At 62.2% G+C, this 112,991-nt stretch carries 99 protein-coding genes, 2 tRNA genes, 2 rRNA genes, 4 pseudogenes and 1 riboswitch (2 of these 108 only partly in view); of the genes and pseudogenes, 42 read left to right on the top strand and 65 right to left on the bottom strand.

Features of this window, described 5'->3' with window-relative positions; all coding sequences use genetic code 11:
* Positions 1–210: the 5' end (the start) of an NAD(P)H-quinone oxidoreductase gene (locus tag ABVN19_RS02960; RefSeq protein ID WP_028943627.1), read on the bottom strand. The gene continues 753 nt to the left of window position 1, outside the view; the window shows 210 of its 963 coding nt (coding positions 1–210); it begins with the start codon at positions 208–210; its stop codon lies beyond the left edge, outside the window.
* Between the two features lie 140 nt (positions 211–350).
* Between ABVN19_RS02960 and ABVN19_RS02955 the strand changes: the two genes are divergently transcribed.
* Positions 351–2,438, top strand: coding sequence for a carboxy terminal-processing peptidase (locus ABVN19_RS02955; RefSeq protein WP_167332107.1), 2,088 nt, complete (start codon positions 351–353; stop codon positions 2,436–2,438).
* A gap of 124 nt (positions 2,439–2,562) precedes the next feature.
* Positions 2,563–4,335 (top strand): bifunctional diguanylate cyclase/phosphodiesterase, encoded by a 1,773-nt coding sequence (locus ABVN19_RS02950; RefSeq protein ID WP_105641708.1) that lies wholly within the window; start codon positions 2,563–2,565, stop codon positions 4,333–4,335.
* Here the strand turns inward: ABVN19_RS02950 and ABVN19_RS02945 are convergent.
* The 10 genes from ABVN19_RS02945 to ABVN19_RS02900 all read right to left on the bottom strand — a co-directional run bounded on the left by ABVN19_RS02945 (position 4,317) and on the right by ABVN19_RS02900 (position 15,263).
* Positions 4,317–4,700, bottom strand: a complete 384-nt coding sequence (locus ABVN19_RS02945) for a hypothetical protein (protein ID WP_036989745.1) — start codon at positions 4,698–4,700, stop codon at positions 4,317–4,319. The two genes, ABVN19_RS02950 and ABVN19_RS02945, sit on opposite strands and share 19 nt — an antisense overlap.
* A complete protein-coding gene (locus tag ABVN19_RS02940) occupies positions 4,682–5,020 on the bottom strand; it encodes a helix-turn-helix transcriptional regulator (protein WP_028943623.1) in 339 nt (112 codons plus the stop codon). Before ABVN19_RS02940 ends, ABVN19_RS02945 begins: the two co-directional genes overlap by 19 nt.
* A gap of 99 nt (positions 5,021–5,119) precedes the next feature.
* The gene (locus tag ABVN19_RS02935) at positions 5,120–5,560 is read right to left on the bottom strand and encodes a DUF1232 domain-containing protein (RefSeq protein ID WP_105641707.1); all 441 of its coding nucleotides are present in this window, start codon (positions 5,558–5,560) and stop codon (positions 5,120–5,122) included.
* Between the two features lie 282 nt (positions 5,561–5,842).
* Complete coding sequence (locus ABVN19_RS02930; RefSeq protein WP_028943621.1) at positions 5,843–6,565, bottom strand: FKBP-type peptidyl-prolyl cis-trans isomerase; 723 nt, start codon at positions 6,563–6,565, stop codon at positions 5,843–5,845.
* Positions 6,566–6,791: 226 nt separating this feature from the next.
* Positions 6,792–7,724: a pca operon transcription factor PcaQ gene (gene pcaQ, locus ABVN19_RS02925; RefSeq protein ID WP_028943620.1), complete on the bottom strand. Its 933-nt coding sequence runs from the start codon at positions 7,722–7,724 to the stop codon at positions 6,792–6,794.
* A gap of 44 nt (positions 7,725–7,768) precedes the next feature.
* Complete coding sequence (nirD, locus tag ABVN19_RS02920) at positions 7,769–8,137, bottom strand: nitrite reductase small subunit NirD (protein ID WP_028943619.1); 369 nt, start codon at positions 8,135–8,137, stop codon at positions 7,769–7,771.
* A complete protein-coding gene (gene nirB / locus ABVN19_RS02915; RefSeq protein ID WP_105641706.1) occupies positions 8,137–10,695 on the bottom strand; it encodes a nitrite reductase large subunit NirB in 2,559 nt (852 codons plus the stop codon). The genes nirD and nirB overlap by 1 nt, the downstream gene beginning before the upstream one ends.
* A 277-nt stretch (positions 10,696–10,972) precedes the next feature.
* Positions 10,973–14,761 (bottom strand): bifunctional nitrate reductase/sulfite reductase flavoprotein subunit alpha, encoded by a 3,789-nt coding sequence (locus tag ABVN19_RS02910; RefSeq protein WP_105641705.1) that lies wholly within the window; start codon positions 14,759–14,761, stop codon positions 10,973–10,975.
* A gap of 333 nt (positions 14,762–15,094) precedes the next feature.
* A tRNA-Asp gene (locus tag ABVN19_RS02905) sits at positions 15,095–15,171 on the bottom strand.
* A gap of 16 nt (positions 15,172–15,187) precedes the next feature.
* A tRNA-Val gene (locus tag ABVN19_RS02900) sits at positions 15,188–15,263 on the bottom strand.
* Positions 15,264–15,422: 159 nt separating this feature from the next.
* Between ABVN19_RS02900 and rdgC the strand changes: the two genes are divergently transcribed.
* Both rdgC and sugE read left to right on the top strand, forming a co-directional pair.
* Positions 15,423–16,343: a recombination-associated protein RdgC gene (gene rdgC, locus ABVN19_RS02895; RefSeq protein WP_028943616.1), complete on the top strand. Its 921-nt coding sequence runs from the start codon at positions 15,423–15,425 to the stop codon at positions 16,341–16,343.
* A gap of 218 nt (positions 16,344–16,561) precedes the next feature.
* Positions 16,562–16,879: a quaternary ammonium compound efflux SMR transporter SugE gene (sugE, locus tag ABVN19_RS02890; protein WP_028943615.1), complete on the top strand. Its 318-nt coding sequence runs from the start codon at positions 16,562–16,564 to the stop codon at positions 16,877–16,879.
* A 15-nt stretch (positions 16,880–16,894) separates the two neighbouring features.
* On the opposite strand, the gene ABVN19_RS02885 is transcribed toward sugE, so the two are convergent.
* Together ABVN19_RS02885 and ABVN19_RS02880 are read right to left on the bottom strand one after the other, a co-directional pair.
* Complete coding sequence (locus ABVN19_RS02885; protein ID WP_105641704.1) at positions 16,895–18,769, bottom strand: MFS transporter; 1,875 nt, start codon at positions 18,767–18,769, stop codon at positions 16,895–16,897.
* Between the two features lie 79 nt (positions 18,770–18,848).
* A complete protein-coding gene (locus tag ABVN19_RS02880; protein ID WP_028943613.1) occupies positions 18,849–19,997 on the bottom strand; it encodes a TDT family transporter in 1,149 nt (382 codons plus the stop codon).
* 182 nt (positions 19,998–20,179) lie between these two features.
* Between ABVN19_RS02880 and ABVN19_RS02875 the strand changes: the two genes are divergently transcribed.
* Positions 20,180–21,391, top strand: coding sequence for an MFS transporter (locus ABVN19_RS02875; protein WP_105641703.1), 1,212 nt, complete (start codon positions 20,180–20,182; stop codon positions 21,389–21,391).
* On the opposite strand, the gene ABVN19_RS02870 is transcribed toward ABVN19_RS02875, so the two are convergent.
* Positions 21,361–22,557 carry an MFS transporter gene (locus tag ABVN19_RS02870; RefSeq protein ID WP_105641702.1) on the bottom strand — a complete coding sequence of 399 codons (1,197 nt, stop codon included), beginning with the start codon at positions 22,555–22,557 and terminating at the stop codon, positions 21,361–21,363. The genes ABVN19_RS02875 and ABVN19_RS02870 overlap by 31 nt on opposite strands.
* A 92-nt stretch (positions 22,558–22,649) precedes the next feature.
* Here ABVN19_RS02870 and ABVN19_RS02865 point away from each other — a divergent pair, with 92 nt between their 5' ends.
* Together ABVN19_RS02865 and ABVN19_RS02860 are read left to right on the top strand one after the other, a co-directional pair.
* Positions 22,650–23,192: a TetR/AcrR family transcriptional regulator gene (locus tag ABVN19_RS02865; protein WP_028943610.1), complete on the top strand. Its 543-nt coding sequence runs from the start codon at positions 22,650–22,652 to the stop codon at positions 23,190–23,192.
* A 140-nt stretch (positions 23,193–23,332) separates the two neighbouring features.
* A pseudogene (locus ABVN19_RS02860) lies at positions 23,333–26,808 on the top strand (NahK/ErcS family hybrid sensor histidine kinase/response regulator).
* Here the strand turns inward: ABVN19_RS02860 and rmuC are convergent.
* Together rmuC and ABVN19_RS02850 are read right to left on the bottom strand one after the other, a co-directional pair.
* Positions 26,780–28,168 carry a DNA recombination protein RmuC gene (gene rmuC / locus ABVN19_RS02855; RefSeq protein WP_167332111.1) on the bottom strand — a complete coding sequence of 463 codons (1,389 nt, stop codon included), beginning with the start codon at positions 28,166–28,168 and terminating at the stop codon, positions 26,780–26,782. The pseudogene ABVN19_RS02860 and the gene rmuC sit on opposite strands and share 29 nt — an antisense overlap.
* A gap of 179 nt (positions 28,169–28,347) precedes the next feature.
* Complete coding sequence (locus ABVN19_RS02850) at positions 28,348–28,776, bottom strand: SEL1-like repeat protein (RefSeq protein ID WP_028943607.1); 429 nt, start codon at positions 28,774–28,776, stop codon at positions 28,348–28,350.
* Between the two features lie 958 nt (positions 28,777–29,734).
* Here ABVN19_RS02850 and ABVN19_RS02845 point away from each other — a divergent pair.
* The 3 genes from ABVN19_RS02845 to ABVN19_RS02835 all read left to right on the top strand — a co-directional run bounded on the left by ABVN19_RS02845 (position 29,735) and on the right by ABVN19_RS02835 (position 32,105).
* The gene (locus ABVN19_RS02845) at positions 29,735–29,959 is read left to right on the top strand and encodes a hypothetical protein (RefSeq protein ID WP_028943606.1); all 225 of its coding nucleotides are present in this window, start codon (positions 29,735–29,737) and stop codon (positions 29,957–29,959) included.
* 257 nt (positions 29,960–30,216) lie between these two features.
* Positions 30,217–30,699, top strand: coding sequence for a hypothetical protein (locus tag ABVN19_RS02840; protein WP_028943605.1), 483 nt, complete (start codon positions 30,217–30,219; stop codon positions 30,697–30,699).
* 146 nt (positions 30,700–30,845) lie between these two features.
* Positions 30,846–32,105, top strand: a complete 1,260-nt coding sequence (locus tag ABVN19_RS02835; RefSeq protein WP_028943604.1) for an outer membrane protein transport protein — start codon at positions 30,846–30,848, stop codon at positions 32,103–32,105.
* A 45-nt stretch (positions 32,106–32,150) separates the two neighbouring features.
* Here ABVN19_RS02835 and ABVN19_RS02830 read toward each other — a convergent pair whose 3' ends face one another.
* A complete protein-coding gene (locus tag ABVN19_RS02830) occupies positions 32,151–33,083 on the bottom strand; it encodes a LysR family transcriptional regulator (protein ID WP_105641701.1) in 933 nt (310 codons plus the stop codon).
* Positions 33,084–33,200: 117 nt separating this feature from the next.
* On the opposite strand from ABVN19_RS02830, the gene ABVN19_RS02825 reads away from it, so the two are divergent.
* Complete coding sequence (locus tag ABVN19_RS02825) at positions 33,201–33,458, top strand: DUF2798 domain-containing protein (RefSeq protein WP_028943602.1); 258 nt, start codon at positions 33,201–33,203, stop codon at positions 33,456–33,458.
* 9 nt (positions 33,459–33,467) lie between these two features.
* Here the strand turns inward: ABVN19_RS02825 and ABVN19_RS02820 are convergent, their stop codons facing one another.
* The 14 genes from ABVN19_RS02820 to cobO form a co-directional block, all read right to left on the bottom strand.
* Positions 33,468–34,019, bottom strand: coding sequence for a glutathione peroxidase (locus ABVN19_RS02820; protein WP_028943601.1), 552 nt, complete (start codon positions 34,017–34,019; stop codon positions 33,468–33,470).
* A gap of 43 nt (positions 34,020–34,062) precedes the next feature.
* Positions 34,063–34,185, bottom strand: a complete 123-nt coding sequence (locus tag ABVN19_RS02815; protein ID WP_256585814.1) for a hypothetical protein — start codon at positions 34,183–34,185, stop codon at positions 34,063–34,065.
* Complete coding sequence (locus ABVN19_RS02810; RefSeq protein WP_028943600.1) at positions 34,182–35,384, bottom strand: MFS transporter; 1,203 nt, start codon at positions 35,382–35,384, stop codon at positions 34,182–34,184. The genes ABVN19_RS02815 and ABVN19_RS02810 overlap by 4 nt, the downstream gene beginning before the upstream one ends.
* 65 nt (positions 35,385–35,449) lie before the next feature.
* Positions 35,450–35,854, bottom strand: coding sequence for a MarR family transcriptional regulator (locus ABVN19_RS02805; protein WP_028943599.1), 405 nt, complete (start codon positions 35,852–35,854; stop codon positions 35,450–35,452).
* A gap of 50 nt (positions 35,855–35,904) precedes the next feature.
* A complete protein-coding gene (locus tag ABVN19_RS02800; protein WP_105641700.1) occupies positions 35,905–36,633 on the bottom strand; it encodes an adenosylcobinamide-GDP ribazoletransferase in 729 nt (242 codons plus the stop codon).
* A 1-nt stretch (position 36,634) separates the two neighbouring features.
* Positions 36,635–37,204: an alpha-ribazole phosphatase family protein gene (gene cobC / locus ABVN19_RS02795; RefSeq protein WP_028943597.1), complete on the bottom strand. Its 570-nt coding sequence runs from the start codon at positions 37,202–37,204 to the stop codon at positions 36,635–36,637.
* Positions 37,201–38,256: a nicotinate-nucleotide--dimethylbenzimidazole phosphoribosyltransferase gene (gene cobT, locus ABVN19_RS02790; RefSeq protein WP_105641699.1), complete on the bottom strand. Its 1,056-nt coding sequence runs from the start codon at positions 38,254–38,256 to the stop codon at positions 37,201–37,203. The genes cobC and cobT overlap by 4 nt, the downstream gene beginning before the upstream one ends.
* Positions 38,253–38,774 (bottom strand): bifunctional adenosylcobinamide kinase/adenosylcobinamide-phosphate guanylyltransferase, encoded by a 522-nt coding sequence (gene cobU, locus ABVN19_RS02785; RefSeq protein WP_028943595.1) that lies wholly within the window; start codon positions 38,772–38,774, stop codon positions 38,253–38,255. The genes cobT and cobU overlap by 4 nt, the downstream gene beginning before the upstream one ends.
* A gap of 1 nt (position 38,775) precedes the next feature.
* Positions 38,776–40,230 carry a cobyric acid synthase gene (locus tag ABVN19_RS02780; protein WP_028943594.1) on the bottom strand — a complete coding sequence of 485 codons (1,455 nt, stop codon included), beginning with the start codon at positions 40,228–40,230 and terminating at the stop codon, positions 38,776–38,778.
* Positions 40,227–41,219 carry a threonine-phosphate decarboxylase CobD gene (cobD, locus tag ABVN19_RS02775; protein ID WP_105641698.1) on the bottom strand — a complete coding sequence of 331 codons (993 nt, stop codon included), beginning with the start codon at positions 41,217–41,219 and terminating at the stop codon, positions 40,227–40,229. Before cobD ends, ABVN19_RS02780 begins: the two co-directional genes overlap by 4 nt.
* Entirely contained in the window at positions 41,212–42,120 is a 909-nt protein-coding gene (gene cbiB / locus ABVN19_RS02770; RefSeq protein ID WP_105641697.1) for an adenosylcobinamide-phosphate synthase CbiB, read from the bottom strand. The genes cobD and cbiB overlap by 8 nt, the downstream gene beginning before the upstream one ends.
* The gene (bluB, locus tag ABVN19_RS02765) at positions 42,120–42,767 is read right to left on the bottom strand and encodes a 5,6-dimethylbenzimidazole synthase (RefSeq protein ID WP_028943591.1); all 648 of its coding nucleotides are present in this window, start codon (positions 42,765–42,767) and stop codon (positions 42,120–42,122) included. Before bluB ends, cbiB begins: the two co-directional genes overlap by 1 nt.
* Positions 42,764–44,059: a cobyrinate a,c-diamide synthase gene (locus tag ABVN19_RS02760; protein ID WP_028943590.1), complete on the bottom strand. Its 1,296-nt coding sequence runs from the start codon at positions 44,057–44,059 to the stop codon at positions 42,764–42,766. Before ABVN19_RS02760 ends, bluB begins: the two co-directional genes overlap by 4 nt.
* Positions 44,056–44,667 carry a cob(I)yrinic acid a,c-diamide adenosyltransferase gene (gene cobO / locus ABVN19_RS02755; protein ID WP_028943589.1) on the bottom strand — a complete coding sequence of 204 codons (612 nt, stop codon included), beginning with the start codon at positions 44,665–44,667 and terminating at the stop codon, positions 44,056–44,058. The genes ABVN19_RS02760 and cobO overlap by 4 nt, the downstream gene beginning before the upstream one ends.
* A 162-nt stretch (positions 44,668–44,829) precedes the next feature.
* A riboswitch (cobalamin riboswitch) is annotated at positions 44,830–45,055 on the bottom strand.
* Positions 45,056–45,203: 148 nt separating this feature from the next.
* Here cobO and ABVN19_RS02750 point away from each other — a divergent pair.
* Both ABVN19_RS02750 and ABVN19_RS02745 read left to right on the top strand, forming a co-directional pair.
* Entirely contained in the window at positions 45,204–45,782 is a 579-nt protein-coding gene (locus ABVN19_RS02750; protein WP_028943588.1) for a hypothetical protein, read from the top strand.
* 68 nt (positions 45,783–45,850) lie between these two features.
* The gene (locus tag ABVN19_RS02745; RefSeq protein ID WP_028943587.1) at positions 45,851–47,167 is read left to right on the top strand and encodes a sorbosone dehydrogenase family protein; all 1,317 of its coding nucleotides are present in this window, start codon (positions 45,851–45,853) and stop codon (positions 47,165–47,167) included.
* An 88-nt stretch (positions 47,168–47,255) separates the two neighbouring features.
* Here the strand turns inward: ABVN19_RS02745 and ABVN19_RS02740 are convergent, their stop codons facing one another.
* The 5 genes from ABVN19_RS02740 to ABVN19_RS02720 all read right to left on the bottom strand — a co-directional run bounded on the left by ABVN19_RS02740 (position 47,256) and on the right by ABVN19_RS02720 (position 51,697).
* Positions 47,256–47,786, bottom strand: a complete 531-nt coding sequence (locus tag ABVN19_RS02740; protein WP_028943586.1) for a C40 family peptidase — start codon at positions 47,784–47,786, stop codon at positions 47,256–47,258.
* Positions 47,787–47,920: 134 nt separating this feature from the next.
* Positions 47,921–48,553: a C40 family peptidase gene (locus ABVN19_RS02735; protein ID WP_028943585.1), complete on the bottom strand. Its 633-nt coding sequence runs from the start codon at positions 48,551–48,553 to the stop codon at positions 47,921–47,923.
* A gap of 127 nt (positions 48,554–48,680) precedes the next feature.
* Positions 48,681–49,385 (bottom strand): DnaA regulatory inactivator Hda, encoded by a 705-nt coding sequence (hda, locus tag ABVN19_RS02730; RefSeq protein WP_028943584.1) that lies wholly within the window; start codon positions 49,383–49,385, stop codon positions 48,681–48,683.
* A 157-nt stretch (positions 49,386–49,542) separates the two neighbouring features.
* A complete protein-coding gene (locus ABVN19_RS02725; protein WP_105641696.1) occupies positions 49,543–50,616 on the bottom strand; it encodes an AI-2E family transporter in 1,074 nt (357 codons plus the stop codon).
* Between the two features lie 25 nt (positions 50,617–50,641).
* Positions 50,642–51,697: a DUF2066 domain-containing protein gene (locus ABVN19_RS02720; RefSeq protein ID WP_105641695.1), complete on the bottom strand. Its 1,056-nt coding sequence runs from the start codon at positions 51,695–51,697 to the stop codon at positions 50,642–50,644.
* A gap of 343 nt (positions 51,698–52,040) precedes the next feature.
* Between ABVN19_RS02720 and purM the strand changes: the two genes are divergently transcribed.
* The 4 genes from purM to ABVN19_RS02700 all read left to right on the top strand — a co-directional run bounded on the left by purM (position 52,041) and on the right by ABVN19_RS02700 (position 54,886).
* Positions 52,041–53,099: a phosphoribosylformylglycinamidine cyclo-ligase gene (gene purM, locus ABVN19_RS02715; RefSeq protein ID WP_028943581.1), complete on the top strand. Its 1,059-nt coding sequence runs from the start codon at positions 52,041–52,043 to the stop codon at positions 53,097–53,099.
* Positions 53,099–53,752: a phosphoribosylglycinamide formyltransferase gene (purN, locus tag ABVN19_RS02710; protein ID WP_028943580.1), complete on the top strand. Its 654-nt coding sequence runs from the start codon at positions 53,099–53,101 to the stop codon at positions 53,750–53,752. The genes purM and purN overlap by 1 nt, the downstream gene beginning before the upstream one ends.
* Before the next feature lie 8 nt (positions 53,753–53,760).
* The gene (locus ABVN19_RS02705; RefSeq protein ID WP_028943579.1) at positions 53,761–54,471 is read left to right on the top strand and encodes a DUF3108 domain-containing protein; all 711 of its coding nucleotides are present in this window, start codon (positions 53,761–53,763) and stop codon (positions 54,469–54,471) included.
* Between the two features lie 232 nt (positions 54,472–54,703).
* Positions 54,704–54,886, top strand: coding sequence for a hypothetical protein (locus ABVN19_RS02700; RefSeq protein ID WP_028943578.1), 183 nt, complete (start codon positions 54,704–54,706; stop codon positions 54,884–54,886).
* 46 nt (positions 54,887–54,932) lie between these two features.
* Here ABVN19_RS02700 and ABVN19_RS02695 read toward each other — a convergent pair whose 3' ends face one another.
* The 7 genes and pseudogenes from ABVN19_RS02695 to ABVN19_RS02665 form a co-directional block, all read right to left on the bottom strand.
* The gene (locus ABVN19_RS02695; protein WP_028943577.1) at positions 54,933–55,472 is read right to left on the bottom strand and encodes a DUF2058 domain-containing protein; all 540 of its coding nucleotides are present in this window, start codon (positions 55,470–55,472) and stop codon (positions 54,933–54,935) included.
* A 25-nt stretch (positions 55,473–55,497) separates the two neighbouring features.
* The gene (gene mazG / locus ABVN19_RS02690) at positions 55,498–56,328 is read right to left on the bottom strand and encodes a nucleoside triphosphate pyrophosphohydrolase (RefSeq protein WP_028943576.1); all 831 of its coding nucleotides are present in this window, start codon (positions 56,326–56,328) and stop codon (positions 55,498–55,500) included.
* A gap of 78 nt (positions 56,329–56,406) precedes the next feature.
* Complete coding sequence (gene relA / locus ABVN19_RS02685) at positions 56,407–58,647, bottom strand: GTP diphosphokinase (protein WP_028943575.1); 2,241 nt, start codon at positions 58,645–58,647, stop codon at positions 56,407–56,409.
* A gap of 99 nt (positions 58,648–58,746) precedes the next feature.
* Positions 58,747–60,104, bottom strand: a pseudogene (gene rlmD / locus ABVN19_RS02680) (23S rRNA (uracil(1939)-C(5))-methyltransferase RlmD).
* Complete coding sequence (cysM, locus tag ABVN19_RS02675) at positions 60,104–61,006, bottom strand: cysteine synthase CysM (protein ID WP_028943573.1); 903 nt, start codon at positions 61,004–61,006, stop codon at positions 60,104–60,106. The pseudogene rlmD and the gene cysM overlap by 1 nt, the downstream one beginning before the upstream one ends.
* Positions 61,007–61,041: 35 nt before the next feature.
* Positions 61,042–62,475: a sensor histidine kinase gene (locus ABVN19_RS02670; protein ID WP_084167955.1), complete on the bottom strand. Its 1,434-nt coding sequence runs from the start codon at positions 62,473–62,475 to the stop codon at positions 61,042–61,044.
* Positions 62,462–63,175 (bottom strand): response regulator transcription factor, encoded by a 714-nt coding sequence (locus tag ABVN19_RS02665; RefSeq protein WP_028943572.1) that lies wholly within the window; start codon positions 63,173–63,175, stop codon positions 62,462–62,464. Before ABVN19_RS02665 ends, ABVN19_RS02670 begins: the two co-directional genes overlap by 14 nt.
* Positions 63,176–63,392: 217 nt before the next feature.
* Here ABVN19_RS02665 and ABVN19_RS02660 point away from each other — a divergent pair, with 217 nt between their 5' ends.
* From ABVN19_RS02660 to ABVN19_RS02645, 4 genes are all read left to right on the top strand, one after another.
* Complete coding sequence (locus ABVN19_RS02660) at positions 63,393–66,143, top strand: response regulator (protein ID WP_105641693.1); 2,751 nt, start codon at positions 63,393–63,395, stop codon at positions 66,141–66,143.
* Between the two features lie 76 nt (positions 66,144–66,219).
* Positions 66,220–67,209, top strand: a complete 990-nt coding sequence (locus ABVN19_RS02655; protein WP_028943571.1) for a 2-hydroxyacid dehydrogenase — start codon at positions 66,220–66,222, stop codon at positions 67,207–67,209.
* A gap of 31 nt (positions 67,210–67,240) precedes the next feature.
* The gene (locus ABVN19_RS02650; RefSeq protein ID WP_028943570.1) at positions 67,241–67,678 is read left to right on the top strand and encodes a hypothetical protein; all 438 of its coding nucleotides are present in this window, start codon (positions 67,241–67,243) and stop codon (positions 67,676–67,678) included.
* A 20-nt stretch (positions 67,679–67,698) separates the two neighbouring features.
* Positions 67,699–68,079, top strand: a complete 381-nt coding sequence (locus ABVN19_RS02645) for an META domain-containing protein (RefSeq protein ID WP_105641755.1) — start codon at positions 67,699–67,701, stop codon at positions 68,077–68,079.
* 75 nt (positions 68,080–68,154) lie between these two features.
* Here ABVN19_RS02645 and ABVN19_RS02640 read toward each other — a convergent pair whose 3' ends face one another.
* On the bottom strand, positions 68,155–68,619 hold the full coding sequence (locus ABVN19_RS02640) for a TlpA disulfide reductase family protein (protein ID WP_028943568.1): 465 nt from the start codon (positions 68,617–68,619) through the stop codon (positions 68,155–68,157).
* 86 nt (positions 68,620–68,705) lie between these two features.
* On the opposite strand from ABVN19_RS02640, the gene arsC reads away from it, so the two are divergent.
* From arsC to ABVN19_RS02625, 3 genes are read left to right on the top strand one after another with little or no spacing between them, the layout of a single operon-like run.
* Positions 68,706–69,059 (top strand): arsenate reductase (glutaredoxin), encoded by a 354-nt coding sequence (gene arsC / locus ABVN19_RS02635; RefSeq protein ID WP_028943567.1) that lies wholly within the window; start codon positions 68,706–68,708, stop codon positions 69,057–69,059.
* Positions 69,056–69,661, top strand: coding sequence for an NAD(P)H:quinone oxidoreductase (gene wrbA / locus ABVN19_RS02630; RefSeq protein ID WP_105641692.1), 606 nt, complete (start codon positions 69,056–69,058; stop codon positions 69,659–69,661). Before arsC ends, wrbA begins: the two co-directional genes overlap by 4 nt.
* Positions 69,654–70,064, top strand: a complete 411-nt coding sequence (locus ABVN19_RS02625) for a DUF2069 domain-containing protein (RefSeq protein WP_028943565.1) — start codon at positions 69,654–69,656, stop codon at positions 70,062–70,064. The genes wrbA and ABVN19_RS02625 overlap by 8 nt, the downstream gene beginning before the upstream one ends.
* A 63-nt stretch (positions 70,065–70,127) precedes the next feature.
* Here ABVN19_RS02625 and ABVN19_RS02620 read toward each other — a convergent pair whose 3' ends face one another.
* Both ABVN19_RS02620 and ttcA read right to left on the bottom strand, forming a co-directional pair.
* Positions 70,128–70,799, bottom strand: coding sequence for a DNA-3-methyladenine glycosylase I (locus tag ABVN19_RS02620; RefSeq protein ID WP_028943564.1), 672 nt, complete (start codon positions 70,797–70,799; stop codon positions 70,128–70,130).
* A 5-nt stretch (positions 70,800–70,804) separates the two neighbouring features.
* Positions 70,805–71,629, bottom strand: a complete 825-nt coding sequence (gene ttcA, locus ABVN19_RS02615) for a tRNA 2-thiocytidine(32) synthetase TtcA (protein WP_028943563.1) — start codon at positions 71,627–71,629, stop codon at positions 70,805–70,807.
* A 271-nt stretch (positions 71,630–71,900) separates the two neighbouring features.
* Between ttcA and ABVN19_RS02610 the strand changes: the two genes are divergently transcribed.
* Together ABVN19_RS02610 and ABVN19_RS02605 are read left to right on the top strand one after the other, a co-directional pair.
* Positions 71,901–72,500, top strand: coding sequence for a Yip1 family protein (locus ABVN19_RS02610; RefSeq protein ID WP_028943562.1), 600 nt, complete (start codon positions 71,901–71,903; stop codon positions 72,498–72,500).
* 146 nt (positions 72,501–72,646) lie between these two features.
* Positions 72,647–73,141, top strand: coding sequence for a SprT family zinc-dependent metalloprotease (locus ABVN19_RS02605; RefSeq protein ID WP_028943561.1), 495 nt, complete (start codon positions 72,647–72,649; stop codon positions 73,139–73,141).
* 102 nt (positions 73,142–73,243) lie between these two features.
* Here the strand turns inward: ABVN19_RS02605 and ABVN19_RS02600 are convergent, their stop codons facing one another.
* The 4 genes from ABVN19_RS02600 to ABVN19_RS02585 all read right to left on the bottom strand — a co-directional run bounded on the left by ABVN19_RS02600 (position 73,244) and on the right by ABVN19_RS02585 (position 77,571).
* Positions 73,244–74,566 carry a dicarboxylate/amino acid:cation symporter gene (locus ABVN19_RS02600; protein ID WP_028943560.1) on the bottom strand — a complete coding sequence of 441 codons (1,323 nt, stop codon included), beginning with the start codon at positions 74,564–74,566 and terminating at the stop codon, positions 73,244–73,246.
* Positions 74,567–74,854: 288 nt separating this feature from the next.
* Positions 74,855–76,201 carry an ATP-binding protein gene (locus ABVN19_RS02595; RefSeq protein ID WP_028943559.1) on the bottom strand — a complete coding sequence of 449 codons (1,347 nt, stop codon included), beginning with the start codon at positions 76,199–76,201 and terminating at the stop codon, positions 74,855–74,857.
* On the bottom strand, positions 76,198–76,875 hold the full coding sequence (locus ABVN19_RS02590; RefSeq protein ID WP_028943558.1) for a response regulator: 678 nt from the start codon (positions 76,873–76,875) through the stop codon (positions 76,198–76,200). The genes ABVN19_RS02595 and ABVN19_RS02590 overlap by 4 nt, the downstream gene beginning before the upstream one ends.
* Positions 76,876–76,968: 93 nt before the next feature.
* Positions 76,969–77,571, bottom strand: a complete 603-nt coding sequence (locus ABVN19_RS02585) for an outer membrane beta-barrel protein (RefSeq protein WP_028943557.1) — start codon at positions 77,569–77,571, stop codon at positions 76,969–76,971.
* A 140-nt stretch (positions 77,572–77,711) separates the two neighbouring features.
* Between ABVN19_RS02585 and ABVN19_RS02580 the strand changes: the two genes are divergently transcribed.
* A complete protein-coding gene (locus tag ABVN19_RS02580) occupies positions 77,712–78,413 on the top strand; it encodes a 4'-phosphopantetheinyl transferase superfamily protein (protein ID WP_028943556.1) in 702 nt (233 codons plus the stop codon).
* A gap of 3 nt (positions 78,414–78,416) precedes the next feature.
* Here ABVN19_RS02580 and fhuF read toward each other — a convergent pair whose 3' ends face one another.
* From fhuF to ABVN19_RS02565, 3 genes are read right to left on the bottom strand one after another with little or no spacing between them, the layout of a single operon-like run.
* Positions 78,417–78,962 carry a siderophore-iron reductase FhuF gene (gene fhuF, locus ABVN19_RS02575; RefSeq protein ID WP_105641691.1) on the bottom strand — a complete coding sequence of 182 codons (546 nt, stop codon included), beginning with the start codon at positions 78,960–78,962 and terminating at the stop codon, positions 78,417–78,419.
* On the bottom strand, positions 78,959–80,575 hold the full coding sequence (locus ABVN19_RS02570; RefSeq protein ID WP_028943554.1) for an ATP-binding protein: 1,617 nt from the start codon (positions 80,573–80,575) through the stop codon (positions 78,959–78,961). Before ABVN19_RS02570 ends, fhuF begins: the two co-directional genes overlap by 4 nt.
* On the bottom strand, positions 80,572–81,297 hold the full coding sequence (locus ABVN19_RS02565; protein WP_028943553.1) for a response regulator transcription factor: 726 nt from the start codon (positions 81,295–81,297) through the stop codon (positions 80,572–80,574). The genes ABVN19_RS02570 and ABVN19_RS02565 overlap by 4 nt, the downstream gene beginning before the upstream one ends.
* 781 nt (positions 81,298–82,078) lie before the next feature.
* Between ABVN19_RS02565 and ABVN19_RS02560 the strand changes: the two genes are divergently transcribed.
* From ABVN19_RS02560 to ABVN19_RS02510, 11 genes are all read left to right on the top strand, one after another.
* Positions 82,079–84,961, top strand: coding sequence for a ribonucleoside-diphosphate reductase subunit alpha (locus tag ABVN19_RS02560; protein WP_105641690.1), 2,883 nt, complete (start codon positions 82,079–82,081; stop codon positions 84,959–84,961).
* 192 nt (positions 84,962–85,153) lie between these two features.
* Positions 85,154–86,401 (top strand): ribonucleotide-diphosphate reductase subunit beta, encoded by a 1,248-nt coding sequence (locus tag ABVN19_RS02555; RefSeq protein ID WP_028943551.1) that lies wholly within the window; start codon positions 85,154–85,156, stop codon positions 86,399–86,401.
* 358 nt (positions 86,402–86,759) lie between these two features.
* Entirely contained in the window at positions 86,760–87,722 is a 963-nt protein-coding gene (locus tag ABVN19_RS02550; RefSeq protein ID WP_028944895.1) for a LysR substrate-binding domain-containing protein, read from the top strand.
* Between the two features lie 116 nt (positions 87,723–87,838).
* Positions 87,839–89,293, top strand: coding sequence for a 2-hydroxymuconic semialdehyde dehydrogenase (locus ABVN19_RS02545; RefSeq protein WP_209420954.1), 1,455 nt, complete (start codon positions 87,839–87,841; stop codon positions 89,291–89,293).
* Positions 89,294–89,307: 14 nt separating this feature from the next.
* Complete coding sequence (locus tag ABVN19_RS02540; RefSeq protein WP_028944893.1) at positions 89,308–90,120, top strand: fumarylacetoacetate hydrolase family protein; 813 nt, start codon at positions 89,308–89,310, stop codon at positions 90,118–90,120.
* A gap of 11 nt (positions 90,121–90,131) precedes the next feature.
* A complete protein-coding gene (locus ABVN19_RS02535) occupies positions 90,132–91,070 on the top strand; it encodes an acetaldehyde dehydrogenase (acetylating) (RefSeq protein ID WP_028944892.1) in 939 nt (312 codons plus the stop codon).
* A gap of 12 nt (positions 91,071–91,082) precedes the next feature.
* The gene (dmpG, locus tag ABVN19_RS02530; protein ID WP_105641689.1) at positions 91,083–92,111 is read left to right on the top strand and encodes a 4-hydroxy-2-oxovalerate aldolase; all 1,029 of its coding nucleotides are present in this window, start codon (positions 91,083–91,085) and stop codon (positions 92,109–92,111) included.
* A complete protein-coding gene (locus ABVN19_RS02525) occupies positions 92,108–92,878 on the top strand; it encodes a fumarylacetoacetate hydrolase family protein (RefSeq protein ID WP_028944890.1) in 771 nt (256 codons plus the stop codon). Before dmpG ends, ABVN19_RS02525 begins: the two co-directional genes overlap by 4 nt.
* Positions 92,879–92,902: 24 nt before the next feature.
* Entirely contained in the window at positions 92,903–93,328 is a 426-nt protein-coding gene (locus ABVN19_RS02520) for a RidA family protein (protein WP_028944889.1), read from the top strand.
* Positions 93,329–93,338: 10 nt separating this feature from the next.
* Positions 93,339–93,911: a 3-hydroxyanthranilate 3,4-dioxygenase gene (locus tag ABVN19_RS02515; RefSeq protein ID WP_028944888.1), complete on the top strand. Its 573-nt coding sequence runs from the start codon at positions 93,339–93,341 to the stop codon at positions 93,909–93,911.
* Positions 93,908–94,894, top strand: a complete 987-nt coding sequence (locus ABVN19_RS02510) for an amidohydrolase family protein (protein ID WP_028944887.1) — start codon at positions 93,908–93,910, stop codon at positions 94,892–94,894. The genes ABVN19_RS02515 and ABVN19_RS02510 overlap by 4 nt, the downstream gene beginning before the upstream one ends.
* A gap of 99 nt (positions 94,895–94,993) precedes the next feature.
* Here the strand turns inward: ABVN19_RS02510 and ABVN19_RS02505 are convergent, their stop codons facing one another.
* From ABVN19_RS02505 to kynU, 6 genes are all read right to left on the bottom strand, one after another.
* Complete coding sequence (locus ABVN19_RS02505; RefSeq protein ID WP_105641688.1) at positions 94,994–96,880, bottom strand: methyl-accepting chemotaxis protein; 1,887 nt, start codon at positions 96,878–96,880, stop codon at positions 94,994–94,996.
* 93 nt (positions 96,881–96,973) lie between these two features.
* Complete coding sequence (locus tag ABVN19_RS02500; RefSeq protein WP_028944885.1) at positions 96,974–98,035, bottom strand: porin; 1,062 nt, start codon at positions 98,033–98,035, stop codon at positions 96,974–96,976.
* A gap of 96 nt (positions 98,036–98,131) precedes the next feature.
* On the bottom strand, positions 98,132–99,892 hold the full coding sequence (locus tag ABVN19_RS02495; protein ID WP_051270617.1) for a hypothetical protein: 1,761 nt from the start codon (positions 99,890–99,892) through the stop codon (positions 98,132–98,134).
* Between the two features lie 119 nt (positions 99,893–100,011).
* Complete coding sequence (locus tag ABVN19_RS02490) at positions 100,012–101,340, bottom strand: OprD family porin (RefSeq protein WP_028944883.1); 1,329 nt, start codon at positions 101,338–101,340, stop codon at positions 100,012–100,014.
* Positions 101,341–101,467: 127 nt separating this feature from the next.
* Positions 101,468–102,883: an amino acid permease gene (locus ABVN19_RS02485; protein ID WP_028944882.1), complete on the bottom strand. Its 1,416-nt coding sequence runs from the start codon at positions 102,881–102,883 to the stop codon at positions 101,468–101,470.
* 31 nt (positions 102,884–102,914) lie between these two features.
* Positions 102,915–104,159: a kynureninase gene (gene kynU / locus ABVN19_RS02480; RefSeq protein WP_105641687.1), complete on the bottom strand. Its 1,245-nt coding sequence runs from the start codon at positions 104,157–104,159 to the stop codon at positions 102,915–102,917.
* Positions 104,160–104,501: 342 nt separating this feature from the next.
* On the opposite strand from kynU, the pseudogene ABVN19_RS02475 reads away from it, so the two are divergent.
* The 4 genes and pseudogenes from ABVN19_RS02475 to ABVN19_RS02460 form a co-directional block, all read left to right on the top strand.
* Positions 104,502–104,717 (top strand): annotated as a pseudogene (locus ABVN19_RS02475) (iron chelate uptake ABC transporter family permease subunit); the annotation flags it as partial.
* Positions 104,717–105,483 (top strand): annotated as a pseudogene (locus ABVN19_RS02470) (heme ABC transporter ATP-binding protein). The pseudogenes ABVN19_RS02475 and ABVN19_RS02470, both read left to right, overlap by 1 nt.
* A 54-nt stretch (positions 105,484–105,537) precedes the next feature.
* A complete protein-coding gene (locus tag ABVN19_RS02465; protein ID WP_028944879.1) occupies positions 105,538–106,422 on the top strand; it encodes a ChaN family lipoprotein in 885 nt (294 codons plus the stop codon).
* A 126-nt stretch (positions 106,423–106,548) separates the two neighbouring features.
* Positions 106,549–106,863: a hypothetical protein gene (locus ABVN19_RS02460; RefSeq protein ID WP_051270621.1), complete on the top strand. Its 315-nt coding sequence runs from the start codon at positions 106,549–106,551 to the stop codon at positions 106,861–106,863.
* Between the two features lie 37 nt (positions 106,864–106,900).
* On the opposite strand, the gene ABVN19_RS02455 is transcribed toward ABVN19_RS02460, so the two are convergent.
* From ABVN19_RS02455 to ABVN19_RS02430, 6 genes are all read right to left on the bottom strand, one after another.
* Positions 106,901–107,917 (bottom strand): asparaginase, encoded by a 1,017-nt coding sequence (locus ABVN19_RS02455; protein WP_028944877.1) that lies wholly within the window; start codon positions 107,915–107,917, stop codon positions 106,901–106,903.
* Positions 107,914–109,014 carry a hypothetical protein gene (locus ABVN19_RS02450; RefSeq protein WP_256585826.1) on the bottom strand — a complete coding sequence of 367 codons (1,101 nt, stop codon included), beginning with the start codon at positions 109,012–109,014 and terminating at the stop codon, positions 107,914–107,916. Before ABVN19_RS02450 ends, ABVN19_RS02455 begins: the two co-directional genes overlap by 4 nt.
* A 106-nt stretch (positions 109,015–109,120) precedes the next feature.
* On the bottom strand, positions 109,121–110,017 hold the full coding sequence (locus ABVN19_RS02445; RefSeq protein WP_105641685.1) for a nitrilase family protein: 897 nt from the start codon (positions 110,015–110,017) through the stop codon (positions 109,121–109,123).
* Between the two features lie 148 nt (positions 110,018–110,165).
* Positions 110,166–112,097 (bottom strand): FAD-dependent oxidoreductase, encoded by a 1,932-nt coding sequence (locus ABVN19_RS02440; RefSeq protein WP_105641684.1) that lies wholly within the window; start codon positions 112,095–112,097, stop codon positions 110,166–110,168.
* A 169-nt stretch (positions 112,098–112,266) separates the two neighbouring features.
* Positions 112,267–112,382, bottom strand: a 5S ribosomal RNA gene (gene rrf / locus ABVN19_RS02435).
* Positions 112,383–112,518: 136 nt separating this feature from the next.
* Positions 112,519–112,991, bottom strand: a 23S ribosomal RNA gene (locus ABVN19_RS02430) (it continues 2,418 nt past the right edge of the window).

Raw genomic sequence — 112,991 nt, 5'->3', positions numbered from 1 at the left:
GGCACCCACTTCGGTAATCACCCCGGAACACTCCAGCCCCAGAAACTCACTGGCGCCCGGCGGCGGCGGGTAAAGCCCGGCGCGCTGCAGCAAGTCGGCACGATTGAGGCCGGCTGCGGCCACTCGAATTCGTACTTGACCGATATCGCAAGCTGGACTTGTCGTCGCAACCCACTCCACATGTCCGTCAACGCCTTGCAATGCTTTCACAGTGCCTCCATAGTTGAGTCATGACTGAGCCCGGGAGCTGTAGCCCCGGGCTTTTTGCATTATGCGTCCGGTTTTCATGGAACCGGCGAATCCAAAGACGGCCTAATATGCGTGATCAATTGTCCCTACGTCGAATCAGCATGAAGCATTTTCTGCCAAGCACCACCCTCGCCCTGTTGATCGGTCTGGGCAGTCTGCCGTTGGTGGGCAGTGCTTGGGCCAGCAACAGCTGGGACAAACTCCAGCCCGGGCGTGACGAAGTGGTCGCCAGCCTCAACGTGGTCGAGCTGCTCAAGCGCCACCACTACAGCAAACCACCGCTCAACGACGCGCGCTCGGTCATCATCTACGACAGCTACATCAAGCTGCTCGACCCGGCCCGCAGCTATTTCCTGGCCAGCGACATCGCCGAGTTCGACAAGTGGAAGACCCAGTTCGACGACTTCCTCAAGAGCGGCAACCTCGATCCTGGCTTCACCATCTACAAACGTTACCTGGATCGGGTCAAATCGCGCCTGGACTTCGCCCTCGCCGAGCTGAACAAGGGTGTCGAGAACTTCGACTTCAGCACCAAGGAAACCCTGCTGATCGACCGCAAGGACGCCCCGTGGCTGAAGAACCAGGCCGAACTCGACGACCTGTGGCGCAAACGGGTCAAGGACGAAGTGCTGCGCCTGAAGATCGCCGGCAAAGAGCCCAAGGCCATCCAGGAGCTGTTGACCAAGCGCTACAAGAACCAGCTCACCCGCCTCGACCAGACCCGCGCCGAAGATATCTTCCAGGCCTACATCAACACCTTCGCCCAGTCCTACGACCCGCACACCAACTACCTGTCGCCTGACAACGCGGAAAACTTCGATATCAACATGAGCCTGTCGCTCGAAGGTATCGGCGCCGTGCTGCAAAGTGACAACGACCTGGTCAAGATCGTGCGCCTGGTACCGGCCGGCCCTGCCGCCAAGACCAAGCAAGTGGCCCCTGCCGACAAGATCATCGGCGTAGCCCAGGGCGACAAGGAAATGGTCGATGTCATCGGCTGGCGCCTGGACGAAGTGGTCAAGCTGATCCGCGGCCCGAAAGGCTCGGTGGTTCGCCTTGAAGTCATTCCGGCGACCAACGCCCCGAATGACCAGACCAGCAAGATCGTGCCGATCACCCGCGAGGCGGTGAAGCTTGAAGAGCAGGCGGCGAAAAAATCCGTGCTCAAGCTCAAGCAGGATGGCCGCGACTACAAGCTCGGCATCATCGAGATCCCGGCCTTCTACCTGGACTTCAAGGCATTCCGTGCCGGTGATCCAGAGTACAAGAGCACCACCCGCGACGTGAAAAAACTGCTCACCGAACTGCAGAAGGAAAAAGTCGACGGCGTGGTCATCGACCTGCGCAACAACGGCGGCGGTTCCCTGCAGGAAGCCACGGAGCTGACCAGCCTGTTCATCGACAAGGGCCCGACCGTACTGGTGCGCAACAGCGACGGCCGCGTCGACGTGCTTGAAGATGAAAACAACGGCGCCTTCTACAAAGGCCCGCTGGCCCTAGTGGTCAACCGCCTTTCAGCCTCGGCCTCGGAAATTTTCGCCGGCGCCATGCAGGACTATCACCGCGCGCTGATCCTCGGTGGCCAGACCTTCGGCAAGGGCACCGTGCAGACCATCCAGCCGCTCAACCATGGCGAACTGAAGCTGACCCTGGCCAAGTTCTACCGGGTTTCCGGGCAGAGTACCCAGCATCAGGGCGTGCTGCCTGACATCGACTACCCGTCGATCATCGACACCAAGGAAATCGGTGAGAGCGCCCTGCCAGAGGCCATGCCATGGGACACCATCCGCCCGGCCATCAAGCCTGCGGTCGACCCGTTCAAGCCGTTCCTGGCCCAGCTCAAGGCCCGTCACGATAGCCGTACGGCCAAGGACCCGGAGTTTGTCTACATCCGCGACCGCCTGGCGCTGACCCAGAAGCTGATGAACGAAAAAACCGTGAGCCTCAACGAAGCCGAGCGACGCGCCCAGCACGCCGATATCGAAAGCAAGCAGTTGGCACTGGAGAACACCCGTCGCAAAGCCAAGGGCGAAGAGCCGCTCAAGGAGCTGAAGAAAGAAGACGAAGACGCCCTGCCCGCCGAGCCGGACGACACCAAACCCGAGGACGACGCCTACCTGAGCGAGTCCGGGCGTATCCTGCTCGACTACCTCGGGTTGAACTCGGCGGTGGCCAAGAACAACCGCTGAAACAGTAATGGCAAAATAATGTGACCGTGCCGCCATTGGGTCATTAAACAGTCACGAATCTGTCGTGAAATAAAGGGACTGAAGCCGTTGGCTCCAGTCCCTTTATTTCAAGGTAGTGCTGCCCATGACCGTGACCGAACAGCTCAGCGCGTTGAGCACCATTCTGGCTCAAAGCGGCTTGCACAGTCTGTTCCAGCCCATTGTCTGCCTGTCGCAGCGACGCATCCTCGGCTACGAGGCCTTGAGCCGCGGCCCCTCCAACAGCCCCCTGCACTCACCGATCAACCTGTTTGCCGTCGCCCGCCAGGCCGGACGCCTGACCGAGCTGGAGGTGGCCTGTCGGGAAAGCGCCTGCCGCCGCTTCAGCCAGCAGCAACTGGAGGGCAAGCTGTTTCTCAACGTCTCTCCCGAATCGCTGCTGGAACCCCAATACCAGTCCGGGCGCACCCTGAAAATGCTCCACGACCTGGGGCTCTCGCCCAGCCGGGTAGTGATCGAGTTGACCGAGCAGACCCCCACCGACGACTTCCAGTTGCTGTTCAATGCCCTGCACCACTACCGCGACATGGGTTTTTCGATTGCCCTTGATGACCTGGGCGCTGGATATTCGAGCCTGCGGCTGTGGTCGGAACTGCGCCCGGACTACGTCAAGATCGACCGCCATTTCATCGATGGCATCCACCAGGACGCAGTCAAGCGCGAGTTTGTCGGCTCCATCCTGCAGATTGCTCGCGCATCGCGGGCCCAGGTGATCGCCGAAGGCATCGAACTTGCCGAGGAGCTCCAGGTGCTGACCGACATGGGCGTCGATCTGGTCCAGGGCTATCTGCTCGGCCGCCCCCAGGAGCAGGCGTCACGGGACATCCAGCAGATGCTCGGCAGCACGAGCCGCGAGGTACAGGTACTGAACGACGACTGCGGCAACCTGGCCGCGCTGCTCAACGAGCAACCTGCGGTGGCGCAAGGCACCCCCACCGCACAAGTGCTGGAGTTGTTCCGCCGCCAGGCCAACCTCAACTCGGTGGCGGTGCTGAACGAGCGACGCCAGCCCTGCGGAATCGTCCACCGTCACTCGTTGTCTGATGCGCTGCTCAAGCCGTTTGCGACCGACCTGTTCGCACGCAAGCCGATCAGTCGCCTGATGAGCGATGATTTCCTGGCCGTAGAGCTGGTGCAGTCGCTGCAAAAGGTCAGTCGCCTGCTGACCAGCCGCGCCCGCCAGCGTATCGAAGAAGACTTCATCATTACCCACAACGGCCGCTACCTGGGCCTGGGCCGGGTGATTGATGTGCTCAAGCTGATTACCGAACAGAAGATCCAACAGGCACGCTATGCCAACCCGTTGACCCTGCTGCCAGGTAACGTACCGATCCAGCAATGCCTCACTCGCCTGCTGCAACAGCAGCGCGAGGCGGCGATCTGCTATGTGGATATCGACAGCTTCAAGCCATTCAACGACATCTATGGCTACGCCCGCGGCGATGAAGTGCTGCTGTGCCTGGCGCAGTGCCTGAACGAACGGGTCGACCCCAACCACGACTTCGTCGGCCACATTGGCGGCGATGATTTCATGCTGGTGCTGGGCTCCGCAGATTGGGAGCGGAGGTTGCAGTTACTGCTGGAAGACTTTCAGAAACAGTGTCGACGCTTCTACCGCGCCGAGCACCTGCAGGCAGGTTGCTTCATTGCCCCCAACCGCCAGGGCCAGCGGCAGGAGTTTGCGCTATTGTCGCTGTCGATCGGCGTGGTGCATCTGCACCCGCAAGCCTGCGCCGGCCTGGATGCAGGGCAACTGGCTGAACTGGCCTCGCAGGCCAAGCACCAGGCCAAGGACCTGTCCGGGCACAGTGTCTATCGAATCGACACTGTCCCTGACGCTCAAGCTTCCTCGGGGTAGCTGTACTCGAACACGCGGACCACTTCGGAGGCATGCCAGGACGCGGCGGCCATACCGTCGGAAGGCCCGGAAAAACGCCCCAGCCGCTCGACACACTCAAAAAAGCCCGTGCGCGGCAAGCGGCTGGCACCCTGGCTGATCACCAGCGAGCTGCGCAATGGCTGCTCGGCTCGGGCGTCCAGTGCTGCCAGATGCTCAAGCGCAGCGGTCAGTGTCTGCATGGCAGGGCTCGGCAGTTGCAGGCGTTCGAGCAAAGCACGGTAGGTCAACAAGTGGCGCTGGCGACGGGCCAGATCCAGCTCGCCAAGCAGGCCATCCCAGTGCTGGCGACTGATGCGTACGCTGCTCACGACGGTTCGCTCCATCCGGCCACCCCCAACTCCCAGGCCAGGCTGCGGCGAATGGCGGCATCCGGCTGGCGTTCGCCGCTCTCGATCAGCGCCAGGTACACCGGGCTGATGCCGACGCTGCGCGCCAATTGCTCCGGCGCCAGGCCCTTGCCTTCACGCAAACGCGCCAGCTCGCTGAAACTTGGCAAGCTGGCGCTTTGGGATGGGGTGGATTCTGTGTGCTCGACGGCGACCTGCTCGGCTTGGCCGGCGGCCTTGAGCAGTGCCTGGTACTGCTCCCAGGGTACAACCGCGTACTCGGGTTGACCGTCTCGGCTGATGACCTGAATACTCATTACAACCCCCTTGTAGGACTACGACATGTAATCCGTAGGCATAACCCTTATGCCAATTATATTACCAGCCACAAGGGTGTGCAGGGGAGCGCGGTGTAATCAGCTTTTTTCCTGCTCCAGCCGCAGGGATTCGGCGGTAGCGGGGAGTCGCTCGACAACCCGCAGCTTCTCGGGCGCCTGCCGCGTCCGCCAGGCATTGAACGCCGCCAGTTCATCGGAAACGGCTTTCAGCACCCAGGCCAGCACGGCGATGTCATCGAGAAAGCCCACACCCAGCAGCCAGTCGGGAATGGCGTCCAGGGGGCTGACGAAATACAGCAACCCCGCTACCACGGTCACCAGCGCTTTGGGGCTGATGGCGCGGTACTCCCCCCGCCACCAGGCCAGGCACAGGGCCTGCAGCAAACCCACATCTTCACGCAGTTTGCCAAGCCTTGGCCCTTTGCGCGCCACGGCAAAAATCAGTGCCGGCAGACGGCCACGGCTGAGCAGGCGCTCGGCCAGGGGCAGAAAGCGGGCAAAATTCCACGGTGCTTTCATATGGCCTCCAGGGACCAGCCAGGGAAAGGTTATCCACAATTATTGTGGATAACCTTGTGAACAGAGCGAGATTTGCCCCTCGAGGCGCCCGCCAGGCAAGGGCCGGGGTCAAATCGGGCGTTTTTTACACACCTGTTTCAATGGCGCAAACGTTTTGCCCATCGTGCGCCTTTTCGGCGTTCGTTGCAGCTTTTCAGACCTTGCCTTGCCTTCGGGGTTCGATGCAATCGCCAGAAACGACAACGCCCCGTCGAGACGGGGCGTTGTCGTTAACGCGGCAGCTTACTCGGCTGCGGCGTCGGCTTCAGGCTTGGCCTGATCCTTGATGCCCAGCAGTTCCAGCTCGAAAACCAGGACCGAGTTGGCCGGGATCATCGGGCTCGGGCTCTGGGCGCCGTAGGCCAGGTCAGCCGGGATGAACAGTTTGTACTTCTCGCCCACGTGCATCAGTTGCAGGCCTTCGACCCAACCCGGGATCACGCCGCTAACCGGCAGGTCGATCGGGCTGCCACGCTCGACGGAGCTGTCGAAGACCTTGCCGTCGATCAGCTTGCCTTCGTAGTGGACAGTGACCACGTCAGTCGGCTTTGGCTGGGCGCCGTCGGCCTTCTTGATCACTTCGTACTGCAGGCCGGAAGCGGTGGTCACGACACCGGTCTTCTTGCCGTTTTCTTCAAGGAATTTCTTGCCAGCGGCAGCCGACTCTTCGCTCATCTTGACCAGACGCTCTTCAGCGCGCTTCTGCAAGGCAGCAAAGGCTTCGACCAGTTCATCGTCCTTGATCTTCTGCTCTTTGTTGCCAACAGCATCTTCGATGCCTTGAGCAACTGCTTTCGAATCAAGGTCGTCCATGCCTTCCTGAGCCAGGCTTTTGCCCATGTTCAGGCCAATACCGTAGGAGGCTTTCTGTGCCGGAGTCTTGAGCTCGACGCTGGTCTGCGAATCGCAACCCGCCAGGACCAGACTAACCAGGGCAACCGCAGCCGCCAACCGATGCTGTTTCATGCTATTTCCTTGTTCATGCGCCGATAGGGCAATCGAGTAAAGCCGCGAGCTTATCAGGCGGCCACGACCAATGGCTACCGGCATGAGAGCAACAAAAGCCGGATAAGTTCAGCCAGTTAAAACCTTCTTCATACAAAGCTGCAGCCAGTGGCCAGTATTGACGGGGCATGGCGCTTGAGCAAATTTGCGCGCAGTTTTTGTAGCAGTTTGTAATAAGGACAGGATTTCAGGGGTAGCTGCCGTCGCGGTACTGCGCGGCCACTTCGCGCAGCACTTCGCACAACCAGCGGGCCGGCAAACTCAGTGGCAACGCGGCGTTGCTGCAGATGCCCACCGAACCGCCCGGCTCTTGCACACCCAGGTCCAGTTCGCACAACTCGCCCCGGCCCAGATCGACCCGCACGGCGTCACGCGGCGCTACCCATACGGCATCGCTGCCTTGCACATAACGGCGACTCAGGGCTGGCGACAGGGTTTCCAGGCGCTGCAGCGGTTGCTCGATGGCGCACTGCACGAACAGACTGTCGGCGTGCTTGCGGATGGTCGTACCGGCCAGCGGCAGTACCAATGGATAGCGGCCGACCTGGCTACGCTCGACAGGCTGACCGGCCAGCAGCGGATGTCCCGGACGCACCACCAGCGACATCGACTCGCTGTACAGGTGCTCGAACAACAAGCCCTGGATCTGCGGGCTGTCGGTCATGCGCCCGATCACCAGGTCCAGCTCGCCGACATGCAATTGCGCCAGCAAATGAGCGCTGGGGCCGGTGGCCACGCTGACCACCAGGGCCTCATGGCGCTGGTGCAGGCGACAGAGCACCTCGGGCATCAGCAGGCTTTCAACCGTAGACAGCACACCGACACGCACCTGTGGCGGTGCATGCTCCTCACCCCGCAAGGTACTCACACCCTCACGCAGGGCCTGGACGCTGGGCCCGGCATAACGCATGAAACGCACCCCGGCCGGGGTTAGTTCGACGCCTTGCTTGCTGCGCTCGAACAGGCGTGTCTGCAGCAGGTCTTCAAGCTCCTTGAGGGTCTTGGAGATGGCAGGCTGGCTGATCGCCATGGCATCGGCAGCCTTGGCGAAACTGCCCTGGCGGGCAATTTCGAGAAAGCACAGCAGGTGGCGGAATTTGATACGGGTGTCGAGGTTCATCGCCGGAGTTTATCGGCGCGGGCTTTCGCGGAGCAAGCCCGCTCCTACGGGGCTTGTCCGATCTCTACCTGATCACCACACAAGCGCACCGGCCACACCTGCAACGCCTGCCCCGCATCCTCCAGGCAACGACCGTCACTCAAGCAGAAGTGCTGCTTGTACAAGGGCGCCGCCACCACCAGTTCGCCGTTCAGATGCCCCACCAGTCCACGGCCAATCACATTGGCGCCGGACCTGGGGTCGACGTTATCAACGGCATACACCGGTGTACTCTGCCCTGGCAGGTAGAACAGCGCCACCTGCCGTCCCTCGAACCACACCACCACTCCCGATTGCGCCACCAGGTCATCGCGGTTGCACACGGCCTGCCAGTGTCGGGCTTGCAGGTTTACAGCAACAGTGGACACGCTCATCACAGCACCTCTTCAGTGGTCGGGATCAAGTGAAGTTCAGCGGCGCCGATCGGTCGGCGCTGGCCACGCTCGCGGACAAAATGCACGCCTGGGTCCGGGCGCTGGTCGTTGACGAAGGTACGGAAACGCTTGAGTTTTTCCGGGTCCTTCAGGGCATTCGCCCATTCGCATTCGTATCGGTCGACCACCAGTTGCATCTGCGCTTCAAGCTCCGCGCCCAGGCCCAGGCTGTCGTCGAGAATCACGTGCTTGAGGTAGTCCAAGCCGCCCTCGAGGCTTTCACGCCACACCGAGGTGCGCTGCAATTTGTCGGCAGTACGGATGTAGAACATCAGCACCCGGTCGATGGTGCGGATCAGCGCGGCATCGTCCAGGTCGGTAGCGAACAGTTCGGCATGCCGTGGACGCATGCCGCCGTTGCCGCAGACGTACAGGTTCCAGCCCTTCTCGGTGGCGATCACACCGATATCCTTGCTCTGCGCCTCGGCACACTCACGGGTGCAGCCCGATACCGCGAACTTGAGTTTGTGCGGTGAGCGCAGGCCCTTGTAGCGGTCTTCCAGGGTCAGGGCCATGTGTACGCTGTCCTGTACGCCATAGCGGCACCAGGTGCTGCCGACACAGGATTTGACCGTGCGTGTGGACTTGCCATAGGCATGACCGGTCTCGAATCCGGCCTCGATCAGTTCGCCCCAGATGGCCGGCAACTCGTGAAGCTGGGCCCCGAACAGGTCGATGCGCTGGCCGCCGGTGATCTTGGTGTAGAGGTCGTACTTCTTCGCCACCTGGCCAATGACGATGAGCTTGTCCGGGGTGATTTCGCCGCCCGGGATGCGCGGTACCACCGAGTAGGTGCCGTTCTTCTGCATGTTGGCCATGAAAGTGTCGTTGGTGTCCTGCAGCGGTACCAGCGACGGGTCCATGATCGGCTGGTTCCAGCACGAGGCCAGGATCGAGCCAACGGTGGGTTTGCAGATGTCGCAGCCCACATGGCCGCGGCCATGTTTGGCGAGCATCTCATCGAAACTCAGGATGCCCTCCACCCGCACCAGGGCGTAGAGCTCCTGGCGGGTGTAGGCGAAGTGTTCGCACAGGCTCTTGTCGACGCTGGCACCGCGGGCGATCAACTCATGCTCGAACACCTGCTTGAGTAGCGCCGCGCAGCCACCGCATCCGGTACAGGCCTTGGTCTGCTGCTTGAGCGCACCCAGTTCGCCGCAGCCGTTGTCGATGGCGCTGCAGATCGCGCCCTTGCTGACGTTGTGACAAGAACAGATGGTTGCGCTGTCGGGCAAGGCATCGGCGCCCAGGGTTGGCGCACCGGTCGATTGCGGCAAGATCAGCGCAGATGGATCGGCAGGCAATGCGATGCCGTTTTGTGCGTACTGCAGCAGCGTATCGTAGTAACTGTTGTCGCCCACCAGCACCGCACCCAACACGCGCTTGCCGCTGGCATCGACCACCAGACGACGGTACGCCGAGTTGGCTTCGTCGATAAAGCGATAGCTGCGCGCCCCCGGCGTCGCACCCTGGGCATCACCTATGGAGCCGACATCGACACCCAGCAACTTGAGCTTGGTCGACATGTCGGCACCGGTGAAGCTGGCGGCCTCTTCACCGGCCAGTGTCGCGGCCACATTGCGCGCCATGGTGTAGCCCGGCGCGACCAAACCGAACACGCTGCCATTCCACGAAGCACATTCGCCGATGGCGAAGATCTGCGCATCGCTGGTGCGGCAGTTACTGTCGATCACCACGCCTCCACGGGCGGCGATTTCCAGGCCGCTGCTGCGACCCAGCGCATCCTGCGGGCGGATGCCGGCGGAGAATACGATCAGGTCGGTTTCAAGACTCTCACCGCCATCGAAGTTCATCCGGTAGCGGTAGTCATCGCCGGCAACCACCGATTGGGTTGCCCGTGACAGATGCACCCCAACGCCCAGTGCCTCGATCTGCGCACGCAGAGCCGCGCCGCCTTCAGCGTCGAGCTGTACCGGCATCAGGCGCGGGGCAAACTCCACCACATGAGCTTCCAGGCCCAGGGACTTGAGGGCGTTGGCCGCCTCAAGCCCCAACAGCCCGCCACCGACCACCACCCCGCGCCGGGCACCCGTTGCAGCGGCGCGGATGGCGTCCAGATCATCCAGGGTGCGGTACACCAGGCGCGAAGCGCCCTCACACCCCTCGATGGGCGGCACGAAGGGATAAGAGCCGGTGGCCAGGATCAGTTGGTCATAGGCATAGCGTCCAAGCGGGGTAACCACCTCGCGGCGCTCGCGATCGATCGCCACCACCGCCTCCTGCAGGTGCAGGCTGATGCCGTGTTCGGCATACAACCCCACTGCACCCAGGGCCAAGGTTTCGGCATCGCTGCCGTTGAAGTACTCCGACAGGTGAACCCGGTCGTAGGCGCGTTGACGCTCCTCACCGAACACCTGCACCTCGAAACGGCCCAAGGCTCCTCGCTCGATCAGTTGCTCGACGCAGTGATGCCCCACCATGCCGTTGCCAACGATGATCAGTTTTTCTCGCTGGGCGATGGTCGTTGCTGCATTCATACCCGATCCTCACTCAAGGCCATTCACGGTGGCTGTACTGCCGGGGCTAACCCCGAAAAACAAAAAAAGGCGCCTGGAGCCGAAGCTCCAGGCGCCTTTGCCTGGTCGTTTTGTGTAGTTCCGGTGCAGATCGCCATTGACCCGCGAGAACGTTGTATTTCGATAAAAGCAGGGAGCGTGCCAACTGCCGAACACCCCGTGAACCGGGGGTTTGGCCGTTCAGCCGGCCGTCATCACCGACCCAGGCTGGTGCAGCACTCCCCCTTATGGGGCACCCTCAATACACGTCGCGCAGGTAGCGCTTGCTGCGGCTCAGTTCGCTGACATAGGCATCGGCTTGATCGGCACTGAGCGCACCGTGCTCGCGGCTGATCTGCTTGAGCGCCGCCTCGACATCCTTGGCCATGCGTTCGGCATCGCCGCACACATAAAAATGACCGCCCTCCTCCAGCCAGCGCCAGAGCTCGGCGCCCTGCTCGATCATGCGTTGCTGCACATAGATCTTCGCCGACTGGTCACGGGAGAAAGCGGTGTCCAGGCGAGTGAGATGCCCCTCGCGCTGCCACGCCAGAAGCTCATCGCGGTAATAGAAATCGGTGGCCGCTTTCTGTTCACCAAAGAACAGCCAATTGCGTCCGCTGGCGCCCTGCACCTGGCGCTCTTGAAGAAAGGCGCGAAACGGCGCAACACCGGTACCAGGGCCGACCATGATGACAGGCGCGTCGTTGTCTTTGGGCAAGAGAAAATGTTGCGTCGGCTGGGTGAAGATTCTCGCACTGCCCTGCCCAAGGCGATCGGCCAGGTAGGTCGAGCACACGCCTTTGCGCTGGCCATAGCGGACCGTGGACATCGTCAAATGCACCTGGCCTGGGTGGAAGCCGGGGCTTGAACTGATCGAATAGAGCCTTGGCTGCAAGGGCTTCAACAGGCTGAGCCAGGTGTCCAGCTGCAGTTGCACCGGGTAGGCCTGAAGCAGGTCGACCAGTTGCCGGCCCCACAGCCAGTCCTTGAGCGCGAGCGTGTTTTGCGGCATCAGCAGTTGGCGCAACGGCGCATCATCAATGTGGCTGGCCACAGCTTCCAGCAAGGCCGGCGTGATGCGGGCAATTTCCAGGTGATCGGTCAACGCCTCGAACAGCGGCATGTCGGCCAGGCCCTTGAGGCTGACGCAGCGGTTGCCATCCAGCCCGCTGGCCGCCAGAAACGCCTCTACCAGCGCCGGGCAGTTACGCGGCCAGACACCCAGTGCATCGCCAGCCTGATACCTGAAATCACTGTCGGCCAAGTCGAACACCACTTGCCGGGTTTCCTTCCCGGCACCCGGACTGTTGAGCAGGCGATTGTCCAGCAGGCGCGCCGACAGCGGTGCCTGCTTGCTGAACCCCTCACGGGCAGCAGGGGCCATGCCGCCCAGCGCCGATGCGCCTTGATGGCCGAACTTGGCCAGCAGCGCCTGCAGCCATTGCCCCGCGGGCTCCAACGGATCGCCTTCGCAATCGACTCGCTCCAGCAGGCGCCGACCACCCAGGTCTTGCAGGCGCTGGTCGAGCTTGCGACCGAAACCACAGAACTGCTGGTAACTGGAATCCCCCAGGGCCAGTACCGCATAAGGCAGGCCCGCACACCGCCGGGAATGCTCACCATGCAGCCCCTGCCAGAAGGCCGCGCCGCTGTCCGGTGCGTCGCCATCGCCAAAGGTGCTGGCGATCAGCAGTAAGCTGGCGGGGTTGTCCAGTTGCTCAAGCGCCACATCTTCCATGCAACTGAGCTGCACCGGCAGCCCGACCTGGCGCAGGTGTTCGGCGCAGCGTTCGGCCAGCGCCTGGCCGTTGCCGGTTTGCGAGGCCCAGAGCAGCAGATGCTGATCGCGAACAGACACCAGCGGTGCCACTTCAACTGCTTCGATACGTTCACCGGCAACCCGGCTCAAGGCCACCGCGCAGTACTTGAAGGCCGGCTGCAACGACACCGGGTCTACCGCATCGCTGGTGACCGCGTTGATCGCGAGGTTGTCGCCAAACGTATCGTTCCAGTGAAACGGCGCAAAGCAGTTGCCCGGCAGTACCCGCGTGGTGATCCGTGCCGGCAGCACCGCCTGGCCACGGCGCGAGCGCACCTGTACCTGATCCTTTTCGGCGATGCCCAGGCGCGCGGCGTCCTCGGGATGAATCTCCACAAAAGGCCCGGGGTCGAGTTTGTTCAAGGCCGCCACCTTGCCGGTCTTGGTCAGGGTGTGCCACTGGTGCTGGACGCGCCCGGTGTTAAGCACCAGGGGGAAATCGTCATTCGGCATCTCTGCGGGCGGCAGGCAAGGCCGTGCGAAGAAACGCGCCTTGCCGTTGCTGGTAGCGAAGGCGATGGCGGGCACCTGCCCCTGCCCATCACGCAGCAGCGCCTGGCTGACACCGTCGTTGCGATAGCGCAGCGGGCTGCGTGGATTGACGCGCTGCGGCTCGCACGGCCATTGCCGCGGCGCCTCGCGCAAGGCGCTATAGCTGGCGCCGCGCAGGTCATAACCAGTGGCCGGGTTCCAGGCCTGGCGAATTTCCTCGAAGACCGCCTCCGCACTGTCGTAGCTGAAAGCTTCGGCATAGCCCATGGCACAGGCGATCCGGGCGATAAGCTGCCAGTCGGGCAGGCTCTGGCCCGGCGGTTCGACTGCCTTGTTCATCAAGGTCAGGTTGCGCTCGGAGTTGACCATTACCCCCTCGCCTTCGGCCCAAAGTGCGGCAGGCAGGAGGATGTCGGCATAGCGGTTGGTTTCGGTATCGAGGAAGGCATCCTGGGTGATCACCAGTTCCGCCGCCTGCAAACCATCGATGACCTGCTGGCGATTGGCGACGCTGGCCACCGGGTTGCTGCAAATAATCCAACAAGCCTTGATCGAGCCTGCGGTCAGGCTGTCGAACAGAGCTACGGTGCCGTCACCGGTCTCACTGCGCAGGCTGTCTGCGGGGAGGTTCCACAACCGTTCGACAAAGGCGCGATCCGCATCCACCAGGGCAGAACGCTGGCCCGGCAGGCCCGGCCCCATGTAGCCCATCTCGCGCCCGCCCATGGCATTGGGCTGTCCGGTCAACGAAAAGGGACCACTGCCCGGCCGGCAAATAGCGCCGGTGGCCAGGTGCAGGTTGCACAGCGCGTTGGTCTGCCAGGTGCCGTGGATGCTCTGGTTCAGGCCCATCGTCCAGCAACTCATCCATTCCGGAGCCTGACCGATCCAATGAGCGACCGTGCGGATGTCGGCTTCGGCAAGGCCAGTGATGGCAGCGACCCGCGCGGGGGTGTAGTCCTCGAGAAAGGCCGGCATCGCCTCCCAGCCGTCGGTATGGCGGGCAATGAAGTCGGCATCGCTATGGCCATTGCTGTGCAGCAGGTGCAGCAGGCCATTGAGCAAGGCCAGGTCCGTACCGGGCTTGATCTGCAGGAACAGGTCGGCCTTGTCGGCGGTGGCACTGCGCCGGGGGTCGACGACAATCAAGCGGGCGCCGGCCTTGAGCCGGTCAAGCAGGCGCAGGAACAGAATGGGGTGACAGTCGGCCATGTTCGCGCCAATCACCAAGAACACATCGGCGCGGTCAAAATCCTGATAGCTTCCCGGCGGGCCGTCGGCACCCAGTGACTGTTTATAGCCGCTGCTGGCGCTGGCCATGCACAGCCGTGAGTTGGATTCGATATGGCGGCTACGAACAAAGCCCTTGGCCAGTTTGTTGACCAGGTACTGGGCCTCCAGCGACATCTGCCCAGACACATAGAACGCCAGGGCATCCGGGCCATGCTCGTCGATAATTGCGCGCAGGCGCCGGGCGGCCTGCTCGATAGCAGTATCGATGCCGGTCTGCACCGGATCGCGCTGGCGCAGTTCTCGGACATAGGCGTGCCCCATACGCCCAGACTCGCGCAGCGGCTGATGCGATGTCAGGCCCTTGGTGCATAATCGGCCAAAATTGCTGGGATGCTGTTTGTCACCGCTGACGTTGGTCACCCGGTTGCCTTCAACCGTCATGACAATGCCACAGCCCACACCACAATACGGGCAAACACTGCGCACGCTGGTGCTGCTCATCTGCCTACCTCCTGCTTGCGCAAACAAAAAGGCGCCCTGCTGTTCTGGCTTGTGAAAACAAGTCAGGGCAGCACGGCGCCTTTGTCGTGAACGGAGCAATCTGCGTTGATTGCCGGATAGACAGGCAGTAGCAAAGGTCGCGCCAGCTTGCGCAGCCCTTTAATCGCGGGGTTTCGAGCGTAACACAGCGCCACGGACGCACCGCCTTGGGGACGTGCGCACCATGCAGAGGCATGCGGGGTGGAAAAGCCGAACGGCAGAAACAAAAAAAGCGACCCTAAGGTCGCTTTCTTTGTGGCTTCCGGGTGTTCAGTGGGCCCTGGAAGCTAAATATGGCGCAGCGGACGGGACTCGAACCCGCGACCCCCGGCGTGACAGGCCGGTATTCTAACCGACTGAACTACCGCTGCGCGATACACTGAGAAGTGGTGGGTGATGACGGGATCGAACCGCCGACCCTCTGCTTGTAAGGCAGATGCTCTCCCGGCTGAGCTAATCACCCTTCGTCTCGGTGTGGCGCGCATTCTACGGAGCACCGAACACTCTGGCAAGCACTTTTTTAAAAAAATTTTTCAGGCGTTCCAAAGACTTAGCGGACTTGGCCTGAAGTGCCCGCTCGGAGAATAATGCCCTCCTTATGTGTTGAGGAGAGATTCACCCCATGTGGTTCAAAAACCTGCTGACCTATCGCCTGACCCAGGATGTCCCGTTCGATCCCGAAGCACTGGAAACCGCTCTGGCCAGCAAGCCGGCGCGTCCTTGCGCCAGCCAGGAGTTGACCACTTACGGTTTCGTCGCGCCGTTCGGCAAAGGCGAGGATGCTCCACTGGTACATGTCAGCGGTGACTTCCTGCTGATCGCGGCACGTAAAGAAGAACGCATCCTGCCCGGCAGCGTGGTGCGTGATGCGGTCAAAGAGAAGATCGACGAGATCGAAGCCGAACAGATGCGCAAGGTCTATAAGAAGGAGCGCGACCAGATCAAGGACGAGATCATCCAGGCCTTCCTGCCGCGTGCCTTTATTCGCCGTTCGATGATCTTCGCTGCCATCGCCCCCAAGCAAGGCCTGATCCTGGTCAACTCGGCCAGCGCCAAGCGTGCCGAAGATCTGCTCTCGACCCTGCGTGAAGTGATGGGCTCGCTGCCGGTACGCCCGGTCACCGTGAAGATCGCCCCGAGCGCGACCATGACCGACTGGGTCAAGACCCAGCAAGCGGCCCCGGATTTCTATGTACTGGACGAGTGCGAACTGCGCGACACCCACGAAGACGGCGGCATCGTGCGCTGCAAGCGCCAGGACCTGACCAGCGACGAGATCCAGCTGCACCTGGGCACCGGCAAAGTGGTGACCCAGCTGTCCTTGGCCTGGCAGGACAAACTGTCGTTCGTGCTCGACGACAAGATGGTCATCAAACGCCTGCGCTTTGAAGAGCTGCTACAGGACCAGGCCGAAGAGGACGGTGGCGACGAAGCCCTGGGGCAACTCGATGCCAGCTTTACCCTGATGATGTTGACCTTCGGCGAATTCCTCCCAGCGCTGTTTGAAGCACTGGGCGGTGAAGAGATTCCGCAAGGGGTCTAATCAAAGCAGGAGCGGGCTTGCCCCTCGATGGTGATGTGCAGGTCGCATCGCTTCGCGGGGCAACCCGGCTCCCACCGCAACTGTGCAAGACAGTTGCTTCCAGCTGGCTTGCTCATCATTTACAAGTTGGGCACTATATTGCCCACTGTGAGGACGGCCTCACGACGCACCGCGTGACCGCTTCGGGGACGGCCCCATCAACCTGATGGAGACTCCGCATGTCCTGGATCATCCTGTTTTTTGCCGGCCTGTTCGAAGTCGGCTGGGCTGTCGGCCTTAAATACACCGACGGTTTCACTCGCCCCCTTCCCACTGTTCTGACTGTCGCTGCCATGGCCATCAGCCTCGGCCTGCTGGGCCTTGCCATGAAAGAGCTGCCCCTGGGCACGGCCTACGCCATCTGGACCGGTGTCGGTGCGGTCGGCACGGTGATCGCCGGCATCATCCTGTTCGGTGAATCCATGGCGCTGGTGCGCCTGCTCAGCGTTGCCCTGATTGTCACCGGCCTGATCGGCCTCAAGGTCAGCGCCAGCTGACCTTGCCCTTCGCTGTCAGCGCAGTTCGCCTCGCAACTGGCTGACGCGCTCTCGCAACAGTGCCGGCTGCGCTACGTCTACCGGGACTGCTGCACCGGCCACCAGGGTCACCCTGGACCACAAGCGCCGAAAGAAACCCTTGCCCGGATCGCGGCTGAAAAAGCTGCCCCACAAGCCCTGCAAAGCCAGCGGAATCACCGGTACCGGTGTCTGTTCGATGATCCGGCTTACCCCGCCCTTGAACTCATCGATCTCACCATCACTGGTCAGCTTGCCCTCCGGAAAGATACACACCAGTTCACCCTCGGCCAGGCAATCGGCAATGCGCTTGAACGCCCGCTCGTAGATCTCGCCATCTTCATGGCGCCCGGCAATGGGAATGGCACCTGCGGTACGGAAGATGAAGTTGAGCACCGGCAGTTGGTAGATCTTGTAGTACATGACAAACCGGATGGGCCGGCGCACTGCCCCGCCAATCAGCAAGGCATCGACAAACGACACGTGGTTGCACACCAGCAGCGCCGCACCCTCCTCCGGAATCTGCTGCAGGTCGCGGTGCTCGACCCGGTACATGGAATGGCTGAGCAGCCAGATCATGAAGCGCATGGTGAACTCGGGGACGATCCTGAAGATGTAGGCGTTGACGCCAATGTTCAGCAACGACACCACCAGGAACAACTGGGGAATGGTCAGTTCGGCCAGGCTCAACAACACGATGGTGACAATTGCCGAGACCACCATGAACAACGCATTGAGAATGTTGTTGGCGGCGATCACCCGCGAGCGCTCGTTAACCGCGGTACGCGACTGGATCAAGGCATACAGCGGCACGATGTAGAAGCCGCCAAAGACGCCAAGACCGACAATCGCCAGCAAGATCCACCATGCCTCGGTCATGCCCAGCAGAGTCAGCCAGTCATGGGGCGTTGCCGCTGCCGGCACATCGCCCGAATGCCACCACCACAGCAGGCCGAACAGGGTCAGTCCAAAGGAGCCGAACGGCACCAGGCCAATCTCTACCTTGTGCCCACTCAAACGCTCACACAACAGCGACCCCAGGGCGATGCCCACCGAGAACAAGGTCAACACCAGGGTGACCACGGTCTCGTCACCGTGTAGCCAGTCCTTGGCGTAGGCCGGAATCTGCGTCAGGTAGATCGCACCGACAAACCAGAACCAGGAGTTGCCGACAATCGAACGTGACACCGCAGGGGTCTGGCCAAGCCCCAGGCGCAAGGTGGCCCAGGATTGCGTAAAGATGTTCCAATCCAGCTTCATCTGTGGCGACGCTGCGCTCGCGCGCGGAATCCACCGGCTCGACAGGTAGCCCAGCGCGGCCACCAGCACCACGGCGCAGGCCACCACCGGCGCATAGTGGGTGCTGGACATCATGACCCCGGCGCCAATGGTCCCGGCCAGGATCGCCAGGAATGTGCCCATCTCCACCAGGCCGTTACCCCCAACCAGCTCTTGCTCGCGCAAGGCCTGCGGCAGGATCGAATATTTGACCGGACCGAACAGTGCCGAGTGCGTCCCCATGGCGAACAACGCCAGCAGCATCAACGCCAGGTGGTTGGTCAGAAAACCGATGGCACCCACGGCCATGATGCCGATCTCGGCCAACTTGATCAGGCGGATCAGCGCGTCCTTGGCGAACTTTTCGCCAAATTGCCCGGCCAGGGCGGAAAACAGGAAGAACGGCAGGATGAACAGCAGCGCACACACGTTGATCCAGATCGAACGGTCACCGTCGATCGCCAGTTTGTAGAGAATGGCGAGGATCAACGACTGCTTGAACAGGTTGTCGTTGAAGGCACCCAGCGACTGGGTAATAAAGAAGGGCAAAAATCGCCGCTTGCCAAGGAGGCTGAATTGCGAGGTTTGACTCATCGTCCGTGTACCTGAGTGGGGCTTTGTCATTGGAGGCGCGCAAGCCGAACAAAGCCACAATCACTCAGGTAAATGCAATCTACTTGTTGAGCCCGGCAATGCAGGGTGACACGAACAACTCACCCCGCCAGGCGCCGCGCAAGGTCAGACTGCCGACCAGCAGCCACAGGCCGGCCAGGGCCACTACCAGCACCAGCCCCATGCTGTGGAAGAAGGCCAGCCCCAACCAGGCGCCCAGCTTGAGCGTTGCCAGGGTGTACACCCCCAACGGGAAGGTGAAACCCCACCAGCCCAGATTAAAGGGCATGCCGTGACGGATGTAGCGCAGGGTAATCAGCACCGCGGTGAGCAACCACCACAGTCCGGCCCCCCACAACACAATGCCGGCGACCAGTCCCAGGCCACGGGCAATCTCACCCAGGCCACCCAGGCCATTGGCAGCGAACACGGCTGGGGCATCGGCGCCCAGCACCAGCATGCCCAGTGCCCCGGTACCGATCGGGCCCAGCGCCAGCCAGCTCGACGCAGCCATATTGGCGTGGGGCAACTTGTGCAAGGCCATGCGCAGCATGAGGATGGTCAAAATGCTGAAAGCCACTGGCAACGACACCGCCCACATGACATAGCTGGTGATCAGCACCAGGAACTGGCTCTGCGCATCGATCAGGTGCGGCGCCAACAGGCCGCCGCTGGCTGCCGCTACTTCGGCGGCGACCACAGGCAGCAGCCAGACGGCAGTCATCTGATCGATGCTGTGCTCCTGGCGGGTGAACATCAGGTAGGGAATGGCCACGCCGCACAACAGGGCCAGGCCCACATCGAACCACCACAGCGCTTCGATCCACGGCACGATGCCCTCGCCCCAGCGATTGATGCCGAACAGCAAGGCGCCGTTGAGAATGGTGGCCAGCCCCATGGGAATGGTGCCGAAAAACATCGATACGGTGGAGTGGGCGAAAATCCGCCGTGCCTCATCGAAAAACAACACCCAGCGCGCGGTGTATAGCACGCTGAACAGGACGAACAGGCCCACGGTCAACCACCACAGCGCTTCGGCCAGGCTGTGCAGACGTTCCATTCCCACCTGCATCAGCGCCAGCGCGAGCACCCCGGTGCCCATGGTCGCGGCGAACCAGTTGGGGGTGAATTGACGGATCACTTCACGCGGGTGAGCCAGGCGGTTCAGTGGGCGCAAAGATGAAGTGGCGTGTTGTTGCAGGCAAGTCATGGTCGGTTCTCCTGTCCTCCGGTGAGGTCAACCAATCTTATGCGCTCAAAGAATATCCATATAACGGGTATTTTCTCTATCTGTTATCTATTTCATAGATATAGAACATCCTGTTACACCCCTTCTACAGGAAGGTATGCTGGGCGTTGGCGGCTCCACGCAATAACAACAAGGACGTGACAATGCTCGACGCCATGAAGCGCTATGCACCCCAGGTTCGCCTGCTGCTCGCAACTACGTTTACCCTCACCCTGGCCCGGGCGATCACCCTGCCCTACCTGGTGGTTTACCTCTCGGAAAATTTCGCCCTGGATGTCAGCGGTATCGGCCTAATAATCGGCGGTGCGCTGATTGTCGCCTCGCTGCTGAGCCTCTACGGCGGCTACCTGATCGACACCCTGCGCAGTTTCACCGTGATCATCGTCTCGACCCTGACCTTCACCGTAGCGTTCATCGGTGCGGTGATCAGCCGCGAGCTCGGCTTGTTTTTCATCTGCCTGGTGCTGATCAACCTGGCCCTTGCTGTGGTCACCATTGCCGCCAAGGCCGGCTTCTGTGCGCTGTTGCCGCTGGAGCAACGCGGCGAAGTGTTCGCGATCAAATACACCCTGAACAACGTGGCCTATGCAGTGGGGCCGTTCATCGGCGTGGCGTTGGTAATGTTCGACTATCACTGGCCCTTTTTGCTCTCGGCCCTCCTGGGCCTGGCAATGTGCCTGTGCTACCGGCGCTGGGGCGAACGCTCGGCACGGACGCAGCTCGATGACAGCCCCCAGGCCGGCTTCCTCAGTGTGGGCGTGCAAATGATCAGGGATCGACGGCTGATCTACTTCACCCTGGGCGGTGCGCTCAGCGCCGTGGTGTTCGGCCAGTTCACCGCCTACCTGTCGCAATACCTGGTAGTGACCAGCAACGCCAGTGAGGCCGCCCGCTATATCAGCTACCTGGTAGCCACCAACGCCGTAACCGTTATTGCCCTGCAGTACGTCATCGGTCGACGCATCAGTACCCGTCGCCTGATTCCCTGGCTGATGGCCGGCATGACGCTGTTCCTGGTCGGGCTGCTGGGGTTTTCCATGGCCCAGTCACTGCTGGCCTGGTGCCTTGCCATGGTGGTCTTCACCCTGGGCGAGATCATCGTGATCCCGGCCGAGTACATGTTCATCGACAGCATTGCCCCGGAACACCTGCGCGGGGTGTATTACGGCGCACAGAACCTGTCCAACCTCGGCGCGGCACTTGGTCCGGTGATCTGCGGGTTCGCCCTGGCCCACCTGGTACCGATGGCTACCTTCTATCTGTTGATCGGCGCGGTGTTGCTGGCAGCGCTGTTCTACTATCTAGGCGCTCGCACCAGCCCTCGTCAGGTTGAGCAGGCTGTCACCGAACGTTGACCGAACAGGCCGGTACAGGCCAGCAGGCACAATGCCAACAGGCCAATCAGATACCCTTCGCTAGTGAACATCAGGCCGAACTGACGTACCAACAGGCCTGCCAGCAGCGCCGGCAGGCTGAAGGCCAGGTAGCTCAACACGTAATAGGCTGCCATCAAGCCGGCCCGCTCATGGGCCTGGGCCAGTGGCAGGGTACTGCGCAAAGCGCCGAGAAATCCGGCGCCAAAACCACAGCCAGCCACGAGTGTGGCGACGAACAGCCCCCCGAGCAGGCCACTTTGCAACGCCAGCAACATCAACACGGCGCCACTGCCTAACAGCAGCGTCCCCAACCGTAGCACCCGCAACGGCGCCCACCGGCGCACGCTGAAAATCACCAGTGCCCCGCTCAAGGTCAAGGTAGCAACCACCGCGCCACCGGTAAGGCTGGAGGTGGAGCCGGTGGCCGCACGCACCAGCGACGGCAACAGCGACAGAGAGAACCCACCCAGGGCCCAGACCGCCACGTTCACTGGCAGCATCCGCCACACGGCGCGCCGGGCCTGGGGCGGTACGCTCATGGTGGGACGCAATGCCGCGAGCGCACCTGGCTGACGGGTGACGCTTTCCGGCAAGCGAGCCAGCAACAATGCCAGCAACACGAACAGTCCCAATAACAGCCAGTAGGCCAGCCGCAGTGGCCAGGCGGCGTACGCCACCAGCAGGCTGGTACCCAGCGCACCACAAGCCATTCCCAGCAGCGGCGCCAGGCTGTTGACCAGCGGCCCCTGATCGCGGTCGGTGTCGAGCAGTGCCGCGCCCAGCACGCTGGTTGCCATGCCAGTGGCAAAGCCCTGCAACACCCGCGCCGCGAGTAGCCAGGCGACGCTGTCGGCGACGATGAACAGCGCCATGGCCAGGCTTTCGAGCAATAAGGCCGCCAGGATCAGGGGACGACGGCCCAGGTAATCCGACAGCGATCCCACCGTCAGCAACGCCGCCAACAGGCTCAGGGCGTACACGGCGAAAATCAGGGTCAGGGTTGCTGCCGAGAACTGCCAGGCCTCCTGATACAGGTGATACAGCGGTGTCGGCGCACTGGACGCGGCCAGAAAACCGAGCAGGCCAACAGCCAGGTACAACGCGGAAAAACGACGGGACAGTGGCGAGGGGGACGCGAGGGTCATGGGCGAGCTCCAGCAAAAGCTAACTGTTAGCTTTTGCAAAGTCTGCGCGCCTCCACGCCTTAACGCAAACCCTTTGTGTTAAGGTCTGACGCATGCCAATAAAAGAAGGGATTCGCACGGGTGGCCGCAGTGCCCGTGTGCAGGAATCAGTCCATGCGGCCGTTCGCGCCTTGCTTCAGGAGCAAGATCGCTCGACCCTGACCGTTCCACAGGTTGCCGCCCGCGCCGGTGTAACACCCTCGACCATCTACCGACGCTGGGGAGAGCTGGTCGCCCTGCTGGCCGATGTTGCCCTCGAACGCCTGCGCCCGGATACCGCGCCCGCCGACACCGGCAGTTTGCGCGGCGACCTGCTGGCCTGGGCCGAACAGTACCTGGACGAAATGAGCTCGGACGTTGGCCGCAACATGATGCGCGACGTGATCAGCAGCGCCTGCCCTGGCTACTGCACGCGCATCCTGCGCAGCCAGTTGCAGGTGATTCTGGCGCGGGCCGAACGCCGCGGCGAAGCCCTGCCAGACCTTGACCGGCTGCTCGACCTGCTGGTGGCGCCCACGGTATTTCGTATCCTGTTTGCCGAAGCCCCACCGAGCCTGGAACAACTGCACGGGCTGGTCGACCTGGCCCTGGCCTGAGCCACCCTGCGACGCTCTGCCACTGCGACCATGGTCGGCGCTGACGAAGCGCCAACGGCGTGCCAGACTGATTGATCGAGGTTCGCCGTTACGCCTGCGTTGCCCCAACGGCTGTTCCACCTTTTCGCTTCGGAGTAGTCATGTCGCTGTCCAGTGGGCTGATCGCCGTGGTCGCCCTGGCCTATATGGCCATCATGTTCGCTATCGCATTCTATGGCGACCGTCGCAGTACGCCGCTGCCCCCGCGCCTGCGCGCCTGGGTGTACAGCCTGTCGCTGGCCGTGTATTGCACCAGCTGGACCTTCTTTGGCGCCGTCGGCCAGGCCGCCGAACAACTCTGGGCATTCCTGCCGATCTACCTGGGCCCGGTGCTGTTGCTGCTGTTCGCCCCCTGGGTGCTGCAGAAGATGGTGCTGATCAGCAAACAGGAAAACATCACCTCGATTGCCGACTTCATCGCCGCCCGCTACGGCAAGTCCCAGACGCTGGCCGTGGTGGTGGCGCTGATCTGCCTGGTCGGGGTGCTGCCCTATATCGCCTTGCAGCTCAAGGGCATCGTACTGGGCGTCAACCTGCTGATCGGTGCCAGTGCCGATGCCACCGGCAGCCGGGTGCAGGACACCGCGCTGGTGATATCGCTGGTGCTGGCGCTGTTCACCATTGTCTTCGGTACTCGCAGCCTGGACGTGACCGAACACCACCGTGGCATGGTCCTGGCCATTGCCTTCGAGTCGCTGGTCAAGCTGTTGGCCTTCCTGGCCGTCGGCGCCTTCGTGACTTTCAACCTGTATGACGGTTTCGACGACCTGTTCACCCAGGCCAGGCTTGCCCCGCGCCTGGAAACCTACTGGCAGGAAACCATCAACTGGCCGTCCATGGTGGTGCAGACCGGGGTGGCGATGATGGCGATCATCTGCCTGCCGCGGCAGTTCCACGTCACCGTGGTCGAGAACATCGAGCCGCAAGACCTGCGCCTGGCCCGCTGGGTGTTCCCCGCCTACCTGATTCTCGCCGCACTGTTCGTGGTGCCGATCGCCCTGGCCGGGCAGATGCTGCTGCCGGCATCGGTGATCCCCGATTCCTTCGTCATCAGCCTGCCCCTGGCCGAAGCCCACCCGGCGCTGGCGCTGCTGGCTTTCATCGGTGGCGCCTCGGCGGCAACCGGCATGGTGATCGTGGCCAGCGTGGCGCTGTCGACCATGGTTTCCAACGACATGCTGCTGCCCTGGCTGTTGCGCCGCAACAACGCCGAGCGGCCATTCGAAGTGTTCCGCCACTGGATGCTCTCGGTACGCCGGGTGACCATTGTCGCCATCCTCCTGCTGGCGTATGTGAGCTACCGCCTGCTGGGCTCCACAGCAAGCCTGGCAACCATCGGCCAGATCGCCTTCGCCGCGGTGACCCAACTGACGCCGGCCATGCTCGGCGCCCTGTACTGGAAACAGGCCAACCGTCGCGGCGTGTTTCCGGCCTGGCCGCCGGAATCTTCCTCTGGTTCTACACCCTGGTACTGCCGATTGCCGCCCATAGCGTGGGCTGGTCGCTGGACCTGTTCCCGGGTCTTGCCTGGTTGCATGGCAATCCGCTGGACCTGCCGATCACACCGTTGACCCAAGGGGTGGTGCTGTCGCTGGCAGGCAACTTCACCCTGTTCGCCTGGGTCTCGATTCTTTCTCGCACGCGGGTCTCCGAGCACTGGCAGGCCGGTCGCTTCATCGGCCAGCAAACCAGCGCCCGGCCCAGCAGCCGCTCGTTGCTGGCGGTGCAGATCGACGACCTGCTTCATCTGGCCGCGCGCTTTGTCGGTGAAGAGCGGGCACGCCAGAGCTTTATTCGCTTTGCCTATCGCCAGGGCAAGGGTTTCAACCCCAACCAGAATGCCGACGGCGACTGGATCGAACACACCGAACGCCTGCTTGCCGGTGTGCTGGGCGCCTCTTCGACCCGCGCCGTGGTCAAGGCAGCCATCGAAGGCCGCGACATGCAGCTTGAAGATGTGGTGCGCATCGCCGACGAAGCCTCGGAGGTGCTGCAGTTCAACCGAGCCCTGTTGCAGGGCGCGATCGAGAACATCAGCCAGGGCATCAGCGTGGTCGACCAGAACCTGCGCCTGGTGGCCTGGAACCGTCGCTACCTGGAGCTGTTCAACTACCCAGACGGCCTGATCAGCGTCGGCCGGCCCATCGCCGACATCATCCGCTACAACGCCGAACGCGGCCTGTGCGGCCCGGGCGAAGCCCAGGTCCATGTTGCCCGGCGCCTGCACTGGATGCGCCAGGGCCGCGCGCACACCTCCGAGCGCCTGTTCCCCAATGGCCGGGTGATCGAGCTGATCGGCAACCCCATGCCCGGCGGCGGGTTCGTCATGAGCTTCACCGACATCACCCCCTTCCGCGAGGCCGAACAAGCGCTCAAGGAAGCCAACGAGGGCCTGGAGCAGCGGGTGACCGAGCGTACCCACGAACTCTCGCAACTGAACCAGGCACTGACCGAAGCGAAAAGCCATGCCGAGGCCGCCAACCAATCCAAGACTCGCTTCCTGGCCGCCGTCAGCCATGACCTGATGCAACCGCTGAACGCCGCGCGGCTGTTCTCCGCTGCCCTCTCCCACCAGGGCGAAGGGTTGTCGGCTGACGCCCAGCAACTGGTCCAGCACATGGACAGTTCACTGCGTTCGGCCGAAGAGTTGATCAGCGACCTGCTGGATATCTCGCGCCTGGAAAACGGCAAGATCACCCCCGACCCCAAGCCTTTTGCCCTCAATGAGCTGTTCGACACCCTGGGCGCCGAGTTCAAGGTATTGGCCCAGCAACAAGGCCTGGACTTCCGCCTGCGCAGCAGCCGCCTGCGGGTACAGAGCGACATGAAACTGCTACGGCGGATTCTGCAGAACTTCCTGACCAATGCCTTCCGCTATGGAAAGAGCCCGATTCTGCTGGGCGTGCGCCGCCAGGGCGACACGCTCTGGCTGGAAGTCTGGGACCGCGGCCCTGGCATTGCCGATGACAAGCTGCAGGTGATCTTCGAGGAATTCAAACGCCTGGACAGCCATCAGACCCGCGCCGAAAAAGGCCTGGGCCTTGGCCTGGCAATTGCCGATGGCTTGTGCCGGGTACTCGGCCATCCACTGGAAGTGCGCTCCTGGCCCGGCAAGGGCAGCGTATTCCGGGTCAGTGTGCCCCTGGCTACTGCCCCTGCCGCGGCGGTGGCTACTCCGACCGAACAGGCCGGACAACCGCTGGCAGGCCTGCAGGTGCTGTGTGTCGACAACGAGGACAGCATCCTCATCGGCATGAGCAGCCTGCTCAGCCGCTGGGGTTGCAAGGTACACACCGCCCGCAACCGCCAGGAGTGCGAGGCCCTGCTCGCAGAAGGGCTGCGCCCGCATCTGGCGCTGGTTGACTACCACCTGGATGACGGCGACACCGGCACCGAACTGATGGCCTGGCTACGCACCCGCCTGGGTGAGCCGGTGCCGGGGGTGGTGATCAGTGCCGATGGGCGCCGCGAGATGATTGCCCAGGTTCACGCCGCCGGCCTCGACTACCTGGCCAAGCCGGTCAAGCCGGCCGCCTTGCGCGCCCTGCTCAATCGGCATCTGAGCCTGGTCCAGTAAGGGCGCTGGCAGACAGCGGGTCGCCCTCGCCCATGGCCCGCTCCAGCAGATCGGCCGGCAGGCTCTTGCTGGCCCGCGCGCCCAGGAGCTTGAGCTGCTCGCTGCGGCTGATCAGGTTGCCACGCCCTTCGCAGAGCTTGTTGCGTGCCGCGCTGTAGGCCTTGTCGACCTGCTGAAGGCGGTTGCCCAGTTCGTCCAGGTCTTGGATGAACAGCACGAACTTGTCATAGAGCCAGCCGGCACGCTCGGCGATTTCCCGAGCATTCTGACTCTGGCGCTCCTGCTTCCAGAGGCTGTCGATAACTCGCAGGGTGGCCAGCAAAGTAGTGGGGCTGACAATCACGATCTGCCGGTCGAAGGCTTCCTGGAACAGGTTCGGCTCGGCTTGCAGCGCAGCAGAAAACGCTGCTTCGATAGGCACGAAGAGCAGCACGAAGTCGAGGCTGTGCAGCCCTTCCAGGCGGTTGTAATCCTTGCCCGACAATCCTTTGACATGGTTGCGCAACGACAGCACATGTTGCTTGAGCGCCGCTTGGGCAATCTCGCTGTCGTCAGCCGCAACATACTGCTGGTAGGCGGTCAGGCTGACCTTGGAATCGACCACCACCTGCTTGTCGCCCGGCAGCATGATCAAGACGTCGGGCTGGAAGCGCTCACCGTCGGCACTCTTGAGGCTGACCTGGGTCTGGTATTCACGCCCCTTCTCCAGGCCTGCGTGCTCCAGCACTCGCTCGAGAATAAGCTCGCCCCAGTTGCCCTGGGTCTTCTGGCCCTTGAGGGCCTGCGTCAGGTTGTTGGCTTCATCGCTCAGGCGCAGGTTGAGTTGCTGCAGGCGCTCCAGCTCCTTGGCCAGGGAGAAGCGTTCCCGGGCCTCTTGCTGGTAGCTGTCTTCAACGCGTTTTTCAAAGGCCTGGATGCGCTCCTTGAGCGGATCGAGCAGTTGGCCGAGATGCTGCTGGCTGGTCTGGGCGAAGCGTTGCTCGCGCTCATCGAAGATCTTGGTGGCCATTTCAGCGAATTGGGCGCGCAGCTCATCACGCGAGCCCTGCAGGTCGGCCAGGCGCTGCTGATGGCTGTCCTGCTGTTCGCGCAATTCGGCACTCAGGGCTGCGCTGTGGGCATCGAGGCGCCGCAGTTCGGCTTCACGGGCGGTGCGTTCGATCTGCCAGGCGTGGGCGGCATCGCGGGCATTGTCACGATCGATCTGCAACAGCTCCAGCTCACGGGCCTGGGCGGCAAGGGTCGCTTGCTTGGCGGCATTGGCCTGGCTCAGGTCGCTGATTTCGTCACGACTGGCATCGAGCTGAGCGAGCAAGCCTTCCTGGGCCATCTGGGCACTGCTCAATCGCTCCTCCAGCAATGCCGCCTGCGCTTCACGGGCGGCAAACCGGCGCTGCTGCTGAAACACCCACCCCAGGCACGGCACAGCGGCCGCCACGATACCCAGCACGATACTGGTCAGATCCAACGCCATTGCCACCTGCACACCCCCACCTGAAATCAACGCTTGAGCTTATCAGCCTTGCCGCTGAACTGCAGTCAGGCGTCTGGCAGTTGCTTGAGCAGGCGCCGGGCTTCCTGGGAGCCCTGCGACGCCGCCAGTTCCAGCCAGTAGCGGGCCTGCTCGGGTTCGTTGAACTGAGGTTGGGCGCACAGCCGGCCATATTCAAGCTGGGCGCGCCGGTCGCCGGCGCGGGCGGCCTGGCGGAGCAAGTCATGGCCGATACGGCGGTCACGGGCATTGCCGCAGTCACGGCAGAGCATTTGCCCCAATCGGCTTTGCGCCACCACCACGCCTTGGCGCGCAGGCTGCTTGAGCAGTCGACCGGCAAAATGCTTGACGTTGGGGTTGTCGCCCAGGCGCGGGTTGTCGAGCAGCCACAAGGCAACCTTCAAAGAGAAGCGCTTGGGCTCTGGCAAGGGCGGCTGAACAGAAGAAATTGCAGGGATTTTGGCGCGAAACTTCATAACAGACAGCGAAGGCAACTCGAAAGGCGCGCCACTCTACTCCATTTTTCAGACAATGACCCGAGCGCACCCAAAACTTTTTTCAAAATATTTCCGTGTTTATTTATTGACACCGATTGGGGAAATTTCCCCCTACCAGAAACCTACGTGAAGATTGTCGGACACGTCGGAAAAAGCTGGCACGCCCGTCCTAGAGCAAGCGCTCGGGACAATCCACAGAAGCTGTGGATAACTCGGTGGACAACCCCCTTATGGACCCCGCAAACCCCTATGGAATGGGGCTTTGGCTCAAACTGACGATTTTTTCACCAGCTAAAATAAGTGTTTTTTTTCATTGACTTAAGTTCCCAGCCAAGTCATTGGCAGCCTCGGACGAGGCTGTTGCAGAGCTGTAACATCGATTGCTCCACGTGTGTACAAGCGCCCCAAAGAAAGGCAGTTCCCTGCACGAATTTGGCACGTTCCCTGCCACAACCCATGGGAACGGCCTCTTCACAGACAACGCGAAACGCGACATACTGGCCGGCTTCCCGAAACAAAAGCACCCAAAGCTTGCCAAGATCCGTCTTGTACGGTAGTCTTGCCGCCGTTAGTACCAAGCTGAAAGTCAATTCTGGCCAAAGCAGTCCTTGCAGCGCCCTACCCACCCCTGGATAGCGCCTGTTGAAACCAGGACCGGCCCACTTGATGGTTCCCAGGTAAATCACTTCTTACTCTGACCGAACCAACCTGCAGATTGATCAGGATCTTCACCCGCGGATTCAGAACCTCGACCCGGTGTGTTGCCTGCCCTCTGACGTACCTACCAGTCAGCCCCAGCGCCACATGATAAATGCGCCCAAAACTGGCTGCCCTGTTCCAGACAGGTTCATCGCCCAGGCCTAAATGCCCGCGTTACTGGAACGTTTTAAGTGTGCACGGATCGAACCCGTGTCTATTGCAGGAACATCTAATAACTATGACTCATACAATCCATACTCAGGCTGCGATTCGCACCCTCTCCCAGGCATTTGCCCCACTGAGCTGCTTGATCCTGGCGTCGCGCAAAGGCGGCTTCAGCTTCACCTTGGTCAATGAGCACGGCATTGCCCGTCACAGCGAGCGTCTATACCCCGAGCAGTACAGCGAAGCCGAGCCGCTGCAAGCGGTCATCGAGCGCACCCGCCAGGCCCTGGTTGCCTGATCCGCGCTTCGCTGCAACAGCTCAAGCCCCGCCCTCTCGCGGGGCTTTTTTATGCCTGGCTGCAGGAGGTTGCTTAATTGCTGCAGGGCATATGATTTATAACTAAAAGCCACAAATGTTTTAAAAACAGGCCTTTACAGCGCGAATATGACACTACACTTCAACTCAAGCGGCATAGGCCGCTTCCGGCGGGCCTGACCGACTCACCAGCTGCCAAGCTCCAGCGTCCGCCGGCCAAATTCCAGTTCGAGGGCATTATGGGTATCGCCGCGAGCGAGTTGAGCCAGTTTGTGATCCGCCCGACCCTGATTTACCTGGGCCGTCACTGCGCGAGTGCCGAAGCATTGTTACTCGGTGTTGCCGCCAGCCAGTCCGCACTCGGCTCGGCCCTGCATGATCGACGTGGGCACGGCCTATACCGCATTGGCGAACTGCGCCACCAGTCACTCTGGGACCAGTTCCTGGCCCGCGACCCGGACCTCGCCAGCCTGGTCCGCGGCCTCGCCAGCCAGCATGCCTTCCTCGCCGGCCCGCACCTTGAACTCACGGTAAACCTGCGCTACGCCACCGCCATTGCCTGGATGTTGATCGAAGAACAGGCACCAGAACTCCCTCCTGCAGATGACTTGCTCGGGCTTGCGCGCATCTGGCGCCAGACCTTTCACCCCCAGGGCCGCCTGCGCGATTTCACCAGCGCATGGCAAACCTGCATCGCCCCTGTGACTCTTCAGGCCTGCTGATAGTCACTGCACACCTTAATCGGAAAATACCCGCCATTTTGGTCGGATTGTCCTACAAAACCGCTCTATCTCCTGCGATACAGCCTATAGCGCTGCGGGCGAAATGTTGGTAATTTCCGCCCCGGAGATCCCAAGGAGTTCTAATAATGAAAAAAGTAATGCTCAAAACCTCTCTCAGCCTCGCCGTCACACTCGCCTCGACTCAACTGTTCGCCAGCGGCTTTGCCCTCAACGAACAAAGCGTCAGCGGCATGGGCACAGGTTTCGCGGGTCGTTCTTCCTCTGCCGATGATGCCAGCACCGTATTCGGCAACCCTGCCGGTATGTCACGCCTGAAACGCGAACAAGTGACTGTCGGCGCCGCCGCCGTCATCGCCAAGTCCGATATCTCGGGCAGCGGCACCTTTGGTGGCAGCAACGATGGCGACATGGTGCCCTTCGTTGGCGTGCCCATGGGCTACTACGTCAAGCCCATCGATGACAAATGGACCGTCGGTTTCGGCGTCTATGCACCCTTCGGCCTGGTGACCGAATACGAAGACGAAGCGCAGAGCCGCTACTGGGCCAAGAAAAGCTACGTCGAAGTCATCACCTTCCAGCCTACTGTCAGCTACGCCTTCAACGACAAGGTCTCGATCGGTTTCGGCCCGACCTTCAACCGCATCAAGGGCGAACTGAGCTCGAACATCCTCAACCCACGTACGCCTGGCTTCAACGATGGCGAAGTGAAGATCAAGGGTGACGACACTGCCGTCGGCTACAACATCGGTGTCCTGGTACAAGCTACCGACAGCACTCGCCTGGGTCTGACCTACCACTCGATGGTCGACTACAAGCTCGAGGGCAACACCAAGGTCAACTCGGCCCTGATCGGCCCGTTCAGCGGCAGCAAGTTCGACGCCGAACTGAAGATCAAAACCCCGGAATCGGTAGACCTCTCGGTTACCCACGAGCTGGATGACCAGTGGACCCTCTACGCGGGCAGCACCTGGACCCGCTGGAGCCGCCTGGAAGCGATCACCGTCAACAACGAAGTGCCTGCCCCGCTGGCTGGCCAATTCGGCACCATCAGCGAAGAGCAGAACTGGCACGACACCTGGGCTCACGCCGTCGGTGCCTCGTACAAGCTGAACAAAGAGTGGGTCCTGCGTACCGGCTTCACCGTCGACCAGTCGCCGACCAACAACCACGACCGCTCGCCACGCATCCCGACGGGCGACCGCCGTGTGTTCAGCCTGGGCGCCGGCTACAGCCCGACCGACGACATGACCATCGACCTGGCCTACTCCTACCTGTGGGAAGAAGACACCAAGGTCAACCTGGCCAGCCCTACCAAGGGTGCCTACAAGGCCAAATACGAGAACAGCGCTCACGGTATCGGTGCATCGCTCACCTACCGCTTCTGATTCAACGCTGGCAACACAAAAAAACCGCCTTTCTCGGCGGTTTTTTCATGCCTGCTCACACGGCCAGGCTTGCGTGAGATTGCTTTGCAGGTAGTCCATGAACACCCGCACCTTGGGGGTCATGGCAAAGCGATCGGCCACGCACAGGTAGATGTCCATTGGCTCGGTATGCGCATAGGGCCGCGTCGGCTGTGTGTATTCAAACAGCGGCACCAACTGCCCGCGCTCGATAAAGGGACGCGCGACGAACTCGGCCAGGCGTGCAATACCGCCATGGTTGACCGCCATCTGGGTCAATACATCAATATCGTCGCTGATCAGCACATTGCCGAATTCGGCATCAAATCGCAGCTCGTCGCGAACAAAGCCCCAGCGCAAGAATCGTCCATCAACCGGGTAGCGGAACACCAGGCAGCGATGCTCCGCCAATTGCTCGGGCGCTGCCGGCCATCCCGCTTGCGCGAGGTACTCGCTTGAAGCGCAACAAATGAACGGCACCCGGGCGATCCGTCGTGCCAGCAGCCCGTCTTCAAGCTGGGGCTTGATACGAATACTGACGTCCACACCCTCCTGGGCATGGTTGACCCGCCGATCATTCGTAATCAGTTCAATCGAAAGCTGCGGATAGCGGGCGCTGAAAGCAGGAATCAGCGGGGCCAGCACATGACGCCCGAAGGCCGACGATGATGCGATGCACAAGCGCCCCCTGGGCTCGCACTCCGGCGTGGTCACCGCCAACTGCGCCAACTCGAGGTCGCGCTCGATATGCTTGACCTTCTCATAGTAGAGCGTGCCACTGGGAGTAAGCGCCATGCTGCGCGTGGTACGCGACAGCAGCCGAACATCCAGGTGCGATTCGAGACGGGCGATATTCTGGCTCACGGCGGCAGCGCTCAAACCCAGGCTGCGGGCACCACCGGCAATGCTGCCGGCTTCCACCACTTTGATGAAACTCTTGATCGAGCCCAGCAGATTCATACGGTCCTGTCCGGCATTCGTAAGAATCCCTTTATAAAGACCTAAGCCGGTCTCGTCTACCTGGGTGCGCGGTGAGCTTGTTAGGCTGCGCAACCCACCTCATCACAAGGAGCCCGCATGACCACACAGACTCGCAGCCGTCGCAAGCTCGGCCCTCGCGCCACCCCGTATGTGTTTGCCTTCTACATGTCGGCGATCATGGCCCTACTGATGTGCTTCGTGATCACCGCCGCCACTGCCGGTATCGACGATCACTACCTGGGCCACGTGCTCAAGGCCTATCAACTGGCCATGCCGGTCGCCTTTGCCTGTGTGCTGGTAGTGCGCCCGGTCGTGCTCAAGCTGGTTGCCTGGACCGTCCACCCACACCACTGACGCTGCAGTTCACGGCTGCGAAGCGATGGCTTTCTCGATAGCGGCCGTGAACGCCGGATCATCCGGCTTGGTCAGGCTGGAGAAATTGGCGATCACCTTGCCCTGGCGGTCGACCACGTATTTGTAGAAATTCCATTTCGGCGCAACGCTCTGCTCGGCCAGTTCCTTGAACAGTGGCGTAGCGTCTTTGCCGCGGACCGGCTGGGCCTTGGTCATGGTGAAGGTAACGCCGTAGTTGGCATAGCAGACCTTGGCGGTCTTTTCAGCGTCGGCGTCTTCCTGCTTGAAGTCGTTGGACGGTACGCCCAGCATTTCCAGGCCCTGCTCGTGGTAGGTCTTGTACACCCCTTCCAGGCCCTCGAACTGAGGGGCAAAGCCGCAGTAGCTGGCCGTGTTGACCACCACCAGTGGCTTGCCGGCAAAGCGTTGGCACAGGTCGATCTGCTCCTTGCCGCGTAGTTCCGGCAGGCTGCCTTTGAGCAGCGCCGGGCAGTCGGCGGCCTGCGCAGAGGCTGCTGCCATCAGAGTGAACAGTGGAACCAACATCCAGCGTGCGCGCATCGTCATCTCTCCTTTGAACCGGCGTGGAAACGCCAGATTACTCCTAGCACACGCCCATGCCCAACTGCATCAACGCCAGGCCGCCCTTATGCCAACCCCACCAGACCAGCGCCAACAGCAGCAGCGCTGCAACGGCGAGCAGGCCGCGCAGGGCAAGCCGGCTCATGCCGCTTGCGCCTGCAGGCGTGCTACGGGGCGCTCGCGCACCGGCCAGTTGAGCGCTGCCGCCAGCAGGCTGAGCAAGATCGAGATCTGCCAGACCAAGTCGTAATTGCCGGTCTGGTCATACACCACTCCGCCCAGCCAGCCGCCAAGGAAGGCGCCCAGTTGATGGAACAGGAAGACGATACCGCCGAGCATCGACAAGTTGCGCACACCAAAGAGCGTTGCCACCGTGCCGTTGGTCAACGGCACCGTCGACAGCCACAGCAGCCCCATGGCAATACCGAACAGGTAAGCACTGAACTGGGTCACCGGCGCCCACAGGAACAGCACGATCACCACCGCGCGCAGCAGGTACAGCGCTGTCAGCAGGCGCGGCTTGGACATGCGCCCGCCAAGCCAGCCGGCGGTGTAGGTGCCAACGATATTGAACAGCCCGACCAGCGCCAACACCGTGGTACCGATGGTGGCTGGCAGGTGCTGGTCGACCAGGTAGGCCGGCAGGTGTACACCAATGAACACCACCTGGAAGCCGCAGACAAAAAAGCCCAGGGCTAGCAGCCAGAAGCCAGAATGCGAACACGCCTCGCGCAGGGCCTGGCCGAGGGTCTGCTCGGCGCCATGGCTGGGCAGTGGACGGTCCTTCAACAGGCCCACCAACGGCACGATGAACGCCACCAGCAAGCCCAACACCAGCAAAGCCGCCGACCAACCCAGCCAGCCGATCAGGCCGAGGGTACCCGGCAGCATGGCGAACTGGCCGAAGGAGCCGGCGGCACTGGCGATGCCCATGGCCATGCTGCGTTTTTCAGCAGGCACGGCGCGCCCGACCACGCCGAGAATCACCGAGAACGAGGTTCCGGACAGGCCGATACCGATCAGCAGGCCCGCACTCAGTGACAGAGTCAGCGCCGAATCGGACATCCCCATCAACACCAGCCCGGCGGCATAGAGGATACCGCCGACGATCACCACCTTTGCCGCCCCCAGGCGATCGGCCAGGGCGCCGGCAAACGGCTGGGCCAGGCCCCAGATCAGGTTCTGCAGGGCAATGGCAAAGGCGAACACTTCACGGCCCCAACCGAAGTCGGCGCTCATGGGCGCCAGGAACAGGCCGAAGCCATGCCGCACCCCTAGCGACAACGCCAGGATCAACGCAGCCCCCAGGAGAATCCAACCACTGGTTCGCCATACCGATGTCATTATTGATTTCTCCAGAAAGCCGCAAGGGTCTTACGGGTATATACCCGCTTACAGTCGTAAAAAGCTCAGGACAACAGCTCCAGCAGGCGCACCAGTTCATCGCGCTGGCCTTCACCCAAGGTCGCGACCAGGCATTTCTGCGCTTGCTCCCAGGCAGGTTCTGCAGCCTGCAACCTCGCCGCGCCCTGCTCGGTCAGCAGCACCAGGCGATTGCGCAGATCCCGTCCTTCGGCCAGCGCCACCAGGCCTTCGGCCTCCAGCACCTTGAGGTTGCGGCCCAAGGTGCTGCGGTCCAGCCCCATGGCCTCGGCAAGGGTCGAGATACTGGGCTGGTCGAGCCGGCGCAGGTGCCGCAGCAGGGAAAACTGCGCGACATTGATCCCGAAGCCTTCAAGGGCTTCGTCATAATGTCGGCTGACCCCACGGGCAGCACGACGCAGATGGGTGCAGATGCATTCACTGGTCAACATAATGCGTGTATATACCCGCAATGCCTGAACGGCAAGCTTTTCCTGCCGAGTTACAGCGCCAGGGTGATCAACACCACCAGCTCAAGCAGCTCCACCAACGCCCCCGCCGTGTCGCCGGTGGTGCCGCCCAGGCGGCGGATCATCAGTTGGCGCACGGCAAAAAATGCCAGCGCTGCCGCAATCAAAACCCAGGCGCCCTTCAGCCCTGCCAAAAGCACACATGCGCCTGCGCTGGCGAGCAACACCCACCCAGCACTGCGGCGCGGCAGGTGATCGGCCAGTGCCTGCCCCAGGCCACCGGCGCGGACATAGGGCGTAGTCAGAAACAGCCCCAACAACGCTGCCCTGCCGGTCAGCGGCACCAGCACCAACAGAATGCCCTCCCCGCTCTCGATCAATGCCAGCAACGCGCAGAACTTGAGCAACAGCACCAGTATCAGGGTGACCACGGCGATCGGCCCGCTGCGCGGGTCTTTCATGATCAGCAAAGTGCGCTCGCGGTCACCGAAACCGCCCAGCCAGGCATCGGCGCTGTCGGCCAGGCCGTCCAGGTGCAACGCGCCACTGAGCAGTACCCAGGCGCTGAGCAGCAAGGCGGAATGCAACAGCAGCGGGCTGCCATCGAGCACGGTATCGAGCCCCCACAGCAACCCACCGAACAACAGGCCTACCAGCGGGTAACAGAGCACCGAGCGCCCCATCTGTTCGGGCGCGGGCAGCCCCGACAAGCGTACTGGCAGGCTGCTCAGGAACTGCAGGGCAATCCAGAAGGGCAGCATGTCAGTGCGCCTCGCGCAGGGTGCCGTCGGCATGCACTTGCAACCGGCACAAGGCGCCATGGCCGACTTCGACCTGCAACAGCTGCTCCCGCGGCAGGCCCCGGGCTTGGGCCAGCAACAGCCGCATCACGCCGCCATGGGTGACCAGCAATACATGCTGACCCGCATAGGCACGCTGCAGTTGGGCGACGGCTGCCTGTACACGCAGGGCAAACGCGCTGACCGGCTCGCCCCCAGGGGGCGTGTAGCTGTACGGATCAGCCCAGAACTGACCCAGTTGTTGCTCATGGGTAAGCATCAGGTCAGCAGCACTGCGCCCCTCCCACTCGCCGAAATGCAACTCCTGCAGCCCCGGCGCCCACTGCACAGGGAGTTGCCATTGCCCACCCAGGGTCACGGCAAACCGCGCACAGCGCTGCAACGGCGAGCTGACCAGCGCATCCCAGGGCCCTTTGCCGGCAATGGCCGCATGCATCTGCTCCCAACCCTTGGCGGTCAGGGCGTCGTCCAGGCTGCCGCGCAGTCCGCCAGCCAACTCGGTTTCGCCATGACGCAACAGGTCGATGATCATGTCGGACGGTCCGCCACGGCAGCTTCGGCGAAGGTCGCCATCTGCCCGTGCAGGTCGCAGGCCAGGCGCAACACCGGCACGGCCAGCGCTGCGCCGCTGCCTTCACCCAGGCGCAAGCCCAGCTCCAGCACGGGCTCTGCACCCAGTTCGGCGAGCACTCGCCGATGGCCAGGCTCAGCGCCCCGATGACCAAACAACAGCCAGTCGCGGCAAGCAGGATTCAGCCTCACCGCCACCAATGCCGCAACGGTACAGATAAAACCATCGACCAGTACCACGACCCCCTCCTGGGCACAGCCCAGGTAGGCCCCGACCAAGGCTGCGATTTCAAAACCGCCCACGCACAGCAATGCCTTGAACGGATCATCCACCAGCGTGCCGTGCAGCAACAGGGCCTGCTCGATGACCTGAGCCTTGTGCCGCACACCTGCGGCATCCAGGCCGGTGCCCGGCCCGCTCAGCTCGATGGCCGGGCAGCCGAGCAAGGCGCAGGCCAGGGCGCTGGCTGCGGTGGTGTTGCCGATGCCCATCTCGCCACCAATGAATAATTGCGAACCCGCGGCCGCTGCACGCAAGGCACTCTCGCGCCCGCCCTGCAACGCTTGAAGCGCTTGCTCGGGGGTCATCGCCGCGGTCCTGGCGAAGTTCGCCGTACCCGCGCCGACCCGCAAGTGCAGCACGCCCGGCAGCGACAACGCCGGGTCGATAGTGCCCAGGTCCACAACCTCCAGCCGAGCATCGAGCTGGCGCGCCAGCACACTGATGGCTGCCCCTCCGCCGACGAAGTTCTGCAGCATCTGCCCGGTCACGGTCTGGGGATAGGCCGAGATGCCTTCGGCGACCACGCCATGGTCTCCAGCGAAGATTGCGATGTGTACCTTCGCAAGACTCGGCTTGAGCTGCCCCTGAAGGCCTGCCAGTTGTACCGCGATCTGCTCCAGCCGTCCCAACGAGCCTGCAGGCTTGGTCAGTTGCTGCTGGCGTTCCAGCGCCTGCTCCCGGAGGGTGTGATCGACAGGACGGCAGGCTTCAAGCCACCAGGTCTGACTCATGGTGCATTTCCTTTGAGGGTAAGGGGCAAGCCGGCAACCGTGAGCACCACGCGCTGACAGCGCTCGGCAATGGCCTGGTGCAACCAGCCGGCCTCATCGACGTAGCGACGGGTCAGTTCGCCCAGCGGCACGACGCCCAGGCCGCTCTCGTTACTGACCAGAATGATCTCCCCTGGCAGTTCAGCCACACAATCGAGCAGCGCAGCACGTTCACGGGCCAGGCGCTCGGGGTTATCCAGCATCAATAGATTGGTCAGCCACAGGGTCAGGCAGTCCACCAGCAGGCAGCGGTCGTCGTGGGCGTTGGTTCGCAGCACGTCAGCCAGGGCCAGGGGTTCCTCAATCAGGCCCCACGTGGCTGGCCGGCGTTCCCGGTGCAGTTGCACCCGGGCATTCATTTCGCCATCCAGCGGCTCGCTGGTGGCGATGTAGGTCACCGGCAAACCACTACGCTCGGCCAGTTGTTCGGCCAGGCGGCTCTTGCCCGAGCGAGCGCCACCGAGGATCAGGTTGAGCATGTCAGTTCAGTCCGCAGAGTTGACGTAGGTGCGTGGTATCCAGGTGCTGCTCCACCAGGTCGGCCAGGCGCTCGATATCGCGTTCGCGCAGGGCCTGGTAGTCAACGTGCTCGACCTCATGCAGCCCGGCCCAGCGCAGCAGCGACGCACACGACTGCGGGTGTTCAAACAGACCGTGCAGGTACGTCGCCAGAACCTGCCCGTCGGCACTGATGGCGCCATCGCTGCGCCCATCGGCCAACTGCACGGCAGGACGCGCCAGGGCCGGCCCCTGGGTGACGCCAGCATGAATTTCATAGCCGCCAATGGGCACCTGCTCCAGCTGCAGGGTGCCGGAAACATTGCGCAGTTGCTTTTCGGCTTCCAGTACCGTGACGAAGTCGAGCAGGCCCAGGCCCTCGCTGCTGCCTGCCGGCCCTTCGAGGCCCAGCGGATCCTCCACGCGCCGCCCCAGCATCTGCAGCCCTCCACAAATGCCCAGGACCTTGCCGCCGTAGCGCAGGTGACGGTTGATCGCCTGGTCCCACCCACGGGCACGCAACTGCGCCAGGTCACCACGCACGCTCTTGGAACCGGGGAGGATGATCAGGTCGGCTGGCGGGACCGAGTCGCCCGGGCCGATGAACTGGAGGTCAACCTGCGGGTGCAGGCGCAGAGGGTCGAAATCGGTGTGGTTACTGATGCGCGGCAGCACCGGCACGATCACCTTGAGCGCACGAGCGGCCTTGTCACCCTGGCGCTGGTCGATACCGTCCTCGGCCTCCAAGTGCAGGTCCATCACATACGGCAGCACGCCCAGCACCGGTTTGCCAGTGCGCGCCTCAAGCCAGTCCAGCCCAGGTTGCAGCAAGGCGATATCACCGCGAAAGCGATTGATGACAAAACCCTTGACCCGCGCCTGCTCGCTGGGCGACAGCAGTTCCAGGGTGCCGACCAGATGCGCGAACACACCGCCACGATTGATGTCGGCAATCAGGATCACCGGGCAGTCCACAGCCTCGGCAAAGCCCATGTTGGCGATGTCGCCGGCGCGCAGGTTGATCTCTGCCGGCGAGCCAGCCCCTTCGACCATCACCACCGGGTACTGGGCGCTCAAGCGTTGATGGGAGTCGAGTACCGCCTGCATGGCGATGACCTTGTAGTCGTGGTAGGCCACCGCATTCATGCTGGTGACCGCGCGACCGTGGACAATCACCTGGGCGCCGGTGTCGCTGTTGGGCTTGAGCAACACCGGGTTCATGTCGGTGTGTGGCGCCAGTCTGGCTGCCTGCGCCTGCACGGCCTGGGCCCGACCGATCTCGCCGCCATCGGCAGTCACTGCACTGTTGAGCGCCATGTTCTGCGGTTTGAACGGCACTACCGCCACGCCCTGGCGCAACAGCCAGCGGCACAGCGCGGTCACCAGTGTGCTTTTTCCGGCATCGGAGGTGGTGCCCTGCACCATCAGGGTACTCATGGGTGTTCCTTGCGATAGTCGTTGAAGGCCCGGGTCAGGCGCTGGAAGTCCTCGTCCGTGGCCGGCAGGCCAAAGCGCAGGCTGGCCGGGGTGGCGAACAGACGCAGCAGAATGCCGCGCCGGGCCATGAAGTCATGCAATTGGGCGGCATGTTCGGTGACCCGGTACTGAAACAGGTCACATCCGCCCGTGGGAGCAAAGCCTGCGGCGCTCATCACACTGGCCAGGCGCTGGCTGGCGTCGGCACAGCGCGCGATCTGCCTGCGGTGCGCGGCACTGTCGAGCAGGCAGGCCTGGCCAAGAATGCGGGTCGGCCCGCTGACAGTCCAAGGCCCGAGCAGTTCGGCAAGCCGCTGCAACATCCACTGCTCGGCCAGCACGAAGCCCAGGCGCACACCGGCCAGCCCAAAAAACTTGCCGAACGAACGCAGCACGATCAGCCCGGGGCGCCCGGAGTGGGCGGCGATGCTGTGCTGCGGGGTGTTGTCCATGAAGGCTTCGTCCACCAGCAACCAGCCGCCGCGTTGCGCCAGGCGCGCATGCCAGGCCAGCAACTGCTCGCCGGGTACCTGCCGGCCGGTGGGGTTGTTCGGGTTGACCACTACCAGCACATCGAGGCTGTCGAGTACCTGCTCGACCTGCTCTTCCTGCAGTTCCATCAGGCGATGTCCGGCACGCCGCCAGGCTTCGGCGTGCTCGGCATAACAAGGCGACAACACCCCGACCGTGCCCAGCGTACGTAACTGCGGCAATGCCTGGATCGCGGCCTGGGAGCCGGCGACCGGCAACACCGGCGCCGCACCGTAGTAGGTCGCTGCAGCCTGTTCCAGGCCATCGTCGGTTTCAGGCAGGCGCGCCCAGGCGCGCAGAGGAATTTCGGGGATGGCGAACGCCCAGGGCGCGATACCGCTGGAGAGGTCCAGCCAATCTTCCCGGGCGATGCCGTACTGCTGGATGGCGCGCTGCAGGCGCCCGCCGTGTTCAAGCATAGAATGCTGCCCCCAGACACAACAGCAGCAACCAGAGCCACACACCCTGGCACACCAGGCGCCAGCCGCGCTCGATGGCATCGGCATCGGCCATCGGGCCTTCACCCAGTTGCGGGCGCTCGTGCAACTCACCGTGATACACCGCCGGGCCACCCAGTTCAACACCCAATGCCCCTGCCCCGGCCGCCATCACCGGGCCGGCATTGGGGCTGTCCCACAAGGGCGCCTGGCACCGCCAGCATTTGAAGGCCAGGCGGGTCTTGCCCAACAGCGCATAGGTCAACGCCACCAGCCGGGCCGGCACAAAGTTCAACACATCATCGATACGCGCCGCGGCCCAGCCAAAACGCTCGAACCGTTCGTTGCGATAACCCCACATGGCATCCAGAGTATTGCTCAGGCGATAGAGCACCACACCCGGCGCACCGGCCACCACAAACCAGAACAAGGCGGCGAACACTGCATCGCTGCCGTTCTCCAGTACCGATTCGGTGGCCGCGCGGGCCACGGCAGGCTCGTCCAGCTCGCGGGTTTCGCGACTGACCAGAAAGCCCACGCGCCGCCGGGCCTCATCCAGGTCGCCACGGCGCAGGACATCGGCCACTGGGGTCACATGCTCACCCAGGCTGCGCAGGCCCAAGGCGCAATACAGCGCCAGTACCTCGACCAGCCAGCCAATGTAGGGCAGCCAGGACAACAAGGTGGCCAGCAGCGTCAACGGAATCACCGCCAGGAACCAGGCCGTTACACCATGGCTGCGCCAGCCACGACCGCCAGCATTGAAGCGCTGCTCCAGGCGCCCGGCAAAGCGGCCGAAGGCCACCAGCGGATGTCGACGCCGGGGCTCTCCCCACAGCGCATCCAGCGCCACGCCGGCAACGGTCAGCAACGCCACACTCATCAAGACTCTCCCCACTGGTTTTCAAACAACAGGTCGCTCAACGGACGCACCGTGGTCCAGCCCTCGAGCACCAGCATCGGCGCCGGATAGAACACTTCGACCGGCCCCAAACACAGAATCGCCAGCGGCTTGGCGCCGCTCGGCATGCCCAGCAGGTCGGCCAGTGCCTGCGGCTCGAACAGCGACACCCAGCCCATGCCCAGGCCTTCGGCGCGGGCGGCCAGCCAGAGGTTCTGGATCGCGCACGACAGCGAAGCCAGGTCCATTTCCGGCAAAGTCCGACGACCGAAGATGTGTTTCTCGCGGTCATCCATCAACGCCGCCACCAGCACTTCGGCGCAGTCGTTGATGCCTTCGACCTTGAGCTTCATGAAATCGTCGGAGCGCTCACCGAGTGCCTCGGCGGTAAGCACCCGCTCCGCTTCCACTTGTGCCTGGATACGCTGGCGCAGGCTGCGGTCGGTGATTCGAATGAAGCGCCACGGCTGCATCAGGCCAACACTGGGGGCCTGATGAGCGGCTTCAAGCAAGCGCGCCAGCAACTCGGGCGCGACCTCGCCCTTGGTGAAATGGCGCATGTCGCGACGCTCGCCAATGGCGCGGTACACCGCGGCACGTTCAGCGTCGGTAAAGGCATGCTCGTTCATGGTGCCAACAGCGCCGCCGACGCCCGGGGATTGGAGGCAAAGTAGAAATGCACGTAAGAGGCTGTCAGCCGCCCGCAGCGGTAGACCGCCTCGGCACCGCGGCCGCCATTGGGGCTCTGGCCACGGGCAATGGGTTCAAGCTCGGTGCTGGTCAGGGAGTGGTGATAGGTGTGCCCCCGCAGAGCACCTTCCGGTAGCTCGACCGCTTGCAGGGCCAGCGCCGCCAGGCGTTTTTGCATCACCGCTTCGCCCGCCAGCAAGCCCAGCAATTCGGCACGTTCGCCCGCGACGTCGGTCAGGGCATCGAGCAGGTAAAGCATGCCGCCGCACTCGGCGAGCAAGGGCTTTCCGGCTTGATGATGGGCGCGAAGGGTTGCCAGCATCGAGGTGTTGGCGGCCAGGGCCTGGTGGTGCAGCTCCGGATAACCGCCCGGCAGGTACAGGCTGTCGGCAGGCGGAAGCTCGCGGTCATGCAGCGGCGAAAAGAACACCAGCTCCGCGCCCATGGCCCGCAGCAGGTCGAGGTTGGCACCATAGGTGAAGGCAAATGCCTCGTCGCGGGCTACCGCAATCGTCACACCGTCGAGCAAGGGCTCGATCACCTGCTCAGTGGGCCCGGCAAATGCCACGGCTGGCGGCAGCGCCGACTCGCAACTGGCGGCCAAGGCAGCCGCCGCGGCGTCGAGGCGAACATCCAGGTCATTGAGCTCGCTGGCCTGGACCAGGCCAAGGTGACGGCTTGGCAATTCGATGCCGGTCTCCCGCGACAGGCCGCCGTACCAGCGCAGCCCCTCGGTCAGGCTGCCTTCAAGCAACTGGGCGTGACGCAGGGTGCCAACCCGGTTGGCCAGCACGCCGGCAAAGGGCAGATCCGGTTGATAACGCGCCAACCCCAGGGCCAGGGCACCGAAGGTCTGGGCCATGGCCGTGCCATCGATTACCGCCAGCACCGGCACGCCGAAATGGCGGGCCAGGTCGGCGCTGGACGGCGTACCGTCGAACAGGCCCATGACCCCTTCAATCAGGATCAGGTCGGCCTCGCCCGCAGCTTCCCACAACAGGCGCCGGCTTTCCTGTTCGCCGACCATCCACAGGTCGAGCTGGTACACCGGGGCGCCGCTGGCCCGCTCCAGAATCATCGGATCGAGAAAATCCGGACCGCACTTGAACACCCGGACCTTGCGCCCCTGGTTGCGATGCAGACGCGCCAGGGCGGCGGTCACGGTGGTCTTGCCCTGCCCCGAGGCAGGCGCTGCGATCAGGACCGCCGGGCAGTGCCGGGTGTCGGTCATAGTTCGACGCCCTTCTGGGCACGGATGCCGGACTGGAACGCGTGCTTGATCATGCCCATCTCAGTCACGGTGTCGGCCAGTTCGATCATTTCATCCTTGGCACCACGCCCCGTGACGATCACGTGCTGCATGGGCGGGCGAGCCTGCAGGTCGCTGAGCACCTGGTCCAGATCCAGGTAGCCATGCTTGAGGGCGATGTTCAGTTCATCGAGCACCACGAAGGCAATGCCCGGGTCCTGCAGCAACTGTCGGGACACCGCCCAGGCCGCTTCGGCGGCGGCGATATCACGCTGGCGGTCCTGGGTCTCCCAGGTAAATCCCTCGCCCATGACGTGGTAGCGCACCTGCTCGGGAAAGCGCCGGAAGAACAGCTCCTCGCCGGTACTGTTGCGGCCCTTGATGAATTGCACCACGCCACACTGCATGCCGTGGCCCATGGCCCGGGCGAGCATGCCGAAAGCCGAACTGCTCTTGCCCTTGCCGTTACCGGTGAGCACCAGCAGCAACCCGCATTCGTTGGGGGCGTTGGCGATACGCTCGTCGATTACCGCCTTCTTGCGCAGCATGCGCGCCAAGTGGCGTTCGTCACGCTCGGTGGATTCAGTCATCGAAGTCTCCGCAAACCACTGTCGGCCAGCTCGCAACGAGCGTAGCAGCACGTGGCTGCAGGGTTCGCGGCAAACAGAGGACGACAGATGTATGGAAATGGCAGACGAAGAAAGGCGCAGGGCTGCGGCGCAAGCCGAAGAAACCGCGCATCACCCTCCGTGATGCCGTTGACTGTTTCAGGCCGGTCTCCGGGCTTGTGAGCGGGGTCATGAACACCCGGGACCGCGCGCCTTCCCGGGTGTTTTCACCCAGTGGCCATGCGCGGCCTTGACTCACTTACCGTTGCGGGGGCAGCGCCGGATTCGCACGCCTTTGCGTGCCCACCGGCTTCCCAGTTTCACCCTGCCAGGCCACGGCCTGCAGAGCACCTGAAACAAGTCGCGAAGGTTAGAGGGTTGCACTCGGAGCGTCAATCAACGGCGCGCCACTGGCCTGGATCAATGCCGTCTTTGTCATCTTGTGTCACGTTGCGTTAGGTGATATCAAATAGCCACAAATGGCTGTACTCGATCACAACGACAAAGGAGAGCGCAGCATGAAAGGCCTGATTATCAACAACCCGCGCCTGGAATTTTTGCGTCCGACTCTGGAGAGGTGGATCGATTGCATCGATCGCTTCAACCAGACCCTGGGCGATGGCGAAGCCCATTACTGGCATGGCGCCCAGGCCAACCTGGGGCTGCTGTCGGCTGCGGCCTGGCAAGCAGAGATGGTGACCCTGCAGCATCACCAGAGCAAAAAACAGCGCGACGAAGGCGAGCGCGAAGGCCACTGCGACCTGTATATCGCCAGCCGCGAAGAGGCGGCTTACCTGCAAGCCAGCCAGCGCTGGCCGCGCATTGCCAGGCTGGACCTGTCCGGCGCCCTGCAGGAAACCGCCAACGCTGCACGCCAAGTGGCGGCACCCAGCCAACTCAAGGTTGCCGCCCTGTTCGCCAGCCCCTGGAAAGCGGGCCAGCACGCCAGCCCCGAAGAGCTGCAGGACCTGGTCGACGACCTGCAAAAGCACACCGCCTGCGCCATTGCCTGGTACTTCCCCTACGCCTATCGCAAGCTGCACAACGAAGCAGGCCAGTATCACCCGGGCGTGGCACTGCTGCTCAAGCAGGCCTGAACAAGGGAACCTCCCCAGCCCTGCGTGCCTCTACCCTCAACGAAGGCCATCTTTGCGAGGGACACGACATGGGCACAACCCGGATTGTATTGCTGCTGGCGGTGGGTGCCGCTTTGGGCGGCTGCGGTGAGACAGCGCGGCTGGATGTCGGCGAAGGGTTCGGCCCCTCGCCGCAACTGCCCGAACCGAACAAGACCTTGATCCCCACCGTCAACGTCGCACCTGCCATCGGCTGGCCCGAGGGTGCGACGCCTGTCAGTGCCCCAGGCACACAAGTGGCGGCCTTTGCCGAAGGCCTGGACCATCCGCGCTGGCTCTATGTGTTACCCAATGGCGACGTACTGGTGGCAGAGACCAACGCTCCGCCCAAGCCAGATGACGGCAAGGGTATCCGTGGCTGGGTGATGAAGAAGGCAATGAGCCGCGCCGGTGCCGGCGTGCCCAGCGCCAACCGCATCAGCCTGTTGCGCGACAGCGACCATGACGGGATCGCCGAGACCCGCACTACATTCATCGAGAATCTCAACTCACCGTTTGGCATGACCCTGGTCGGCAACCACTTGTATGTGGCAGCCACTGACCGCTTGCTGCGCTTCGACTACCAACCCGGCGCCACCTCGATCAACGGCCCCGGAACGCCGGTGACCGACTTGCCTGGCGGCCCGCTGAACCATCACTGGACCAAGAACGTGATTGCCAGCCGCGACGGCAAAAAGCTGTACGTGACGGTGGGCTCCAATAGCAACGTCGGCGAGAACGGCATGGACCAGGAAGAAGGCCGCGCCGCTATCTGGGAAGTCGACCCGGCCAGCGGCAACAAACGCATCTTCGCCTCCGGCCTGCGCAACCCCAACGGCATGGCCTGGGAGCCACACAGCGGGCAATTGTGGACTGCAGTCAACGAGCGCGATGAGATCGGCAGCGACCTGGTGCCCGACTACATCACCTCGGTCAAGGATGGCGGCTTTTATGGCTGGCCCTACAGCTACTTCGGCCAGCATGTCGATCAACGGGTCAGCCCGCAGGATCCGCAGCAGGTTGCCAAGGCCCTTGTCCCCGACTACGCCGTGGGGCCGCACACCGCGTCACTGGGCCTGACCTTCGCCGAACCCGGCGTGCTGCCACCTCCGTTCGACCAGGGTGCATTCATTGGCCAGCACGGCTCCTGGAACCGCAAACCGCACAGTGGCTACAAGGTAGTCTTTGTGCCCTTCAGCACAGCGGGCAAACCGGCGGGCAAGCCGATTGATCTGCTGACCGGGTTCCTGAACGACGAAGGCAAGGCCATGGGACGGCCGGTGGGAGTGATCAATGATCAGCGTGGCGCATTGTTGGTGGCCGATGATGTGGGGAACAAGATCTGGCGGGTGAGCAAGGCCAGGTAGAACATCGCGGGGGCAAGTCGAGCCGCTCCCGCCGCCACCCCCACGAAGCTTGTGCAAGACAGTGGCTCACACCTGCCCTGCGATGGCTTCAGGGATTACGCGCCAATGCCTGCGGCAACACCCGCTTGGCATTGAGGTAGGCCTTCTGCCAATAACTGTTGGACAGGTAGTCCAGCCGCACCGTGCCCCCTGCAGACGGGGCATGAACGAAACGTCCCTCGCCCACATAGATGCCAGCATGGCTCACCTGCGAACCACCGCTGGTGGCAAAGAACACCAGGTCCCCCGACTGCAGAGCGTTGCGCTCGACCGTGGGCGCACGGATGCCGATCATTTCGCGGGTGGAGCGAGGCAACGAAATGCCGGCAGCATCGCGATAGACGTAGCCGATCAGGCCACTGCAATCGAACCCCGAATCCGGTGTATTGCCACCCCAGCGATAGGGCGTCCCCACCAGGCCCAGCGCGCGAAACAGCACATCTTCAGCGACCGGGGAGAAATAGACCTGAGGCGCCATGACCACGGGCTCGACCACCTTGGGCGGAGACGGGGCATGGCTCGAGCAGGCACCGAGCAGTGCCAGCAGGGAAATTAAAGCGAAGCGCGCCTTCATCGCCATGGTCAGAACATCCTGTCGGAAGCCGTCCGGCGGGAAGGCCGGAAATAGTTGAGAATTTAGATTAGACGACTTCTGTAAACACGCACGGCGACGCGCTTTTCAGCTACGTCGCCGTGAGTACTACACACGCTTGATCAGTTGCGCGAAATGGTGGTGGCGGTCGGTGCCATCGCCAGTGCGCGCTTTGCTTCGATAAAGGTCTTGCTCCAGTAGCGATCACCGAGCTTGTCGATGCGCACGCCACCGCTGCGGCGGCTGCTGGAGTGGATGAACTGGTCATCGCCCAGGTAGATACCGGCGTGGCTGACACGGCCACGGCCGTTGGTGCTGAAGAACAGCAGATCACCAGGCTTGAGATTGTTGCGCGAAACCAGCGGCGCTTTCACGTTGATCATTTCGCGGGTGGAGCGCGGCAGGTTCAGGCCGGCCTCTTCGCGAAACAGATAACCGATGAAACCGCTGCAATCAAAACCGGTGTTCTCGGAGGTGCCGCCGAAACGGTAGCGGGTACCGATCAGAGACATGCCACGTTCGAGAATGTTGTCAGCCAGGGCTGGCAGTTGGTAGGGCTTGCTGCTGGCGAAATCCTGGAGTTCTTCTTCAGTAGCCAGCTCTTCCTCGAACACCGATGCGGTGGAGGACTTGGACAGAACCTGAGCGGTTACCGGCTGGTGGACCTGCTGCTGCGATACTGGACCTTGGGTCGCGCAGCCAAAGAGCAGGGTCACGAGTGCGAGGGGCACGAGGGGTGCGAAGCGATTCAGCATGGGCACGACCGTGTCTTGGATTTGATAGAGGGGGAAACTATGCCTTCTATCGGGTCGATTTGCAAATTCAATCGAAAAAAATGTGACTTTTATGTGCCGAGGCTCTGGAGTGCCCTTCCCGTGCCTTTTACCAGCCCAAAGTTTCCTTCAAAAACGGGATAGTCAGCTTGCGTTGCGCCTGCAAGGACGCTTGGTCGAGGCGCTCGAGCAGATCGAACAACGCGCTCATGCTGCGGGTACCGCGGGTGAGAATGAAATGCCCGACTTCGTCGGTGAGGTGCAGGCCGCGTCGTGAGGCACGCAGCTGCAAGGCACGCAGCTTGTCTTCGTCCGACAAGGCACGCATCTGGAAAATCAGCGCCATGGTCAGGCGCGACTTGAGGTCAGCCAGCTTGATCGGCAGTTCACGGGGGGAGCTGGAGGCCGCCAGCAGCAGGCGGCGACCGCTGTCACGCAGGCGATTGAACAGGTGGAACATGGCTTCTTCCCACTCCGGCTTGCCGGCGATCACATGCAGGTCATCCAGGCAGACCAGTTCGTACTGTTCCAGGTTATCCAGGAGTTCGACACCACGGTCGAGCAGTTGCGCCAGCGGCAGGTACACGGCAGGTTCGCCCAACTGCTCGAAGCGCAGGCAAGCTGCCTGCAGCAAGTGCGTACGCCCGACACCTTGCTTGCCCCAGAGGTAGATCAGGCTTTCGGTCCAGCCGGCGTCGGCTTCGCAGAGTCGCTCGACGTAGCCCAATGCGGCGGCGTTGGCACCCGGGTAGTAGTTGATGAAGGTGGCGTCATCTCGCAGGCGCACACCTAGGGGCAACTGGATCGGTTTCATGCTGGCTGGGCAGTTCCGAAGAACCACAAGGGGCCTTTTGTGAAAAGTCTGCAAAGTTTATACCCGTGGCGCCAGTCGCACAATCGGCGTGGACCACATGTAAAATCAAAGGCTTGCATCGACGACAGACATCCGATGCTAGCCCTTGGCTATCAACCTAGAGATCCGGGTCGATTTCACCGCCGTAAATATCCGACTCTTTATAGAGGTCGTGCATGTGCCGCAACAGCACCATGATCACGGCGGCCACCGGCAACGCCAGCAGCACCCCGGTGAAACCGAACAACTCGCCGCCGGCAAGAATGGCGAAAATCACTGCCACCGGGTGCAGGCCGATTCGATCCCCTACCAGCAGCGGGGTCAGGACCATGCCCTCCAGGGCCTGGCCGACCATGAACACCGCCGCGATACCGAGCAATGGATACGGGTCGCCACCGAACTGGAACAACCCGGCGATCATCGCCGCGCCAATTCCGACGATGAAGCCCATGTACGGCACGATGGCCGCGAGCCCCGCCAGCACCCCGATCAACAGGCCAAGCTCCAGCCCCACCAGCATCAGGCCGGAGGCATAGATAACACCCAGCGCCACCATCACCAGTAACTGGCCGCGGACAAACGCGCCCAGCACTTCATGGCATTCACCCGCCAGCGCCACCGCCTGCGCCTCGCGCTGGCGCGGCAACAGGCCTCGGATCTTGGCCATCATCAGGTCCCAGTCGCGCAACAGATAGAAGCTCACCACCGGAATCAGCACCAGGTTGGCCAGCCAGGCCAGCAGGGCCAACCCCGAGGCCGTGGCATGGGAGAGAATCATGCCGACAATGTCGGAGGTCTGCCCCATATGCCCGCTGATGGCGGCCTTGATCTTGTCGAACTTCCAGAAGCCATCGGCCAGCCCCAGGCGGGCCTGCACGAAGGGCAAGGCCTCGTGCTGCAACCAGTCGAGCATCTGCGGCGCCAGCTCATAGAGGCGTACCAACTGTTTGGCCAGCATCGGCACCAGCACCAGCAGCAAGAGCGTGAGCAACAGGGTAAACAGTGCAAACACCACTACCACGCCCCACGTACGAGACAGCCCTGCCCGCTCCAGGCGATCGACCAGCGGGTCAGCCAGGTAGGCCAGCAGAATGCCGACCAGGAACGGCGAAAGGATCGGGTGCAGCCAGTACAACAGCGCAGCACACAGCAACGCTACGCCGAGCCACACCCAGCGACGCATATCAGTCATTAAAGGCTCCAGGCCAGATCAGCAATTACCAACGAAAACGCAACCCGTTGAACGGTTTTGGCGCAACAGCCTGGGTCGCCCCGGGATTAGCCGGGTCGGTGCCAGGTGCAGGTGCAGGCGACTCGGCGGGCAGTTCCTGGAGCTTGGCCAGGCCCAACTGGGCGCGCAACTGATCGCTGTTGCCCGTGACCTTGTAGGTCATGGTGTCGCCCTCGACCAACTTGATCCGCGCACCATAGGGTTCCAGTACCCGCCCCAGCTCGGCGTAGCGCGCAAGGTTCATGCCCTGGACCTGGACCTGGACCTGCATATCGCTGCTGGCACCCGGGCGGGTGACAAAGCGTGGCGCCAGGCGGCTGCTCACCGCCAGCATCACCGCATCCGCCAGAGCGGCCTGATCGGCGGCTTCAACCTTGCCCTGCTCCAGTTGCTCGCCCAGCCACAGGCGCCAAGTACCCTGCCACTTGCCGTCGGCTTCGGTGGCATGCACCGCCAGTAGCGCATCGGCGCCATAGCGCTCGGAAGCACCGCGCAGCGGCGCAGGGTCCGCGCCCTCGAGGTTCTTGGCGGTCCCGACCAATTGTTCATTCAGATCAGCCAGCGGCAGGCGCAGCGGCAGGCCCCGGTGCTGCGCGGCGCGGCGCAGGGGTGCTGCGCTGCTCTGGCCATCGCCCACCAGGCTCGAGCCTTCGATGCTGTCGTTCAACCACCACGTCAGGATCGACGGCCGGTTGTTGCCCCACAGCGCCAGCCCGGCCTGGCGCAAGGTGCGCTCGGTACTGCCGGGGTCGAAGTCCACCAGCACGGTTTCAGGTGGGCCGGCCTCGAAGCCGAACTGGCTGATGATCTGTTGCGGGTCCTTGCGCAACCCCGCCAGGGCTGGGCTCTGCGCGGCCTTGGGGTCGCCGGTCAGGCGCAACACGAGGGTTTCAAGGGCTTTTCCGGTGGCCTCGGTGCGGGCTTCGGCACCTTGGCCATTGACCGGTTCACGGACCTGATACAGGCTGGAGACAGTCTCGGCCTGGGCGCACAATCCAAACAAGGCAAGACAGCCAACGGCCAGGTATTTACGCAAATGCATGGAGGATTCCTGTCCTGGTAATAAAGAAGCGGTGCTCATGGGCCTGTGCGGGTATGACAGCAGCACCCTGAAAAACATTCGGCCCGGGCCATAATTTCGCCTCATCGCCTTTGCTATACCTTATACAGCCTATGCCCCGGCAACCAGTCGCGGGCCGCCAAAGCGTCTTTTTTAGCTGATCTGGGCCCCTGCCGTCGGCCTGAGGATGGCCGCTACCGGGCAACCCTGATAAAATCGCGCGCCTTCGCAGACCGGCGACGGTCAGGCAGCCGGATTACCCTCCGCCTTGCCTGGCAGGTCACGGTCGATTCCCCCGAATCCCTCCCCCCTAAAGGCCTGGATCATGAGCAAGCAACCCTCCCTGAGCTACAAGGACGCCGGTGTAGACATCGACGCCGGTGAAGCATTGGTCGAACGCATCAAAGGCGTTGCCAAGCGCACGGCGCGCCCGGAAGTCATGGGCGGCCTGGGCGGTTTTGGCGCCCTCTGCGAAATCCCGGCCGGCTACAAACAGCCGGTTCTGGTCTCCGGTACCGACGGCGTCGGCACCAAGCTGCGCCTGGCGCTGAACCTGAACAAGCACGACAGCATCGGCCAGGACCTGGTCGCCATGTGCGTCAACGACCTGGTGGTCTGCGGCGCCGAGCCACTGTTCTTCCTCGACTACTACGCCACCGGCAAGCTGAACGTTGACGTCGCGGCCACCGTGGTCACCGGCATCGGCGCTGGCTGCGAACTGGCAGGCTGCTCGCTGGTAGGCGGTGAGACCGCTGAAATGCCTGGCATGTACGAAGGCGAAGACTACGACCTGGCCGGCTTCTGCGTCGGCGTCGTGGAAAAGGCCGAAATCATCGACGGCTCCAAGGTTGCCACCGGTGACGCCCTGATCGCCCTGCCGTCGTCCGGCCCGCACTCCAACGGCTACTCGCTGATCCGCAAGATCATCGAAGTTTCCGGCGCCGACATCGAGAGCATCCAGCTCGACGGCACGCCACTGACCGAACTGTTGATGGCCCCTACCCGCATCTACGTCAAGCCGCTGCTGCAGCTGATCAAGGAAACCGGCGCGGTCAAGGCCATGGCCCACATCACCGGTGGCGGCCTGCTCGACAACATTCCGCGCGTTCTGCCAAAAGGCTCCCAGGCTGTTGTTGACGTTGCCAGCTGGGTACGTCCGGCGGTATTCGACTGGCTGCAACAACAAGGCAACGTCGACGAGCACGAAATGCACCGCGTACTGAACTGCGGCGTCGGCATGGTCATCTGCGTGGCCCAGGACCAGGTCGAAAATGCCCTGAACGTTCTGCGCACCGCTGGCGAGCAGCCATGGGTCATCGGCCAGATCGGCGTTGCCGCCGAAGGCGCAGCCCAGGTCGAACTGAAGAACGTCAAGGCGCACTGATGCCGAGCAAGCCTTGTGATGTCGTGGTGCTGCTGTCTGGCACCGGCAGTAACCTGCAAGCCTTGATCGACAGCATCCGCACCGGCGACAGCCCGGTGCGGATCCGCGCGGTCATCTCCAACCGTGCCGACGCCTACGGCCTGCAGCGTGCGCAGCAGGCCGGCATCGACACCGCCGTACTCGACCACAAGGCCTTCGAGGGCCGCGAGGCCTTCGACGCGGCACTGGTAGAACTGATCGACGGCTACCAGCCACAGCTGGTGGTGCTGGCCGGTTTCATGCGTATTCTCAGTGCCGGCTTTGTCCGTCACTACCAGGGTCGCCTGCTGAACATCCACCCGTCCCTGCTGCCCAAGTACAAGGGCCTGCATACCCATCAACGCGCCCTCGAGGCAGGTGACAAGGAGCACGGCTGCAGCGTGCACTTCGTGACCGAGGAACTCGACGGCGGGCCGCTGGTCGTACAGGCAGTAATACCGGTAGAGTTGGATGACACGCCAGAAACCCTGGCGCAAAGGGTTCACAGCCAGGAACATCAGATTTACCCGCTGGCCGTGCACTGGTTCGCCGAAGGCCGTTTGCGCCTGGGTGAACACGGTGCTCTACTGGATGACCAGCCCTTGGCGGCCAGCGGCCACTTGATTCGACCCTAGGAGATAATATGCGTCGTGCCCTGCTCTTAGCTCTAGCCGTGCTCGCACTGCCGCTGCAGGCAGCTGATCTGAAGCCCTTCTCGGCCAGCTACACCGCCGACTGGAAACAGCTGCCCATGAGCGGCACCGCCGAGCGCAGCCTGGAAAAGAACGCCAACGGTACCTGGAGCCTCAACTTCAAGGCATCGATGATGATCGCCAGCCTGACCGAGCAAAGTACCCTGCGCCTGGACAAGGACACCTTGCTGCCACAGTCCTACCACTTCGAGCGTGGCGGCCTGGGCAAGGCCAAGAAAGTCGACCTGGACTTTGACTGGACCAGCAAGAAGATCACCGGCTCCGACCGTGGTGACGCGATCAACCTGCCACTCAACCGTGGCGTGCTGGACAAGTCAACCTATCAGCTGGCCCTGCAGCATGACATCGCAGCCGGCAAGAAAAGCGTGAGCTACCAGGTGGTCGACGGCGACGAAATCGACACCTATGACTTCCGCGTCCTGGGCACCGAAAAAGTCACCACCAAGACCGGCCAGGTCGATGCCATCAAGGTCGAGCGCGTACGCGATCCGAGCCAGAGCAAGCGCATCACCGAGCTGTGGTTCGCCAAGGACTGGGACTACCTGCTGGTGCAACTGCGCCAGGTCGAAACCGACGGCAAGGAGTACGTGATCGTGCTGCAGGACGGCACGGTGGACGGCAGGTCGGTCAAAGGCAACTGAGTGACCCGTTGTATCCCGAACCCCGCCCCGTGCGGGGTTTTTTGTGCCTGTGTGGGCGCGGGCTTGTCCCGCGACAGCATGCCCTCAGGCCCATCGCATTACGGCCCAAGCCCGCCCCACACAAGTACATGAAAGATGTTTCATGGGCCAAGCATTTACTTAGCCAGCTATCAAACTCTATAAAAGAGACCTGCGACACGGTGCCGCAGTTAACTGAAAGTGGAGTTTGCAGATGACTGTCAAAGTAACTGAGCGCGATGAAACCAAAATGACCTACGAAAGCCTTGCAGCAGGCCTGCGCATCTGGGATGTGCACCAGCAGAACGAATGGGTCGGCATGTTCCACGATGAACATGAAGCCCACAACTACCGTATCGAACTGGAATTCCTCGAAGCCCGCCAGCAACAGGAATAACCCCCTCCAGAAAACACAAACCCCGCCGAAGCGGGGTTTGTCGTTGTTACCACATCAGATCGTCAGGGATCACGTAGGCGGCGTAGGGATCATCGGCGTCCGGCGCTTCCACCTGGGTGTTGAGCAGGACAATGCGCTTGGGGTCGCGCTCCTGGATCTTCAGTGCCGCTTCGCGCGGAATCACTTCATAGCCACCGCCGTGGGCAACGATGGCCAGCGAACCGCTGCTCAGCTTGCTGCGCATCAGGGCGTTGACCGACAGACGCTTGACCTTCTTGTCGTCGACGAAGTTGTAGTAGTCCTCGGTGGTCAGCTTGGGCAGGCGCGACACCTCGATCAACTGCTTGACCTGGGCGGCACGGGCCTTCTGCTCGGCCTTCTCCTGCTGCTGGCGGTTGAGCTCCTGGTCGCGCTTGGCTTTTTCGGCCATGGCATCGCGGGCCAGACGCTGCTGGGTGTCGTCGACTTCGACCTGGCCTTTGTGCTCCAGGCGTTTTTGCTTCTTCTGCTCTTTACTGACCTGCTTGACCTGCTTCTGGTTGACCAGACCGGCTTTGAGCAATTGGTCGCGAAGGGAAAGGCTCATCGTTCACTCACTTATGTGCTTCAGCTCAGCCGCAGCTGGGCAGGTTCTTTTCTTGACGTTTGGCTTCGCCCCAGAGCGCGTCCATGTCTTCGAGGGTGCAATCTTCAATCGGACGGCCCATGTCGCGCAATGCCTGTTCGATGAAACGAAAGCGTCGTTCAAATTTCTGGTTGGCCCCGCGCAGGGCGTTTTCCGGATCGACCTTCAGGTGCCGGGCCAGGTTGACCGTGGCGAACAACAGGTCGCCCAGTTCGTCGGCCAGCGCCACGCTGTCGTCTTCGGCCATGGCCTGGAGCACTTCATCGAGCTCCTCACGCACCTTGTCGAGCACCGGCAATGCATCGGGCCAGTCAAAGCCGACCTGAGCCGCGCGCTTTTGCAACTTGGCCGACCGGGACAGCGCGGGCAAGGCAGCCGGCACATCATCGAGCAGCGAAAGCTGTTCGGGAATGCCCTTCTCCGCCCGCTCCTGGGCCTTGATCTGTTCCCAGCGCTGCTTGACCTGGGCTTCGTCGAGCTTCGGTGTATCCAGCGGCGCATACAGCTCGCCGGTGGGGAACACATGCGGATGACGGCGGATCAGCTTGCGGGTGATGCTGTCGATCACGCCGGCGAACTCGAAGCGGCCTTCTTCCCGAGCCAGTTGGCTGTAGTAGACCACCTGGAACAACAGGTCGCCCAACTCGCCCTGCAGGTGCTCGAAATCGCTGCGCTCGATGGCATCGGCCACCTCGTAGGCTTCTTCGAGGGTGTAGGGGATGATGGTCGCGTAGGTCTGCTTGAGGTCCCACGGACAACCATACTGCGGGTCACGCAGCCTGGCCATGAGGTGGAGCAGGTCGTCTAGGGTGTACATCGTTGTTCTCTGCTGTGGTCGCATCGCGGGGCAAGCCCGCTCCTACCTTAGGAGCGGGCTTGCCCCGCGATAACGACTTTAGGGCGTACGGTTACGCCGCGTCTCGATGATGTTCGGCAACTGCGAGATCCGCCCCAGCAAGCGCCCAAGCGCATCAAGGCCCGGAATCTCGATGGTCAGCGACATCAGCGCGGTGTTGTCTTCCTTGTTCGAGCGGGTGTTGACCGCCAGTACGTTGATCCGCTCGTTGAGCAGAACCTGGGAGACATCACGCAGCAAGCCCGGACGGTCGTAGGCACGGATGATGATATCCACCGGATAAGTTTGCACCGGCACCGGGCCCCAGCTGACCTGAATGATCCGTTCCGGTTCGCGCCCTGCCAACTGCAGCACCGAGGCGCAGTCCTGTCGGTGGATGGTCACGCCACGGCCGACGGTGATGTAGCCGACAATTGCGTCGCCCGGCAACGGCTGGCAGCAACCGGCCATTTGCGTCAGCAGGTTGCCGACACCCTGGATCTGGATATCGCCGCGCTTGCCCGGCTTGTAGCCGGTGGCCTTGCGTGGCACCAACTCGACGTGGTCGCTGCGCTCAGGCTCGACCAGTTGCTGGGCCGCATTGACCAGGTGCGCCAGGCGCAGGTCGCCAGCCCCGAGGGAGGCGAACATGTCTTCGGCAGTGCGCAGGTTGGCCTTGTCGGCAAGCCGGTCGAAATCAACCTGCGGCAGGCCCAGGCGATTGAGTTCACGTTCGAGCAGGGTCTTGCCGGCGGCGACGTTCTGGTCGCGCGCTTGCAACTTGAACCAGTGGACGATCTTGGCCCGCGCACGCGACGTGGTGACATAGCCCAGGTTCGAGTTCAACCAGTCTCGGCTGGGGTTGCCGTGCTTGCTGGTGATGATCTCGACCTGCTCACCGGTCTGCAGGCTGTAGTTGAGCGGCACGATGCGCCCGTTGATCTTCGCGCCCCGGCAGTTGTGACCGATTTCGGTGTGTACCCGGTAGGCGAAGTCCAGCGGCGTGGCGCCCTTGGGCAGGTCGATGGCATGGCCATCCGGGGTGAAGACGTACACCCGGTCCGGCTCGATATCGACTCGCAGCTGTTCGGCCAGCCCCCCGATGTCGCCCAACTCCTCGTGCCACTCCAGCACCTGGCGCAGCCAGGAGATCTTCTCTTCGTAGTGGTTGGAGCTTGGCTTGACGTCGGTGCCTTTGTAGCGCCAGTGCGCACATACACCCAGTTCGGCTTCTTCGTGCATGGCATGGGTGCGGATCTGCACCTCGAGCACCTTGCCCTCAGGGCCGATCACCGCAGTGTGCAAGGAGCGGTAGCCGTTCTCCTTGGGGTTGGCAATGTAGTCGTCGAATTCCTTGGGGATATGCCGCCACAGGGTATGCACGATTCCGAGCGCGGTATAGCAATCGCGCATCTCCGGAACCAGCACGCGCACCGCGCGCACGTCGTAGATCTGGCTGAACTCCAGGCCCTTGCGCTGCATTTTGCGCCAGATCGAATAGATGTGCTTGGCCCGGCCGCTGATGTCGGCCTTGACCCCGGTGGCCAGCAGCTCGTTCTGCAACTGGTTCATCACGTCGCTGATAAAGCGCTCGCGGTCCAGCCGGCGCTCGTGCAACAGCTTGGCGATCTGTTTGTACTGATCGGGTTCCAGGTAGCGGAAGGACAGGTCTTCCAGCTCCCACTTGATATGACCGATGCCCAGGCGGTGCGCCAGCGGGGCGTAGATGTCGAATACTTCGCGGGCGACGCGATGACGCTTCTCATCGTCAGCCCCCTTGACCGCGCGAATGGCGCAGGTCCGCTCGGCCAGCTTGATCAGTGCCACTCGGACATCGTCGACCATCGCCACGAGCATCTTGCGCAGGTTCTCGACCTGCGCCTGGGAACCAAGCACCAACGACTGGCGCGGGCTGAGACTGGCGCTGATCGCGGCCATGCGCAGCACACCGTCGATCAACTTGGACACTACCGGGCCAAAGCGCTGACCGACTTCGGCCAAGGTCACCTTGCCTTCACGTACTGCGCGGTAGATCACTGCCGCGACCAACGAATCCTGGTCGAGCTTGAGGTCGGCAAGAATTTCGGCAATTTCCAGGCCGGCCTGGAAGCTTGAGGTACCGTCGGCCCAGGAATGCTTGGCCGGGTTGCCCTTTTTCTCGACTTCCTGGGCGAACTCGCAAGCCCCCTTTAGGGCCTCACGGTCCAGCGCCAGGTCGACGCTCACCACATGATCCAGCCATGCTTCGAGATTGATACTGCCGTCGGTGTTGACCGGCTGGTGCACTCTCACCTGTACCATCTTTGTTTACCTTTCCCTACAGCGCATACGTGATGCGCTTGATCTCACTGGTGCTGCCCCTGCCGGACCCAAGGTGCAGCGCCGAACGCGCCAGCCTTGCTAGCCCGCTTCGAATAACGCCATGGCTTCGACATGCGCCGTCTGAGGAAACATGTCGAGAATCCCGGCACATTTTAACCGGTACCCCTGCCTGACCAGCTCAAGCGTGTCACGGGCCAAGGTCGCCGGGTTGCACGATACATACACCAGACGTTTCGCCCCAAGGTCTGAGATTTTTCTCACAACCTCGTAGGCACCGTCTCGGGGTGGGTCCAAGAGTACCGCAGAAAAGCCTCCAGCGGCCCAGCCAGAGGCAGACAAAGGCTGCGATAAATCGGCCTGAAAAAATCGGGTGTTATGCAAATTGTTGCTCCGAGCATTGGCCTCTGCTCGCTCCACCATTGCCTGCACACCTTCGACCGCCACGACTTCACGCGCCTGGCGGGCCAGCGGCAGGGCAAAGTTGCCCAGGCCACAGAACAGGTCCAGTACGCGCTCATCCGCTTGCGGCGCCAACCAGGCCAGTGCCTGCTCGATCATTGCCGTATTGACCACAGCGTTGACCTGAGCGAAGTCGCCCGGCCGGTAAGCCAGCTCCAGGTCCCACGGTGCCAGGGCGAAACCCAGGGTCTGACCGGCATCGACCGGGGAAGGTTCACCGTCACCCTGCAGCCACAGCTGCACCTCTGCCTCGTTGCAAAATGCCTGCAGGCGGGCCAGGTCGCCCTCGCCCAACGGGCCGGTATGACGCAACAGCAAAGCCACCGCCGTGCCACTGAACAACTCGACATGACCGACCACCTGCGGCTTGCTCAAGCTCTGCAGAAGCATAGGCAGGTGACGCATGATCGATTGCAAGGGTTGTACCAGTACCGGGCAATCATCAATGGCGACGATGTCCTGGCTGGCTTCGGCACGGAAACCGACATCGAGTTTCTTTGCCTTGGCATCCCAGCGCACGGCCACCCGGGCACGACGCCGGTAGCCAAACTCCGGGCCGCTCAGCGGCGTCGCCCACCGTTCGGGCACGACCCCGGCAACCCGCTGCAGCTGTTCTGCCAGCAGTCGCTGCTTGAGGGCCAGTTGATCAACATGGGGCAGGTGCTGAAGATTGCAGCCGCCGCAACGGTCAAAATGCTTGCAGGGCGCTTCGCGGCGATCCGGGCTTGCCGTGAAGACCCGCTCCAGGCGCGCTTCAACGACCTTGCCATGGGCATTGAGCACACGTGCCTCGACCTCTTCCCCGGCCAGCGCACCGCTGACGAACCAAGTGCGTCCTTCGAGAAAGGCAATGCCACGGCCGTCACCGGCCAGGCGCTCGATACGCAGGCGCTGCTTCTTGCCGGTAGGCACTTGGGGAGTGCGGCTGCCGCCGGCGGCTGAAAGCGCAGGCCGCTGTTGCGTTTACTTTTGGACATCAGTTCGCCGCGTCAAAAATGCCGGTCGACAGGTAACGGTCGCCACGGTCGCAAATGATCGCCACGATGACGGCGTTTTCCAGCTCGTGGGACAGGCGCAACATCGCCGCCACTGCACCACCGGAGGACACGCCGCAGAAAATGCCTTCTTCTCGGGCCAGGCGACGCGTGGTTTCTTCGGCTTCGCTCTGCGCCATGTCGACCACGCGATCAACGCGATCGGCCTGGTAGATCTTGGGCAGGTATTCCTCGGGCCAGCGACGGATACCCGGAATCGCCGAGCCTTCCATTGGCTGCAAGCCTACGATCTGCACGGCCGGGTTCTGCTCCTTGAGGTAGCGCGAGCAGCCCATGATGGTGCCAGTGGTACCCATGGAACTGACGAAATGGGTAATGGTGCCCTGGGTCTGGCGCCAGATCTCGGGGCCGGTGCTCACATAGTGGGCTTCAGGATTGTCGCCATTGCCGAACTGGTCGAGCACCAGGCCACGACCTTCAGCCTGCAGCCGATCAGCCAAGTCGCGAGCACCTTCCATACCTTCTTCCTTGCTGACCAGGATCAGCTCGGCGCCATAGGCGGTCATCGCAGCCTTGCGCTCGGCACTGGAGTTGTCGGGCATGATCAGGATCATCTTGTAACCCTTGATCGCCGCCGCCATGGCCAGGGCGATCCCGGTGTTGCCCGAGGTCGCTTCGATCAGGGTGTCGCCCGGTTTGATCTGCCCGCGCAACTCAGCGTGGGTGATCATCGACAACGCCGGCCGGTCCTTGACCGAACCTGCCGGGTTGTTGCCTTCAAGCTTGAGCAGGAGGGTGTTACTGGTCTGGCCGGCAATGCGTTGCAGGCGGACCAGAGGCGTGTTGCCGACGCAATCGGCGATGGTTGGGTACTGCAAGGTCATGGCGTAGTTCGCAATCCAGACTGCGGGGGCGCCTATCATACCGGCAAACCGGTTTTGCCCATATCACGCAATGTGTTGGTGTTATAGCTCCCAGCTATAAGCTGCGGGAATGGCGATGCGACGGGCAAAAGGATATTCAAGCGCAGCCCCTGCCCGTTGTTCTGTGCCCAGAGCCGCCCCCCCTGGCGCACGACAGCGTTGCGGGCAATGCTCAAGCCCAGGCCAAAACCACCATCTCCAGGACGCGAGCCATCAAGCCGGGTGAACGGCGCAAAGATCCGCTCGAGGTCCGCCTCGGCTACCCCGCCGCCCTGGTCTTCAAGCCATAGCAGCCAGTGATCGCCCTGGCGCCGACCGTCCAGGCGGATCACCCCGTTGGCCGGTGAATGGCGAATGGCATTGCGCAAAATGTTCTCGAACGCCTGGGCCAGGCTGTTGAGATTGCCCTGTACCCAGCAGGACGCATCCAGCGCGCAATGCAATTGCCCGGCGGGCCAGGTACTTTCAAAACACGCATCCTCGGCCAGCATTTCCCACAGGGCCTGGACCTGGATCGGTTCCTTGCTCGGCGGTGCCCGCTCGGTATCGAGCCAGGCCAGTTGCAGGGCGTCCTCGACCAGGCGCTGCATGCAGTCGACCTCGCGGCCCAGACGTTCACGCAGTTGTTCGGCATCAGCCTCCCCTTCGCAGGCCACCCGCAGTCGGCTCAGGGGTGTGCGCAGTTCATGGGAAAGATCGCGCAGCAGTTGTTGCTGAAGCGCCACCGTCCCTTGCAGGCGCTCGGCCATGTCATCGAATGCCCGGCCCAGTTCGCCCAGCTCGTCATTACGGCTGGTGGTGCTGCTGGCCACCCGCGCCGAAAGCTGATCGGCGCGCCAGGCTTTGGCCTGCTCGCGCAACTGGATAAGCGGCATGATCAGCATGCGGTACAAGCCCACGCACAGCAGCAGGGTGAACAGCCCGGGAATGATGCCGTTGGTCATGATCTGCCAGAACAACCGGTACTGCCCGGGAAGCAAGCGCTGCGGCAACTCGATGACCAGCAGCCCCTGCTCCGGGTGCTCTACAAAAGGCAGGCGCATCCAGGGCAAGCCGGTCACCCGTCGACTCACGGGCCAATCGATACCGCGCAGAAAGGTCATTTTGCGGCTTTGATCAGGCGTCAAGGGCGTACTGCTCAACGATTGCAGGTCAGGCCCGACCACTGCCATCCAGATCGACTCCCTGGCGGCCATGGTCGCCAGCCAATCATCGACCCCTTGTCGCCCACCCCGCTTCCAGGCCTGCTCGGCCTCGGCGGCATAGGTGGCAAGCGTGCCCCGGGCTTCATCGGAGAGAAAGGCGTTCTGGGTCTCCATGTGTCGGCCCCAGGTCCAGCTCAGGCCGATCATCAACAGGCAGAAACCGACCAGCAAAATCGCCAGTTTCCAAAACAGCGAATGACGATTGGGCACCTTAGCTGACCTCACTGGCGCTGAGCACGTAGCCCTTGCCCCAGACGGTACGCACCTCACGTTCCTGGTAGCCGATGGCCTTGAGTTTGCGGCGGATCTGACTGACATGCATATCCAGGCTGCGGTCATGACGGGCATATCCGCGCTGCAGGACCTGCTGATAAAGGAAGGGTTTGCTCAATACTTCTTCATGACTGCGGTGCAGGATGTCGAGCAACCGGAACTCGCTCAAGGTCAGCCCGGCCCACTGCCCGGCGCAACACACGTCACAGGCATGCTCGTCGAACTGCAGCTCGCCGCTGCCTGAGCTGATGGGTTGTTGATGTCGGCGCTCGAGCGCCACGCGCCGCAGGATCGCTTCAATCCGCACCTTGAGCTCCGCCATGCTGAAGGGCTTGGGCAAATAGTCGTCAGCACCACGCTGGAATCCGGTGATGCGGTCTGCTTCGGCACCCAGGGCAGACATCAGGATCACCGGTATCGAGGTGCTTTCGCGCAGTTTTGCCAGCACATCCAGGCCATTCAGGCCGGGCAGCAGGATGTCCATCAGCACCACGTCAAAACGCGACTCGCGGGCAACATCCAGGCCCTCGCGACCGTTCTTGCACCAGGTGACCGAGAAGCCGCCACGCTGCAGTTCTTCGTGCAAATAAGCCCCCAGGACCGGATCGTCCTCGATGGCAAGAATGTTGGAAGCATTAATAGCGGGATTCATTGGCGGGTGCTAGCAATTCTCAATCACGCGATTATTGGGTAATTGCTCCCGCCAGGCAACCTGTAACTGCTCGTGTATACGCCACCTGGGCACCCAACTACGTCAAAAGTAGATACAAATGAGTGCATTGCACTGAAAGGCGCGGTACTTTTCCGACTTGGTCTGTCAGCTACGCCTGACGGGGCCCTACAGCAACTGCCGGGCACAGGAGAGTCGCGTGCTGAATCGTTTGGGAATCCGAAGCCGCGTGCTGCTGCTTGCCTTGTTACCCGCCAGCCTGATGGCGTTGGTACTGGGCAGCTATTTCACCTGGCTGCAGCAAAGCGAGCTGCAAACCCAACTGCTGCAACGCGGCAAGATGATCGCCGAACACCTGGCGCCGCTGGTAGCCCCGGCGCTGGCTCGCCACGCCCCTGCGCAACTGGAACACATTGCCGCCCAGGCCCTGGAGCAGACTGACGTACGTGCCGTGGCCTTTCTCGACCCGGACCGCAACCCCCTCGCCCACGCCGGCCCCACCATGCTCAACCAGGCACCGGCCGGAGGCGGCACGCAATTGCTGCAGCGCAGCGGTAATGACGCGACCCGTTACCTGTTGCCGGTGTTCGGTTACCACCGCGACCTGGCTGGCGAACATGTTCCAAACGAGGCCGACAAACTGCTGGGCTGGGTGGAAATCGAACTGTCCCACGATGGCACGCTGCTGCGCGGCTACCGCAGCCTGTTCACCACCCTCCTGCTGATCTTTTTCGGGTTGGTCGCCACCACACTGCTGGCCATGCGCATGTGCCGCACGATCAACGGCCCGATTGGCCAGATCAAACATGCCGTGACCCAACTCAAGGAGGGCAACCTGGAAGAACGCTTGCCACCCATGGGCAGCTACGAACTCGACGAGCTGGCTGCGGGTATCAACCGCATGGCCGAAACCCTGCACAATGCCCATGAAGAGCTGCAACACAGCATCGACCAGGCCACCGAGGACGTACGCCAGAACCTGGAAACCATCGAGATCCAGAACATCGAGCTGGACATGGCGCGCAAGGAGGCCCTTGAGGCCAGCCGGATCAAGTCCGAGTTCCTCGCCAACATGAGCCACGAGATCCGTACACCGCTCAATGGCATCCTCGGCTTTACCCACCTGCTGCAAAAAAGCGACCTGACCCCACGCCAGCTCGACTACCTTGGCACCATCGAAAAGTCCGCCGGCAGCCTGCTGGGGATCATCAACGAGATCCTCGACTTCTCCAAGATCGAGGCCGGCAAGCTGGTGCTCGACAGCATTCCGTTCAACCTGCGCGACCTGATCCAGGACACCTTGACCATCCTGGCCCCCGCCGCCCACGCCAAGCAACTGGAGCTGGTCAGCCTGGTGTACCGCGATACGCCGCTGTCGCTGGTCGGCGACCCGCTGCGGCTGAAGCAGATCCTGACCAACCTGATCAGCAATGCCATCAAGTTCACCCGCGAAGGCACCATCGTTGCCCGGGCCATGCTTGAAGAAGAACAGGATGACAGCGTGCAATTGCGCATCAGCGTCCAGGACACCGGCATCGGCCTGTCCAGCCAGGATGTACGGGCGCTGTTCCAGGCCTTCAGCCAGGCGGACAATTCGCTGTCGCGCCAGCCTGGCGGCACAGGCCTGGGGCTGGTGATTTCCAAGCGCCTGATCGAGCAGATGGGCGGGGAAATCGGGGTCGACAGCACCCCGGGGGAAGGTTCGCAGTTCTGGATCAGCCTGCGCCTGCCCAAGGCCCGCGACGACGCCGAAGACATGCCGCTGCAACCGCTGCTCGAACGCCGGGTGGCCATAGTCGATGCGCACGAACTGGCCCGCCAGGCGCTGGCGCATCAACTGGAGGACTGCGGCTTGAACGTCAGCACCTTCATTTCCATCGACCCGCTGCTGCACGCCGTGGCCAATGCGCGCATGGCCGGACAACCCTTCACCCTGGCCGTCCTGGGGGTGAACCTGGACAGCGTGTCGCCAGAGCGACTCGGCCAGTACATCGCTCAGCTGGAGCGCCTGGATTGCCAGGCACTGGTGCTCTGCCCGACCACCGAACAGGCGCTCTACCACCCTTACTTGCCCAACGCCCACAGCCAGTTGCAGGCCAAGCCAGCTTGTACGCGCAAGGTGCGTCGGGCCCTGGTGGAACTGGTCCAGCCGCGGCGCAGCCACGAGATCAAAGTCAGCACCAATCAACCCTTGCCCAAAGTACTGTGCGTGGACGACAACCCCGCCAACCTGCTGCTGGTGCAAACACTGCTCGAAGACCTGGGTGCCGAGGTGCTGGCGGTCGACAGCGGCTACGCCGCAGTACAAGCGGTGCAGGACGAACGCTTCGACCTGGTGCTGATGGATGTACAGATGCCTGGCATGGACGGTCGCGAATGCACCGAACAGATCCGCCAGTGGGAAACCAGCCAGAGCGGGCCACCCTTGCCCATCGTCGCCCTCACCGCCCACGCGATGGCCAATGAAAAGCGAGCGTTGTTGCACAGTGGCATGGACGACTACCTGACCAAGCCGATCAGTGAGCGCCAACTGGCCCAGGTGGTGCTCAAATGGACGGGGCAAACCCTGGGGGCGATGCACCATGAGCGCCTGCAGGAACGCATCCCCGACAGCAGCGAACTGAAGGTTCTGGATCCGGAAGAAGGCTTGCGCCTGGCTGCTGGCAAGCCGGACCTGGCCGCCGACATGCTGGCCATGCTGCTGGCGTCGCTGGAGGCTGACCGCGAGGCGATTCGCGCAGCACGTGAGGCCGCAGACCGCAACGGTATGATCGAGCGCGTTCATCGGCTCAATGGCGCCTCGCGCTACTGCGGGGTGCCACAACTGCGAGCCGCCTGCCAGCGCAGCGAAACCTTGCTCAAGCAAGACGACCCGGAAGCGCTGCGCGCCCTGGATGAACTGGACCGGGCCATTACCCGCCTCACCGCCCAGGCACGCCTGAGCGCTTGATCCCTGGCTGATCTGAGGCAAGGCGATGGTCTTGCCCGGTGGTTAGACTCTCCGCCAACCGACTCAGGATGACCCCATGCGCGTATTGTTTTTCAGCAGCCAGTCCTATGACCAGGACAGCTTCACCCAGGCCCCGGCAGCGGATGGTCTTGAACTGCACTTTCAACCGGCACGCCTGACCGAAGACACCGCAGCCTTGGCCAACGGCCACGAAGTGGTCTGCGCCTTTATCAATGACGATCTCGGCGCCCCGGTGCTGGAGCGCCTGGTTGCCGGCGGTACCCGCCTGATCGCCCTGCGCTCGGCCGGTTTCAACCATGTCGACCTGACAGCGGCCAAGCACCTTGGCCTTGCTGTGGTGCGGGTGCCAGCCTACTCCCCGCATGCAGTAGCCGAACACGCGGTGGCGCTGATCCTGGCCCTCAATCGACGCTTGCACCGGGCCTACAATCGCACCCGCGAAGGCAACTTCAGCCTGCACGGCCTGACCGGTTTCGACTTGCACGGCAAAACCGTCGGCGTGGTCGGCACCGGTCAGATCGGCGCTGCCTTTGCCCGCATCATGGCCGGATTCGGCTGTCAGTTGCTGGCCTACGACCCCTTCCCCAACCCCGAGTTGCTGGCCCTGGGAGCACGTTACCTGGAGTTGCCGGAACTGCTGCGCCAGGCACAGATCATCAGCCTGCACTGCCCGCTGACCGAGCAGACCCGCCACCTGATCAACCCGCAAAGCCTGGCCGACCTGCAACCGGGCGCCATGCTGATCAACACCGGTCGCGGCGCACTGATCGACACCCCGGCATTGATCGAGGCCTTGAAAGACGGTCAATTGGGCTACCTGGGCCTGGATGTCTACGAAGAAGAAGCCCAGCTGTTTTTCGAGGACCGCTCCGACCAGCCGCTGCAAGACGACGTGCTCGCGCGCCTGTTGACCTTCCCCAACGTGATCGTCACCGCCCACCAGGCGTTTCTTACCCGCGAGGCGCTGGCAGCGATCGCCGCAACGACGCTGGAGAACATTACCCGCTGGGCGGCAGGCAATGCGCAAAACTTGGTCGAGGGTTGATGCTAGGATACGCGGCAGATTTGGAGGACCCATGGTCGAACACGATTTCCGCTACACCCTGTTTAATCCGCAACACACCCTGATCGAATGCCGCGCCCTGGTGCCGGGTCGCTATCAAGTGACCGGCAACGGCGGCTCGATCAAGAAGAGCGACGTCCTGCTGGTGACCCTCAAGGGCAGCAAGGATCTGTCCATGCGCCTGACCGTCGAAACCGTCCGCCACCTGATCAACCCGACCGGTCAATGGGTCGCGGTGGCCAGCGGGCCGGTGTTCGGCGAACTGGCGATCCACCAGTGGCAAGTCAACTGCGACAACTGCCAGGCCAGCCTGGACTTCGAGTTTGCCGTGGACGCCAAGCTCGGTAAAAAAGCCCAGCAACCAGCCGCCAGCGCGCGTATCGCCGAGCTGGGCTGGATCAGCCGTGGCGACAAGCACCTGTGCCCGACATGCAAGGAGTCTGCCCAGTGAAAACCCTGCTGCTCTGCGCCATGGTCGGCACGGCCCTGCTGGGCTGCGCCGCTGAGCCGATGAAGCTGGAACAGGAACGCAGCTACTTGCTGGAGTGGATTGGCGAACGTCCGCTGATGGACTACAGCCACCTGACCCTGACGCTTGCAGCGGATGGGCGTGCCTACGGCAATGGCGGCTGCAATCACTGGTTCGCGCCTTACCAGCTTGACGGTGACAAGCTCACCTTCGGCAAGGTTGGCAGCACCCGCAAACTCTGTGCGCCGGCACTGATGGAGCAGGAAAAGCGCTTCTTGCAGGCGCTGGAGACCGTGCAGCGCTGGGACATCTCGCCGATCGAACAGGTGCGGTTCTGGCCTGCCGAGGGCAAGCCGTTGCGGTTTTGGCCTGAAGAAGGCTGAAGCCTTCGCGGGGCAAGCCCGCTCCCACCGGAAACCGCAGTGGGAACCGGCTTGCCCCGCGAAAAAAGCCGCCCATCAAGCCCCTTTGAGCGCCTTGATCTTCTCGGTCAGCCCTTCAAGCGTCTGCTCGCCCATCAACTGCTCACGCACCTTGCCCTTGTCGTCGATGATGTAGGTCACCGGCAACGCTTCGCTACGTGGCAGTTCATAACGCTCGGCCGGGTCCTCGGCCAGCACGGTGAAGCCGATGCCCAGGGCCTCAGTGGCCTTTTTCAGTTCCTCTCCCTGCAAGCCGTCGAAGTTCACCCCGAGCACCGTCACGCCCTGGGCCCGCCACTGCTTGGCAGCGGCGTTGAGTTCCGGGATTTCGGTACGGCACGGGCCACACCATTCAGCCCAGTAATTGAGCACCAGCCAGTGCCCGTCGATCTGCTCGGCTTTTACAGTCTGTCCGTTCTGGTCCAGGCCATAATCTGCACCGCATCCACCGAGCAACAGGCTCGCGGTGATGGCCAGTGCTGCTGCCAAACGCCTTGTCATGGGTCAATCCTTCTCGAAGATTCAAGCAAAATGCGAAGTCGCTGCGGTTAGAATAGCCGCCACACCCTGCTGGATGCGACCCGAACATGACCGACCTGACCCTCTATCACAATCCGCGCTGCTCCAAATCCCGTGGCGCGCTGGAGTTGCTCGAAGCCCGCGGCCTGGCCCCGACCGTGGTCCGCTACCTGGAAACGCCACCAAGCGCCGCCGAACTCAAGGCCCTGCTCGGCAAGCTGGGCATCGGTGCGCGCCAGCTGCTGCGCAGCGGCGAAGATGAGTACAAGGAACTGAACCTGGCCGATACCAGCCTGAGCGAAGCGCAGTTGATCGACGCCATGGCCACGTACCCCAAACTGATCGAGCGCCCGATCCTGATCGCCGGCGACAAAGCCGTGATTGGCAGGCCACCAGAGAAGGTGCTGGAGATCCTGCCGTGAGTGCGCCCTACATCCTGATCCTGTTCTACAGCCGCCACGGCTCTACCAGCGAAATGGCCCGGCAGATTGCCCGTGGCGTCGAGATGGCCGGCCTGGAAGCACGCATCCGCACGGTTCCGGCGATCTCCGCCGAGTGTGAAGCGGTCGCCCCCGACATCCCGGACACCGGCGCGCTCTACGCCTCCCTGGACGACCTGCGCCACTGCTCGGGCCTGGCCCTGGGCAGCCCGACACGCTTTGGCAACATGGCTGCTCCGCTGAAGTACTTCATCGACGGTACCAGCAGCCTGTGGCTCAGTGGCGGCCTGGTCGGCAAGCCGGCGGCTGTGTTCACCTCCACCGCCAGCCTGCACGGCGGCCAGGAATCGACCCTGCTGTCGATGCTGCTGCCGCTGATGCACCACGGCATGCTGATCATGGGCCTGCCCTACAGCGAGTCGGCGCTGCTCGAAACCCGCGGCGGCGGCACCCCGTATGGCGCCAGCCACCACGCCGGGGCCGATGGCAAACGTGACCTGGACGCCGATGAAATCGCCTTGTGCCGTGCCCTTGGCCAACGCCTGGCCACCACCGCCAAACTGCAGGAGAACGGCCGTGGCTAAAAAGCCCAAGGTTCTGCCCTCGATCGAGTGGCTGGCACCGCGCCTGCGCCTGAGTCGGGCGCTGAGCCTGGCCAGCTTTTTCGGCCTGATCGCCCTGCTGACCCTCAACAACCTGCTGTTTGCCGACCTGCATGGTGCGCGCACCGGTGTGATCCTTGCGGTCGAGTTGGTGCCACTGGCGCTGCTGCTGCCAGGGATTTTGCTGGGCAACGCGCGCGCACACGCCTGGACCTGCTTCGTGGTCAACCTGTACTTCATCAAGGGCGTACTGGCCGCATTCGACCCGGCACGAGCAGTATTCGGCTGGCTGGAAGTGGCGATCAGCCTGGCGCTGTTTGTCAGTGCCCTGCTGTATGTGCGCTGGCGGTTCCAGTATGACCGACGGTTGGCGGGGGAAGGTTGAGCTTCGCGGCGCAAGCCCGCTCCTACAGGTCTTGTGGGAGCGGGCTTGCCCCGCGATGGCGTATCAATGATTGACCGTATGCGCCAGCATCACCGACAACTGACACAACGGCCTCCCACTTTCGGCATGCCACTGGTTGAATGCTGCCTGCACCTGGGCCAGGTCACGCTGGCTGGTCGGCGGTTTGTCGATGATGTCCTGGGCAATCAGCGCCGCAGCCATGTCATTGGTGGGGATGAAGGTGTCCTTGCCAACCATGCGCAAGAAGCGTGGCGCTGACAGCCCGCCCATCTGGTTGCCATGCTTGGCCAGGTACTTCCACAGCCCGACGATATCGTTCACCGGCCAGTCGGCGATGAACGCGCCGAAACTGCCGTGCGCCTTCTCGACGTCCAGGATCATCTGCGCATTGCGCGGCACGCTCTTGAGCTTGCCCAGGTGGCGGATGATCCGCGTGTCCTGCATCAGCCGCTCCAGATGTTCGGCGCCCATCAGTACCACTTTGTGCGGATCGAACCCAAAGAACACCTGTTCGAAGGCCGGCCACTTGGCGTCCACCAGGCTGTGCTTGAGCCCGGCGCGAAACACCCGCAAGGCCAGGGTGGAGAGGTAGCGGTCGGCACTGATGGCGCGCAACTGCTCCGGCGTTTTCGCCTGGGGCAGGTGCGCTTCGAGCGCGGCAGCCGAACCGAAGCGGTTCAGGCAGTACTCATGCAGCCATTGGTAATCACGCATGCCAGTCAGATGTTCAGCACGTCAAGAAAACGTGCAGGCGCCGTCTCGTCGATCTTCAGGTTGACGAAGTCGAACAGGTTGCGGTCAGCCAGCTGCGACGGCACGACGTTCTGCAGGCCACGGAAGATGCTCTCGGTACGGCCCGGGGTCTTGCGCTCCCACTCCACCAGCATGTCCTTGACCACCTGGCGCTGCAGGTTTTCCTGAGAGCCACAGAGGTTGCATGGGATGATCGGGAATTCCTTCATGTCCGAGTAGGCCTGGATGTCCTTCTCGCTGCAGTAGGCCAGCGGGCGGATCACGACGTTTCGGCCGTCATCGGCACGCAGTTTGGGCGGCATGGCCTTGAGGGTGCCGTTGAAGAACATGTTGAGGAAGAAGGTTTCGACGATGTCGTCGCGGTGGTGCCCCAGGGCCATCTTGGTCGCGCCGATCTCGTCGGCGAAGGTGTACAGGGTGCCACGGCGCAGGCGCGAGCACAGCGAACACGTGGTCTTGCCCTCCGGGATCAGCTCCTTGACCACCGAGTAGGTGTCTTTCTCGACGATGTGGTACTGCACGCCCAACGACTCCAGGTACGCCGGCAGCACGTGCTCGGGGAAGCCCGGTTGCTTCTGGTCCATGTTCACCGCGACGATCTCGAACTTGATCGGCGCCACTTTCTGCAGGTGCAGCAGAACATCGAGCATGGTGTAGCTGTCTTTGCCGCCAGACAGGCAGACCATGACCTTGTCACCGTCTTCGATCATGTTGAAGTCGGTAATGGCTTCGCCGGCGAGACGACGCAGGCGTTTTTGCAGTTTGTTCTGGTTGACCGAAAGGGTGCCCATAGCGCTTGAAATCCGCGAGGTGTGACAAAAGCGGCATATTTTACGCACAAACTGACGGCAGGCGTAGGCCAATCCGATAAAGACTGCAAGGTGATTAGCCGAGCGCCTGACAGCGCGATTTGCTCTAAAAAGCCGGCTTTGAGCGGCGAACTCCTTCCTATACTGCGACATAAGGCCACATCAAAGGTGACCTCGATCCTCTGGCCCCCAACCCTTGGGGTCGCAAGCGCTCCGCTGGGGGGCGATGGCAACAACGAAAGGAGTGACTGGCATGATCCATCACGTTGTTGGGCTATTTACCCATCCTGATCAGGAATGGAAGGAGATTCGTGGCGAGGAAGAAAGCATCAGCCACATGTACCTGACCCACACCCTGATACTGGCGGCAATCCCGGCGGTATCAGCGTTCATCGGTACAACCCAGGTCGGCTGGGTCATCGGCGAGCGCGCCCCGGTCATGTTGACCCAGGAAAGCGCGCTATGGATGACCATCATGTCGTACCTGGCCATGCTCGGTGGCGTCGCGGTCATGGGCGCGTTCATTCACTGGATGGCTCGAACCTACGATGCCAATCCGAGCCTCGCCCGCTGCATCGCATTTGCCACCTATACCGCAACGCCGCTGTTTATCGGCGGCCTCGCGGCACTGTACCCACACCTGTGGCTGGGGATGGTCGTCGGCACGGCAGCCGTGTGCTACACGGTGTACCTGCTCTATGTCGGACTGCCGACCTTCATGAACATCCCTTCGGACGAAGGGTTCCTGTTCTCAAGCTCGGTACTGGCAGTCGGCCTGGTGGTGTTGGTCGCCATCATGGCCTTCACTGTGATCATCTGGGGACTGGGCGTGGGGCCCGTCTATACCAACTAGAAGCCCTTATTAGAAATTAGAAAGCAGCAACATAGGCGCAGTAACCTTCAGGCCGCCGCAAGGCGGCCTGATGCTGTGCGCTGACAGGTGGCTCGGCAGCGCTGCATGGGTTGCGGCATAATTGCCGGCCAGGAGTGTTCCCCGATATGCCCGAACTGCTCAAATTCCGCGTCGAAACCTGTTATCAACAAGCCGAAATTTTCTTCAAACGCCCCTTCGCACGCCCTGAAGTCAGCTTCAAGCTGCGCGGCCAGAAGGCCGGCGTGGCCCACCTGCATGAAAACCTGCTGCGCTTCAACCTGCAGCTGTACCGCGAGAACAGCGAAGATTTTCTCAAGCAGACCGTGGCCCACGAAGTAGCCCACCTGGTCGCCCACCAACTGTTCGGCGACCGCATTCAGCCCCATGGCGAGGAATGGCAGTTGATCATGCGCGGGGTCTATGAGCTGCCGCCCAATCGCTGCCACAACTATGAAGTGAAACGCCGCACGGTGACGCGCTACATCTATCGCTGCCCGTGCCCCGAAAGCGATTTCCCCTTCTCGGCCCAGCGCCACAGCCTGGTGCGCCAGGGCCGCCGGTACCTGTGCCGACGGTGTCGGCAGACATTGGTATACAGCGGCGAAATGCGTGTGGAGTAGCCGCTGCCGACAGGCTGCGATCGACGGCGCAGCGGGCTACACAGGCAAGAACCACAAAAAAGCCCATCCGAAGATGGGCTTTTTCATTTCACCACTCGCCCCTTAGCGGGTAGACACTTCAGCGACACCCAGGTCATCGACCGGGCCAACCTCGACCAGCGGCGAACCACCGGAAGCCAGCTCGGACTGCAGTTTGTCTTCGTCCAGCTCGTTGACCCACTTGGCCACGACGACGGTGGCAACCGCGTTGCCGATCAGGTTGGTCAGGGCGCGGGCCTCGGACATGAAGCGGTCGATACCGAGGATCAGCGCAAGGCCGGCAACCGGCAGGTGGCCTACCGCCGACAGCGTCGCGGCGAGCACGATGAAACCACTGCCAGTCACGCCAGCTGCACCCTTGGAGGCCACCAGCAGCACCAGCAGCAGGGTGATCTGGTGAGTGATGTCCATGGTGGTGTCGGTGGCCTGGGCGATGAACACCGCGGCCATGGTCAGGTAGATCGAGGTGCCGTCGAGGTTGAACGAGTAACCGGTAGGAATCACCAGGCCTACCACAGATTTCTTCGCGCCCAGGCGCTCCATCTTGGTCAGCATGCGTGGCAGGGCCGACTCGGACGACGAGGTACCCAGCACGATCATCAGCTCTTCACGGATGTAGCGGATCAGCTTGAGGACGCTGAAGCCGTGCGCACGAGCGATACCACCAAGGACCACGACGATGAACAGCACGCAGGTGACGTAGAAGCAGGCCATCAGGTAGCCCAGTTGAACCAGCGAGCCAACGCCGTACTGGCCGATGGTGAAGGCCATGGCACCGAAGGCACCGACCGGCGCCAGCTTCATGATCATGTTGATGATGTTGAACATGACATGGGCGAAGCGATCGATCAGGTCCAGCAGCGGCTTGCCGTAGGCACCCAGGCGATGCAGGGCGAAACCGAAGATCACCGAGAACATCAGCACTTGCAGGATATCGCCGTTGGCGAACGCGCCGACCACGGTGTTGGGAATGATGTTGAGCAGGAAGCCGACCGTGGTCTGCTGTGCGCCGGCGGCGGCATAGGCGGCCACGCTGCTGGCGTTCAGGGTGCTGACGTCGATGTGCATGCCAGCGCCAGGCTGGACCACGTTGACCACGACCAGGCCGATGATCAGGGCAATGGTCGAGACAATTTCGAAGTAGAGCAGCGCGTAGCCACCGGTCTTGCCGACCGATTTCATGCTCTGCATGCCAGCGATACCGCTGACAACGGTGCAGAAGATGATGGGGGCGATGACCATCTTGATCAGTTTGACGAACCCGTCACCCAGCGGTTTGAGGGCAACGCCGGTTTCGGGGTAGTAGTGGCCCAGCAGGATACCGATGGTGATCGCTACTAACACCTGGATATACAGCGATTTGTACAGTGGCTGACGCGTCGTCATGGCTAATTCCTCAAGTGTACCGACCGATCCTTCCCAGGACCCGGGCTGTACCTAAAGCGCGAACCCTCCTGCACTGGAGGGATTTGTTGTGTCGAGCTGCCTGGCAGAACTCTGCTAGGGCAATAGCAAGCCCGATGCCAAAATGCGCTTTATCGGTGCAGGCCCCATATTTACTGGGGCCGGGTGCACAATGAGGTTGCAGCGGTGCCGTGCGACTTGGCGGATTTCCGCCCGACACCTTTTGCAAAAGAATGATGTTGGCGGTAATCCGCCCAGGGTGATGGCGGTTCAGTCCAGGGGAAAGTGGATGCGAAATGCAGCGCCGCCCAGCGGCGAGTCATCGAGGGTAAGGCTGGCGTCATAGCTTTCGATGATGTCCTTGACCACTGCCAGGCCGATGCCCTGCCCCGGGTTCTGCCGATCCAGGCGCTCACCACGCTGGAGGATACGTTCGCGCTGATCGGCAGGGACGCCCGGGCCGTCATCCTCGACGCACAGTTCGACGTACGACGGCCCGCTGTGCAGGCTGATCCGCACCTCGCCCAGGCAAAGCCGGTAGGCGTTCTCCAGCAGGTTGCCGAGCAATTCGAGCAAGGCCCCCTGCTCCATGGGCACCTGGGCCGGGTCAGGAACATCGAGGCTGATGCTCACTTGCTTGTCACGGTAGACCTTGGCCAGGGTGCTGCACAAGCTGTCGAGCAATGGCCGCAGCGCCACCTGATGACGTACCAGGCCACTTTTGCGCAAGCTGGCACGCTGCAACTGATAGTCGATCTGCTGGCTCATGCGCTCGATCTGACTTTGCAGTATCCGCGCCTGCTCACGGTCTTCGCGGCGCTCCCCCATGCTTTCGCTCACCCCCTGCAGCACCGTCAGGGGCGTTTTCAGGCTATGCGCCAGATCGCCGAGGGAATCGCGGTAGCGACGACGCTGCTCGCGCTCGCTGTGCAGCAGTCGGTTCAACGAGCCCGTCAGGCGTAGCAGCTCTCGCGGGTGCTCGGTGCTGAGTCCGTCTCGGTTGCCAGCCTCGACCTCATCCAGCTCGTGACTCAGTTGGCGCAGCGAGCGCAGTCCCCAGGTCAAGCCGGCCCACAGCAGCACCAGCAAGGCCAGCAGCGCCGCCCCGAAACCCAGGTACAGGCGCTCGCGCAGGCCCTTGAGGGTTTGCTGGTATTCGCGTACCGGTTGCAGCGCGACAATGCTGAAGGCCGCCGACTTGCCGCCCAGCAGCTTGACTTCAACGTCATAAACGAAGAATTCCTCGCCATCGGCCTGGCGGATCCGCGCAAACTCGTTGCCGCGCCCGTCGTAACGAGGGGTGTAGTTGATGTTCTCGTCGGCGGTAGACCGCGAACGCCAGACCAGCTTGCCCTCGCGGTCATAGATGTACCCCAGCAGACGGCTATCGGGCAGGTTGAATTTCTCATCCGGCAGCAGTTCGGGCATCTGCAACTGGTGGTTCTCGATACGCGCGGCAGAAATCAGGGTGGTTACATCGGAGGCCAGGCGCTTTTCAATGGACTCCTGCAAGGCCAGACTGAATGCCTTTTGCAAGGCAGGCAGCAGGCCCAGCATGAACAACACTGCCAGTAGCGCAGCGGCTACCATCAGCCGCAGGCGGAGCGAGCGAATCACCGGCAGCGCTCGGTGAACAGGTAGCCCAGGCCCCGGACAGTATCAATGGGTTTGAAGCCATTGGTGCCCTCCAGCTTTCGACGCAGACGACCGACCAGTACTTCGATCACATTCGGATCGCGCTCATCGTCATCCGGATAGAGCTGCTCCATCAGGCGTTCCTTGGCCACCACTTGCTGGTGATGGCGCATCAGGTATTCCAGAATGCGGTACTCGTAGGCAGTCAACGCCAAGGGTTGCTCGTCGAGTGTCGCCTGCTTGCGATTGAGATCCAGCAGCAAGGGCCCGGCAGCGATGGTCGACTGGATAAAGCCGCTGGAGCGGCGCAGCAAGGCATTGAGTCGGGCTTCCAGCTCTTCGAACTGGAACGGCTTGACCACATAGTCGTCGGCGCCGGCAGCCAGGCCCTCGACCTTGTCCTGCCAGTTGCCCCGTGCCGTCAGGATGAGAATTGGAAAACTCTTGTCCATCGAGCGCAGCCGGCGGATCAGGTCCAACCCGCTCATGCCAGGCAGGCCAAGGTCGATCACCGCCAGGTCATGGTTGAACTGTTCGACGTGATAGAGCGCCTCCTCGGCGTTGGCTACCGCCTCGACCACATGCCCACTTTCCATCAAGCGGCTGTACAAGTGATGACGCAAGAGTGCCTCATCCTCGACCACCAGCAGTTTCATACGCTCCTCCCTATACGCCCCGACACACCCGCTCAAGAATAACAGCGAACCGGCCATGCACCTGCAGGCCGGTCCGAAGATCGCCCGTCAAAATCAGAATGCGTAGTTGGCCGAGAGGTAGGTCTGCGCGCTGCTGTCCAGGCGCAGGGTGCCGACTTTCGGGCCACCGTGCTCGGCCAGTTCGGTGCTGGCGTTGCTGCGCAGGTAACGGTAGCCCAGCTCGACCGAGGCGTTGTCGGTCACTTGTTGCAGCAGGCCGGCTTGCAGGCCGATGGCATAGCCGGTGTCGGTGTCGCGGCTATAGCCTGACGACTCCTGGCTGAGTTTGGTCAAACCGGCACTGGCACCGCCGAAGAGCTTGGTGGTAGCGCCCAGCGGGTAGAACACGTCATAACTGCCCAGCAGGTTTTCCTGGCGCAGTTTCAGGCCGCTGTGGTCGCTGGAGACGTTGTCGTAGGTGAGGTAGTAGCGACGCTGGTCGTTCATCTGGCCGAGGCGCACGCCCCAGGTGTCGTCCTTGTGGATGATGCCGTCGGTGTTCAGGTGGTCGGTGTTGCTGCTGAGCAAGCCGGACTTCTTGACCTTGTCGCTGGTCTGGCCATAGGTGACGCCAGCGAAGGTGGTGTCGGCAGCCTGGGCAGTTGCGGCAGCGCCCAGGAAAGCGACAGCGAGGAACAGCGAGTTGAGTGTTTTCATCGTGTTTACTCCAGTTGAGGCCCGGTGAGGGTGTGGACGCTAGAGTAAGCAGCGAGCCCTGAACGGCCCCTGAACCGAGCCTGAACCTCGGCTGAACAACAGGCTGGAAAGGTTGGAGGCGCCGCGGCACAATGCCTGGCATGAACCGACTCCCCGCCTGCTGTGCCCCCCTGCAGAATCACTGGCCCCTGCCTCGCCCCATCCCTGGCGCCGTACTGGTCAGTTGCGCGTTCGACCCCGCCCGGCTCGGCAACGACGACTTCGACCGCGCCAATATCGAGCGAACCGCCAGCCTGCAGCGCTCGGTGGCCAAGCGTCAGGCCGAGTACCTGGCCGGCAGGGTCTGTGCCCGGGCGGCGTTGCAACAGCTGGATGGTCGCGAATACGTGCCCGGCACCCACGAGGACCGTTCCCCCCTCTGGCCGGCCGGCATCAGCGGCTCGATCACCCACGGCAAAGGCTGGGCCGCCGCCGTGGTGGCGCATCAGACAGCCTGCCGGGGGCTGGGCCTGGACCAGGAGAGCCTGCTCAGTGACGAGCGCGCCACACGCCTGGCCCGGGAGATCCTCACCGAGGCCGAGTTGCAGCGCATGGACCCGCAGCACACAGGCCTTGTGGTGACGCTGACCTTTTCATTGAAGGAAAGCCTGTTCAAGGCGCTGTACCCGATCGTGCTGCAGCGTTTTTACTTCGAACATGCAGAAGTGCTGGAGTGGTCGGCTGACGGCCACGCCCGCCTGCGCTTGCTGACGGACCTTTCGCCGCAGTGGCATCACGGCCGGGAGTTGGAGGCGCAGTTCTGCCTGCAGGGCGAACAACTGCTCAGTCTCGTCGCGGTCTGAGCCTCAATCCGCCAACGGACAATGCTCGCAGTGCCCGACCCAGTCCACCTTGTAGCTCAGGCAGCAGGTACGCCGACGCCGCTTGCCCGAGGCGCCCAGGCTGACCGCGGCAAACAGCGGGCTGCCCGGTGTGGTCAACAAGCGCCCCAGGCCGACGTCACCTCCGGCCTGTTGCAGCATTTGATCCAGGCAATCGCCGGCATTTCCCCATAGCACCGCTGGCGACACCGCGCCAAGCGTCGCCAGGCGTTGCACCAGGGGCTCCAGGTGCTGGCCGATGGCCTCGTCCAGCCCTTCGCAGTACCGCCCTTGCCCACTGAAAGCTGTCGGCAACCCGCGAACATCCAGCGCGACGGCGGCTTCGGCAAATACCGGCAGCCTTGCATCGCCCAGCAGCGTCTGCCAGACCGCCGCAAAGTAGTACTTCGACCACTGCGACACCAGCACCGGGCGCTGGGCTGGCATCAACTGCGGGCCATAGAGATCGAGCAGCAATTGATCGAAGCGCAGCGGTGCCAGCACCTGATCCAGGCGCACCGGCTCACTCATGCCGGGTCCTGCTTGCGCGGCCAGCTCAGGCTGAAACGCGCCCCCCCGAGCAACTCGCTGCGCCCCACCGATGCCCGTCCTTTATGCCAATAGATGATCCGGCGCACGATCGACAAACCCAGGCCGTGCCCGCCCGAGGCACGGGTGCGACTGTCGTCCAGGCGGGTAAAAGGCGTGAAGATGCGATCCCAGACGCTTTCTGGGATACCCGGGCCATCGTCTTCGACATCGATGCGGCAACGCTGCGCCCCTAACTGGTAGCTGAGGCTGACCTGGGACTCGGCATGGCGCATGGCGTTGCTGACCAGGTTCTGCAGGGCACGATGCAGGTAGCGGGGTTCGGCCTCGACCCAGGCGCCCTGCCCGTCCGATGCCTGCTCTCCCAGCTGGCAAGGCCCGCGCACCACCTTGACGTCGCTGCGCAAGGGAGCCAGTTCGTCGATGACCTGGTCAAGCAGGGCATCGAGATCAACCCGCTGGAAGTTCAAGGCGGGCGCCCCTTGCTCGAGGCGCGCGTAGGTGAGCATCTCGTCGACCAGCTTGTCCAGTTCCTGGATGTCGCCGTCCATGCCGCTCAAGTACTTTTCCCGCGCCTGGTCATCACGCGCGGTGGCGATCATTTCAAGGCCGAAGCGCAACCGCGCCACCGGCGTGCGCAGCTCATGAGAGACGGCACGCACCAACTCACGCTGGATGCTCAATGATCGCTGCAGATGCGCCGCCATACCGTTGAACGCTGCGGCCAGTCGCCCTACCGAGTCGGCATCATCACTCGCCACACGGGTTTGCAGACTGCCTTGGGCGATACGCGTGGCAGCGGTTTCGAGGTCGGAAAGGCGCCGTTCGAGCTGGCGTACCAGCAAATAGACAATCAGCCCGATCAGGCACAAGCCAAGCACTGCAATCAGCGCCAGTAACTGCGGGGGGTACGGATTCATCTGGTACAGCGGCCCCAACTCCAGCACCCAGGGCGTGCCGACCATTCCGGCGAACACCCGGATGGAGTCGCCATCCTTGCCCAGGGCCATCACCGTATCGCCCTCATCGACACGTCGGCGCTGGTCCTCATCCATGTCGGTCTGTTCAAGCCGGCGCAGGCCCAGCTCGAAGCCGAACCCCTTGTTCTGCTTCAGCTCGGCCAGGCGCTGGCGCTGCTCGCCGACCGGAAAACGCACCAGCTCATCGGCCAGCAGGTAAATAGTGGCACGCGCCAACTGCTCGCTGATCTGCTGCACCTCGCCAATCAGCAGAAGTTCCTGGGTACCTACCTGGCGCATGACCTTCGCTGCATGAGGCCCGATCTTCTCCACCAGCACCTGCCCACGCTGCAACTGACTGCGTTGCCCGCCCTCCAGGCGCGCCGCCGTGAAAGTCTGCAGTTCCAGCGGAATCCCCAGCAGACGTTCCCAGATCAACAGCGCGCGCTTGCGCTCGACCTCCCCAAGGGGCGCCAGGTTGTCGGCCATCAGGGTGAAGGTACCGTGGGCCAGGCGCTCGCGGTATTGAGCGGCGCGCACCTCGTTGAGCAGATGCACGCTGAGCACACCGAGCACTGCCACCAGCACCAGCGCAGCGAGCATCCCGCCATAGATGCGCAGGAAGATCGAGTTCATCGCACCTGGCCCATGGCCTCGGCCGCCTCGCGCACGAACAGGTAGCCCTTGCTGCGAATGGTCTTGATCATCCGTGGGTGCTCCGGGTCATCGCCTATTTTCGGGCGGATCCTGGAAATACGCACATCGATGGAGCGGTCCTGGCCGTCGTAGCCCACGCCACGCAGGGAGGTGAAAATTTCTTCTCGGGACAGGGTCCGCCCGGCATTGCTGACCAGCAGCCAGAGCAGATCGAACTCGGCACTGGTCAGCTCGATCCCGTCCTCCTGCAACCAGGCCTCGCGCAAGATGTTGTCCACCCGCAGCGGTCCGAACTGCAGCACCTGCGGTGGCTCACTGTCGGCGGGCACTTCACTGCGCCGCAGCAAGGCATTGATGCGTGCCAGCAACAGGCGCGGACGCACCGGTTTGCACACATAGTCGTCGGCCCCCAGGTCCAGGCCCTGGACCTGGTCCAGGTCATCGCTGCGTGCCGTGAGCATGAGGATTGGCCCCGGGTAGTGCTGGCGGACCTTGCGGCAGATGCTCAGGCCGTCCTCGCCCGGCAGCATCAAGTCAAGGATCACCAGGTCAGGCTGCCCGGCGATGATCCGCGCTGCCGCCTGCGCCCCATCACCTTCGACATCGACGTCGAAGCCGTTGGCCTGCAGGTACTCACGGGTCAGATCGGCCAAACGCTGGTCATCCTCGACGATCAACACCCGACTGCGCTGCTGCTCCACGGCTCACCTCGACGGCTTGTTGTTATTGGAACGTGCCCCTGGGTGCAACTTCACCAAAAGGCAATATCGGCTCCGGATACTACGTCGGGCACCGACGCCTGCCAACCATCGTCACTAGCGGCAAATGACCACGGCCGGGATCGCTCGGAAGGGCGTGAGTTTTGTGTTAGGGTGCGCGCCCGAAAATTCCCAGCCGAGCCACCGTGCCGGTGAAAAAAAGGGTGACGGACGGTCATCTGGCGCTAAGACGCGGCCTACAAGGCGTTGGCCCAAATCACACACAAAATACGCACAAGTTATCCACAGCGCACGACCTTGCAATACCCCCGGGACCGCATTATCTTGTATCCCTATCGCAAACAAACACTACATCTTGGGGTTTGAACAAAATCCCAAGCACAAGTCGAGCAAAGAACTCAAGCCCTCCAGCAGTGCTTTTTTTGCTTGAACTTTAGAAGAAATCTGCAGCCAAACCGCTCCTGCGGAGGCGACCGTTGCAAGCCCTTGGGGGGCGTTGTTTCGGGTATGGGTGTTGCAAGTCTTTGCCACACCCGACAGCAACAGTTTTGAGTCGTGTATTCAAAACCTTTGACTTCGGCCAGGGAGCGGCACTCAGTTGCCCTTTAATTCCTGATCTGTCCCGAAGTGAGTATGCCCGACCTGTTCGGCATGCCGGAGCATCGTGTTCCCGCGTGTCGCCAGGGTCGGTTGTTGGGCTTTCGGACGGAACGGCGGGCGCCCACAAGGCGCCTAAATAAACATAGAGAACGTGGAGACACCCATGCAAACCGACACAACTCGCGAGAACCCGCAGGCCAAGGCGCCGCAGGCCGCCGATTCGAATCAGGATCTGGCTGCCACCGCCCCAGGCCAACTGCGCGTGATCAAGCGTAATGGCACTGTCGTCGCCTACACCGACGACAAGATCACCGTGGCTATCACCAAGGCGTTCCTTGCAGTTGAAGGCGGCACCGCTGCCGCGTCGTCGCGTATCCACGACACCGTTGCACGCCTGACCGAACAGGTCACCGCTACCTTCAAGCGTCGCATGCCATCGGGCGGCACCATCCACATCGAAGAGATCCAGGACCAGGTCGAACTGGCCCTGATGCGTGCCGGCGAGCAAAAAGTTGCCCGCGACTACGTCATCTACCGCGACCAGCGCGCCAAGGAACGTGCCACCCGCGGCAGCGCCGACGACGCCGCCGTGCAGCCGCACCCGAGCATTCGCATCACCCTGGCCGACGGCAGCCTCGCGCCACTGGACATGAACCGCCTGAACACCATCATCTCCGAGGCCTGCGAAGGCCTGGCCGAAGTCGATGGCGACCTGATCCAGCGCGAAACCCTGAAGAACCTGTACGACGGCGTGGCCATCAAGGACGTCAACACTGCCCTGGTGATGACCGCCCGTACCCTGGTCGAGCGTGAGCCGAACTACTCCTTCGTGACCGCCCGCCTGCTGATGGACACCCTGCGTGCCGAAGGCCTGGGCTTCCTGGGCGTGGCCGAAAGCGCCACCCACCACGAAATGGCCGACCTGTACGCCAAGGCCCTGCCGGCCTACGTCGCCAAAGGTGTCGAGTTCGAACTGCTCAACCCTGCCCTGGCCGACTTCGACCTGGAGAAACTGGGCAAGGCAATCGACCACGAGCGCGACCAGCAATTCACCTACCTGGGCCTGCAGACCCTGTACGACCGCTACTTCATCCACAAGGATGGCGTGCGCTTCGAGCTGCCTCAGGTGTTCTTCATGCGTGTGGCCATGGGCCTGGCGCTGGAAGAGAAAGACAAGGAAGCCCGTGCGATCGAGTTCTACAACCTGTTGTCGTCCTTCGACTACATGGCCTCGACCCCGACCCTGTTCAACGCCGGTACCCTGCGTCCACAGCTGTCGAGCTGCTACCTGACCACCGTGCCGGACGACCTGTCGGGCATCTACCACGCGATCCACGACAACGCCATGCTGTCGAAATTCGCCGGTGGCCTGGGCAACGACTGGACCCCTGTGCGCGCACTGGGCTCTTACATCAAGGGCACCAACGGTAAATCCCAGGGCGTCGTACCGTTCCTGAAAGTGGTCAACGACACCGCCGTCGCCGTCAACCAGGGTGGCAAGCGCAAGGGTGCTGTCTGCGCCTACCTGGAAACCTGGCACCTGGACATCGAAGAGTTCATCGAACTGCGCAAGAACACCGGTGATGACCGTCGTCGTACCCACGACATGAACACCGCCAACTGGATCCCTGACCTGTTCATGAAGCGCGTCTTCGATGACGGCAAGTGGACCCTGTTCTCGCCTTCGGAAGTGCCAGACCTGCACGACCTGACCGGCAAGGCCTTCGAAGAGCGCTACGAGTACTACGAAGCCCTGACCGAGTACAACAAGATCAAGGTATTCAAGACCATCCAGGCCAAAGACCTGTGGCGCAAGATGCTGTCGATGCTGTTCGAAACCGGCCACCCATGGTTGACCTTCAAGGACCCGTGCAACCTGCGCAGCCCGCAGCAGCACGTGGGCGTGGTCCACAGCTCGAACCTGTGCACCGAGATCACCCTGAACACCAACAAGGACGAGATCGCGGTCTGCAACCTGGGTTCGATCAACCTGCCGAACCACATCGTCGATGGCAAGCTGGACACCGCCAAGCTGCAACGCACCGTGAACACCGCGGTGCGCATGCTCGACAACGTGATCGACATCAACTATTACTCGGTGCCGCAAGCGCGTAACTCGAACTTCAAGCACCGTCCGGTCGGCCTGGGCATCATGGGCTTCCAGGATGCGCTGTACCTGCAGCACATTCCTTACGGTTCCGACGCTGCCGTCGAGTTCGCCGACAAGTCGATGGAAGCGGTCAGCTACTTCGCCATCCAGGCATCCTGTGACCTGGCCGACGAGCGCGGCGCCTACGAGACCTTCCAGGGCTCGCTGTGGTCCAAAGGCATCCTGCCACTGGATTCGCAACAGATCCTGATCGAGGCCCGTGGCCAGAAGTACATCGACGTCGACCTGAACGAATCGCTGGACTGGACACCCGTCCGTGCCCGCGTACAAAAAGGTATTCGTAACTCGAACATCATGGCCATCGCGCCGACCGCGACCATCGCCAACATCACTGGCGTATCGCAGTCCATCGAGCCGACCTACCAGAACCTGTACGTGAAATCGAACCTGTCGGGCGAGTTCACCGTGATCAACCCGTACCTGGTTCGCGACCTCAAGGCCCGTGGCCTGTGGGACCCGGTCATGATCAACGACCTGAAGTACTACGATGGTTCGGTACAGCAGATCGAGCGCATCCCGCAGGAGCTCAAGGAGCTCTACGCCACTGCCTTCGAAGTGGAAACCAAGTGGATCGTCGACGCCGCCAGCCGCCGTCAGAAGTGGATCGACCAGGCTCAGTCGCTGAACCTGTACATCGCCGGCGCTTCGGGCAAGAAGCTGGACGTCACCTACCGCATGGCCTGGTACCGTGGTCTGAAAACCACCTACTACCTCCGTGCCCTGGCCGCGACCAGCACCGAGAAGTCCACCATCAATACCGGCAAGCTCAACGCCGTCTCCAGCGGTGGCGACAGCGCCCCGGTCCAGGCAGCAGGCCCAGCGCCAGTGCCAAAGGCCTGCGCGATCGACGAGCCGGACTGCGAAGCCTGCCAATAAGGCTCGGTGGGAGCGGACTTGTCCCCTCCCCCTCTAGAGCCCAATAAAAAAGGCCGGAGCAATCCGGCCTTCTCCGAGGAGCCCCGCTCCCGGAAGTATTCAAGTTTTTGCGTGCACTGCTGTACCCAACGCAAGCAACGCAACCAAGATCCACCGGCCATACTGAACATGGCCCTCAAGCAGGAGCACACCATGCTGAGCTGGGACGAATTCGATAAAGACGAAGGCGAAGAAGCCGCCAAAGGCACCAACGCCACTCAAGCCGCTGCCGCTGGCATCGACAAGCTCGACAGCGCAGGCGGTGTCGCCGCACTGGAAGCCCGTGCCGTGACCGCTGCCGACTCGGACGCGGTAAAACGCGCCAAGGCTGCCCTGGACGACCTCGACATCGCCGAAGGCCTGGCTGAGCTGGAAGGCTCTGCCGCCCGCGTCGCCGTTGACGAAAAGCGCATGATCAACTGCCGCGCCGACCTCAACCAGCTGGTGCCTTTCAAGTACGACTGGGCCTGGCAGAAGTACCTGGACGGTTGCGCCAACCACTGGATGCCGCAAGAGGTCAACATGACCGCGGACATCGCCCTGTGGAAGAACCCTGAAGGCCTGACCGACGACGAGCGTCGCATCGTCATGCGCAACCTGGGCTTCTTCTCCACCGCCGACTCCCTGGTTGCCAACAACCTGGCCCTGGCCGTGTACCGCCTGATCACCAACCCCGAGTGCCGCCAGTACATCCTGCGCCAGGCCTTCGAAGAGGCGATCCACACCCACGCCTACCAGTACTGCATCGAGTCGCTGGGCATGGATGAAGGCGAGATCTTCAACATGTACCACGAGATCCCGTCGGTCGCGAAGAAAGCCGCCTGGGGCCTGCGCTACACCCGCGCGATCTCCGACCCGGAATTCAACACCGGCACCGTCGAGACCGACAAAGAACTGCTGCGCAACCTGATCGCCTACTACTGCGTTCTGGAAGGCATCTTCTTCTACTGCGGCTTCACCCAGATCCTGTCGATGGGTCGTCGCAACAAGATGACCGGCGTTGCAGAGCAGTTCCAGTACATCCTGCGTGACGAATCCATGCACCTGAACTTCGGTATCGACGTGATCAACCAGATCAAGATCGAAAACCCGCACCTGTGGGATGCCGAAATGAAGGAAGAAGCCTCGCAGATGATCCTGCAGGGTACCCAGCTGGAAATCGAATACGCGCGCGACACCATGCCACGCGGCGTACTGGGCATGAACGCGGCGATGATGGAGGACTACCTCAAGTTTATCGCCAACCGTCGCCTGTCGCAGATCGGTTTGAAGGAAGAGTACCCAGGTACCACCAACCCGTTCCCATGGATGAGCGAAATCATGGACTTGAAGAAAGAGAAAAACTTCTTCGAGACCCGGGTTATCGAGTATCAGACTGGCGGGGCGTTGAGCTGGGATTGATTCCTCGCTCCTTGGTTTTTCAGCCAGGCCTGAGCTGATTTCAGCTGCTCTGGACTGATTGCAGTAAATCAAGCCGCCACACTTGAAAGCCACCTACGTCACTACGGCGCAGGTGGCTTTTGCATAGGGAAGGATTTTTACGTCCTAGGTGCACGACCAGGCATTGATGGTTGCCAAGGGGCTATTGCATCATGGACCGACCTGAGAGAAGGATCCAACCACCCGACACCATCCGGCAATCGTAGCCACGCACCGACTCCACGCCAGCACCCGACGGCCCCGATTTGTTCCGCTGCTTGCATCGGACGACCTCAAGTGTGCAATGCTCCCCCCCAAGCCCGCCATTTGAAGGTCAAGCATGCAGTTCACTCATCTGTCCGTTGCGCGCAAACTCAAGTTCTACCAGTTGATGGTATTCGACCAGGTGCTTCAGAGCGGTTCCTTGCTACGCGCAGCCCAGGCGCTGAGCCTGACCCAACCCGCGGTAACCAAGATCATCCACGAGCTGGAATCCTACTTCGACGCGCCGTTGCTGGTCCGTGGTAACCGGGGTGTCCGAGCCACGCCATTGGGCGAGCTGATGGCGCGGCGTAGCAAATCGCTGCTTGCCGAACTGCGCTCACTGACGGACGAAGTCAATGCCTACCAGGAAGGTACCTCGGGACATGTACTGGTTGGCACCCTTATCTCCGCATCCAGTTCACTGCTGCCGCGTGCCCTGCAACTGCTCAAGCAACGAGCACCGAAGGTGCTGGTGTCACTGCGAGTGGGCCAGATGGACCAATTGTTCCCGGCCCTGGCCGTGGGCGAGGTCGACCTGGTAGTGGGGCGTGTACCGGACGACTGGCGTTGGTACCACGAGTCGTCACAGTTGGAGGCGCAAGTGCTCTATGGTGAGGAGCTGTCCGTCGTCGCAGGTGCGAATCACCCGCTGATTGGCCAAAGCCCGGTCAACCTCAAGACCCTGCTCGACTATCCCTGGGTGCTGCCGACTCGCGACTCGCTGCTGCGCCGCACCGTCGACAGCCTCTTCTACGAGGCCGGATTGGCAGCGCCCGCCAATGTGGTGGAGTCCTTGTCGATTCTCACCAATATCAGCCTGATGCAAGACCAGCAAACCGTCGCCGTCATGCCGCTGGAAGCGACCCGCCAATTCACCGGAGTCGGATTGCTGGCCAGCCTGGATCTGGGCACCCACCTGCAGTTCGGCGACATCGGCTACTTCCACGCCGGCAACCGCGAACTGGGGCCGGCAGCACGCCTGTTCCGCGAATGCCTGGAGCAGGCTGGCGCAGAGCAACATGGCGAACAGCCGAGTTAACAGGCAGCTATTCCGAATGCCAATATCAGGCAGCAATTAATTCATTACTCGCTTATAGAAAGACTCCATAGACTCCTCCGAAATTCCAAGAATCGGAGGTTATCGTGCCCAATCCCCTGCCCCTGCTACGCCACTTCGTGAACGGAGAGTTCGTTGCCACCGCCACGACGTTTGACAATGTATCTCCCGTCGACGGTCGCACCCTGGCTCGGGTCTGCAAGGCCGACGCGGCGCTGGTGGATAGTGCGGTAACCGCGGCCAAAGCGGCCCAGGAGGGCCCTTGGGCAAGCTACAGTGCCAGCCAGCGAGCGGACGTCCTGCAGCGAATCGCCGAAGGCATCGAGCGCCGCTTCGAGGAATTCGTCGCTGCGGAAGTAGCCGATACCGGCCGCCCCGTACAGCAGGCCCGGACCCTGGATATCGCCCGCGGCGTTCACAACTTTCGCACTTTCGCCGAGCTGATTCGCCAGGCCGGCGGCGAGTACTACGAGATGCGTACCGCCGATAACAACGATGTCTTCAGCTACACGGTGCGCAAGCCTCACGGCGTAGTCGCCATCATCTCGCCGTGGAACCTGCCTATGCTGCTGCTGACTTGGAAGGTCGCGCCTGCGCTGGCCTGTGGCAACTCGGTGGTGGTCAAGCCCTCGGAAGACTCACCCTCCACCGCCACCCTGCTGGCCGAGGTTATGCAAGACGCTGGCGTGCCGGCGGGCGTGTTCAACCTGGTGCATGGTTTCGGGCCGAACTCGACCGGCGAATTCCTCACCCGTCACCCCGATGTGGACGCCATTACGTTCACCGGTGAGTCCCGCACCGGCGCCACCATCATGAAGGCGGCAGCCGAGGGCGTGCGCGAGGTGTCCTTCGAACTGGGTGGCAAGAATGCCGCCGTAGTCTTCGCCGACTGCGATTTCGACGCCGCGGTCGCGGGCGTGTTGCGCTCCAGCTTCACCAACTCTGGCCAGGTATGCCTCTGCTCGGAACGGGTCTACGTCGAACGGCCGATCTACGAGCGTTTTGTCGCGGCCCTCAAGGAGGGCGCCGAAAAGCTCAAGATCGGCTACCCGAATGAGGACGGCGTCAACATGGGCCCGCTGATCTCGCACAAACACCGTGACAAGGTTCTGGGCTACTTCGAACTGGCCCGCCGCGAGGGTGCCACGGTCGTCACCGGTGGCGGCGTGCCACACTTCGGCGATGCCCGGGACAATGGTGCCTATGTGCAGCCAACCATCTGGACCGGGCTGTCCGATGACGCCCACTGCGTGCGTGAGGAAGTCTTCGGCCCGGTCTGTCACATCGCCCCGTTCGACCACGACGAAGAAGTGATCCGTCGCGTCAACGACTCCGCCTATGGCCTCGCCGCCGCCGTCTGGACCACAAACCTCAAGCGCGCCCACAAGGTATCGCGCCAGTTGCGCGTCGGCATGGTATGGGTCAACACCTGGTTCCTCCGTGACCTGCGCACACCCTTCGGCGGTGCGCGACTCTCCGGCCTGGGCCGCGAGGGCGGCCGTCACTCCCTGGACTTCTACTCCGAAGCCACCACCGTTTGCGTCAACGCCTGAGCAGGAGTATTCCCATGCATGCCGTCCTCCTCGAAGCCGCCGATCTCCTGCGCCAGGCGCAGCTGAGCGGCCAGCCCTGCCCACCGGTGCGCGAGTTGATCGCCACCGCCCAGGCTAACGAACCGAATGCCGAGGCGATCACCCTGGCTTACGCCGTGCAACGCCACAACAACCAGCTCGCTGTGGCCGCCGGTCGCCGTCCGGTGGGCCGCAAGATCGGCCTGACCAGCTCGGCAGTGCAGGCCCAACTGGGCGTCGACCAGCCGGACTTCGGCCTGCTGCTGGCCGACATGGTCCGCGGCGACGGCCAGCCGATCGCGTGGGTGGACTGCGCCCAGCCCAAGGTCGAGGCCGAGATCGCCCTGGTGCTGGAGCACGATCTGCCCCACGAACGCCACACCGTAGCCGACCTGATCCGCGCCACCGCCTATGCCCTGCCGGCGATCGAGGTGGTCGGCAGCCGCATCGCCAACTGGGACATCAAGCTGGTCGACACCATCGCCGACAATGCCTCGTCCGGCCTGTTCGTGCTCGGCACCCGTCCCGTGCAGTTGGACCAGCTGGATCTGGTGCGTTGTGGCATGAGCATGACGCTGCGCGGCGAGCCGGTGTCCGTCGGTGCCGGCGCAGCCTGCCTGGGCAACCCGCTGAACGCCGCCGTCTGGCTCGCCGACACCATGGCCCGCCTCGGCGAGCCACTGCGAGCCGGCGACATCCTGCTTACCGGGGCGCTCGGGCCGATGGTCGCGGCCCAGCCGGGCGACCAGTTCACCGCGCACATCCAGGGCCTGGGCAGCGTCACCGCGGCCTTTGCCAATCGGGATTAAGAGGAGCCTCCATGAGCAAGAAACTCAAAGTCGCCATCATCGGCTCCGGCAACATCGGCACCGACCTGATGATCAAGGTGCTGCGCAATGCGCAATACCTGGAGATGGGGGCCATGGTCGGCATCGACCCGGCATCCGACGGCCTGGCCCGCGCAGCACGTCTGGGCGTGCCCACTACCCATGAAGGCGTCGAGGGCCTGACCCGCCTGCCGGTCTTTAACGAGATCGACTTCGTCTTCGATGCCACCAGCGCCGGCGCACACATCAAGAACGACGCCTTTCTGCGCGGCCACAAGCCCGGCCTGCGCCTGATCGACCTGACGCCGGCCGCCATCGGTCCCTATTGCGTGCCGGTGGTCAATCTGGAGCAGCACCTGCAGGCGCTCAACGTCAACATGGTCACCTGCGGTGGCCAGGCAACCATCCCGATGGTGGCAGCCGTGTCGAGGGTGGCCAAGGTGTACTACGCCGAAATCGTCGCCTCTATCGCCAGCAAGTCCGCCGGCCCCGGCACCCGCGCCAACATCGACGAGTTCACCGAGACCACCAGCAAGGCCATCGAGGTGATCGGCGGTGCCGCCAAGGGCAAGGCGATCATCGTCATGAACCCGGCCGAACCGCCGCTGATGATGCGCGACACCGTGTTCGTGCTGTCCGAGGCCGCCGACCAGGCCTGCATCGAGGCCAGCGTAGAGGAAATGGCCGCCGCCGTGCAGGCCTACGTGCCAGGCTACCGCCTGAAGCAGAAGGTGCAGTTCGACGTAATCCCCGCGTCCACCCCACTGAACATCCCCGGCCACGGTCGCTTCTGCGGGTTGAAGACCTCGATTTACCTCGAGGTGGAAGGCGCCGCCCATTACCTGCCGGCATACGCCGGCAACCTCGACATCATGACCTCCGCCGCGCTGGCCACCGCCGAGCGCATGGCGCAGTCGCTGTTGAACGCCTGAGGAACGCCCCCCATGAACGGCAAGAAGCTGTATATCTCCGACGTGACCCTGCGTGACGGCAGCCATGCGATCCGCCACCAGTACAGCCTCGATCAGGTGCAGGGCATCGCCCGCGCCCTCGACCAGGCCGGCGTCGACTCAATCGAAGTGACCCACGGCGACGGACTGCAGGGCTCGTCCTTCAACTACGGCTTCGGCGCCCATACCGACCTGGAGTGGATCGAGGCGGCGGCCGAAGTGATCGAGCACGCCCGGCTCACCGTGTTGCTGCTCCCCGGCATCGGCACGGTGCACGATCTCAAGGCCGCCTACGACGCCGGCGCGCGCTCGGTGCGGGTCGCCACCCACTGCACCGAAGCGGATGTTGCCAAACAACACATCGAGTACGCCCGCTCGCTCGGAATGGACACCGTCGGTTTCCTGATGATGAGCCACATGATCCCGGCCGAAGCACTGGCAAAACAAGGCCAACTGATGGAAAGCTACGGCGCGCAATGCATCTACATGGCCGACTCCGGCGGGGCCATGAACATGCACGACATCCGCGACCGGATGCGAGCTTTCAAAGCGCTACTCAAGCCCGAGACCCAGACCGGCATGCACGCCCACCATAACCTGTCCCTCGGCGTGGCCAACTCCATCGTCGCGGTAGAGGAAGGCTGCGACCGCATCGACGCCAGCCTGGCCGGCATGGGCGCCGGTGCCGGGAATGCGCCTCTGGAGGTGTTCATCGCTGCCGCGCAACGCCTGGGCTGGAACCACGGCACCGATCTGTACCGCCTGATGGACGCCGCCGACGACCTGGTGCGCCCGCTGCAGGATCGCCCGGTACGGGTCGACCGTGAAACCCTCGGTCTGGGCTATGCCGGGGTCTACTCCAGCTTCCTGCGCCACGCCGAAGTGGCTGCCGCCAAGTACGGCCTGAAGACCCTCGACATCCTCGTCGAACTGGGTAAGCGCCGCATGGTCGGCGGCCAGGAAGACATGATCGTTGACGTCGCCCTCGACCTGCTGGCCCAGCGCCCGGAGAACCGCCCATGAGCACCGATATCGCCCGCATCGCCACCGCGCTCGACCAAGCGGCACGGCGTGCCGAACCCCTGGCCCAGTTCAGCGCAGAGACCCCCTTCTCGCTGGACGACGCCTACCGCATCCAGCGTACCTCCATGCAGCGCCGCTACGACGATGGCGAGCGCTGCATCGGCATCAAGCTGGGCTTTACCAGCCGCGCCAAGATGATCCAGATGGGCGTCGACAGCCTGATCTGGGGCTGGCTCACCGATGCGATGCTGGAAGAGGACGGCGGCCTGGTCGACCTGGCACGCTACATCCACCCGCGCGCCGAACCGGAGGTCTGTTTCCTCACCCGCCGTGACATCGACCGCCCGCTGACACTGCTGGAAGCTGCGGATTACGTGGAGGCAGTTGCTCCGGCGCTGGAAATCATCGACTCGCGCTACCAGGCCTTCAAGTTCAGCCTGGAGGACGTGGTGGCAGACAACTGCTCCTCCTCCGGCCTGACCGTCGGCCCCTGGTCGCGAGATTTCTCCGCGCTGGCCAACGCGGGTGTGGTGATGCGCCTGGACGGCCGCGCAGTACAGGTCGGCTCCACCGCCGCGATCCTCGGCCAGCCGCTGCGTAGCCTGGTGCAGGCCTCGCGTTTGCTGCACGACGCCGAGCGAGTGCTACCGGCCGGTAGCCTGGTGATGGCCGGTGCCGCCACCGCCGCCGAAGCGCTGCGTCCGGGCATGCATGTGAGCGTCGAAATTCAGGGCCTGGGCGAAAGCAGCTTCAGCGTGCGCCCCTGACCCAAACCCACAAGGAACCGCATCATGAGTGACAACCGCGCCACCGTCGTCGCCGGCAAGGCCAAGCCTCGCGGCCGCTTCCCCCACATCAAGCGCGCCGGCGACTTCCTGTTCGTCTCCGGCACCAGCTCGCGCCGCCCGGACAACACTTTCGTCGGCGTCGAAGTGGATGAAATGGGCACCACTACTCTCGACATTCGCGCGCAGACCCGCGCGGTGATCGAGAACATCCGCGACATTCTCGCCAGCGAGAACGCCAGCCTCGCAGACGTGGTGGAGATCAGCACCTTCCTGGTCGATATAAACGACTTCGGCGGTTACAACCAAGTCTATGCCGAGTACTTCGACGAAACCGGGCCGACCCGTACCACCGTCGCCGTACACCAACTGCCGCACCCGCACCTGCGCATCGAGATCAAGGCGGTCGCCTACGCGCCCCACTCACGTTGAGATAATAAAAATGGACAAGCACCACTTCAGCCCGCCGCTCAACTTCAATCGCTGGATCGAAGACCACGCCCATTTGCTCAAGCCACCGGTGGGTAACCAGCAGATCTGGCACGGCAGCGACTTCATGGTCACGGTGGTTGGCGGCCCCAACCAGCGCACCGACTTCCACGACGACCCGGTGGAGGAGTTCTTCTACCAGTTCAAGGGCAACGCCTACCTCAACATCTGGGACCGGGGTAGCTACGAGCGTGTGGACCTGAAGGAAGGCGACATCTACCTGATGGCGCCCCATGTCATCCATTCGCCCCAGCGCCCCGAACCCGGCAGCCTGTGCCTGGTGATCGAGCGCAAGCGCCCGGCCGGGCTGCATGACGCCCTGCAATGGTCCTGCGCCCGCTGCGGCCACCTGATCAAACGTTACGAGATGCAACTGGAAAGCATCGTTGCCGACCTGCCGCCAGTGTACGAGCGCTTCTACGCCACCAGCGATGACGAGCGCCGCTGCCTGGAATGCGGTGCGATCCATCCCGGCCGTGACTGGCAGACCTGGCACAAGACACTCCAGGAGTTCCACCCTTCATGAAAATCGACATCCATTCCCACTTCTTCCCCACCATCAGCCAGGAAGAGGCTGCCCGCCTGAACCCCGAACGCGCGCCCTGGCTGCACACCGAAGGCCGGCGCGGCCAGATCATGCTCGGCGACAAGCCCTTCCGCCCGGTGCACGACGTGCTCTGGGACCCCGTCCGCCGCCTTGAACATCTCGACGAACAAGGCCTGGACATCCAGGTGATGTGCGCCACCCCGGTGATGTTCGGCTACGACCAACCCATTGAACGCGCCCTCCCTTGGGCGCAACTGATGAATGACCGCGCCGTGGAAATGGCCGCCCATGCCCCCGATCGCCTCAAGGTGCTGGCCCAGGTTCCGCTGCAGGATATCGATGCCGCCTGCCGCGAGGCCAGCCGCGCCAAGGCCTGCGGTCACATCGGCGTGCAGATCGGCAACCACGTCGGCGACAACGATCTGGATCACGACGGCCTGGTAACATTCCTCCACCATTGCGCCAACGAGAACATCCCCCTGCTGGTGCATCCGTGGGACATGATGGGCCGCGAGCGCATGAAGAAGTGGATGCTGCCCTGGCTGGTCGCCATGCCGGCGGAAACCCAGCTCGGCATCCTCTCGCTGATTCTCTCCGGCGCCTTCGAAACCCTGCCCGAGTCCCTGCGCTTGTGCTTCGCCCACGGTGGCGGCGGCTTCGCCTTCTTGCTCGGCCGTGTCGACAACGCCTGGCGCCACCGCGACATCGTCCGCGAGGACTGCCCCAACCTGCCCTCCAGCTACGTCAAGCGCTTCTACGTCGACTCTGCCGTCTTCGACCAGCGCTCGCTAAAGCTGCTGGTGGATGTGATGGGTACCGACCGTGTGATGCTCGGCTCCGATGCGCCGTTTCCGCTTGGGGAGCAGCAGATCGGCGCTGGCGTCCTGGAGCACCCGGCACTGTCTGAAAGCGACAAGCATCGCATCGTTGCCGGCAACGCCCGGGAGTTCTTCGGTCTCTGATTCCCTTTGGTTCGGCCACTTGGCCGCTTGGCCCCTATCCACGCTCGGACAGGGGCTTTTTTTGTTGCGGCACGCAGGCATCGCACGGGTGAAACGACATCAGACTCGGAAACCGTCTACCAGTTGCTGCAAGCGCCTGGCTTGATGCTCCAGGTCGGCGCAGGCGCCCAGGGTGGTACGCAGATTTTCCACACCATCCTGGTTAAGGGTGGTGATTTCACTGAGGTCCAGGTTCAGCGAATCGACTACTGCAGTCTGTTCCTCGGTGGCGCTGGCGACCGACTGGTTCATGGCGTCGATCTCTACGACGTGCCGGGTCACGTTGCCAAGGCGCTCTCCAGCCTTGTTGCCGATCACCACGCTGTGTTCGCTATAGCGCTGGCTTTCGACCATGGTGGCCACCGCCTCGCGCGCCCCCACTTGCAGTGCATCGATCATCGCGTGGATTTCTTGCGCTGACTCCCGGGTGCGTTGCGCCAGGCCGCGCACCTGATCGGCGACTACGGCGAAACCACGACCGGACTCGCCGGCGCGGGCGGCCTCGATGGCGGCGTTGAGGGCCAGCAAGTTGGTCTGCTTGGAAATGCCTTTGATCACTTCGAGTATCTGGCCGATATTCACCGTCTTGCAGTTGAGCTGCTCGATGTTGGCGCAGGAGGCGCTGATCTTCGCCGACAGTTCATTCATCGCGGCGATGGAGCAGTCAACCACCTCACGACCGTGTTCGGCCTGTTGGCGAGCGTCGGAGGCCTGGAGCGAGGCGTCGGCAGCGTTGCAAGCGATCTCTTGGGCGGCGGCCCCCAGTTCGTTTATCGCCGCGGCAACCCTGTTGGTGCGTTTGACCTGCGCGCTGGAGTTGACCATCGACGCGTTAGAGGCATCGACCACCCGTTTGGCCACGTCATTGAGCTGGCGGGTCGCCGAGGACACCTCGCGGATCGAGCCGTGGATACGCTCGACAAAGCGGTTGAAGGCCTCGGCCAGTTCACCGAACTCATCTCTGGTCTGCATCGCCAGGCGCTTGGTGAGGTCTCCCTCGCCCTGGGCAATGTCCTGCATGGCGCAACCCAGGGTGCGCAGCGGTTTCATCAGCACGCGGATAAGCATGCTCAACAGGAAGATGATGCAGACCACGACGACCAGCGTGGCGATGAGCGCCGAGGTGCGGAACTCGCTGAGCATGGCGTAGGCCTTGGCCTTGTCTACCGAGATGCCCACGTACCAGTCCACCGTCGGCAAGCCGCCCACCGGCGAGAAGGTCAGGATGTGCGTGCCTTCGGCGGACTCGACTTCGCTGAAGCCCGCGTCCGGTGACAGGGTGTGGTGCGGGTAAAGGTCACGCAGGTTCTTCATCACCTTGCCTTGCTCCGGGTGCACCAGCACCTTGCCATCGGCGCTGACCAGGAAGGCGTAGCCGATGCCGTCGAAATCCAGGGCGTTGATGATTTTCACCAAGGTGTCCAGGCTCAGGTCGCCGCCCACCACACCCAACAGCTGCTCCTGCCTGAGCGCAACGGCTATGGTCAGCATCAGTTGGCTGTCGGTTGCATCCCGATAAGGCTCGGTGACAACCGTGCCCTGGCTATCCCGGGCGGCCTCGTACCAAGGCCGCAGCCGCGGGTCGTAACCCTCGGGAGGCGGATCGTCCGTCGACATCTGGAAGGAGCCATCGGCTCGCCCCAGGTAGGCATAGGTGAAACTGTCGCGCATCACCTGCAATGCCAGGTTCGTGCTGGCATCACGCTCGACACCTTGCTGGACAATGCCTTGCGCAGCCTGCTCGATAAGCGCCAGGCGCCCGCCGAGCCAGAGCTGCACGGTGTTGGCGGCCTGGCGTCCGGCATTCTGCAAGCGGCTCTCCAGGGTACGTCCGAGCGCGGCCTGCAGCTGTGCATCGTTGTACAGGGTGAATACGGTGAAACTGGCGACCACCAGCAGCGAGGTGGCCAGCAGCAGCTTGCTGCCAAAGCCGAAGGGGCGGGTCATGGGAGGCTTCCGGTCAGAAGGCTGGACGCGCCACCGGCCGCCCAGCCCGGCAAAAAGGCGCATCCCCGGCGACTGCCGGGGATGCAAGGGGATTTAAAACTTGATGCGCACGCCCAATTGCATGCCTTGCGGGTTCTCGTTCGGCAGCGGGCTGTCCAGGCTCCAGCTGACCGGGTAGCGCACCTCGCTGTCACGCGTGTGATGGATGTAGGCGTAAACTCCGTAGAGATCGATGTTCTTGTCATAGTTGTAGATGTAGCCAAGGCTGATCGCTGCAGCGTCGCTCAGCGCTTCATCTTTGCGGTCGTCCTTGTAGATGAAGCTGGCAGTGGCATTGTGCTTGTTGCCGAAGTTGTGGCGTATGCCGAGCTGCAGGTCGTTGCCGTTGGACTCGAAATCCACCCAGGGGGCGTAGGCGTAGTAGCCCACGTAGCGATGGTAGACCGCCGACAGGTCGGTCCGGCCCATGGTGTACACCACGGTCAGGTAGGCGTCGGTAGACTGTTCCATGGTGTGTTGGTCCCACAGATTGCGCTGGTACTTGCGGTCTACGGCAGCCGAGAAATACCAGGGACTGTCGGTCCAGCGATCCACCGCGATACTGATGACCTGCCCATCGCGGCTGCCATCGTCCTCACCGTCGGTCACTCCACCACGGAACTCGTAACCATCGATTCGCGGGCTGATGTACATCAGCAGGCCGTCTTCACGCCACGGCGCGTAGAACACCATTACGTTGCTGATCAGGCTGTAGTCGTTGTTGTACAACGGGTCGGCGTAGCCATAGGCGTTGGCGGACGGGGTATCCCGGCGGCCTGCGCTCAGCGTCCCCCAGCGCTTGGAAATGACCTCGAAATAGGTCTCGCGCTTGCCAATATCGTCATCGGAATGTGGGTTGTATTGCGCCTGATAGACCCAGTTCAGAGACAGGTCGTCGGTGACCGCTTCCTGCATATGCAGTTGTAGGCGGTTTGCGCTCAAGCCCCCGCCGTTGGCACGTTCCTCGGTGTGGCCGCCGGACTTGGCCACCTCGTAGTTGACGTCGATGACCCCGGAAAGCTCGATGACGTCGATGCCCGAAACGTCCTTGAGGTCTGCAATGTCAGCGCAGGCGTAGCCGCTCATCAGCGGCAGAATGAGTAAAAGTTTGCGCATTGGATGCTCCGATAGAACGAGTAGAGGCTCGCGACAGCACTCCCCTGCTGCCGCGGCCTGATTTCTTATTGGTATTACTGTTCTTGCGGGGCTGGATCAGTCCCGGGACGGCCACGTCTTCTTCGGCGCCGCGAAGCTGGGCTCGCCCAGCAGCGGGGTCGACAGCGCATAGAATCCGTGGTTGGTGAAGACCCAGATCAGGTTACGGTCGTACTCGGTGTAGGTGCCGTGGGTGAGGTTGCCCATGGCCCAGCTCACTACGTTCTTGGTGTCGTACGGCGGCACGAAGTAGGCACCGATGGTCGGCTTGTCCGGGTTGCGCACATCGAACACCTGCACGCCGGCGTTGTAGTAGGCGTATGGCAGGATGCCATCACGCGAGATTCCAGGTTGAGTGTAGTAACCACTGCGCTTGGGACCGAAGCTGCCCTTGCGCTGGCAGTAATCGGTGAATTCGGCGTCGGCTGGCGGAGTGGGCATCGGCAGGGTGTGCTTGATGACCGGCTTGGCCGGGTTGCTGACATCCACGGCATAGATGGGCTTCACCGCCTCGTAGCAGTCCTCGGTCAGCGGGTAGCCACTGAAGTAGATCAGCCCTGTCTTCTCCACCTGGCTCACATCGATGCCATCACCTTCAGTGCCGGCCACGCTGACCGGGAACTCGAGATGGCCGACCACCTTCAGGTTCGCCGAGTCGGTGATGTCGACTACGTACAGGCCCATGCCCCCCATGGCTGCATAACCGTACTTGCCGCCCTGCTCCACCGGTTTGGGAATGAACAGCGACGCACGCGACCCCATCCAGGACGCACGGTTGCCGGCGCGCGGGTTGGCCTTGAACACTGCCTCGTGCTCAGGATCGCCGATGATCTGCCCCGGCACAGTCAACACATCGAGCAGCTTGGGGTTGCTCGGCTCGGACATGTCCCAGGACTGGTAGCCGGAGTTGTACAGGTCGTTGGGGTACTCTGTGAGTGCGTACTTGTCGCTCGGTGCGGCCGCAACGTACATCACATCGCCGCCGAAATAGGCGGGAATGTCGCGCACCCCGGAGCCTTGTTGCTCACCGATCGGCGCATCCGGATGCTCGATATCGGTGGTGCGGGTGGCGATCAGCTTCCAGTCCTGCGGCAGCGGGCCATTCATCTCGTAGACTTTAAAGCCCTTGAGGTGCTTGGACTTGCGGATGGCTTCGACCTTGTCCGGCTCACGATACTTGTCGCTCAGTACGCCAAAGCGGCGGGTCTCGAAGGACTGCACCATGATGTTCTTGCCAAGCTTCTTGTTCCACTGGATCGACGCTGCACCGAAGAAGTCGTCCGCCGGGTAGGGGTTGACCTCCTTACCCGGGCCTTCCGGCCCCCAGGGTGCGCCCTTGGACAGTACGACTTTCACATCCTTGGGATTGGTGATGTCAAAGATCTTCAGGTCGCGACGCACGTACTGGTAGAGGTAACGCTTGCCGTCGAAGTCGACGATGTTCTGCCAGGTGTGGAAGGGCTCGACCGCAATCGGGTAATAGGCCTCTACCTTCATGTTCTTGATGTAGCTCTTGGTATCCCAGTGATCCAACTCGCCGGGGAACGGCTTGCCTTCATGGGAGAAAGGCGTGGCCACGGGCCAGATGAACTTGCCGGTAGCCTTGTCCATGCCATAGCTGCCGGGTGCCGGCACCGGCGGAATACGCTCCGGCCCCAGTTCGGTCAGACGCTTGACGATGGGATCGGTGATGTTCATCGGGGCATGCTCTTCGGCATGCAGGCTGGCGCTGGCGAAGAGGCCAACCACCAGCGAAAGCGCCAGGCGGCAGCGTTTATGTGGGTTGGCAGGTTTAACAGAGAGCTGCGTTATTTTCATTATTTACTCCGTTTGGTAATGCCCCATCGGGCAATCTTTGCGTTTCACCACTTCCGGAATCCTTTCCGAACAACTTCGTTGTGCTCATTGCCCGCGCACAGGCCGCCTCGCGCGGGGCGTTAGAAGATCTGCAGCGGGTAATCGGTGATGATCCGAAAATCATCGAGGTCGCCGGAGCCCTGATCGGTGTCGGCGCGATGCCAGGCCTGGCGCAACCGCACGCTCAAGCCCTTGGCCGGCCCGGACGCCACCACGTAGCGCAACTCCAGGTTGGTTTCTCGATGCGAGCCGTCGTCCCCATAGCGCCCGGCGTACGGACTGCCCACAGGAATTGCGCTGCCATCGATCTGGTCGCCCTGGACATAACGGACCATCAACGAGCCGCCAGGCAGCCCCAAACCCGCGAATGAATAGTCGTAGCGAACCTGCCAGGAGCGCTCGTGGGGCCCGTTGAAGTCGGAAAACTGGGCCGAGTTGGGCAGCCAGATGGAGGCCCCCTGGTCGTTGCCGTTGCGACCTTTGCGGTCGTTGTCACCCACGCCCAGGTAGTCAAAAGGGCTGTCGCCGCGGACCTTCTGCAGGCCGAGCAGAACGCGGTGGCTCCCTAGGCGCAGGTAGGTCGAGGCCCCCAGGGTCAGGTTGTCGATCTCGCCAGCCCGCGCCGCACCGGTCTCAGTGGTGCGGTACAGGGTCAGGTTCAGCCCCGCTTCGCGATCGCTTTCCAGCACAAACTGCGAATTCAGGTTCACGTAGCCCTGGTACCAGAGGTCCTCGAATTTCGCACCGTACAGCGCCAGAGAGTGCCCCGGCGCCCATTGCCAGGTACCGCCGGCATAGTCGGCGCGCGGCGTGGTGACCTCAGCCATGACCGCCCACAGGTCACCGTCGGCGTTGGTGGTCACCGGGCTGGTGGCCGAGGTGAAATGGCCGGCCTGCAGATCCAGGTCGTCGCGCTCCCGGCTGCGCAGGGTCAGGCCGGTGGCGGTCTGCGGCACAATGCGGAAGTGGCTGACACCGAATACCGGGGTATCCGGACGCTGCTCACCCACCTTGAGCTCGGACTTCGACAGCCGCAGCTTCAGCGCCACGCCGCCCTTGGCGTATTCGTCGGCCGGTTCGCCGTCATCGTGTACCGGCAGGTTGCGGGTGCCGGTCTTGCCCGCCGAGGCATCCAGTTTGAAACCCTGGTAGACGAACGCATCCATCCCGACCCCAAAGGTGCCGGGGGTGAAGCCTGAGGCGAAGTCCAGGTTGATGCCCTGGGTCCAGTCGCGCTGGTCAGGGCGACCTTCTTCCTTGCTTCGGTTGAAGTAGGAGTTGCGCATCAACAGCTTGAGCTGGCTGCCTTCGACGAAACTGCCCCAGCCCTCTGCGGACACCGCCGCCGCATGAGCCGGCAGGGCCAGATGGGCAAAAATCAGGGGCAAGGCTGAGCGGAATACGCGCATGACATCCTCGTACGACTGAATGCTCGTGGTGAGCGGGCAAGCCGCTCCCCACCCGGACGGCAAAGCGCCCGGGGACTGGTGTTTCAGGGAATGGGCGGCCCGATCCAAGGATCAGGCCCGGTTGGGCTCAGTGCCGAATCGGTAGCGGGCGGGGCGCCTCACCTTCGACGGGCCGGGACTTGCGCAAGCGCAGGACGTAGATCAACGCCATCACCAGCAGGAAGGGCACACCGCAAACCAGGGTGAGGGCGAACTCCTCGGTGAACAGCGTGGTCACCATTACCGCCAGCATCAGCAGCAGGCCGGCAAGGCTGGTCCAGGGGTAGCCCCACAGACGGAACTCCAGGGACGCGCTGCCCTGACGACGACGGAAGAACAGGTGGGTGAGGAAGATGCCGGCCCAGGTGAACATCGCGCCGAACATGGCGATCGACATCATCAGGGTGAAGGCGTCCTTCGGGTAGGCGATGTACAGCAGGGTGCCCAGCCCGATCCCCAGCGACGACAGCAGCAGGGCCGGCAGCGGCACGCCCCGGGCACTCACTCGGCCGAACAGCGCCGGTGCCTGGCCGGCTCGCGCCAGGCTGAACATCAGCCGCGAAGTGATGTACAGCTGGCTGTTCATCGCCGACAACGCCGCAATCAGGATTACCGCATTGAACACCGCCCCAGCATAGGGAACACCGGTCGCATGCATCACTGTGACGAACGGGCTCTGGCCACCGTTGTTCTGCCCCCATGGCAAAATCGCCAGAACAAGCGCGATGGTCAGCAGGTAGAACAACACCAGGCGTACCACGGTAATGCGGAAGGCCTTGGTGACTGCGCGCTTGGGATCCTTGGCTTCGCCCGCCGCCACTGCAATCATCTCAATGCTGAGGTAGCTGAAGAACGCCACGATGACCGCCACCCAGGTTCCCCACATGCCGTTGGGGAAGAAGCCACGATCATTCGTATAGTTGGCGAAACCGATGGACGAATCCGCCGGCGCGCCATAGACCACCCAGGCGCCCAACAGGATGAAGGCGACGATGGCGCACAGTTTGAGCAGAGAAAATACGTACTCGATGGCGCCGAAGACCTTGACGCTGAGGACGTTGGTCAGCACCAGCACCGCCGAGAATGTGACCATCCAGTAACCGCCCGGCACGTCCGGGAACCAGTACTTCATGTACATGGCCACTGCGGTGATCTCGGTACCCACTGCGAAGACGATGGACGCCCAGTACGCATAGCGAATCAGGAAGCCGAACCAGGGCGCCACGTAGAACTCGGCGAAAGAACCGAAGGAGCCCGAGGTCGGGTGGCGGACTGTCATTTCCGCCAGGCAGCCCATCAGCAGCAGCGCGATCACCGCACCGATGCTGTAACTCAGCAGCACGCTGGGGCCGGCGAAGCCGATGGCGAAGCCGCTGCCCAGGAACAGCCCGGTGCCGATGGCGCCGCCGATGGCAATCATCGACAGCTGGCCGCTGCTCAAGCTTTGTTTCAGACCCTGCTCGCGCTGGATCAAGTTATCGAAAGATCTTGTTGTTTTTGTCATGTTCGAGTGCTCAGGTCTGGTCAAGAAGGGATCAGGTCACCGACTTCCTGGCGATGAACCGCGGAGCGTTCCATTCGCCGCTTGCGAGTACCTCACGCAGCGCCTGGACGCTGTCCCAGATGTCCACGTAGCTGTTGTAGAGCGGGGCGAAGCCAAAGCGCAGGATGTCGGGGGCACGGAAGTCACCAATCACCCCGCGGGCGATCAGTGCTTGCATGACCGGGTAGGCATTGGCGTGCGCCAGCGACACCTGGCTGCCGCGCTGCGCGGCATCGCGCGGCGAGCGCAGCTCCACACCCAGGCCAGCCAACTGCTCGTCGCAGAGCTGGATGAACAAATCACACAGCGCGACGCTCTTGTTGCGCAGCACCTGCATGTCGATGCCGTCGAACATTTCCAGCGACGCTTCCAGGGCCAGGATGCCCAACTGTGGAGCGGTGCCCACCAGCATGCGGTCGATGGTCGGGTGCGCTTCATAGTCGTGGGTGAAGTCGAACGGCCGGGCATGACCATGCCAGCCGGTCAGTGGCTGACGCACATGCGGGATGTGGCGTTCGGCGACATACACGAAGGCCGGCGCGCCGGGGCCACCGTTCAGGTACTTGTAGCCACAACCAACGGCGAAGTCGGCCTGAACGCCGTTCAAGTCGATCGGCATGGCACCGGCGGAGTGGCACAGGTCCCAGACCACCAGGGCCCCGACTTCGTGTGCGCGAGCCGTGATGGCGGCCATGTCATAGCGGCGGCCAGACTTGTAGTTCACATGGGTCAGGGAAAGGATTGCGACCTCTTCGTTCAGCGCCGCCAGCACCTCGTCCGGCTCGACGCAACGCAGCTCGCAACCGGTCAGTTCGGCCACGCCGGAAGCGACATAGACGTCGGTCGGGAAGTTGCCCCGCTCGCCGAGGATCACCTTGCGCTCAGGTTTCATACGCGTAGCGGCCACCAGCACCTTGAACAGGTTGATGGAGGTGGAGTCGGCGACGATCACTTCATTGGCACCTGCACCGATCAGCCGGGCAACCTTGCCGCCGGCGCGTTGCGGCGCAGGGTACCAGTCAGCATCGTTCCAGGAACGAATCAGACCATGGGCCCATTCCTCCTTCAGCACTCGCTCGATGCGGGCAGGTACATGAGCGGGCATGGCCCCCAAGGAGTTGCCATCGAGATAGATCTCACCAGAGGGAAGATCAAATCGCGCACGCGAGTTGCCCAGGGGGTCATCGTGATCGAGACGTGCGAAATGCTCGCGGGTGAGCGGGACGGACAAAGACATGCGAGTTCCTCTAATACTTGTTCTTTTTGAAAGGAGCGGCGGCCGCTAATCGGCGAAGCCATGCAAGGACTCACAGCAGTGCTGCTCGACGCATCCCAGTGCATGTAGGAGATGTTACCTCCAGCCGTGAATTACCTATAAATAGAAAGAAGGTTCACAGCTATTACGCCTTGTAATACATGACCCTGATGGTGCTCCTCCCAGTGCCCACGGATACAGAAATCCCCGACAGCAATGAAACGTGGCTTTGCTGCGCTACGGTGCATTCGAAGACACAACGAGTCGGGTAACCCGCAGCCTGCGGCGTTGGCCGACTTGCGATGTGATCGTCGCGCTACGCGCATCGGTCTGGTGGTTCCGCACTTGATGCGGTTGCTGGTCGGCCCGGACCGTCGGGTTCTGCTGCCCGCTTCGTTGCTGGCCGGCGCTGCGCTACTGTTGCTGGCCGACCTGATCGCGCGCTTGCTGCTCGCCCCGGCGGAACTTCCGATCGGCATCGTGACGGCACTGATTGGTGCCCCCTTTTTCCTCTTCTTGCGGGTGCGGGGGCGTTCCTGATGTTGCGGGCAAATAACCTGTCGGTACGGCGCGGCCATCGCACTGTGCTGGAAAACATCGATATACAGCTAAACCCCGGAGAGGTTGTTGGCGTCTTCGGGCCCAACGGTGCAGTAAAAGTACGTTGCTCTCAGCCTTGTGCGCAGAGCTGCCCATCACCGAAGACGTTGTCAGCCTTGACCAGCCTCCGCTCGCCGAATGGCCGGGCCAGGAATGGGCCGAGCGCCTGGCCGTGTTGCCCCAGAATTCGAGCCTGAACTTCGGCTTTTCGGTGAATGACGTGGTGAGCATGGGCCGCCTACCCCATGCCACCGGCCAAATGCGCGACGCCGAAATCGTTACCGAAGCACTGCACGCCGCCGATGCCCTGCACCTTGTCGGGCGCACTTACCTGGCGTTGTCGGGTGGCGAGCGGCAGCGTGTTCACCTGGCACGAGTTCTGGCTCAACTCTGGCCGGGCGCCGAGGGTCAGACGTTGTTGCTTGACGAGCCGACGTCGATGCTCGCCTCCTTGCACCAACACACCATTTTGCAAGCAGTGCGCGACTTTGCCGAGCGCGGTGCCGCCGCCATGGTGATCCTCCATGACCTGAACCTGGCGGCCCGCTACTGCGATCATCTACTGTTGTTGCAACAAGGTCTGCCGCACGCCTATGGGCCACCGGCAGGCATGCTGACCGCCGATGCGCTGACAGCCGTGTATGGACTGCAGGTACTGATCCAGCAACACCCCGAACGCGGTCATCCGTTAATCATCGCGCGCTAATAGGCCCCCTCGGTCAACGGTGATCGAGGGGCAATCGATTACCAAGGAATCATCATGCGTCTTTTGTCGCTCTGCCTGGTCGGCCTGTTGACGGCCTGCCAATCCCACTCTGTCCAGCCCCCGCCAGCACCCATTGCCCCACAAGGGCGAGACCATGCCGAGCTTGGCGTGATCCGCGAACTTGCTACCGGTCAAACCCTTACACCGCAGCAGCTGGTCGAGCGGCTGGCCGTAGCGCCGCGGGTGCTGGTCGGTGAGCAACACGACAATCCCGATCATCACGCCCTGCAACTGTGGTTGCTGCGCCAACTGGCGACACAGCGCGCACAAGGGAGTCTGCTGATGGAGATGATCAATCCAAACCAACAGGAAAACGTTGATGCCGCGCAAGCTGCTGCCCGTGCCGGAAAGGCGCCAAGCGACCTGTTCAAGGCGCTGGCCTGGCAGGCCAACTGGGACTGGAGCGTGTATGGGGCATTGGTCACCTATGCCGTGAAACAACCCTATCCCCTATTGGCAGCCAACCTGGACCGGGCGCAGATCATGCAGATCTACAAACAGCGCCCGACACTTGAGGGCACAGCGTCTACTACCCCTTACGTACAGTCCACGCTGCTGAACGACATTCGCGGGTCGCATTGCGGCTTGCTTCCCGAAGCGCAGATGCCGGCGATGCTCGCCGTGCAACAACAGCGGGATCGGCGCATGGCCGAAAGCCTGTTGGCGGCCCCGACACCTGCCGTACTGCTGGCAGGGGCCTTCCATGTGCGCAAGGACCTGGGTGTGCCGCTGCACCTGAGCGACCTGGGTGCCAAGGAAGGTAATTCGGTGCTGATTCTGGCTGAGGTGGGCAAAACCGTCAGCGCCGAAAGCACTGACTATGTGTGGTATACGGCGGCTCAACCCGAGCAGGATCATTGCGCCAAGCTGCGCCGCTGAGGGGGTGCCCTGTAGCGTGCTGAAAGCGTGAAAGGCTGCCGTAGGGCGGCCTTTTTTTATGCACGGATGAAATGTGCGAAAATGCCCGCGCTTTTGTTCATATGTGTGGAGATGTACAGCGTGGTAATGCACTACTCAACGAGCGGCGACGCAGTCGCTTGCGGTCGAAATGGCAACAACCTCAGCAGCACCGCTGACACCGACAAGGTCGATTGCAAATCCTGTCAGCGGTCGCTGGTCAAAGCTGAATCGGTGCCGGCCAAGAAAGCCACCCCTTCCCTGGCTGAACTGCGCAAACAGCGACTGGCAAGCCAAGCGTCCCAGGCAAGCCAGGTGCAAGCAGCCACGTTCTGCTTCAAGACTAACTGGCGTGTACGCCTGGGCGCTCGGCCTGATCGTTGCCGTCTGCCGCGTGGCATGGCACCACAGGCATTCGTGTAAGCCGGTGCGGGAGCCTGGACCAGGCTCCCGCGCGCTTTCAGCTGTTCAGTGAGTGCGCCAGGCCCTGGACTTGCAGTTGACGCTCCAGCTCGCCCTCCATTCCACATCCAATCAACACCCAGAGCAGTACACGACATTTGCGTGGGCACAAGAAGCCTGCCATCCGCGCGCCTCTGCGCTGCAAGTCGACCTCACCCCCCTTGAACCCATAGGTACGTGAGGCCGTAGTACCGGCACCTGCTCGTGTTGCGATGACAACCGGCAGCCGTAGGCTGATCTGTCCCAGACAACGAGCCCAGTCCCGAGACACATGTCCGGCGCCGAAGCCGGCAATCACCAAGCCTTCGTAGCCTAATCCTGCTACTTCTTCCAACAGCACAGTGTCCGCTGACAGGCTGGCTTCGAGCAACGCCACGCGGTGGTCCAGACGCTGTGGGACAGGAAGGGTGCAGCGCAACCTCGGTGCTTTCAAGTAACACACGCGCCCTTCTATCAGCAGGCCTTCCGGCCCTAAGTGTGAAGAAGTAAATGCCTCCAGCGCCAGGCTGTCGGCTTTACGCACATTCAACGCGGCATGGACCTGGTCATTGATGACTACCAACGCCCCCCGCCCATGACTCTCTGCAGCCAATGCCACCTGCACCGCAGCAAGCAGATTGGCAGGCCCGTCTGCACCCGCCTGATCGGCTGAACGCATGGCGCCGGTAAGCACCAATGGCACGTCATGTGGCCAAAGCAGATCCAGAAAATAGGCTACCTCTTCCAGGGTATCGGTGCCCTGCGTCAGCACCACACCATGGGCCCCCTGCGTCACCTGGGTGTCGGCCCACTGCAGGACTTCGAGCAACTGAATGAAGGTCAGCGATGCACTGGGTAGCAATTGCAGGGTTTCGGCGCTGATGCGGGCCAGGCCTTGAAGCTGTGGCAAGCTCGCCAACAGTGCTTCGCCGCTGAGGCTCGGGGTTACCCCCTCGCCTGCGCTTTCGACCTGCATGCAGACAGTGCCGCCCAGGCTACCAATCACCAGCTGAGGTAGGCAGTTGGCTGTGCTCATGAAGTTGCTCCGGTGACCAATCGAATGAAGGGAATGATAAGCACGGTACAGACTGCCATGGACGAGACATTGCCAATGTAGCCATGCATATGGCTCGGCAAGCGTTGGCTGATGGCATGAGCCAAGGGCGGCGCCATCAGCGCTCCCAAGATGGCACTGAGCACGATGACTTGCCAACTGCCACCCAGCGCGAGTACGGCGGCGGGCACGACAGACACTATCGGTATGTAGGTGGGATACCACCCCAGACTGCGCCATTTATGACGCCAGACCAGCACGCCGATAAACGAAGCCAACGACTGCCCGGCAATGATCTCGATGACCAGCTGTGAGCCATAGGCAGGGCCGCCAGGCGAAATGGCATAGGCCAGCAACACTCCTGACAGCAAGCCAAGACTGGCCCACTCGTTGCCAAAGAATGGCGCCTCGCTGAAGTCTGCCAACACCCGACGCAACGTCCAGAGTACGCCGTGTTCAGGCTTGGTCGACAGCACAGGTACTGCCTGGGGCAAATCAGCAGCAGGCGTGGATCGCACCAGTCTCGGGTAACGCCGACACAGGATGAATGCCAGCACACTCGCAATTGCCATGCCGCCAACATTGCCGGCTACCACGGGCAGCTGCAATGGATAACACAGGTAGTTGACCAATAGCAGGCTGGCCGGTGTTACGAGCAGCGCGCCGAACAGTGCACCATTGAACGCAACCCTCCAGCCCGCACCGCACAACAACACCATCGCCGCTGGCAGTGAGACAAAAGCAACGAAAGTCGGCTGCCAGGTTCCGCTGCTCAAGACCCAGCCCCACAAGACATGACTGAGTAGCAGGCCAAGTAGAGAGCTGATCACCAACCACGGCCAAAGGCCAGTTCCATAGCTGATGGCAAACCCCTGCCAGGGCTTGCCATTACGGTTGGCCCAATGCGCAAGCGCCGCACCCGAGAGCAAGCCCAGGGCTGGCAGTTCGTGCTTGTAGAAGGCCACTTCGCTGATATCGCCGATGATCCAACGCAGACGAGCCATGGGTTCATCCAGATGATCGAGCATGTGCGAATAGTCAGGCCAGCGGTGCAGCCAGCTCTCTGCCCGACCACTCATTACCTCGATACCGAGGAAGGTGAAAAGCGAGGTTCCCAGGCACAATAGAAACAGTGGAATGAAAGCGCCACGAGGACGCTGAATAAGGTTATCCATGGCAGCCTCCTCAGCGCGGCAGAGCCGGATGCAACTCATAACCGAGCATCGAACCGTAGACATCGATGCGACGATCTCGGGGCAAGTCATTGAGGTTGTTCCAGATCGGTGCGCTACGGGCTGTGCTGAGGTCAAGGTCGGCAACGATAATGCATTCGTTCTCAGCCCCGGCCACTTCGCCGATTGGCCAACCGTTGGTCCCTGCAATCAACGAGCAACCGAGAAATCGTCCACCGCGCTCACTGCCAATGCGGTTAGCCGCCGCGATGGGCACGTTATTGACGTGGGCGGCGGTCATGGTCAGGTAGGACGCCATACACTTGCCGCTGGCATCGAACAGCGGTGGTGGCGTCCAGACCCAGTTGTTCAGGCTGCAAATGATATCGGCGCCCTGCTGGGCCAATAGCCGCGGCACCTCCGGGAACCAGATATCCCAACAGATCATCAAGCCAATCCGTCCGATGGCGGTTTCAAACACCGGAAAACCCAGGTTGCCCGGGGTGAACCAGAGCTTTTCCTGGTTCCACAGATGCGCCTTGCGGTAATGTCCGAGCCGCCCCTGTGGGCCAAAAAGCACAGCGCTGTCATAGAGCTTCAAGCCATCTCGCTCAGCGAATCCGGCCACCAGATAGACCTGATGCTCTCGGGCAAAAGCCGACCAGCTATTCAGGCTCGGCCCATCGGTTAGGGGCTCGGCATGTTCGTAGGCTTCAGCACGGGAGTGGAAGGTGTATCCAGTGTTGGCCAGCTCTGGCAACACGATCAAATTGGCGCCCTGATCGACTGCCTGCTGAGCAAGCTTTAGCCCCTTGCAAAGGTTGTCGTCACAATGCTGTTGCCCAACCTGAGGGTCGAATTGAATGACCGCAACACGGGCAGGGCTGATGGGTGCTGTGTGCATAGACATGGCGACGTCCTTCTTGTTGTTTTGAGAGGGACGCCAGTAAAGCGGACAGTACACCTGCTAAAACAGTCGGATACCTCCGAAGACACGGCAGGAAGGCACTCAAGCAGCGGAAAGGGCAATCGAAGCCATTGCCCTTTACACGCTTATTTCAGACCTCAACCTGGTAGTGCGGATAGTCGTCCATGCAGAAACCTCCGTTGAAGGCAGCACCCGTCGTCCTACAGATATTGATCACCGCATCCACTGCCGTCCTGAAACAAGGCTCCGTCCAGCCAGCATCGACAGAGAATGACTCGCCTACCAGGTAAAGCCCTGAATGCTCGGCGAGGTCGCGGTTGTATTTCATAAGACTGACTGCATCGTAGTAAGTCCCCGCCCGGTAGAGCTTGGCGCATCCCAGGGCGTTCTTATCGGTCACCCAGCGTTGAACCCGAGCGTTGTCAGTATCTACATAAGGCGAGATTGGCTGTCCCATATTTGTGCAGCGCAACAGAATCCGGTCCAGCTCTTTGACGCAGTTGTTTGCCAGTTCGGTATCACTGAGCGAAGCGAGCTTGGTCGCGTCATCCTCCCAGGTGTAACTGAGCAGAATGCAGTCGTAGGCATAGTTATCGTTGTACTGATAGGCGTATACGTCGTGTACGAAACTATCGGTAACCAGAATTTGCGGGATGCGCCGATTCTTACGCAGAAAGCTCTTTTTCAGCGACGCGTAGACTTTACAGCTGGTCTCCCAGTGGGCAGTTTTGTAGGCGTTGATAATGCTGCTCGGTAGCATTGTCGGAGTGAAATGCTCCAGGCGGACGTTGGTTTCAATCAGCCAGGACGGCAGGGTGACAATCACCGCGTCAAAGTCTGCGCTCAATGGGGTGGTTTTGTCCGGATTGCTGACGTTCCACTGATACTGAACCCGCACCTTTCCATTTGGTAGTTTGCTCAAAGCACAAACGGAAGAGTCGGTGAGTAACCCATCCTGGTGTTGCAGCAGATGGGTATAGAGAGATTTTTCAAGCTCGCTGATCTCCATGAATAACAAGCACTCGTCCAAAGTAGCGAGCCCCAAGTAGTTCGGTGACGCGAATCTCAGGCCTTTGCTGTCATGTACAGCTTCGCCCAGGTAAGGTGCCTGAAGTGGGTTGCCTTGCTCATCGACTCGCCCATGGACCAGTTGCAGATGGCTGCTGAATCCAAAGATGGCAGTGCGCAGTGGGTAGAGGCAGCACACATCGTAGAAGGCACCCCAGCTGCCATCACCAATACCAATGGCGTAAAAAATCGCTGATTCCTCAGGACTCATGCCCAACCCGCCAAAATTTCCTGGGGCGTCAGCATCCCAATTCTCAAGCGCTGGAAGACGTACCAGATCGCGAAATGACAACGCCTGATAGTGAGCCACGATGGCTGCCCACTGTGCTTCCCAGTGCTCCGAGCCATACATAGTGGCTACGTGGTCCGTCATCCGGGCAGCAAACTTGTGCCATTTGGCATAGACATGCTGGAGGGCTGGGGTTGGAGGCAGTGTGGAACCGTCAGAATTGTTCCATATCAGCATCTTCGGTTCCCCCTGACCCTCGAGTTCACCTTCCTGCAGGTAAATGCCAGTGGAAGCGACCCAAGGCGTGCCAGGATTGGGAAAATCCGAAATACGCAACTCGAACAACTTGGCGTAATAGGCCATGAGTGAGCAACCTTCTTTGGGTGCTTCACCTGTTCGATTAAAGAATGGCATGCGCATCGCACCCATTTCAAAAGGGGTCGATGGTGAGGAAGACCGTGGATTGTTTACCACCGTGAGGTGACGGCCACCGACACGCTGAGATTGCTCGATCACGGTGAGTTGGGTGAAGCCACAACGGAGCAACTCGCGCGCTGCGGTAAGGCCGGTGACACCCGCCCCCACAATGCAGATGCGATGGCTTGAGAGGTTGGCCTTGGCAATACCACCCGCTTGCTCGACCAATTTACGGTAGTCGAAGCAGAGATCTGGAAGATTAGGGAAGCGTGCAGCCCAGGTGCGGGAAGGACTTGGCAGCGTGGTTGCGATATTGGCTGGATGGTTGTAGCTGGAGCCGATAGTCATGTTCGAGTTTTCCGAGAGGGCTAGGAGACTCGAGCTTGACTCGAAGGGGGAGGAACTTGGCACTACATAGTTCTTGCCGCGTGATCTGGCCCCGGAGCGCTTGGATTGTACCGGGCCGGAAAAGACAAAACCCCTACCTGCATGTGCAGATAGGGGTTTCGGAATTTAATCTTGACGATGACCTACTCTCACATGGGGAAACCCCACACTACCATCGGCGATGCATCGTTTCACTGCTGAGTTCGGGATGGGATCAGGTGGTTCCAATGCTCTATGGTCGTCAAGAAATTCTGTGTACCGGACCGTCTTTCGACACTCCAGCAAATCGGGTATGTGATGATTGTGAGCTGCAAACTTTCGGTTCGTTTCGTCTTCACAACACCGCAATCTGGTCATTCGACGCAAATTGCTTGGGTGTTATATGGTCAAGCCTCACGGGCAATTAGTATTGGTTAGCTCAACGCCTCACAGCGCTTACACACCCAACCTATCAACGTCGTAGTCTTCGACGGCCCTTCAGGGAGCTCAAGGCTCCAGTGAGATCTCATCTTGAGGCAAGTTTCCCGCTTAGATGCTTTCAGCGGTTATCTCTTCCGAACATAGCTACCCGGCAATGCCACTGGCGTGACAACCGGAACACCAGAGGTTCGTCCACTCCGGTCCTCTCGTACTAGGAGCAGCCCCTCTCAAATCTCAAACGTCCACGGCAGATAGGGACCGAACTGTCTCACGACGTTCTAAACCCAGCTCGCGTACCACTTTAAATGGCGAACAGCCATACCCTTGGGACCGGCTTCAGCCCCAGGATGTGATGAGCCGACATCGAGGTGCCAAACACCGCCGTCGATATGAACTCTTGGGCGGTATCAGCCTGTTATCCCCGGAGTACCTTTT

This window comes from Pseudomonas vranovensis, assembly GCF_040438935.1.
Lineage (GTDB): Bacteria > Pseudomonadota > Gammaproteobacteria > Pseudomonadales > Pseudomonadaceae > Aquipseudomonas > Aquipseudomonas vranovensis.
Note: the sequence above shows the minus strand (reverse complement) of the source record. Positions and strands in the feature narration are given on the sequence as shown.

Excerpts from the sequence above, each read along its gene's own strand:
- ABVN19_RS02955 (WP_167332107.1), top strand. The coding sequence starts at position 351 with ATGAAGCATTTTCTGCCAAGCACCACCCTCGCCCTGTTGATCGGTCTG.
- ABVN19_RS02950 (WP_105641708.1), top strand. The coding sequence starts at position 2,563 with ATGACCGTGACCGAACAGCTCAGCGCGTTGAGCACCATTCTGGCTCAA.
- ABVN19_RS02945 (WP_036989745.1), bottom strand. The coding sequence starts at position 4,700 with ATGGAGCGAACCGTCGTGAGCAGCGTACGCATCAGTCGCCAGCACTGG.
- ABVN19_RS02940 (WP_028943623.1), bottom strand. The coding sequence starts at position 5,020 with ATGAGTATTCAGGTCATCAGCCGAGACGGTCAACCCGAGTACGCGGTT.
- ABVN19_RS02935 (WP_105641707.1), bottom strand. The coding sequence starts at position 5,560 with ATGAAAGCACCGTGGAATTTTGCCCGCTTTCTGCCCCTGGCCGAGCGC.
- ABVN19_RS02930 (WP_028943621.1), bottom strand. The coding sequence starts at position 6,565 with ATGAAACAGCATCGGTTGGCGGCTGCGGTTGCCCTGGTTAGTCTGGTC.
- pcaQ (WP_028943620.1), bottom strand. The coding sequence starts at position 7,724 with ATGAACCTCGACACCCGTATCAAATTCCGCCACCTGCTGTGCTTTCTC.
- nirD (WP_028943619.1), bottom strand. The coding sequence starts at position 8,137 with ATGAGCGTGTCCACTGTTGCTGTAAACCTGCAAGCCCGACACTGGCAG.
- nirB (WP_105641706.1), bottom strand. The coding sequence starts at position 10,695 with ATGAATGCAGCAACGACCATCGCCCAGCGAGAAAAACTGATCATCGTT.
- ABVN19_RS02910 (WP_105641705.1), bottom strand. The coding sequence starts at position 14,761 with ATGAGCAGCACCAGCGTGCGCAGTGTTTGCCCGTATTGTGGTGTGGGC.
- rdgC (WP_028943616.1), top strand. The coding sequence starts at position 15,423 with ATGTGGTTCAAAAACCTGCTGACCTATCGCCTGACCCAGGATGTCCCG.
- sugE (WP_028943615.1), top strand. The coding sequence starts at position 16,562 with ATGTCCTGGATCATCCTGTTTTTTGCCGGCCTGTTCGAAGTCGGCTGG.
- ABVN19_RS02885 (WP_105641704.1), bottom strand. The coding sequence starts at position 18,769 with ATGAGTCAAACCTCGCAATTCAGCCTCCTTGGCAAGCGGCGATTTTTG.
- ABVN19_RS02880 (WP_028943613.1), bottom strand. The coding sequence starts at position 19,997 with ATGACTTGCCTGCAACAACACGCCACTTCATCTTTGCGCCCACTGAAC.
- ABVN19_RS02875 (WP_105641703.1), top strand. The coding sequence starts at position 20,180 with ATGCTCGACGCCATGAAGCGCTATGCACCCCAGGTTCGCCTGCTGCTC.
- ABVN19_RS02870 (WP_105641702.1), bottom strand. The coding sequence starts at position 22,557 with ATGACCCTCGCGTCCCCCTCGCCACTGTCCCGTCGTTTTTCCGCGTTG.
- ABVN19_RS02865 (WP_028943610.1), top strand. The coding sequence starts at position 22,650 with ATGCCAATAAAAGAAGGGATTCGCACGGGTGGCCGCAGTGCCCGTGTG.
- ABVN19_RS02850 (WP_028943607.1), bottom strand. The coding sequence starts at position 28,776 with ATGAAGTTTCGCGCCAAAATCCCTGCAATTTCTTCTGTTCAGCCGCCC.
- ABVN19_RS02845 (WP_028943606.1), top strand. The coding sequence starts at position 29,735 with ATGACTCATACAATCCATACTCAGGCTGCGATTCGCACCCTCTCCCAG.
- ABVN19_RS02840 (WP_028943605.1), top strand. The coding sequence starts at position 30,217 with ATGGGTATCGCCGCGAGCGAGTTGAGCCAGTTTGTGATCCGCCCGACC.
- ABVN19_RS02835 (WP_028943604.1), top strand. The coding sequence starts at position 30,846 with ATGAAAAAAGTAATGCTCAAAACCTCTCTCAGCCTCGCCGTCACACTC.
- ABVN19_RS02830 (WP_105641701.1), bottom strand. The coding sequence starts at position 33,083 with ATGAATCTGCTGGGCTCGATCAAGAGTTTCATCAAAGTGGTGGAAGCC.
- ABVN19_RS02825 (WP_028943602.1), top strand. The coding sequence starts at position 33,201 with ATGACCACACAGACTCGCAGCCGTCGCAAGCTCGGCCCTCGCGCCACC.
- ABVN19_RS02820 (WP_028943601.1), bottom strand. The coding sequence starts at position 34,019 with ATGCGCGCACGCTGGATGTTGGTTCCACTGTTCACTCTGATGGCAGCA.
- ABVN19_RS02815 (WP_256585814.1), bottom strand. The coding sequence starts at position 34,185 with ATGAGCCGGCTTGCCCTGCGCGGCCTGCTCGCCGTTGCAGCGCTGCTG.
- ABVN19_RS02810 (WP_028943600.1), bottom strand. The coding sequence starts at position 35,384 with ATGACATCGGTATGGCGAACCAGTGGTTGGATTCTCCTGGGGGCTGCG.
- ABVN19_RS02805 (WP_028943599.1), bottom strand. The coding sequence starts at position 35,854 with ATGTTGACCAGTGAATGCATCTGCACCCATCTGCGTCGTGCTGCCCGT.
- ABVN19_RS02800 (WP_105641700.1), bottom strand. The coding sequence starts at position 36,633 with ATGCTGCCCTTCTGGATTGCCCTGCAGTTCCTGAGCAGCCTGCCAGTA.
- cobC (WP_028943597.1), bottom strand. The coding sequence starts at position 37,204 with ATGATCATCGACCTGTTGCGTCATGGCGAAACCGAGTTGGCTGGCGGA.
- cobT (WP_105641699.1), bottom strand. The coding sequence starts at position 38,256 with ATGAGTCAGACCTGGTGGCTTGAAGCCTGCCGTCCTGTCGATCACACC.
- cobU (WP_028943595.1), bottom strand. The coding sequence starts at position 38,774 with ATGCTCAACCTGATCCTCGGTGGCGCTCGCTCGGGCAAGAGCCGCCTG.
- ABVN19_RS02780 (WP_028943594.1), bottom strand. The coding sequence starts at position 40,230 with ATGAGTACCCTGATGGTGCAGGGCACCACCTCCGATGCCGGAAAAAGC.
- cobD (WP_105641698.1), bottom strand. The coding sequence starts at position 41,219 with ATGCTTGAACACGGCGGGCGCCTGCAGCGCGCCATCCAGCAGTACGGC.
- cbiB (WP_105641697.1), bottom strand. The coding sequence starts at position 42,120 with ATGAGTGTGGCGTTGCTGACCGTTGCCGGCGTGGCGCTGGATGCGCTG.
- bluB (WP_028943591.1), bottom strand. The coding sequence starts at position 42,767 with ATGAACGAGCATGCCTTTACCGACGCTGAACGTGCCGCGGTGTACCGC.
- ABVN19_RS02760 (WP_028943590.1), bottom strand. The coding sequence starts at position 44,059 with ATGACCGACACCCGGCACTGCCCGGCGGTCCTGATCGCAGCGCCTGCC.
- cobO (WP_028943589.1), bottom strand. The coding sequence starts at position 44,667 with ATGACTGAATCCACCGAGCGTGACGAACGCCACTTGGCGCGCATGCTG.
- ABVN19_RS02750 (WP_028943588.1), top strand. The coding sequence starts at position 45,204 with ATGAAAGGCCTGATTATCAACAACCCGCGCCTGGAATTTTTGCGTCCG.
- ABVN19_RS02745 (WP_028943587.1), top strand. The coding sequence starts at position 45,851 with ATGGGCACAACCCGGATTGTATTGCTGCTGGCGGTGGGTGCCGCTTTG.
- ABVN19_RS02740 (WP_028943586.1), bottom strand. The coding sequence starts at position 47,786 with ATGGCGATGAAGGCGCGCTTCGCTTTAATTTCCCTGCTGGCACTGCTC.
- ABVN19_RS02735 (WP_028943585.1), bottom strand. The coding sequence starts at position 48,553 with ATGCTGAATCGCTTCGCACCCCTCGTGCCCCTCGCACTCGTGACCCTG.
- hda (WP_028943584.1), bottom strand. The coding sequence starts at position 49,385 with ATGAAACCGATCCAGTTGCCCCTAGGTGTGCGCCTGCGAGATGACGCC.
- ABVN19_RS02725 (WP_105641696.1), bottom strand. The coding sequence starts at position 50,616 with ATGACTGATATGCGTCGCTGGGTGTGGCTCGGCGTAGCGTTGCTGTGT.
- ABVN19_RS02720 (WP_105641695.1), bottom strand. The coding sequence starts at position 51,697 with ATGCATTTGCGTAAATACCTGGCCGTTGGCTGTCTTGCCTTGTTTGGA.
- purM (WP_028943581.1), top strand. The coding sequence starts at position 52,041 with ATGAGCAAGCAACCCTCCCTGAGCTACAAGGACGCCGGTGTAGACATC.
- purN (WP_028943580.1), top strand. The coding sequence starts at position 53,099 with ATGCCGAGCAAGCCTTGTGATGTCGTGGTGCTGCTGTCTGGCACCGGC.
- ABVN19_RS02705 (WP_028943579.1), top strand. The coding sequence starts at position 53,761 with ATGCGTCGTGCCCTGCTCTTAGCTCTAGCCGTGCTCGCACTGCCGCTG.
- ABVN19_RS02700 (WP_028943578.1), top strand. The coding sequence starts at position 54,704 with ATGACTGTCAAAGTAACTGAGCGCGATGAAACCAAAATGACCTACGAA.
- ABVN19_RS02695 (WP_028943577.1), bottom strand. The coding sequence starts at position 55,472 with ATGAGCCTTTCCCTTCGCGACCAATTGCTCAAAGCCGGTCTGGTCAAC.
- mazG (WP_028943576.1), bottom strand. The coding sequence starts at position 56,328 with ATGTACACCCTAGACGACCTGCTCCACCTCATGGCCAGGCTGCGTGAC.
- relA (WP_028943575.1), bottom strand. The coding sequence starts at position 58,647 with ATGGTACAGGTGAGAGTGCACCAGCCGGTCAACACCGACGGCAGTATC.
- cysM (WP_028943573.1), bottom strand. The coding sequence starts at position 61,006 with ATGACCTTGCAGTACCCAACCATCGCCGATTGCGTCGGCAACACGCCT.
- ABVN19_RS02665 (WP_028943572.1), bottom strand. The coding sequence starts at position 63,175 with ATGAATCCCGCTATTAATGCTTCCAACATTCTTGCCATCGAGGACGAT.
- ABVN19_RS02655 (WP_028943571.1), top strand. The coding sequence starts at position 66,220 with ATGCGCGTATTGTTTTTCAGCAGCCAGTCCTATGACCAGGACAGCTTC.
- ABVN19_RS02650 (WP_028943570.1), top strand. The coding sequence starts at position 67,241 with ATGGTCGAACACGATTTCCGCTACACCCTGTTTAATCCGCAACACACC.
- ABVN19_RS02645 (WP_105641755.1), top strand. The coding sequence starts at position 67,699 with ATGGTCGGCACGGCCCTGCTGGGCTGCGCCGCTGAGCCGATGAAGCTG.
- ABVN19_RS02640 (WP_028943568.1), bottom strand. The coding sequence starts at position 68,619 with ATGACAAGGCGTTTGGCAGCAGCACTGGCCATCACCGCGAGCCTGTTG.
- arsC (WP_028943567.1), top strand. The coding sequence starts at position 68,706 with ATGACCGACCTGACCCTCTATCACAATCCGCGCTGCTCCAAATCCCGT.
- ABVN19_RS02620 (WP_028943564.1), bottom strand. The coding sequence starts at position 70,799 with ATGCGTGATTACCAATGGCTGCATGAGTACTGCCTGAACCGCTTCGGT.
- ttcA (WP_028943563.1), bottom strand. The coding sequence starts at position 71,629 with ATGGGCACCCTTTCGGTCAACCAGAACAAACTGCAAAAACGCCTGCGT.
- ABVN19_RS02610 (WP_028943562.1), top strand. The coding sequence starts at position 71,901 with ATGATCCATCACGTTGTTGGGCTATTTACCCATCCTGATCAGGAATGG.
- ABVN19_RS02605 (WP_028943561.1), top strand. The coding sequence starts at position 72,647 with ATGCCCGAACTGCTCAAATTCCGCGTCGAAACCTGTTATCAACAAGCC.
- ABVN19_RS02600 (WP_028943560.1), bottom strand. The coding sequence starts at position 74,566 with ATGACGACGCGTCAGCCACTGTACAAATCGCTGTATATCCAGGTGTTA.
- ABVN19_RS02590 (WP_028943558.1), bottom strand. The coding sequence starts at position 76,875 with ATGAAACTGCTGGTGGTCGAGGATGAGGCACTCTTGCGTCATCACTTG.
- ABVN19_RS02585 (WP_028943557.1), bottom strand. The coding sequence starts at position 77,571 with ATGAAAACACTCAACTCGCTGTTCCTCGCTGTCGCTTTCCTGGGCGCT.
- ABVN19_RS02580 (WP_028943556.1), top strand. The coding sequence starts at position 77,712 with ATGAACCGACTCCCCGCCTGCTGTGCCCCCCTGCAGAATCACTGGCCC.
- fhuF (WP_105641691.1), bottom strand. The coding sequence starts at position 78,962 with ATGAGTGAGCCGGTGCGCCTGGATCAGGTGCTGGCACCGCTGCGCTTC.
- ABVN19_RS02570 (WP_028943554.1), bottom strand. The coding sequence starts at position 80,575 with ATGAACTCGATCTTCCTGCGCATCTATGGCGGGATGCTCGCTGCGCTG.
- ABVN19_RS02560 (WP_105641690.1), top strand. The coding sequence starts at position 82,079 with ATGCAAACCGACACAACTCGCGAGAACCCGCAGGCCAAGGCGCCGCAG.
- ABVN19_RS02555 (WP_028943551.1), top strand. The coding sequence starts at position 85,154 with ATGCTGAGCTGGGACGAATTCGATAAAGACGAAGGCGAAGAAGCCGCC.
- ABVN19_RS02550 (WP_028944895.1), top strand. The coding sequence starts at position 86,760 with ATGCAGTTCACTCATCTGTCCGTTGCGCGCAAACTCAAGTTCTACCAG.
- ABVN19_RS02540 (WP_028944893.1), top strand. The coding sequence starts at position 89,308 with ATGCATGCCGTCCTCCTCGAAGCCGCCGATCTCCTGCGCCAGGCGCAG.
- ABVN19_RS02535 (WP_028944892.1), top strand. The coding sequence starts at position 90,132 with ATGAGCAAGAAACTCAAAGTCGCCATCATCGGCTCCGGCAACATCGGC.
- dmpG (WP_105641689.1), top strand. The coding sequence starts at position 91,083 with ATGAACGGCAAGAAGCTGTATATCTCCGACGTGACCCTGCGTGACGGC.
- ABVN19_RS02525 (WP_028944890.1), top strand. The coding sequence starts at position 92,108 with ATGAGCACCGATATCGCCCGCATCGCCACCGCGCTCGACCAAGCGGCA.
- ABVN19_RS02520 (WP_028944889.1), top strand. The coding sequence starts at position 92,903 with ATGAGTGACAACCGCGCCACCGTCGTCGCCGGCAAGGCCAAGCCTCGC.
- ABVN19_RS02515 (WP_028944888.1), top strand. The coding sequence starts at position 93,339 with ATGGACAAGCACCACTTCAGCCCGCCGCTCAACTTCAATCGCTGGATC.
- ABVN19_RS02510 (WP_028944887.1), top strand. The coding sequence starts at position 93,908 with ATGAAAATCGACATCCATTCCCACTTCTTCCCCACCATCAGCCAGGAA.
- ABVN19_RS02505 (WP_105641688.1), bottom strand. The coding sequence starts at position 96,880 with ATGACCCGCCCCTTCGGCTTTGGCAGCAAGCTGCTGCTGGCCACCTCG.
- ABVN19_RS02500 (WP_028944885.1), bottom strand. The coding sequence starts at position 98,035 with ATGCGCAAACTTTTACTCATTCTGCCGCTGATGAGCGGCTACGCCTGC.
- ABVN19_RS02495 (WP_051270617.1), bottom strand. The coding sequence starts at position 99,892 with ATGAAAATAACGCAGCTCTCTGTTAAACCTGCCAACCCACATAAACGC.
- ABVN19_RS02490 (WP_028944883.1), bottom strand. The coding sequence starts at position 101,340 with ATGCGCGTATTCCGCTCAGCCTTGCCCCTGATTTTTGCCCATCTGGCC.
- ABVN19_RS02485 (WP_028944882.1), bottom strand. The coding sequence starts at position 102,883 with ATGACAAAAACAACAAGATCTTTCGATAACTTGATCCAGCGCGAGCAG.
- kynU (WP_105641687.1), bottom strand. The coding sequence starts at position 104,159 with ATGTCTTTGTCCGTCCCGCTCACCCGCGAGCATTTCGCACGTCTCGAT.
- ABVN19_RS02465 (WP_028944879.1), top strand. The coding sequence starts at position 105,538 with ATGCGTCTTTTGTCGCTCTGCCTGGTCGGCCTGTTGACGGCCTGCCAA.
- ABVN19_RS02460 (WP_051270621.1), top strand. The coding sequence starts at position 106,549 with ATGCACTACTCAACGAGCGGCGACGCAGTCGCTTGCGGTCGAAATGGC.
- ABVN19_RS02455 (WP_028944877.1), bottom strand. The coding sequence starts at position 107,917 with ATGAGCACAGCCAACTGCCTACCTCAGCTGGTGATTGGTAGCCTGGGC.
- ABVN19_RS02450 (WP_256585826.1), bottom strand. The coding sequence starts at position 109,014 with ATGAGTGGTCGGGCAGAGAGCTGGCTGCACCGCTGGCCTGACTATTCG.
- ABVN19_RS02445 (WP_105641685.1), bottom strand. The coding sequence starts at position 110,017 with ATGTCTATGCACACAGCACCCATCAGCCCTGCCCGTGTTGCGGTCATT.
- ABVN19_RS02440 (WP_105641684.1), bottom strand. The coding sequence starts at position 112,097 with ATGACTATCGGCTCCAGCTACAACCATCCAGCCAATATCGCAACCACG.